This window comes from Streptomyces sp. NPDC055400 (assembly GCF_053644375.1).
Window position 1 is genome coordinate 565,780 of sequence record NZ_JBSHLM010000002.1, and the last position, 113,422, is coordinate 679,201.

The 113,422-nt window shown below is 70.6% G+C and carries 99 protein-coding genes, 4 pseudogenes and 1 riboswitch (2 of these 104 running past the window's edge); of the genes and pseudogenes, 52 read left to right on the forward strand and 51 right to left on the reverse strand.

The window, feature by feature from the left end; translation table 11 throughout:
* Positions 1 to 709, reverse strand: the start of a protein-coding gene (locus ACWIGU_RS06960) for an MFS transporter (RefSeq protein ID WP_454398211.1). It extends 776 nt beyond the left edge of the window; the window shows 709 of its 1,485 coding nt (coding positions 1-709); it begins with the start codon at positions 707 to 709; its stop codon lies off the left edge, out of view.
* Between the two features lie 232 nt (positions 710 to 941).
* Here ACWIGU_RS06960 and mptB point away from each other — a divergent pair, with 232 nt between their 5' ends.
* Positions 942 to 2,405 carry a polyprenol phosphomannose-dependent alpha 1,6 mannosyltransferase MptB gene (gene mptB / locus ACWIGU_RS06965; protein ID WP_454398213.1) on the forward strand — a complete coding sequence of 488 codons (1,464 nt, stop codon included), beginning with the start codon at positions 942 to 944 and terminating at the stop codon, positions 2,403 to 2,405.
* Positions 2,406 to 2,540: 135 nt separating this feature from the next.
* Positions 2,541 to 3,239, forward strand: a complete 699-nt coding sequence (locus ACWIGU_RS06970) for an SDR family oxidoreductase (RefSeq protein ID WP_454398215.1) — start codon at positions 2,541 to 2,543, stop codon at positions 3,237 to 3,239.
* A 34-nt stretch (positions 3,240 to 3,273) separates the two neighbouring features.
* Here the strand turns inward: ACWIGU_RS06970 and ACWIGU_RS06975 are convergent, their stop codons facing one another.
* Positions 3,274 to 4,464 (reverse strand): acyl-CoA dehydrogenase family protein, encoded by a 1,191-nt coding sequence (locus ACWIGU_RS06975; protein WP_454398217.1) that lies wholly within the window; start codon positions 4,462 to 4,464, stop codon positions 3,274 to 3,276.
* Positions 4,465 to 4,658: 194 nt separating this feature from the next.
* Here ACWIGU_RS06975 and ACWIGU_RS06980 point away from each other — a divergent pair, with 194 nt between their 5' ends.
* Both ACWIGU_RS06980 and ACWIGU_RS06985 read left to right on the forward strand, forming a co-directional pair.
* Entirely contained in the window at positions 4,659 to 5,546 is an 888-nt protein-coding gene (locus tag ACWIGU_RS06980) for a GNAT family N-acetyltransferase (RefSeq protein ID WP_454398219.1), read from the forward strand.
* Positions 5,547 to 5,736: 190 nt separating this feature from the next.
* Entirely contained in the window at positions 5,737 to 6,828 is a 1,092-nt protein-coding gene (locus ACWIGU_RS06985) for a hypothetical protein (RefSeq protein ID WP_454398624.1), read from the forward strand.
* Positions 6,829 to 6,911: 83 nt separating this feature from the next.
* Here the strand turns inward: ACWIGU_RS06985 and ACWIGU_RS06990 are convergent, their stop codons facing one another.
* Positions 6,912 to 7,544, reverse strand: coding sequence for an HdeD family acid-resistance protein (locus ACWIGU_RS06990; protein ID WP_454398221.1), 633 nt, complete (start codon positions 7,542 to 7,544; stop codon positions 6,912 to 6,914).
* A gap of 137 nt (positions 7,545 to 7,681) precedes the next feature.
* On the opposite strand from ACWIGU_RS06990, the gene ACWIGU_RS06995 reads away from it, so the two are divergent.
* The 4 genes from ACWIGU_RS06995 to ACWIGU_RS07010 all read left to right on the forward strand — a co-directional run bounded on the left by ACWIGU_RS06995 (position 7,682) and on the right by ACWIGU_RS07010 (position 11,643).
* The gene (locus ACWIGU_RS06995) at positions 7,682 to 8,065 is read left to right on the forward strand and encodes a DUF488 domain-containing protein (protein WP_454398223.1); all 384 of its coding nucleotides are present in this window, start codon (positions 7,682 to 7,684) and stop codon (positions 8,063 to 8,065) included.
* 201 nt (positions 8,066 to 8,266) lie between these two features.
* Complete coding sequence (locus ACWIGU_RS07000) at positions 8,267 to 8,413, forward strand: hypothetical protein (RefSeq protein ID WP_454398224.1); 147 nt, start codon at positions 8,267 to 8,269, stop codon at positions 8,411 to 8,413.
* Between the two features lie 21 nt (positions 8,414 to 8,434).
* Positions 8,435 to 10,258 carry an alkyl/aryl-sulfatase gene (locus ACWIGU_RS07005; RefSeq protein WP_454398226.1) on the forward strand — a complete coding sequence of 608 codons (1,824 nt, stop codon included), beginning with the start codon at positions 8,435 to 8,437 and terminating at the stop codon, positions 10,256 to 10,258.
* Between the two features lie 80 nt (positions 10,259 to 10,338).
* Positions 10,339 to 11,643 (forward strand): hypothetical protein, encoded by a 1,305-nt coding sequence (locus ACWIGU_RS07010; RefSeq protein ID WP_454398228.1) that lies wholly within the window; start codon positions 10,339 to 10,341, stop codon positions 11,641 to 11,643.
* A gap of 13 nt (positions 11,644 to 11,656) precedes the next feature.
* On the opposite strand, the gene ACWIGU_RS07015 is transcribed toward ACWIGU_RS07010, so the two are convergent.
* Positions 11,657 to 12,268 (reverse strand): TetR/AcrR family transcriptional regulator, encoded by a 612-nt coding sequence (locus ACWIGU_RS07015; protein ID WP_454398230.1) that lies wholly within the window; start codon positions 12,266 to 12,268, stop codon positions 11,657 to 11,659.
* Between the two features lie 115 nt (positions 12,269 to 12,383).
* Between ACWIGU_RS07015 and ACWIGU_RS07020 the strand changes: the two genes are divergently transcribed.
* The 4 genes from ACWIGU_RS07020 (at position 12,384) to ACWIGU_RS07035 (ending at position 16,336) form a co-directional block, all read left to right on the forward strand.
* On the forward strand, positions 12,384 to 14,066 hold the full coding sequence (locus tag ACWIGU_RS07020) for an AMP-binding protein (protein WP_454398232.1): 1,683 nt from the start codon (positions 12,384 to 12,386) through the stop codon (positions 14,064 to 14,066).
* Between the two features lie 290 nt (positions 14,067 to 14,356).
* Positions 14,357 to 15,022, forward strand: a complete 666-nt coding sequence (locus ACWIGU_RS07025; protein WP_454398234.1) for an SRPBCC family protein — start codon at positions 14,357 to 14,359, stop codon at positions 15,020 to 15,022.
* A 69-nt stretch (positions 15,023 to 15,091) separates the two neighbouring features.
* Positions 15,092 to 15,604 (forward strand): DinB family protein, encoded by a 513-nt coding sequence (locus ACWIGU_RS07030; protein WP_454398236.1) that lies wholly within the window; start codon positions 15,092 to 15,094, stop codon positions 15,602 to 15,604.
* Between the two features lie 99 nt (positions 15,605 to 15,703).
* Positions 15,704 to 16,336: a TetR family transcriptional regulator gene (locus ACWIGU_RS07035; RefSeq protein ID WP_454398238.1), complete on the forward strand. Its 633-nt coding sequence runs from the start codon at positions 15,704 to 15,706 to the stop codon at positions 16,334 to 16,336.
* Between the two features lie 20 nt (positions 16,337 to 16,356).
* Here ACWIGU_RS07035 and ACWIGU_RS07040 read toward each other — a convergent pair whose 3' ends face one another.
* Positions 16,357 to 18,054: an AMP-binding protein gene (locus ACWIGU_RS07040; protein ID WP_454398240.1), complete on the reverse strand. Its 1,698-nt coding sequence runs from the start codon at positions 18,052 to 18,054 to the stop codon at positions 16,357 to 16,359.
* Positions 18,055 to 18,111: 57 nt separating this feature from the next.
* On the reverse strand, positions 18,112 to 21,345 hold the full coding sequence (locus ACWIGU_RS07045) for a carboxyl transferase domain-containing protein (RefSeq protein ID WP_454398242.1): 3,234 nt from the start codon (positions 21,343 to 21,345) through the stop codon (positions 18,112 to 18,114).
* Positions 21,346 to 21,565: 220 nt separating this feature from the next.
* Between ACWIGU_RS07045 and ACWIGU_RS07050 the strand changes: the two genes are divergently transcribed.
* The 3 genes from ACWIGU_RS07050 to ACWIGU_RS07060 all read left to right on the forward strand — a co-directional run bounded on the left by ACWIGU_RS07050 (position 21,566) and on the right by ACWIGU_RS07060 (position 23,955).
* Positions 21,566 to 22,204, forward strand: a complete 639-nt coding sequence (locus ACWIGU_RS07050) for a TetR/AcrR family transcriptional regulator (RefSeq protein ID WP_454398244.1) — start codon at positions 21,566 to 21,568, stop codon at positions 22,202 to 22,204.
* Between the two features lie 55 nt (positions 22,205 to 22,259).
* Positions 22,260 to 22,844 (forward strand): nucleosidase, encoded by a 585-nt coding sequence (locus ACWIGU_RS07055; RefSeq protein ID WP_454398246.1) that lies wholly within the window; start codon positions 22,260 to 22,262, stop codon positions 22,842 to 22,844.
* Positions 22,845 to 23,082: 238 nt separating this feature from the next.
* A complete protein-coding gene (locus ACWIGU_RS07060) occupies positions 23,083 to 23,955 on the forward strand; it encodes a YihY/virulence factor BrkB family protein (RefSeq protein WP_454398626.1) in 873 nt (290 codons plus the stop codon).
* On the opposite strand, the gene ACWIGU_RS07065 is transcribed toward ACWIGU_RS07060, so the two are convergent.
* Positions 23,924 to 25,090 carry a lactate 2-monooxygenase gene (locus ACWIGU_RS07065; protein ID WP_454398248.1) on the reverse strand — a complete coding sequence of 389 codons (1,167 nt, stop codon included), beginning with the start codon at positions 25,088 to 25,090 and terminating at the stop codon, positions 23,924 to 23,926. The genes ACWIGU_RS07060 and ACWIGU_RS07065 overlap by 32 nt on opposite strands.
* 508 nt (positions 25,091 to 25,598) lie before the next feature.
* Positions 25,599 to 25,979, reverse strand: coding sequence for a winged helix-turn-helix transcriptional regulator (locus ACWIGU_RS07070; RefSeq protein ID WP_099498680.1), 381 nt, complete (start codon positions 25,977 to 25,979; stop codon positions 25,599 to 25,601).
* A gap of 142 nt (positions 25,980 to 26,121) precedes the next feature.
* On the opposite strand from ACWIGU_RS07070, the gene ACWIGU_RS07075 reads away from it, so the two are divergent.
* Entirely contained in the window at positions 26,122 to 26,529 is a 408-nt protein-coding gene (locus ACWIGU_RS07075) for a RidA family protein (RefSeq protein WP_266571041.1), read from the forward strand.
* 456 nt (positions 26,530 to 26,985) lie between these two features.
* Here the strand turns inward: ACWIGU_RS07075 and ACWIGU_RS07080 are convergent, their stop codons facing one another.
* Entirely contained in the window at positions 26,986 to 29,139 is a 2,154-nt protein-coding gene (locus ACWIGU_RS07080) for a SpoIIE family protein phosphatase (RefSeq protein WP_454398251.1), read from the reverse strand.
* Between the two features lie 140 nt (positions 29,140 to 29,279).
* A complete protein-coding gene (locus ACWIGU_RS07085; protein WP_454398253.1) occupies positions 29,280 to 30,617 on the reverse strand; it encodes a hypothetical protein in 1,338 nt (445 codons plus the stop codon).
* Between the two features lie 488 nt (positions 30,618 to 31,105).
* On the opposite strand from ACWIGU_RS07085, the gene ACWIGU_RS07090 reads away from it, so the two are divergent.
* Entirely contained in the window at positions 31,106 to 31,663 is a 558-nt protein-coding gene (locus tag ACWIGU_RS07090) for a hypothetical protein (RefSeq protein WP_454398255.1), read from the forward strand.
* A gap of 197 nt (positions 31,664 to 31,860) precedes the next feature.
* On the opposite strand, the gene ACWIGU_RS07095 is transcribed toward ACWIGU_RS07090, so the two are convergent.
* Together ACWIGU_RS07095 and ACWIGU_RS07100 are read right to left on the reverse strand one after the other, a co-directional pair.
* Positions 31,861 to 32,016, reverse strand: a complete 156-nt coding sequence (locus ACWIGU_RS07095; RefSeq protein WP_356286113.1) for a DUF6131 family protein — start codon at positions 32,014 to 32,016, stop codon at positions 31,861 to 31,863.
* Positions 32,017 to 32,290: 274 nt separating this feature from the next.
* Positions 32,291 to 33,811: a catalase gene (locus tag ACWIGU_RS07100; protein ID WP_454398258.1), complete on the reverse strand. Its 1,521-nt coding sequence runs from the start codon at positions 33,809 to 33,811 to the stop codon at positions 32,291 to 32,293.
* A 654-nt stretch (positions 33,812 to 34,465) separates the two neighbouring features.
* Here ACWIGU_RS07100 and ACWIGU_RS07105 point away from each other — a divergent pair.
* From ACWIGU_RS07105 to ACWIGU_RS07130, 6 genes are all read left to right on the forward strand, one after another.
* Positions 34,466 to 34,936 (forward strand): MrpF/PhaF family protein, encoded by a 471-nt coding sequence (locus tag ACWIGU_RS07105; RefSeq protein WP_356285967.1) that lies wholly within the window; start codon positions 34,466 to 34,468, stop codon positions 34,934 to 34,936.
* A complete protein-coding gene (locus ACWIGU_RS07110) occupies positions 34,929 to 35,198 on the forward strand; it encodes a hydrogenase subunit MbhD domain-containing protein (RefSeq protein ID WP_454398260.1) in 270 nt (89 codons plus the stop codon). Before ACWIGU_RS07105 ends, ACWIGU_RS07110 begins: the two co-directional genes overlap by 8 nt.
* Complete coding sequence (locus tag ACWIGU_RS07115; RefSeq protein WP_454398262.1) at positions 35,195 to 35,968, forward strand: MnhB domain-containing protein; 774 nt, start codon at positions 35,195 to 35,197, stop codon at positions 35,966 to 35,968. Before ACWIGU_RS07110 ends, ACWIGU_RS07115 begins: the two co-directional genes overlap by 4 nt.
* Positions 35,965 to 36,312: a sodium:proton antiporter gene (locus ACWIGU_RS07120; protein WP_356285958.1), complete on the forward strand. Its 348-nt coding sequence runs from the start codon at positions 35,965 to 35,967 to the stop codon at positions 36,310 to 36,312. The genes ACWIGU_RS07115 and ACWIGU_RS07120 overlap by 4 nt, the downstream gene beginning before the upstream one ends.
* Positions 36,309 to 38,120 carry a complex I subunit 5 family protein gene (locus ACWIGU_RS07125; protein ID WP_454398265.1) on the forward strand — a complete coding sequence of 604 codons (1,812 nt, stop codon included), beginning with the start codon at positions 36,309 to 36,311 and terminating at the stop codon, positions 38,118 to 38,120. Before ACWIGU_RS07120 ends, ACWIGU_RS07125 begins: the two co-directional genes overlap by 4 nt.
* An 89-nt stretch (positions 38,121 to 38,209) precedes the next feature.
* Positions 38,210 to 38,746 carry an isochorismatase family cysteine hydrolase gene (locus ACWIGU_RS07130; RefSeq protein WP_454398267.1) on the forward strand — a complete coding sequence of 179 codons (537 nt, stop codon included), beginning with the start codon at positions 38,210 to 38,212 and terminating at the stop codon, positions 38,744 to 38,746.
* 319 nt (positions 38,747 to 39,065) lie between these two features.
* Here ACWIGU_RS07130 and ACWIGU_RS07135 read toward each other — a convergent pair whose 3' ends face one another.
* The gene (locus ACWIGU_RS07135; protein ID WP_454398628.1) at positions 39,066 to 40,160 is read right to left on the reverse strand and encodes a glutamate--cysteine ligase; all 1,095 of its coding nucleotides are present in this window, start codon (positions 40,158 to 40,160) and stop codon (positions 39,066 to 39,068) included.
* Between the two features lie 278 nt (positions 40,161 to 40,438).
* The gene (locus ACWIGU_RS07140; RefSeq protein ID WP_454398269.1) at positions 40,439 to 40,612 is read right to left on the reverse strand and encodes a CsbD family protein; all 174 of its coding nucleotides are present in this window, start codon (positions 40,610 to 40,612) and stop codon (positions 40,439 to 40,441) included.
* An 834-nt stretch (positions 40,613 to 41,446) separates the two neighbouring features.
* On the opposite strand from ACWIGU_RS07140, the gene ACWIGU_RS07145 reads away from it, so the two are divergent.
* The 3 genes from ACWIGU_RS07145 (at position 41,447) to ACWIGU_RS07155 (ending at position 43,892) form a co-directional block, all read left to right on the forward strand.
* The gene (locus ACWIGU_RS07145; RefSeq protein WP_454398271.1) at positions 41,447 to 42,118 is read left to right on the forward strand and encodes an endonuclease; all 672 of its coding nucleotides are present in this window, start codon (positions 41,447 to 41,449) and stop codon (positions 42,116 to 42,118) included.
* Between the two features lie 115 nt (positions 42,119 to 42,233).
* Positions 42,234 to 43,472 carry a PP2C family protein-serine/threonine phosphatase gene (locus ACWIGU_RS07150; protein WP_454398273.1) on the forward strand — a complete coding sequence of 413 codons (1,239 nt, stop codon included), beginning with the start codon at positions 42,234 to 42,236 and terminating at the stop codon, positions 43,470 to 43,472.
* Between the two features lie 177 nt (positions 43,473 to 43,649).
* Entirely contained in the window at positions 43,650 to 43,892 is a 243-nt protein-coding gene (locus ACWIGU_RS07155; RefSeq protein ID WP_454398275.1) for a hypothetical protein, read from the forward strand.
* Positions 43,893 to 43,985: 93 nt separating this feature from the next.
* On the opposite strand, the gene ligD is transcribed toward ACWIGU_RS07155, so the two are convergent.
* The 7 genes and pseudogenes from ligD to ACWIGU_RS07190 all read right to left on the reverse strand — a co-directional run bounded on the left by ligD (position 43,986) and on the right by ACWIGU_RS07190 (position 52,931).
* The gene (gene ligD / locus ACWIGU_RS07160; RefSeq protein WP_454398277.1) at positions 43,986 to 44,918 is read right to left on the reverse strand and encodes a non-homologous end-joining DNA ligase; all 933 of its coding nucleotides are present in this window, start codon (positions 44,916 to 44,918) and stop codon (positions 43,986 to 43,988) included.
* Between the two features lie 15 nt (positions 44,919 to 44,933).
* Complete coding sequence (locus tag ACWIGU_RS07165) at positions 44,934 to 46,781, reverse strand: transketolase (RefSeq protein WP_454398278.1); 1,848 nt, start codon at positions 46,779 to 46,781, stop codon at positions 44,934 to 44,936.
* Between the two features lie 357 nt (positions 46,782 to 47,138).
* A complete protein-coding gene (locus ACWIGU_RS07170) occupies positions 47,139 to 49,334 on the reverse strand; it encodes an ATP-binding SpoIIE family protein phosphatase (RefSeq protein WP_454398280.1) in 2,196 nt (731 codons plus the stop codon).
* Positions 49,335 to 49,516: 182 nt separating this feature from the next.
* Positions 49,517 to 49,666, reverse strand: a pseudogene (locus tag ACWIGU_RS07175) (acetaldehyde dehydrogenase (acetylating)); the annotation flags it as partial.
* Positions 49,667 to 49,775: 109 nt separating this feature from the next.
* Positions 49,776 to 50,753 (reverse strand): phage baseplate protein, encoded by a 978-nt coding sequence (locus ACWIGU_RS07180; RefSeq protein ID WP_454398282.1) that lies wholly within the window; start codon positions 50,751 to 50,753, stop codon positions 49,776 to 49,778.
* Between the two features lie 338 nt (positions 50,754 to 51,091).
* Entirely contained in the window at positions 51,092 to 51,577 is a 486-nt protein-coding gene (locus ACWIGU_RS07185) for a CocE/NonD family hydrolase (RefSeq protein ID WP_454398284.1), read from the reverse strand.
* A 31-nt stretch (positions 51,578 to 51,608) separates the two neighbouring features.
* On the reverse strand, positions 51,609 to 52,931 hold the full coding sequence (locus tag ACWIGU_RS07190; protein ID WP_454398286.1) for a CitMHS family transporter: 1,323 nt from the start codon (positions 52,929 to 52,931) through the stop codon (positions 51,609 to 51,611).
* Between the two features lie 162 nt (positions 52,932 to 53,093).
* Between ACWIGU_RS07190 and ACWIGU_RS07195 the strand changes: the two genes are divergently transcribed.
* From ACWIGU_RS07195 to ACWIGU_RS07205, 3 genes are all read left to right on the forward strand, one after another.
* Positions 53,094 to 54,017 carry a LysR family transcriptional regulator gene (locus ACWIGU_RS07195; RefSeq protein WP_454398287.1) on the forward strand — a complete coding sequence of 308 codons (924 nt, stop codon included), beginning with the start codon at positions 53,094 to 53,096 and terminating at the stop codon, positions 54,015 to 54,017.
* 127 nt (positions 54,018 to 54,144) lie between these two features.
* Positions 54,145 to 55,362 carry a CaiB/BaiF CoA transferase family protein gene (locus tag ACWIGU_RS07200; protein WP_454398289.1) on the forward strand — a complete coding sequence of 406 codons (1,218 nt, stop codon included), beginning with the start codon at positions 54,145 to 54,147 and terminating at the stop codon, positions 55,360 to 55,362.
* Entirely contained in the window at positions 55,352 to 56,251 is a 900-nt protein-coding gene (locus ACWIGU_RS07205; protein WP_454398291.1) for an HpcH/HpaI aldolase/citrate lyase family protein, read from the forward strand. Before ACWIGU_RS07200 ends, ACWIGU_RS07205 begins: the two co-directional genes overlap by 11 nt.
* 142 nt (positions 56,252 to 56,393) lie before the next feature.
* Here ACWIGU_RS07205 and ACWIGU_RS07210 read toward each other — a convergent pair whose 3' ends face one another.
* The 8 genes from ACWIGU_RS07210 to ACWIGU_RS07245 form a co-directional block, all read right to left on the reverse strand.
* Positions 56,394 to 57,464, reverse strand: a complete 1,071-nt coding sequence (locus ACWIGU_RS07210) for an LLM class flavin-dependent oxidoreductase (protein WP_454398293.1) — start codon at positions 57,462 to 57,464, stop codon at positions 56,394 to 56,396.
* Positions 57,464 to 58,990, reverse strand: a complete 1,527-nt coding sequence (locus ACWIGU_RS07215) for an MFS transporter (protein WP_454398295.1) — start codon at positions 58,988 to 58,990, stop codon at positions 57,464 to 57,466. Before ACWIGU_RS07215 ends, ACWIGU_RS07210 begins: the two co-directional genes overlap by 1 nt.
* Positions 58,991 to 59,815 carry a TauD/TfdA dioxygenase family protein gene (locus tag ACWIGU_RS07220; RefSeq protein ID WP_454398297.1) on the reverse strand — a complete coding sequence of 275 codons (825 nt, stop codon included), beginning with the start codon at positions 59,813 to 59,815 and terminating at the stop codon, positions 58,991 to 58,993.
* A gap of 71 nt (positions 59,816 to 59,886) precedes the next feature.
* Complete coding sequence (locus ACWIGU_RS07225) at positions 59,887 to 60,630, reverse strand: ABC transporter ATP-binding protein (protein WP_454398298.1); 744 nt, start codon at positions 60,628 to 60,630, stop codon at positions 59,887 to 59,889.
* Positions 60,606 to 61,472 (reverse strand): ABC transporter permease, encoded by an 867-nt coding sequence (locus tag ACWIGU_RS07230; protein WP_454398300.1) that lies wholly within the window; start codon positions 61,470 to 61,472, stop codon positions 60,606 to 60,608. The genes ACWIGU_RS07225 and ACWIGU_RS07230 overlap by 25 nt, the downstream gene beginning before the upstream one ends.
* Positions 61,469 to 62,545: an ABC transporter substrate-binding protein gene (locus tag ACWIGU_RS07235; RefSeq protein WP_454398302.1), complete on the reverse strand. Its 1,077-nt coding sequence runs from the start codon at positions 62,543 to 62,545 to the stop codon at positions 61,469 to 61,471. The genes ACWIGU_RS07230 and ACWIGU_RS07235 overlap by 4 nt, the downstream gene beginning before the upstream one ends.
* Before the next feature lie 797 nt (positions 62,546 to 63,342).
* On the reverse strand, positions 63,343 to 63,561 hold the full coding sequence (locus tag ACWIGU_RS07240; protein ID WP_454398304.1) for a hypothetical protein: 219 nt from the start codon (positions 63,559 to 63,561) through the stop codon (positions 63,343 to 63,345).
* A 42-nt stretch (positions 63,562 to 63,603) separates the two neighbouring features.
* Positions 63,604 to 64,569 carry a LysR family transcriptional regulator gene (locus tag ACWIGU_RS07245; RefSeq protein ID WP_454398306.1) on the reverse strand — a complete coding sequence of 322 codons (966 nt, stop codon included), beginning with the start codon at positions 64,567 to 64,569 and terminating at the stop codon, positions 63,604 to 63,606.
* A 355-nt stretch (positions 64,570 to 64,924) separates the two neighbouring features.
* Here ACWIGU_RS07245 and ssuE point away from each other — a divergent pair, with 355 nt between their 5' ends.
* From ssuE to ACWIGU_RS07260, 3 genes are all read left to right on the forward strand, one after another.
* The gene (ssuE, locus tag ACWIGU_RS07250; RefSeq protein WP_454398308.1) at positions 64,925 to 65,479 is read left to right on the forward strand and encodes an NADPH-dependent FMN reductase; all 555 of its coding nucleotides are present in this window, start codon (positions 64,925 to 64,927) and stop codon (positions 65,477 to 65,479) included.
* Between the two features lie 62 nt (positions 65,480 to 65,541).
* Positions 65,542 to 66,756, forward strand: coding sequence for an SfnB family sulfur acquisition oxidoreductase (locus tag ACWIGU_RS07255; RefSeq protein WP_454398310.1), 1,215 nt, complete (start codon positions 65,542 to 65,544; stop codon positions 66,754 to 66,756).
* A 24-nt stretch (positions 66,757 to 66,780) separates the two neighbouring features.
* Positions 66,781 to 67,926 carry an LLM class flavin-dependent oxidoreductase gene (locus ACWIGU_RS07260; protein WP_454398312.1) on the forward strand — a complete coding sequence of 382 codons (1,146 nt, stop codon included), beginning with the start codon at positions 66,781 to 66,783 and terminating at the stop codon, positions 67,924 to 67,926.
* Between the two features lie 63 nt (positions 67,927 to 67,989).
* Here ACWIGU_RS07260 and ACWIGU_RS07265 read toward each other — a convergent pair whose 3' ends face one another.
* From ACWIGU_RS07265 to ACWIGU_RS07300, 8 genes are all read right to left on the reverse strand, one after another.
* Positions 67,990 to 69,357 (reverse strand): LLM class flavin-dependent oxidoreductase, encoded by a 1,368-nt coding sequence (locus ACWIGU_RS07265; RefSeq protein ID WP_454398314.1) that lies wholly within the window; start codon positions 69,355 to 69,357, stop codon positions 67,990 to 67,992.
* Complete coding sequence (locus ACWIGU_RS07270) at positions 69,354 to 71,000, reverse strand: dipeptide ABC transporter ATP-binding protein (RefSeq protein ID WP_454398316.1); 1,647 nt, start codon at positions 70,998 to 71,000, stop codon at positions 69,354 to 69,356. The genes ACWIGU_RS07265 and ACWIGU_RS07270 overlap by 4 nt, the downstream gene beginning before the upstream one ends.
* Positions 71,000 to 71,848, reverse strand: a complete 849-nt coding sequence (locus ACWIGU_RS07275; RefSeq protein ID WP_454398318.1) for an ABC transporter permease — start codon at positions 71,846 to 71,848, stop codon at positions 71,000 to 71,002. The genes ACWIGU_RS07270 and ACWIGU_RS07275 overlap by 1 nt, the downstream gene beginning before the upstream one ends.
* 2 nt (positions 71,849 to 71,850) lie before the next feature.
* Complete coding sequence (locus tag ACWIGU_RS07280) at positions 71,851 to 72,801, reverse strand: ABC transporter permease (RefSeq protein WP_454398320.1); 951 nt, start codon at positions 72,799 to 72,801, stop codon at positions 71,851 to 71,853.
* 17 nt (positions 72,802 to 72,818) lie between these two features.
* Entirely contained in the window at positions 72,819 to 74,450 is a 1,632-nt protein-coding gene (locus ACWIGU_RS07285) for an ABC transporter substrate-binding protein (RefSeq protein ID WP_454398322.1), read from the reverse strand.
* 31 nt (positions 74,451 to 74,481) lie between these two features.
* On the reverse strand, positions 74,482 to 75,678 hold the full coding sequence (locus ACWIGU_RS07290) for an acyl-CoA dehydrogenase family protein (protein WP_454398324.1): 1,197 nt from the start codon (positions 75,676 to 75,678) through the stop codon (positions 74,482 to 74,484).
* Positions 75,679 to 75,866: 188 nt separating this feature from the next.
* Positions 75,867 to 75,956: a putative leader peptide gene (locus ACWIGU_RS07295; RefSeq protein ID WP_351257587.1), complete on the reverse strand. Its 90-nt coding sequence runs from the start codon at positions 75,954 to 75,956 to the stop codon at positions 75,867 to 75,869.
* Between the two features lie 527 nt (positions 75,957 to 76,483).
* Positions 76,484 to 77,008: a MarR family winged helix-turn-helix transcriptional regulator gene (locus tag ACWIGU_RS07300; RefSeq protein ID WP_454398326.1), complete on the reverse strand. Its 525-nt coding sequence runs from the start codon at positions 77,006 to 77,008 to the stop codon at positions 76,484 to 76,486.
* A gap of 52 nt (positions 77,009 to 77,060) precedes the next feature.
* Here ACWIGU_RS07300 and ACWIGU_RS07305 point away from each other — a divergent pair, with 52 nt between their 5' ends.
* Entirely contained in the window at positions 77,061 to 77,981 is a 921-nt protein-coding gene (locus ACWIGU_RS07305) for an EamA family transporter (protein WP_454398630.1), read from the forward strand.
* A gap of 491 nt (positions 77,982 to 78,472) precedes the next feature.
* On the opposite strand, the gene ACWIGU_RS07310 is transcribed toward ACWIGU_RS07305, so the two are convergent.
* Positions 78,473 to 79,714 carry a vanadium-dependent haloperoxidase gene (locus ACWIGU_RS07310; protein ID WP_454398328.1) on the reverse strand — a complete coding sequence of 414 codons (1,242 nt, stop codon included), beginning with the start codon at positions 79,712 to 79,714 and terminating at the stop codon, positions 78,473 to 78,475.
* Positions 79,715 to 80,514: 800 nt separating this feature from the next.
* Between ACWIGU_RS07310 and ACWIGU_RS07315 the strand changes: the two are divergent.
* The 8 genes and pseudogenes from ACWIGU_RS07315 (at position 80,515) to ACWIGU_RS07350 (ending at position 88,355) form a co-directional block, all read left to right on the forward strand.
* Positions 80,515 to 81,434: pseudogene (locus ACWIGU_RS07315) on the forward strand (membrane dipeptidase).
* A gap of 235 nt (positions 81,435 to 81,669) precedes the next feature.
* Positions 81,670 to 82,770: an LLM class flavin-dependent oxidoreductase gene (locus ACWIGU_RS07320; protein ID WP_454398330.1), complete on the forward strand. Its 1,101-nt coding sequence runs from the start codon at positions 81,670 to 81,672 to the stop codon at positions 82,768 to 82,770.
* Positions 82,767 to 84,167, forward strand: coding sequence for an NtaA/DmoA family FMN-dependent monooxygenase (locus ACWIGU_RS07325; protein ID WP_454398332.1), 1,401 nt, complete (start codon positions 82,767 to 82,769; stop codon positions 84,165 to 84,167). The genes ACWIGU_RS07320 and ACWIGU_RS07325 overlap by 4 nt, the downstream gene beginning before the upstream one ends.
* Positions 84,168 to 84,276: 109 nt before the next feature.
* Positions 84,277 to 85,200 carry an LLM class F420-dependent oxidoreductase gene (locus ACWIGU_RS07330; protein WP_454398334.1) on the forward strand — a complete coding sequence of 308 codons (924 nt, stop codon included), beginning with the start codon at positions 84,277 to 84,279 and terminating at the stop codon, positions 85,198 to 85,200.
* 75 nt (positions 85,201 to 85,275) lie between these two features.
* A complete protein-coding gene (locus ACWIGU_RS07335) occupies positions 85,276 to 86,100 on the forward strand; it encodes a DUF1684 domain-containing protein (RefSeq protein ID WP_454398336.1) in 825 nt (274 codons plus the stop codon).
* A gap of 289 nt (positions 86,101 to 86,389) precedes the next feature.
* A complete protein-coding gene (locus ACWIGU_RS07340) occupies positions 86,390 to 86,581 on the forward strand; it encodes an SDR family oxidoreductase (RefSeq protein ID WP_454398338.1) in 192 nt (63 codons plus the stop codon).
* Between the two features lie 10 nt (positions 86,582 to 86,591).
* Positions 86,592 to 87,440 (forward strand): NAD-dependent epimerase/dehydratase family protein, encoded by an 849-nt coding sequence (locus ACWIGU_RS07345; RefSeq protein ID WP_454398340.1) that lies wholly within the window; start codon positions 86,592 to 86,594, stop codon positions 87,438 to 87,440.
* A 543-nt stretch (positions 87,441 to 87,983) separates the two neighbouring features.
* The gene (locus ACWIGU_RS07350; RefSeq protein ID WP_454398342.1) at positions 87,984 to 88,355 is read left to right on the forward strand and encodes a DoxX family protein; all 372 of its coding nucleotides are present in this window, start codon (positions 87,984 to 87,986) and stop codon (positions 88,353 to 88,355) included.
* A 79-nt stretch (positions 88,356 to 88,434) separates the two neighbouring features.
* On the opposite strand, the gene ACWIGU_RS07355 is transcribed toward ACWIGU_RS07350, so the two are convergent.
* The 12 genes and pseudogenes from ACWIGU_RS07355 to ACWIGU_RS07410 form a co-directional block, all read right to left on the reverse strand.
* Positions 88,435 to 88,677, reverse strand: coding sequence for a hypothetical protein (locus tag ACWIGU_RS07355; RefSeq protein WP_454398632.1), 243 nt, complete (start codon positions 88,675 to 88,677; stop codon positions 88,435 to 88,437).
* 230 nt (positions 88,678 to 88,907) lie between these two features.
* The gene (locus tag ACWIGU_RS07360) at positions 88,908 to 89,516 is read right to left on the reverse strand and encodes an AAA family ATPase (RefSeq protein ID WP_454398344.1); all 609 of its coding nucleotides are present in this window, start codon (positions 89,514 to 89,516) and stop codon (positions 88,908 to 88,910) included.
* A 529-nt stretch (positions 89,517 to 90,045) separates the two neighbouring features.
* Positions 90,046 to 91,320, reverse strand: coding sequence for a sulfite oxidase (locus ACWIGU_RS07365; protein WP_454398346.1), 1,275 nt, complete (start codon positions 91,318 to 91,320; stop codon positions 90,046 to 90,048).
* A 141-nt stretch (positions 91,321 to 91,461) separates the two neighbouring features.
* Positions 91,462 to 91,545, reverse strand: a complete 84-nt coding sequence (locus ACWIGU_RS07370) for a putative leader peptide (RefSeq protein WP_354775551.1) — start codon at positions 91,543 to 91,545, stop codon at positions 91,462 to 91,464.
* Positions 91,546 to 91,970: 425 nt separating this feature from the next.
* On the reverse strand, positions 91,971 to 93,098 hold the full coding sequence (locus ACWIGU_RS07375) for an LLM class flavin-dependent oxidoreductase (RefSeq protein WP_454398348.1): 1,128 nt from the start codon (positions 93,096 to 93,098) through the stop codon (positions 91,971 to 91,973).
* A 13-nt stretch (positions 93,099 to 93,111) separates the two neighbouring features.
* The gene (locus tag ACWIGU_RS07380; protein WP_454398350.1) at positions 93,112 to 94,203 is read right to left on the reverse strand and encodes an LLM class flavin-dependent oxidoreductase; all 1,092 of its coding nucleotides are present in this window, start codon (positions 94,201 to 94,203) and stop codon (positions 93,112 to 93,114) included.
* The gene (locus ACWIGU_RS07385; protein ID WP_454398352.1) at positions 94,200 to 95,573 is read right to left on the reverse strand and encodes an NtaA/DmoA family FMN-dependent monooxygenase; all 1,374 of its coding nucleotides are present in this window, start codon (positions 95,571 to 95,573) and stop codon (positions 94,200 to 94,202) included. The genes ACWIGU_RS07380 and ACWIGU_RS07385 overlap by 4 nt, the downstream gene beginning before the upstream one ends.
* A gap of 19 nt (positions 95,574 to 95,592) precedes the next feature.
* Complete coding sequence (locus ACWIGU_RS07390) at positions 95,593 to 96,810, reverse strand: LLM class flavin-dependent oxidoreductase (RefSeq protein WP_454398354.1); 1,218 nt, start codon at positions 96,808 to 96,810, stop codon at positions 95,593 to 95,595.
* Positions 96,811 to 96,906: 96 nt separating this feature from the next.
* The gene (locus tag ACWIGU_RS07395; protein ID WP_454398356.1) at positions 96,907 to 97,023 is read right to left on the reverse strand and encodes a putative leader peptide; all 117 of its coding nucleotides are present in this window, start codon (positions 97,021 to 97,023) and stop codon (positions 96,907 to 96,909) included.
* 110 nt (positions 97,024 to 97,133) lie between these two features.
* A complete protein-coding gene (locus ACWIGU_RS07400; protein ID WP_454398358.1) occupies positions 97,134 to 97,910 on the reverse strand; it encodes a GNAT family N-acetyltransferase in 777 nt (258 codons plus the stop codon).
* A gap of 78 nt (positions 97,911 to 97,988) precedes the next feature.
* Positions 97,989 to 98,231 (reverse strand): annotated as a pseudogene (locus tag ACWIGU_RS07405) (ABC transporter substrate-binding protein); the annotation flags it as partial.
* Positions 98,231 to 98,497, reverse strand: a pseudogene (locus ACWIGU_RS07410) (amino acid ABC transporter permease); the annotation flags it as partial. The pseudogenes ACWIGU_RS07410 and ACWIGU_RS07405, both read right to left, overlap by 1 nt.
* A gap of 455 nt (positions 98,498 to 98,952) precedes the next feature.
* A riboswitch (SAM riboswitch) is annotated at positions 98,953 to 99,093 on the forward strand.
* 666 nt (positions 99,094 to 99,759) lie between these two features.
* Between ACWIGU_RS07410 and ACWIGU_RS07415 the strand changes: the two are divergent.
* The 8 genes from ACWIGU_RS07415 to ACWIGU_RS07450 all read left to right on the forward strand — a co-directional run bounded on the left by ACWIGU_RS07415 (position 99,760) and on the right by ACWIGU_RS07450 (position 108,898).
* Entirely contained in the window at positions 99,760 to 101,130 is a 1,371-nt protein-coding gene (locus ACWIGU_RS07415; protein ID WP_454398360.1) for an MFS transporter, read from the forward strand.
* Between the two features lie 93 nt (positions 101,131 to 101,223).
* The gene (locus ACWIGU_RS07420; protein ID WP_454398362.1) at positions 101,224 to 102,036 is read left to right on the forward strand and encodes an IclR family transcriptional regulator; all 813 of its coding nucleotides are present in this window, start codon (positions 101,224 to 101,226) and stop codon (positions 102,034 to 102,036) included.
* Positions 102,037 to 102,114: 78 nt separating this feature from the next.
* The gene (locus ACWIGU_RS07425) at positions 102,115 to 104,412 is read left to right on the forward strand and encodes a CoA transferase (RefSeq protein ID WP_454398363.1); all 2,298 of its coding nucleotides are present in this window, start codon (positions 102,115 to 102,117) and stop codon (positions 104,410 to 104,412) included.
* 61 nt (positions 104,413 to 104,473) lie between these two features.
* Positions 104,474 to 105,250: an enoyl-CoA hydratase/isomerase family protein gene (locus ACWIGU_RS07430; RefSeq protein WP_454398365.1), complete on the forward strand. Its 777-nt coding sequence runs from the start codon at positions 104,474 to 104,476 to the stop codon at positions 105,248 to 105,250.
* Between the two features lie 70 nt (positions 105,251 to 105,320).
* A complete protein-coding gene (locus ACWIGU_RS07435) occupies positions 105,321 to 106,082 on the forward strand; it encodes an SDR family NAD(P)-dependent oxidoreductase (RefSeq protein ID WP_454398367.1) in 762 nt (253 codons plus the stop codon).
* A 116-nt stretch (positions 106,083 to 106,198) separates the two neighbouring features.
* Positions 106,199 to 107,047: an alpha/beta fold hydrolase gene (locus ACWIGU_RS07440; RefSeq protein ID WP_454398369.1), complete on the forward strand. Its 849-nt coding sequence runs from the start codon at positions 106,199 to 106,201 to the stop codon at positions 107,045 to 107,047.
* 40 nt (positions 107,048 to 107,087) lie between these two features.
* Positions 107,088 to 107,942 (forward strand): alpha/beta fold hydrolase, encoded by an 855-nt coding sequence (locus ACWIGU_RS07445; RefSeq protein WP_454398370.1) that lies wholly within the window; start codon positions 107,088 to 107,090, stop codon positions 107,940 to 107,942.
* A complete protein-coding gene (locus ACWIGU_RS07450; RefSeq protein ID WP_454398372.1) occupies positions 107,942 to 108,898 on the forward strand; it encodes a quinone oxidoreductase family protein in 957 nt (318 codons plus the stop codon). The genes ACWIGU_RS07445 and ACWIGU_RS07450 overlap by 1 nt, the downstream gene beginning before the upstream one ends.
* A gap of 125 nt (positions 108,899 to 109,023) precedes the next feature.
* Here the strand turns inward: ACWIGU_RS07450 and ACWIGU_RS07455 are convergent, their stop codons facing one another.
* Positions 109,024 to 110,517 (reverse strand): AMP-binding protein, encoded by a 1,494-nt coding sequence (locus tag ACWIGU_RS07455; protein WP_454398374.1) that lies wholly within the window; start codon positions 110,515 to 110,517, stop codon positions 109,024 to 109,026.
* Positions 110,518 to 110,771: 254 nt separating this feature from the next.
* Between ACWIGU_RS07455 and ACWIGU_RS07460 the strand changes: the two genes are divergently transcribed.
* From ACWIGU_RS07460 to ACWIGU_RS07470, 3 genes are all read left to right on the forward strand, one after another.
* Positions 110,772 to 111,950: an aromatic ring-hydroxylating oxygenase subunit alpha gene (locus ACWIGU_RS07460; RefSeq protein ID WP_454398634.1), complete on the forward strand. Its 1,179-nt coding sequence runs from the start codon at positions 110,772 to 110,774 to the stop codon at positions 111,948 to 111,950.
* 115 nt (positions 111,951 to 112,065) lie between these two features.
* Positions 112,066 to 113,412, forward strand: coding sequence for a M20 family metallopeptidase (locus tag ACWIGU_RS07465; protein WP_454398375.1), 1,347 nt, complete (start codon positions 112,066 to 112,068; stop codon positions 113,410 to 113,412).
* Positions 113,409 to 113,422, forward strand: the start of a protein-coding gene (locus ACWIGU_RS07470) for a DODA-type extradiol aromatic ring-opening family dioxygenase (protein WP_454398377.1). It continues 952 nt past the right edge of the window; the window shows 14 of its 966 coding nt (coding positions 1-14); it begins with the start codon at positions 113,409 to 113,411; its stop codon lies beyond the right edge, outside the window. The genes ACWIGU_RS07465 and ACWIGU_RS07470 overlap by 4 nt, the downstream gene beginning before the upstream one ends.

Genomic DNA, 113,422 nt, shown 5'->3' on the forward strand with positions numbered 1-113,422 from the left:
CGGCCCAGGTCGGGGACTCGTTCATGTACCGCCGGCGCAGCAGCAGTACCAGCAGCGCGGGGACCGCGCCGAAGCCGACGGTGAACCGCCACAGCCAGCCCAACCGGGCGTCCGGCAGGACGAAGTACAGCAGCATGATCACGAGGTAGCAGCCGCTGGTCGCGGTGTACCAGGCGGGTGACCAGGCGGCCGTGCGAGAGCCCTTGCTGCCCTTGCCGTGCAGCCGGGAGAACTCGGCGAGGAACGCGATCGCGACCGGGATGTCCATGCCGACGCCGATGCCCATCACGAAGCGCGCGGCGATCAGCGTCCACACGTCCTGCGCGAGAGCGCACACCAGCGCGGTGGCGACGAAGAAGAGCATGTTGGCCATGAAGACGCGGTAGCGGCCGATCCGGTCGACCAGCCAGCCGCCGACGAGGGCGCCGAGGAGCGAACCGACGCTGATCGAGGCGGTGACCGTGCCGGCCATGGTGGAGCTGAGGCCGAACTGCCGGGTGATGTCGGGCAGCCCGTAGGCCAGGGAACTCAGGTCGTACGCGTCGAGGAAGATGCCGCCGAGCGCGATGATCACGATCATCTTGGCGTGCCGGCCCCGCGCCGTGCCCGAGTTGACGAGATCGGAGACGTCGGCCGCGGAGCGGATCAGCACCGTGCCCGCCGGCGTCACCGGAGATGTGCTGGTGGACAGGGGGGATGTGGAGCTCACGAGCGCCTTCCGGTGTGGTGCGAGGACGTACCGTCGGATCGTATGCACCGTCCGGAATTCGCCCCTCCACATGTCCATATCGTGGGCACGCCCGGTGGACTCGGCAGCGGCACATGATCCAAGCTGTGACCATGCACCCATCCTGGCCACGGACACAGGCGACACCCGGCGTTTGCCGTTCATTGGGGCAGAGCTGGTGCGGCGATCCGGAAAGCGCTCTACCTTCGTGCGAATGAGAGCGGCGGATAGCGGTATTCGGGTCTGGGCACAGCGCGGCATGTGGGGTTCTGTGCTGCTCTCATCAGGTGCCTGGGGCGCCGGCGCGCTGCCGCGGGGTGTACCGGACGGGATCTGGGGAACCCCGGGACCCGCTCTCGCGCTGATCGGCGCGACGGCGGCGTACGCGGGACTCGGTCTGCTGCTCTGGTCCTGGTGGCAGTTGGGCACGCTGCTGCGGGCCGGTGCGGTGATGAGCAGACGGCGGCAGTGGCTCACGCTGGGCGGCTGGGCGCTGCCTCTGCTTCCGGCGCCGTCGCTGTTCAGCATGGACATCTACAGCTACGTGGCCCAGGGCGCACTGGCCGGGCGCTCCTGGAACGTCTACGAGATGGGCCCCTCCGCGCTCGGCGGGCCGCTCGCCGCGAACGTCCCGGAGGTGTGGCAGGACTCCCCGGCTCCGTACGGACCCCTGTCCGTTCTGGTGAGCCGGGCCGTGGTCTTCGTGACCGGCGAACACCATGTGGTCGCCGCCGTCGTGCTCCATCGGGTGGCCGCGCTCGCCGGGCTCGCCCTGCTGGCCTGGTCGGTTCAGTGGCTCGCGACGCGGTCGGGCGGCGACGGCTCAGGAGCCTGGTGGGCGGCACCGCTGAATCCGCTGGTGCTGGCCCACCTGGTGGGCGGGGCGCACAACGAGGCGCTGATGCTCGGCTTGATGATGGCCGGTCTTGTGGCGTGCCGGTCCGGACGATGGGTGCTGGGCGTTGTGGTGCTGACGTGCGCCGCGTTGGTGAAGGCCCCGGCCGCGGTGGCCCTGGGGTGCGCCGGCCTGGTGGCGGTCGCCGGACAGACGGGCTGGTGGCGACGTCTGGGCCGCGCGGCGGGGATCCTCCTCGCGGCCGTCGGGACGCTGGTACTGACGGTGTCGCTCTGCGGGCTGGGCTGGGGCTGGCTCGACACGATCCGCACACCGACCCACTCGTACACGCCGATGTCGGTGACCACGGACGTCGGCCGGCTGCTGCGCTGGATCGGGACCGAAGCCGGCTGGGTCACCACACCGGACCCGGTGACGGTGATGCGTACGCTCGGGACCTTGGCTGGGCTCTGCGGGGCCCTGTACTTCCTGGCGCGCGCTCCTCGCCTCGGCGCCGAACGCGCGGCGGCCCTGGGACTGTTGGCCCTGGTGGTGTGCGCTCCCGCCGTGCAGGGCTGGTACCTGCTGTGGGGGGCGGTGCCCCTGGCCACGGTCGCATGGGGCGCGCTGGCGGACACCCGGATCAAGACAGCGGTCGTCGTTCTGGTTCTCATGGTGATGCCGTCGGGCCGGGGACCCACCGTCACGGATGTGGTCGGCGTTGTCCTAGGGGGCTTGGCGATCCTGCTGTGGGTGGCGTGGACGTCTCAACGAGAGCGTGACGCAGGGCTCCAGCCTTCTCCCCGGCCCAGTTACGGCGAGGCACCGTTGCGGTTTCCCTGAAGTTGTAGTGCGGGCGTTCCGGGGGCCCGGAGCCGGTCGGCCTCACGCGCCACCTCGCGTTCAACGACGTCCAGGATCCTGTCGGATCCCCGATGACCACACCACTGATGACCACACCACTCAGGAGGCCGTCTCATGGAACCCGTCACGCTGATCACCGGTGGCTCGACCGGAATCGGCGCCGCCACCGCTCGCGCCCTGCTGAAGCAGGGCCACCGCGTGGCCGTCACCGGACGTGACGCGGACAAGCTCGCTGCCTTCGCCGCTTCGGCCGCGGCGGGCGAGCGGCTGCTGACGATCACGGGCGACACCAGCGACGAACACGACGTCGTCTCCGCCGTGCGCCACGTGGTGGACGCGTGGGGCCGGCTGGACAACGTCATCGCCAACGCGGGTTTCTCGCTGCCCGGCAACCTGGAGAGCCATGCCCCCGAGGACATGCGCGCCATGGTCCTCACCAATGTCCTGGGCCCGGCCCTGCTGGTGCGGGAGACCCTGCCGCACCTGAGGGAGTCCAAGGGCCGGATCGTGATCATCGGTTCGGTCGCCGGGGTGCGCAACACGCCCGGCAACCTGTACTCGGTCACCAAGTGGGCCGCGCACGCGCTGACCGAGAACACCCGGCTGCTGGTCGGCAAGGACGGGGTCGGCGTGACCGTCATCGCCCCCGGAGTGGTGGACACCCCGTTCTGGGACCAGCGCGGCGGCACTCCCGAGGCGGCGCCGGCGATGACCGCCGAGCACATCGCGGACACGATCGTCTTCACCGTCAACCAGCCCGCGGGCGTGGACATCAACCACATCACCATGCGGCCGTCCGGGCAGCTCGGCTGACCCCGCGCCCCCAACGACGGGACGAAATGGCGCCTCAGCGGCGGACGCGGGGCATGCCCAGGCCTATCCAGGAGATGATCTCGCGCTGGATCTCGTTGTTGCCGCCGCCGAACGTGAAGATCACGGCTGATCGGTAGCCGCGTTCGAGTTCGCCGTGCAGGACTGCGCCCGCCGAGCCCTCCTTGAGCGCTCCCGCCGCGGCGACGACCTCCATCAGCCAGGCATACGCCTCGCGGCGTGCCTCGGAGCCGTACACCTTTACGGCGGAGGCGTCCTGCGGGGTGAGGCTGCCTTCCTGGACGGCGTTCACCATCTGCCAGTTGAGGAGTTTCATCGCGTCGAGCCGGGTGTGCGTCTGGGCGAGGCGCTTGCGCACCCAGCCGAGGTCGATGACGCGGCGCCCGTCGGCGAGTTTGGTGTCCATGGCCCAGCGCTGGACGTCGCGCAGCGCGCGGATCGCCATGGTGCCGTGGGCGGCGAGCGTCACGCGCTCGTGGTTGAGCTGGTTCGTGATGAGCCGCCAGCCCTTGTTCTCCTCACCGACGCGGCGGCTGGCGGGAACGCGGATGTTCTCGTAGTAGCTGGCCGTGGTGTCGTGCGAGGCAAGGGTGTTGATGACGGTGCAGGAGTAGCCGGGGTCCGACGTCGGCACCAGGAGCATGGTGATGCCCTTGTGCGGCGGGGCGTCCGGGTCGGTGCGCACGGCGAGCCACACCCAGTCGGCCGTGTCGCCGTTGGTCGTCCAGATCTTCTGCCCGTTCACCGTGTAGTGGCCGGTGAGCTCGTCCCCGTCGCGCACCGCCCGCGTCTTGAGCGCGGCGAGGTCGGTGCCCGCGTCGGGCTCGCTGTAGCCGATGGCGAAGTCGAGTTCTCCGGAGAGGATCCTCGGCAGGAAGTACGCCTTCTGCTCGTCGCTGCCGTACTGCATGATCGTGGGGCCGACGGTGTTGAGCGCCATGAGCGGCAGGGGCACGCCCGCCTGGGCGGCCTCGTCGAAGAAGATGAACTGTTCCATGGGCGTCAGGCCGCGCCCGCCGTACTCCTTCGGCCACCCGACGCCAAGCCACCCGTCGGTGCCGAGCCGGCGCACCGTCTCGCGGTAGAACCGCTTCTGCGCGGCCGGGTCCTCGTAGCGGGCGTACGCGTTGTCGGGCACCAGCTCCGCGAAGTAGGCGCGCAGCTCCGCGCGCAACTGCTGTTGCTCGGGCGTGTATTCGAGGTGCACGGCCCCTCCTGACGGTCGCTGGTACACCGGGTCCCGGTCCTGACGGCGCACACAGTAGAACTCGTTTCAGAAATAAGGAATGGGCGCGGGCGGACGGTTCCGGCGCCGAGCCCGTGCTGGTCAATTCCTTTGCGGGGCTCGCGCCCACGCGATTAGGTTCGGCCGCGCCCCAACTCTCCGTACAAGGAGCCCTCTTGTCGCTGCACCTCACCCCGCTGACCGATCCGGCCGGCGGTCCGGACGCCCGCCGCCTCGCCTGGCTGGCTGCCGACGCCGACGGGAACCCCGTCGGGTCCGCGTTCCTGCGGCTCATCGACCGGGACGGGCAGCGGCATCTCGCCCAGCTGGACCTCCAGGTCCATCCCGCGGAACGGCGTCGCGGCGCCGGCACCCGCCTCCTCGACGCGGCGGTGGCGGCCGCCAAGGACGACGGGCGGCGTTCGCTCACCGCCGCGGCCGACGACGGCTCACCCGCGGACCTGTTCCTGGCCGCGCGAGGGTTCCGCCGGGTGCTGAACCTGACGTACGCGCGACTCCCGCTCGCGGACGCGGACGTCCCGGCCCTCACCCGGACGGCGCGCGCGGAGCACCCCGGATACCGGCTCGTCTCCTGGGAAGGGACGGTTCCCGACCACCTGGCCGCGACGTTCGCCGCGTCGCGTCGCGCCATGGACGACATGCCCATGGACGACACCGACTACGGGACGGTCGCGTGGGACGTGGACCGCGTCCGCGCGGTCGCCAAGGCGATCGAGCGGCGCGGCGAACACCTCGACACGGTCGCGGCGGTCGCCTCCGACGGCACCGTGGTGGGGTTCACCGAGCTCGTCGTCCCCGGCGACGGCACGGGCGACGGACAGCACTACGGCACGGGCGTGCTGCCCGAGCACCGCGGGCACGGCCTCGCGCGCTGGATGAAGGCCGAGGCCGTTCTCCGCGCCCGCGGCCGCCACCCGGAGCTCGGGGGCCTGCTCACGGACACCGCCGACAGCAACACGCACATGCGCGCCGTGAACGACGCACTCGGCTACGTGCCGACGCACCGGACGTACGAGTACCAGCTCGAGCTCCAGCAGGGCTGAAGCCACGCGCGGTGGCCGCCGCGGGGCCGCGGTGGCCACCGTCACACCCTCCCCCGTACCCCATACCGCCGAGATAGTTGTAGAGTACAACGTGAAAGGTTGTAATCACCAACCCACTCAGCTGGAGGTCCTGCCCATGCCCGCCGATCACAAGGCACACCGCTCCGAGTCCGCGGGCGCCGTGCACGGCGTGCGGAATCCGGCGCTGCGCCATGTCCTGACCCACCTCATCACCCCGCTCCTGATGTGCCTGGGCATGGGGCTCGCGTACATGGGGGCCTTCGTCGCGCCCGAGCCGCACCATCTGCCGGTGGCGGTCGTCGGGGCGGGGCCCGAGGCGAAGGTCTTCGCCCAGACGGTGAAGGACAAGGCCGGCGACGCGCTCGACGTCCGTACGCTAGACAGCCGCCCGGCGGCCGTGGAGCAGCTTCGGTCCCGTGACATCGACGGCGCGTACGTCCTGAGCGCGAAGTCCCCCGAGCTGCTCGTCGCCACCGCCGGGTCCGACATGAGCGCGATCACCGCCGAGAAGATCTTCACCCCCGTCGCCACGCAGCAGGGCGTGCCGCTCAAGGTGACGGACGTGACCCCGACGGTCTCGGACGACCCGACGGGCCAGGGCCTGTTCTTCCTCCTGGTGGCGCTGAGCATCGGCTCGTACGCGTCGGTGGCCGTGGTCGGCGCGGCGGGTTCCGCCCTGTCGATGCGGACGCGGGCCGCGCTCGTGGTCGGTGTGTCCGGCGTGGTCAGCCTCATCGGCGCGGCTCTCGCGGGACCCGTGTTCCACCTGGCCCACCACGACCTGTGGGGCATGTGGGCCATGTCCTGGCTCTACTCAGCGGGCATTCTCTTCATCGGCGTGGGTCTGCACACGTTCCTGAAGCGGTGGACGACGCTCGCGCTCATGGTGTTGTTCGTGATGCTGAACTTCACCAGCTCCGGCGGCCTCTACCGGCCCGAGCTGCAGAACGGCTTCTTCGGCACCCTGCACGCCTTCTGGAACGGCGCCGGCTTTGTCGAGGGCTCGCGCAGCCTGCTCTACTTCGGCAGCCACGACCTGGCCAGGCACGTGTGGTCGCTGGCCGTCTGGCTCGTCGTCGGCCTTGCCGTGACGGGGCTTGCCGCGCTCACGGAGCGGCGGCGCGGTGCCGTCGAGGCCGAGGCCGAGGCCGAGGCCCGGCAGCATGCCGCGCACAGCGTGACTTCGGCGCCTGCCCGCTCCACGGAGGCAGCACAGGAAGAGGCGGCAGAGGAAGAGATGGAGGAGACGGTCGCGGTCTGAGCGTCACCGACAGACCGGAGCCGTCGCGCCGGGCGTCCCGATGCGGGCGCCCGGCGCGCGCGTATCGGTCCTCAGGACCCCCGTCACACCCCCTGCGGAATCCGCTTCGCCTTGCTCCGCAGCTGGAAGGCCGTGATGATCTCCACGACGCCGACCGCCAGCAGCCAGCAGCCGCCGACCAGGGTGAGTACGGCGACGGACTGGAACGGCGAGACGATCAGGACCACACCGGCCAGCGCGCTCACGACGCCGAGGAAGATCTGCCAGCCGCGCGCCGGCATCGCCTCGTCGGAGATGGCCGCGACGGTCTGGGTGATGCCGCGGAACAGCCAGCCGATACCGATCCACAGCGCGAGCAGCAGGATCGACTGCGTCGCCCCGCGGAAGCAGAACAGGCCGAGCAGGATCGACAGCGCGCCGCTGATGAAGGCCATCACGCGCAGCCCGGTGGTGACATGCGTGCCGAACGCGGCCACCAGCTGGAAGACGCCGGTGACCAGGAGATACACGCCGAAGAGCACTCCGGCGGCGAACAGGGACGCCCCGGGCCAGACCAGGACCAGTACGCCCAGGATCAGGGCGGCTATGCCGGCCAGGAGCACTACTTGCCATGCGGATTGGGCCAGGCGCCCGAGGGGGCCCTCGGGTGGGGAAGTGCGCTCTTCGCGGATCTCTTCGGCCGCCGGGGTTCGGGGTTCGTGCGGTGCGTGGGTCATGTCCGACTGTTCACACGGCGTCGGCGCGCCCGCCACTCGGGTGAGGCGAACGACGTACGCCTGCGGCATCCGGGGGCCGTCACCGGAGCGGCGGACGAGCGCGGACACGAAGCCCGCAAACTCCGCACAATTGGGCCATGACAGAACGCTCCAAGAGCTCCGAACCGCACTTCCGCGTCCGCCGGGTCTACGATCCGCCGTCGGCGGACGACGGAACCCGGGTCCTGGTGGACCGCCTGTGGCCGCGCGGCGTCTCCAAGGAGCGGGCCGACGTCCAGGAGTGGATGAAGGACCTGACGCCGTCCTCCGCGCTGCGCTCCTGGTACCACGAGGACCGCGCGTCCCGCTTCCCTGAGTTCGAGCGCCGCTACCGCGACGAGCTCGCGGAGCCGGACCGCGTGGAGCTGACGGACAAGCTGCGCGCGCTGGCCCGTACGGGGACGGTCACGCTGGTCACCTCGGTCAAGGACATCGAGCACAGCCATGTGCCGGTGCTGGTGCGGCACCTGACCGAGAGCTGACCCTCCGGGGACGGCGCGGATCGGGTCCCGTCGCACCCCTCGTGCGTACGGGCCCGGCCCGACAGCAGGTGCGAACCGGCACAAGCTATGCCAATTTTGTGCAACGACGCGACCTGGGAGGGCCCGCATGACCACCATGGACGTCCCGTCCGACGAACCGGGACCGCGGACGAGGACGGCGGCACCGGTCACGGCGCCGCCGTGAAGTGCGCGACGCCGGGGCTGATGGCGACCGCGTCGGTGGCGAGTCCGCGGGCCGACGAGAGCGTGGACCCCTCCGAGACCGAGCACATGGCGCAGGTGGTGGCACGGTTCCTGCGCGCGTACGGCACTGAAGCGCGCCGCTGACACCATCCCTGGGAGACCGAAGTGACCACCTCCGACACCCCCGACTCCGCCCCCGACTTCGCCGACCGGTCCGACTTCGAGGAGGCGGACCGGGGCCTCGTCTCTCCGCCGCTCTCCTCGACGGTCACGGCCGAGGACGGGCGCGTCGTGTGGAACTTCGCCGACACGGCGTTCCTCGACGAGGACTGTCCCGACACCGCGCACCCGAACCTGTGGCGCCAGGCCCAACTGTGCGCCCGGGCGGGCCTGTTCGAGGTGACCGAGGGCGTCTTCCAGGTACGCGGGTTCGACCTCTCCAACATGACGCTGATCGAGGGCCGTCACGGCGTCGTGGTCGTCGACCCGCTCGCCTCCGCGGAGACGGCGGCAGCCGCGCTGGAGCTCTACCGGTCGCAGCGCGGCGAACGGCCCGTCGCCGCCGTCGTGTTCACCCACTCCCACCTCGACCACTTCGGCGGCGTGCTCGGCGTCATCGGAGCCGACGACGACGTACCCGTGATCGCCCCGCAGGGCTTCATGGAGCACGCCGTCGCCGAGAATGTGTACGCGGGCGCGGCGATGCTGCGCCGCGGCACCTACTACTCGGGCGCCAACCTGGAGCGCGGGCCCGAGGGTCTCGTGGGCATGGGGCTCGGCTTCACCGCCTCCACCGGCACCGCGGGGCTGGTGGCGCCCACGGTCGAGGTCCGGCACACGGGACAGGAACTGACCCTCGACGGCGTCGTGTTCCGCTTCCAGATGACGCCGGGCACCGAGGCGCCGTCGGAGATGAACTTCCTGCTGCCGCAGCGGCGCGCCCTGTGTATGGCCGAGAACGCCACGCACAACCTGCACAACATCCTGACCCTGCGCGGCGCGGTGGTCCGCGACGCCCGGATCTGGGCCCGCTACCTCAATGAGGCCATCGAGCTCTTCGGCCACGACGCGGACGTCCTGTTCGCCTCGCACCACTGGCCGACCTGGGGCTCGGACCGCATCAGGTCGTTCCTCGCCGAGCAGCGCGACCTGTACGCGTATCTGCACGACCAGACGCTGCGGCTGCTCAACAAGGGGTACACGGGGGCGGAGATCGCCGAGCTGATCGAGCTGCCGCCCGCGCTCTCCGCGGCCTGGCACGCGCGCGGCTACTACGGCTCCGTCAGCCACAACGTGAAGGCCGTCTACCAGCGTTACATGGGCTGGTACGACGGCAATCCCGCTTCCTTGTGGGAGCACCCGCCCACCGAGACCGCCGAGCGCTACGTCGACTGCATGGGCGGGCTCGAAGCGGTGCTCGGCAAGGCGCGTACGTACCTGGAGGAGGGCGATCTGCGGTTCGCCGCCCAGCTCCTGAGGCACGCCGTGTTCGCCGCGCCGGACAGCGCCGACGCCAAGGAGCTGCTCGCAAAGACCTTCGAGCGGCTCGCGCACGGCGCGGAGTGCGCGACCTGGCGCAACTGCTACCTCACCGGCGCCCAGGAACTGCGCGGCGAGATCAAGGCGACCAGCATCGGCGGCGGCAGCATGGACGACGCGCTGAACATCGAGCAGCTCTTCGACTCGCTCGCGGTCCGGGTCGACGGGCCCAGGGCATGGGACCACTCGCTCACCCTGCACTGGCATCTGTCGGACCTGGGCGAGATGTACCGCATGACGCTGCACAACGGCGTCCTGGTCCACACCCGTACGACCCGGCCCGCCGACAGCGCAGACCTCTCCCTCACGCTGACGAAGCCCCAACTCCTCACCCTGCTGGCAGGGAAGGGTCTCCACGGCGTCTATCACTCGGGCCACCTGGGCGCCCTCGACACCCTGCTCTCGGTCCTCGACGAGAACGATCCGGACTTCGCGATCGTCACTCCGTGACGACGGTGACGGGGTACGACGGCCGCCCGTACGCACTAACACAGCGCGCCCTCCACCACCGCGTGGCATCCCATGAGTACATGACACCGGACCGTGAGGACCGTCCCCCGTCGGGCGCGAGCGACGACATCGCCGAGCTGCGTGCCCGAGTCGCCCAGTTGGAGTCCGCGGGGCCGGCGCGGCCCCGGCCCCGGCACCATCTGCGCTCGTTCTTCGCCGGCCTCCTGATCGTCCTCGTGGCGATCCTGACGCCGCTCAGCGCGGTCGCGACATGGGCCAGCGACATCGTCGGCGACACCGATCGCTATGTGGCGACCGTGGAGCCGCTCGCTTCCGATCCCGATGTCCAGGCGGCCGTCACGAACCGTGTCACGAACGTCGTCATGGAGAACATCGATCTCAAGGCGCTCCTCAGCGACGTGGCGCCCGCCGACCGGCCGAGGCTCGAAAAGGCGCTGGGCACGCTGAGCGCCCCGCTCACCAGCGGACTGAGCGGCTTTGTGCACGACACCGTCCAGAAATTCGTGTCGAGCGACTCGTTCAAGAAGCTGTGGACCGGCCTCAACCGGCGCGCGCACACGGCGGTCGACAAGGCGCTGACCGGCAGCGGCGGCGGCGCCGTCAAGCTCACGAACGACGCGGTGACGATCGACCTGGCGCCCGTCATCGACGAGGCGAAGAAGCGGCTCGTCGACCGCGGCCTCGGGGTCGCCTCAAAGATCCCCGACGTGCACACCGACTTCACGGTCATGACGTCCGACTCCATCGGCAAGATCAAGAAGGGCTTCCGGCTGCTCCAGCTCATGGGGGTCTGGCTGCCCGTCATCACCCTGGTCCTCGCCGCCTGCGCCGTCCTCCTGGCCGTCCGCAGGCGGCGCGCGCTGGTGGCGGCCGGGATCGCGATCGCGGTGGGCGGCGCGATCCTCGGCATCGGTCTGTGGGTCTTCCGCGCGTTCTATCTCGACGGGCTGCCCTCCGAGGTGTCGCAGCCGGCCGCCGGCGCCGTTTACGACGCGCTCGTGCGGTTCCTGCGGACGACGGTGCGCATGCTGATCACCGTCGGCATCGTGGTGGCGCTCGCGGCCTGGCTGAGCGGTGACGGCCGTGCGGCGACCCGGGTCAAGGCCATGTGGCGCGGCGGCATCGGCGCGGTGCGCGACGCGGCGGGCCTCACCGGCGGGCCGGTGGGCGCGTGGGTGCACCGGGCGAAGACGTGGCTCAACTGGACGGTCGTCGCCGTGTCGGCCGTGATCATGCTGGTGTGGGACCGTCCGACGGGCGTCGTGATCGTGTGGATCGCTCTCTGCGCGCTCATCGCTCTCGCGGTGATCGAGTTCCTGGACGACGACGGATCGCCGCATGTGACGGCCGCCCCTGCGGCGTGACGCGGCTTCGATGTCAGGCGCGCGCGGGTCGGCGTACCGCGCGCGGGCGGTACTCGACCACGGTCAGCGCCAGGGCCACGTACCGCTCCACCAACTCGTCCACGGATACGGGTCCTTCGGACTGGTACCACTCCCCGATGGCGTTGCACATGGCGATCACCGCGCGCCGGGCGTCGTCCGGGTAGGGGGTGAGGAAGATGCCCTGCGCCACGCCCAGCTCGACGACGTCACGGAACTGCCCGCTGCCGCGCGCCTCGTTCTTCCGGTAGCGCGCCAGGTGCTCGGGCTCCAGGCTGCGCCCCTCGGTCAGCACGATGCTGCTCTTCACGGGGTGTTCCGTACGGAACCGTACGGTCGCCGCGACGAGCGCCTCCAGTTGTTCGGCCGGGTCGTCGCCCGCCGCCTCCAACGCCTCGTCGCACGTGCTGAAGTAGGCGTCGAGACCGTCGTCGAGGATGGCGACCAGCAAGTCCTGCTTGCCCTTGTAGTAGTAGTACAGGGCCGACAGGCTCACCCCGGCGCGCTGGGCGATGTCGCGGATCGAGGTGGCTCCGTAGCCGCGCTCGGAGAACTCCTGCCGGGCAGCATCGACGATGGCCTTGTGGCCTGTGGGTCGCGTGGACACAGCTCTCCGATCTCCTGCTCCTGTCCCGGCGTCTGGACACGTGCCGACGGGGACCGTAGCTTAACGAATGTTCTGACTGCACGCCCGTCGCGCTCGTCGACAAGGGAGTTGCCGCGTGATCCGTCGCCACCCGAAGGGCATGCCGGCCCGCCTCTCCTACCCCGAGGCGTCCGTCGGGGACATCCTCGCCGGCTCGGCCAGGAGATACCCCGACCGCGTCGCCCTGCGCGACGGCGACGACACGCTGACCTTCACGGAACTCCACGAACAGGCGCTCCGCTTCGCGAGGGGCCTGCGCGAACGCGGCATCGCCGAGGGCGATGTGGTCGCAGTGCACCAGCCCAACTCCCTCTGGTTCCCTGTCACTTACTACGGGATCCTGCTGGCCGGCGCGATCGTGGCACCCATCAACCCGACCCTGCCCCCGGCGGCCCTGCGCACGCAGCTCGACGAGGCGGGGGCCCGGGCGGCCGTGACGCATCCGGCGACGGCACCGGCGCTCCTCGCGGCCGGAACGGAGGGGCTCGAACTGCTGGCCCTCGTACCACCGTCGGCCGTCTCCCCCGGCGATCCGGCACACCTCGACGGCACGGTGCCGCTCGCCGACCTGCTCGCGGCGGCCCCCGAGCCCGGCCCACGCGTCACCCCCGACGCGGTCGCCCACCTGTCCTTCACGGGCGGCACGACGGGGCGTTCGAAGGCGGTCCAGGTGCTGCACCGCCAGGTCGTGGCGAACTGCCTCCAGTTCACCTGCTGGCGCGCGGCCGCCGTGCCCGCGGTGGACCCCGACGGGGGCGTCTTCCTCGACCCGGTTCCCGAGGCCGCCACCGAGTACACCAACCCTCCGGGGCAGGGCGTCTCGGTCGCCGTCGCGCCGTTCTTCCACGCCATGGGCCTGGTCGGCCAGTCGATCGGCGTGCTCGCCGGGCTGACGAGCGTCCTCGCCGGACGTTTCGACCCCGAGCGGTTCCTCGAACTGGCCGAGAAGTTCGGAGCCACCCAGATCGCCGGGTCCCCCGCGCTCTTCCACGCCCTGCTCGCCGCCCCCGCCGCACAGGGCCGTGCGCTCCCCGCGGTCCGCGTGGTCAACTCGGGGGCGGCGCCCATCGACACGACGACACTTCGCGCCCTGGGGACACTGTTCCCGCGGGCGTGCGTCGTGGAGGGGTACGGGCTGACCGAGGCCACCATGGGCGTCACGTCGGGAATCGTCGACCCCGACGACCCGGTGCCGATCGGATCGGTCGGCCTGCCTGTGTTCGACACCGAGGTCGAGATCCGCGACCTCGTGCAGACCGGGAGCTGTGTGCCCGACGGCGAGACGGGCGAGCTGTGGGCCCGCGGCCCGCAGATCACGGCGGGCTACCTCGGCCATCCCGAGCTGACGGCAGAGCAGTTCGTCGACGGCTGGCTGCGCACGGGCGACCTTGCGCGGTGCGACGAGCGCGGTCACGTCTACATCGTGGGCCGCGCCAAGGACATGCTCATCTACAAGGGTTACAACGTCTATCCCGGCCAGCTCGAGGAGATCCTCAGCGGGCATCCGGCGGTCGCGCAGGTCTCGGTGATCGGGGTGCCCGCGGCGGACGCGGGCGAGATACCGGCGGCGTACGTCGTGGCACGCCCGGATGCCTCGCCGGCACCCGGCCCGGCGCTCGCGGAGGAGCTGATGGCGCACGTGGCCGCCCGCGTCGCGCCGTACCAGCGGGTGCGTGAGGTGCGATTCCTGGAGGCACTGCCCACCTCGGCCGCGGGGAAGGTCCTCAAGGCGGAGCTGCGACGGGCACACCAGCCGTAGATTTAACGAACGTTCAACACGCTCGGCACCGGGCCCCCCGATCGGTGGCGACCCGGCCCCGCCCCCTCACACCTCCCCCGCACCCCCTTTACACCACCGTCCGCCCCGAGCCGCATGACAGGCCGCGTTCCGGGCAGGCGACCACCGAACGCGCATGCTCCATCACCCGTTCGGGCTAACCCGAGATGTCGTGGAGCCGATCCGCACGCACGTTTGGAAGGTAGAGCCCGTGGGGTGCGTACCCGTCGGCAACCGCGCCGACGACCGGACGGGCGCCGGGGAGGTGCGTGATGCCGGAGATTTCCGTGGACGTCCACATAGGCCGATCCGTCACTGAGGTGTACGACTTCCTCTCCGACGCACGGAATCTCGAACTCTGGTTCTCGGGGGTCGACACCGTCGCCGAGAGCGCAGAGCCCGCAGGTCCGGGCGTGGCTCATGTGTACCGCTTTCCGGGGCGCCACCGGGACCAGCTGCTCCAGTGCGTGGCGTACGTCCCGGGCGAACACCTCGTCTTCCGTGGCGACCGGATGTGGAACCTGCTCGGCGCCCAGACACCGGTGTACTCCTTCACCCTCTCCCCGCGCCGCCGCGGCACCCTCCTGCGCCTCACGGTGCAGTCCCGTCTCGCGGGCGGCCTCACACTGCTCGCGCCCGTGGTCGCCATGGCCTGGCGGCGCGACCTGCCGAGGGACGTGCGCCGGCTCGGCGAGCGCCTCGGCGCCCCGCACTGCCACGTCATAGCCGCCCCGCGACGGGTGCGCCTGCCCGGGCCGGCGTTCACCCCCGCCGCCGAGCCCACGGCCGCCCCTGCGGCCCTCCCGCAGCCGGGCCCGCAGGTCCGCCCCGAAGCGCGGCCCCAGGTCCCGTCCGGGCCCCACCCCGAGCAGCCTCCCGAGCCTCGCCCCGCCTCGGTCCCGGCCGCCAAGAAACGCACGACGCGCCCCGCGGCATGAGGCGGCCCCGATCCGCCCACGGGAAATTCCCGTGCACCAGGCGCAAGGCGGCCAGTAGCGTCCCCGCCCATGACTCTTCCTCGTACACGCCCTCCCTACGACGCCGACGAGCGAACGCAGTTGGTCGCCTGGCTGGACATGCAGCGCGCCATCGTCGAGTGGAAGTGCCAGGGCGTGTCCGAGAAGGACGCCCATCGCGCCGTCCTCCCCGCGTCCCCCGCCATGACCCTGGCGGGGGTCGTGTCGCATCTGCGGTGGGTCGAGCACTGCTGGTTCGAGGTCATGCTGATGGGCGGCGCGGCTGAGGGCCCCCAGTTCGACGACGGGCCCGAGGACGCCGACATGATGGTCGACGACGTCCCCCTCGCCCAGCTCCTCGGCGAGTACGCGCGCCAGTACGCCAAGTCGAACGAGATCACCGCAGCGCACTCCCTCGACCAGGCGGGCCGGCACCCCGACTTCCGCGCGGGGGCCGCGAATCTGCGGTGGATCCTCCTGCACATGATCGAGGAGACGGCCCGGCACGCCGGTCACCTCGACGCGATCCGTGAGCTTCTCGACGGCGAGAGGGGCTACTTCTGACCCGGTTCCCACCCGCTTGTGCCCCGGTTCCGACCCCGGGGCACTCACGGCCTGCCGGGCCCGGTACGAGCGCGTGGTACGACCTGCGAGACTGTCTCCATGCCCAGTCCGGCCCGTACGTCGTCCGCTGCAGGCGAGGGCCTTCGCGCGAGGCGCCGCCGCGAGACCGAGCACGCGATCCACGCGGCCGCGGTACGGCTCGTCGAGGGGCACGGCCTGGCCGGGGTGACGGTCGACATGATCAGTGCCGCCGCCGGGATCTCCCCGCGCACGTTCTTCAACTACTTCCCGAGCAAGGAATCCGCGCTCACCATCAGCCCGCCGCCTCTGCCGGACGCGCTCCGCCTGCGCCTCACGCACGGCGACCCGGCTCCGCGGGCCACGCTCACCGAACTGCTCGACGTCCTGTCCGCGCACATCACGGACGACGTCGTGCCCGACCGTGAACTCGTCCAGGCCACCTTCCGGATCGCCGACCGGCACCCGGAGCTGCGGGCGGCTCTGCACGCGCGGTTCGACGCCTTCGAGGAACAGGTGAGGGAGGCGGTGGCCGAGCGGATGGCCGCCCCTCGGGCCGACCCCCGGCCCCGCCTTCTCACGGGCATCGCGCTCGCCGTGACCCGCACCGCCCTGGAGCAGTGGTCACTGGGCGCGGCCGGCGACCACGCCTCGCCCGAGCCGGACCTCCAGCAGTGCGTCGACCTGCTGCACACGCTCATGCCGAAGAGCTGAGGCGCGCGCCAGCACGGCCTTCACCGGCCGTCGGCGAGCTGCTGCGCGCGGGCCGTCAGATCCACCTTCCGGATCTTCATGGTCGTCGTCATCGGCATCTCGTCGACTATCTCCACGAGGGGAACCTTGTAGGACGCCATGCTCTCGCGGGCCCAGTCCCGTAGCACCGAGGCTTCCACCGCGCCCTTTTGACGGAGCGTCACGAAGGCCACCGGGATCTGCCCCTTCGTCGGGTCGACGGCGGGGACCACGGCGGCGGTGTGTACGTCGGGGTGGCGGCAGAGCAGCATCTCGACCTCCGCGGGGAAGACGCTCATGCCCTTCACCTTGATGAGGTCCTTGTCGCGGCCGAGGTAGTGCAGGCAACCGTCCTCATTGATCCGCCCGTTGTCGCCCGTGTGCAGCCAGCCGTCGCGCAGTTGCCGCGCCGTGGCGTCCGGGTTGTTCCAGTAGCCGGTCGTCACCGAGGGGCTGCGGACGACGATCTCGCCCGCCTCGCCGAGCGGCAGCGGTTCACCGGTGACGGGAGACACCACGGCGATGTCCGTGCCGGGCATGGGCAGTCCGCAGAAGACGGGTTCGGCGTGCAGATCCTCGTCCCCGCCCTGGAACCCGTAGGGCGTCACGTCGATGGTGTGTGTCTCGGTCATCCCGTACGCGGCCTCGCGCAGGACCGAGTGCGCTCCCGCGGCCGTTTCCCAGCGCCGCCGGACGCCGACGTCGAGCTTGCGGATGAACGAGGTGCAGAGGGGGTCGACGAGGGAACTCAGGTCGTACGAGGCGAAGTCGGGCCGGTCGAGAAGTTCGAGGTAGTTCTCCACGGTGCCGACCATCGTGGTGACCTTGTGCGCGTCGATCGCCCGCAGGACGCGCGCCGGGTCCCAGCGGGGCATGAGGACCGAAGTGCCGCCCAGCATCAGGGGGTTGAGGATGCCCAGATCCTCGCCCGCGATCCAGAAGACGGGGATGTAGCACAGGACCACCACCTCGCCGTCGGCCGTCTGGCGGGTGGCCGCGGCGCTGGTGGCGATGGTGTAGATCATGTGCCGCTGGGTGTGCATGCAGCCCTTGGGAAGCCCGGACGTGCCGCCGGTGTAGTTCAGCGCTGCCAGGGCGTCGAGGTCGGCGGGGGCGCCGTCGACCGGCTCGTGCGCCACGGCCTGCGCCCACGTGTGGACCGCGAGCCCTTCGATCGCCACGGTGTCCGGGGCGGTCGCGGCGTCGGCCATCTCGGTGAGCGAGGTGACGAACACCCGTCGTACGGCTGTCTGCCGGCGTACGGAGGCGAGCAGCGGGAGCGAGGTGTCCAGGGTGACGACGGTCTCGGCGCCGCAGTCCTCGAGTTCGTAGGCGAGCTCGGCGCCCTGGAACATCGGGTTGACCGGCACGTGCACCGCGCCGAGGCGCAGCACGGCGAGGAAGGCGACCAGGAACTGGGGGCAGTTGGGCAGGTGGACGGCGACCCGGTCGCCCGCGCCGACGCCCTCGGAGGCGAGCCGTCCCGCCACCCGGCGGCTCAGCTCGTCGAGTTCGCGGTAGGTGACGGTGCGGCCCTCGAAGACGACCGCGGCACGGTCGGGGCGCAGCCGCGCCCAGTGCGCCACATGATCCGGCACGGAGATCTCGCCGAGCGGGTACACGACGTCGGACGGTGTGCCGTGCGGGCGGACGCGGGCCTGACGGGCACGCAGATCCTCCAGGTACTCCTCGATCTTCATGCGGCTCCTCGGTTTGTTGTCCCGACCTGACCTACCTGGGCCTTCACCGCACCGGCGTCACCACGTGTCGATGAATCGACCACTAGGGTGCCCCTGGGGCGTACGCGGGTGCGGATGCGTGGGGTGCTGGGCGAACGTCGTGGTGATCCAGCGGCGGGTGTCGGCCGGGTCGATCACGTCGTCGACCTCGAAGGTCGTCCCCGCGTTGAGCGCCTTGCCCTGCTCGTACTGCTCCGCGAGCAGGGCCTCGTACGTGGCCTGTCGCTCCCGCGGGTCGGCGATGGCTTCGAGTTCGCGGCGGTAGCCGAGCCGGACGGCGCCTTCCAGGCCCATCGGGCCGATCTCGCCGGTGGGCCAGGAGACCATCGCCGAGGGGGCGCGGAAGCCGCCGCCGGTCATCGCCATCGCCCCGAGACCGTAGCCCTTGCGCAGCACGGCGGAGAAGACGGGGACGCCGAGATGGGCTCCCGCGACGAAGAGCCGGCTGAAGTGCCGTACGGTCGCGGTCTTCTCGGCGTCCGGGCCGACCATGAACCCCGGGGTGTCGCACAGGGTGACCACGGGCAGGTCGTGGGCGTCGCAGAGTTGCAGGAAGCGTGCCATCTTGTCGGCGGCGTCGCTGTCGATGGCGCCGCCGAGGTACTGAGGGTTGTTGGCGACCAGGCCCATCGGCCGTCCCTCGACCCGTACGAGCGCGGTGATGACGCCGACGCCGAACTCGCGGCGCAGTTCCAGGACCGAGCCGGTGTCGGCGAGGAGGGTGACCGCCTCACGTACGTCGTACGCGCGCAGCCGGTTCTCGGGGACGACGTGGCGCAGGAGGCGCTGGTCCGCGCAGTCCCAGTCGCTCAAGTCGCCCTGGAAATAGGAGAGATACTGCTTGGCGACCGCCACGGCCCCGGCCTCGTCGTCGACCAGGATGTCGACGACGCCGTTCGGTACCTGGACCGGCATCGGTCCGACCTCCTCGGGCAGGAACTGCCCGAGGCCGCCCGCCTCGATCATCGCGGGGCCGCTCATGCCGACCGTGGCGTCGGGGGTCGCGATGACGACGTCGCAGCAGCCGAGGAGCGCGGCGTTGCCCGCGAAGCAGCGGCCGGCGACGATGCCGACCGTCGGTACCTGCCCGCTGAGCCTGGCCAGGGTGGCGAAGGTGGGGACGTCGAGTCCGGCGACGGCCATCATGTCGGTGTCGCCGGGGCGTCCGCCGCCGCCCTCGGCGAAGAGCACGACCGGGATCTGCTGCCGCTCGGCGAGTTCGAGCATGCGGTCGGTCTTCTTGTGGTTGAGCATCCCCTGCGTGCCGGCGAGGACGGTGTAGTCGTACGCGAGGACGGCGCACTGGCTCCGCCGGTCGCCGAACTGGACGCCGTTGACCCGGGCGACGCCGGTGACGATCCCGTCGGCGGGTGTGTTGGCGATCAGGTCGTCGAGGGTCCTGCGGCGGCGCTGCGCGGCGATGGCCAGGGCGCCGTACTCGGTGAAGCTGCCCGGGTCGCAGAGGTCGGCGAGGTTCTCGCGTGCGGTGCGGTGGCCGGTGCGCCTGCGGCGTTCGACGGCCTGGGGCCTGGCCTCGTCGAGGCCGGCGCGGTGGCGCTCGACGACCTCGGCGAGGTCCGGCCTGATCGCGTCGAGATCGACGTCGGTCGCCGCCTCGTCGGCGCTGTCCTCGCCCTGTGAAGGTGCGAAGACGACGAGTTCGGCACCGGCCGGGACGACGTCCCCGACGCTCGCGCGGACCTCGCGCACGATTCCGCCGCGGGGGGCGGTCAGGACGTGTTCCATCTTCATCGCCTCGAGGACGACGAGTGGCGCACCGGCCGCCACCTCGGCGCCGGACTCCACACAGACGTCGACGACACTGCCCGCGGAGAGGGCGGTGAGGACCGAGCCGTGGCTCTCCTGGGAGGGGGTGGCGCCTGGTACGAGCTTGTCGAGGTGTTCGTTGACGAAGGCGGTCGTCACCGTGCCGTCCCGGAAGGCCTCGTGGCGCAGGACGGCGCGCAGCAGCGGGATGTTCGAGGGCACCCCGCACAGCGTGAACTCGGCGAGTGCCCCGGCCGCCCGCCCCGCCGCGTCGGCGAAGTCGCCCCGGAGCGTCCGCGTGATCACCTTGGCGACGAGGGAGTCGTACGAGCCCTTGATCTCCAGGCCCGCGCGGCCGTGGGTGTCCACGCGCACGCCGGGGCCGCCGGGTGCCTCGAAGGCGGTCAGCGTGCCCTGCGAGGCGCGGGCCGTGCCGTCCGCGGACAGCTCTTCGAGGTTGACGCGCGTCTGGATCGCGAAGCCGCGCGGCTGCGGGATGTCCTTCTGGAGGAGGCCGAGTTCGGCCAGCGACCTGCCCTGGGCGAGGTGCAGTTGGGTGGCCACCAGGTCTACGCCGGTGAGTTCCTCGGTGATGGTGTGCTCGACCTGGAGGCGCGGATTGGTCTCGATGAAGTAGTAGGCGTCCGGGTCGTCCGCGTCGACGAGGAACTCGAAGGTCCCGAGGCCGAGATACCGGGTCGCCGAAGCCATCGTGACCGCGGCCTCGATCAGCAGGTCACGCGTGCGCGCGGGGAGCCACGGGCTGGGCGCGACCTCGATCAGCTTCTGGTTGCGGCGCTGGACCGAGCACTCCCGTTCCCACAGGTGGGTCACCTGTCCGGTGCCGTCCCCGACGACCTGGATCTCGACGTGCTTGGCGCGGGGCAGGAGCTGCTCGACGTACACGTCGCCGTTGCCGAAGGCGCGCTCGGCTTCGGAGCGGCAGCGCTCGTACGCCGGGGCGAGGTCCGACGCGTCGTGCACCGCGCGCATGCCGCGGCCGCCTCCCCCGGCGACCGCCTTCACCATGACGCCGCCGCGCACGCCGGCGTGGAAATCCGTGGCCTGCGCGAGTGAGGTCGGGGCGCCGGTGGCCGCGAGGACGGGGACGCCGTGCCGCACGGCGAGCTCTCGTGCGCTCGCCTTGTCGCCGAAGAGAGCGAGGAGTTCGGGGGTGGGTCCCACGAAGGTCAGCCCCTCCTCGGCACACGCCTTCGCGAAGCCGGCGTTCTCGCTGAGGAACCCGTAGCCGGGGTGGACCAGGTCGCATCCCGCGCGCCCGGCGATCTCGACGATCTGACGCGCGTCGAGATAGGCGGCCACGCCTTGGCCCTTGAGCAGGTGGGCCTCGTCGGCGAGGCGCACATGGGCCGCCGAGCGGTCGTCCGCGGAGTGCACCGCCACGGTCCGCAGGCCGAGCGCCGACGCCGCGCGGTGGATCCGGACGGCGATCTCGCCCCGGTTGGCGATCAGCACACCTGTCATCGGACGTCCCCTCCACGGGCCCGGCACGCGGGCCTTCTGTACATGACGGCTTCGGGCTGTAGCGAGTGCCTCGGGCTGTACGTGACTGCTTGAGCTGTACGTGACACGGCTTCGGGGCGTGCCGGGCGTACCGACGCGCCAGTGCGTTGACGCTGATGTCAACGTCAATGGCGCGCCCAGTCTGCGTTGACGCCGACGTCAACGTCAATAAGCTGGGGCCATGCCGATCGCGAGAAAATCCTGGACCGTCCGTGACAAGCTGGACCGCCAGGACAGCGCCACGCGGGGCCGACTGCTCACGGCGGCCCGCACGGTCTTCGAGCAGCGCGGCTATGCGCGCACGACGATCGCCGACATCACGGCACAGGCCGACGTCGGCCGCGCCACGTTCTACGTCTACTTCGCTTCCAAGCAGGAGGTCTTCGCCGTGCTCGCCGCCGACCTGCGCGACCGGTTCCTCGCGGCGCAGGAAGCGGCGGACCCGGAGGCCGAGGACCCGTACCTGCTCGCCGAGCGGACCAACGCCGGGTTCCTGGACGCCTACGTGGACAACCTCGCGTTCCTGACCGTGCTCGAACACCAGTCGCTCACGGACCCGGCGATGCGCGTGCTCCGCGACGAGATCCACGACCGCCCCCGCGGGCGCACCGCCCGCTACATCGCCCGTCTGGTGCGCCAGGGCCTCGCCGAGCCGGCCGGTTCGCCGGAGTCCGTGGCAACCGCCGCGGCCGGCATGGTCGCGGGCTTCGCACGGGCCGTGGCCGCCGACCCGGACCACCGGGACCGGGCGGTCGCCGATCTGACGGCGATGTACCTGCGGCTCCTCGGCCTCACACCCCGCGCAGGAGCAAAGCCCTGACCCCACGGGTGCCCCGGCTGCGAGTGGGCGACCGCCCCGCGGCTACCGTTGCCGCATGGAACTCATAGGTGAGATCACCGCCGGCCGCCCCCTGCTCGTGCTGGCCGTGAAGGAAGAGGCGCAGTTCCTCGACACGGGTCTCCCCGTCCTGCTCACCGGCATGGGCAAGGTCAACGCGGCGACCGCGCTGGCCACCGTCCTGACCCGCGGCCCGCACCCCTCGGGCATCGTGAATCTGGGCACGGCGGGTGCGCTGCGCCCCGGCTGGACGGGCACGCACGTCATCGGCTCCGTGATCCAGCACGACCTGGACAACGCCGTGCTCGCCTCGCTCACGGGCGAGATCTACGGTGCGCCGATCGACCTGCCCGACCACGGCGGTCCCGTCCTCGCGACCGGCGACTCCTTCATCTCCGACGAGGCGGCCCGCGCCAGCCTGGCCGCGCGCGCCCCGCTCGTCGACATGGAGGGCTACGCGCTCGCGTCCGCCGCCCAGCAGGCCGGTGTTCCGCTGCGCATCGTCAAGCATGTCAGCGACGAGGCGGGCGACGGGGCGGCAAGGACCTGGCGCGAGACGGTCGCCGACTGCGCACGCGTCCTCGCCGACTGGACCGCGCGGAACGTCCCCGTACGCCCCTGATCCACGACTCCCCCGGCAGGCTGCGGGGTCGGCGATGAGATGATCGCAGACCATGTCCCGCGCGCACCGGCGCTCTCGCCAAGGCCGTCGGGCGCCCTCCGACCGAGACGAGCACGCCTTGGGAACCCGGCCGACGGCCCAGGTCACCCGAACCGTCCCCTCCCCCGCCACGACCGCCTCTGCCGCGGACGAAGGCGACAACGACCACGGCCACAGCCACGTGCCGGGCGCCAAGTCGATGTCCTGGCACCGGCTGTGGGCGGCGCTGCGTCGCACGCCGGTGTCGATGTGGAACGACGACGTGTCGGACTGGGCCGCGGCGTTGACGTACTACGCGATCCTCGCCCTGCTGCCCGCCATGCTCGTGACCGTCTCGCTCATCGGTCTCGTCAGCCCGGCGACGACGGACGCCCTGATCGCGCATGTGACGGCCTGGGCGCCCGCCGAGTCGGGCGCCGCCCTGCACGGCGCCCTGCGCCACATGGCACACGAGCGGTCCGCGGCGCTCACCGTGACGATCGCGGGCGCCGTCAGCGCCCTGTGGTCGGCATCGAGCTACTCGGCCGTGTTCCGCCGGGCCCTCAACAAGCTGCACGGCGTCCGCGACACCAGGCCCGCGTGGCGCAAGGCCCACCGCATCCTGCTGACCGCCTGCACGCTGCTGGCGCTGCTCATGGCCAGCGCGCTCGCCGGCGTGCTCAGCGGATCCCTCGCCCAGTCGCTGGGGCACTGGCTCGGGCTCGGCGACTTGGGCGCCGCGGCCTGGAACCTCCTCAAGTGGCCTGCCCTGCTCTGCCTGGTGGCGCTGCTCGTCCTGGTGCTTTTCCGCTCCGGGCCGCCCGCCGCCCGAGGATGGCGGCACGGCCTGCCGGGCGGTCTGCTGGCCGCGCTGATCTGGCTCGTCGCGTCGGCCGGCTTCACGCTCTACGCCTCACAGCTCGGCACCTACAGCAAGCTCTACGGCTCCCTGGCGGGTGTCGTCGTCTTCCTCGTCTGGCTGTGGGTGTCGAACCTGGCGCTGCTCGCGGGGGCCCAGTTCGGGGTCGAACTGGACCGGTCCGCGCCCCACGCGCCGCTGGTCAGCGCCTGCGACGCAGCGCCTGCGGAGTGAGGTCGGCGAGCGTCGGATAGCCGTCGACGGCCATGATCAGGTCGGTCTCCGCGAGCAGGGACCGCAGCACGTGGACGATGCCGTCGACGCCGCCGAGGGCGAGGCCGTAGGCGTAGGGTCGGCCGATGCCGACCGCCGTCGCGCCGAGGGCGAGCGCCTTGACCACATCGGCTCCTGAGCGCACCCCCGAGTCGAACAGCACGGGCAGGCCGTCGGCGGCCTCCACCACCTCGGGCAGGGCGTCGATGGCGGCTAGGCCTCCGTTGGCCTGCCGCCCGCCGTGGTTGGAGCAGTAGATCCCGTCGACGCCGCCGTCCTTGGCCCGTCGTACGTCCTCGGGGTGGCACAGGCCTTTGACGATCAGCGGCAGGTTGGTGAGCGAGCGCAGCCAGGGGAGGTCGCCCCACGTCAGGGGGTTGCCGAAGACGCTCGCGAACTGCATGACGACGGCCTGCGTGTCATCGGCGCGGCCCTGCGGGAGCCGGGAGCGGAAGACCGGGTCGGAGGTGTAATTGCTGAGGCAGTGGCCGCGCAGCTGGGGGAAGTTGCCGGTGGTCAGGTCGCGGGGGCGCCAGCCGGTGACCCAGGTGTCCATGGTGACGACGATCCCCTTGAAGCCGGCCGCCTCGGCGCGGCTGACGAGGCTCTCGGCGAGGTCGCGGTCGGTCGGCGTGTAGAGCTGGAAGAAGCCGGGGGTCTCGCCGAACTCCTTGGCCACGTCCTCCATGGGGTCCGCGGACAGGGTGGAGGCCACCATCGGAACTCCCGTGCGCGCGGCGGCCTGTGCCGTCGCGAGGTCCCCGTGCCCGTCCTGCCCGCAGAGCCCGATCACGCCGATGGGACACATGAACAGCGGGCTGTCGAGCTTGAGTCCGAAGAGGTCGACGGTCAGGTCCCGCCGGCTCGCCCCGACGAACATGCGCGGAATGAGCCCCCACTGTTCGAAGGCGGTGACGTTCGCGCGCTGGGTGAACTCGTCGCCCGCGCCACCGGCGACGTACGACCACACGGACGGCGCGAGCGCCTCACTGGCCCGCTTCTCCAGTTCCGTGAAGGCCATGGGCAGCTCGGGGACGACGCCCCCGAGCGCGTTGAAGTAGATCTCGTGCTGGTAGTCACCGAACTGCTGCGTCATCGCGGCCACCCTCCTCGTCGATCGCCACCGTGTCCTGGCGGTGGCGATCAGACACTAGTGCGCAGGCCGATGGATGGGTGCCCGTGGGGTTCGGGGTCAGGTCAGCACCCCAACGGCGGCTCGAGACCCGCTGCGCACTATGGCCGCGATCGCGCCGAAACACCTGGCGGCCCGGCGCAGCAGTTCACGCCGGGCGAGGGGCGCGGCGAGGGCGAGCAGTACACACACCGCGACGGGGAAGCCTCCGACAGCATCAGGACGCTGTTCCAGGCCTGGTTCACTCGTTCACTTGCAACGTCGCCCACTGACAAGGGCTTCGACGGAGCGGCGTGATGCCCGGTCCATGATGATCTGCCAATCCGGCAGCGCCCCGGAACTCGACGGGCGCAGCTTCCAAGGTCACGGAGTCTCCTGCACCCCGTAATCCGAGCGGAATACCGAGCCTGCCGACGCATCCTCGCCGAGCCCGCCTGTTCTAAGTACTCCAGCTGTAGATCGTGATCAGCTGTCAGGCGTCAAAGCGGTGGCGGGCGGCCTCGATGTGCCCGAAGTAGCGGTGCGTCCAGTCGCACATTCCGTCGACGGTTGCGCGTAGGCCCTGGCCCGGCTCCGTGAGGGTGTATTCGACACGCGGCGGGACGGTGGGGTGCACGTTTCTCTCGACCAGGCCGTTGCGCTCCAGCATGCGCAGGTTCTGGGTGAGCATCTTGTGGCTGATGCCCTCGATCTCGTTCCGCAGTTCGCTGAAGCGCAGGGTGCGTTCACCGAGAGTCTCGATGATCAGGAATGCCCACTTGTTGGCAACGTCGGAGAAGATCTCTCGCGCCAATGAGTCCGCGCGCCTGAGGTCTGCTTCCTCGGATGGGCCCTTGATCTGTTTGGTCACCATCGGGTTCCCCAGTCACTGGAAAGTGCGTTCTTCCATGTCAGTGTCCACTCTCCTATGGTTCCTGAGTAACCACAAGAGACCGAAGGCGCACTCGTTGGGCGGACACGAGCCCACAGGCGCTCAGGACAAGGAGGCAGGCAGCATGGCCGTCAACCTGGTAAACCCGAGTGGATTGCCCAAGATCGATGTCTACCGGCAGGTGTCGATCGCGACGGGGTCGAAGCTGGTCTTCATCGCCGGGCAGGTCGCCTGGGATGCCGAGGGGATCACGGTCGGCGAAGGCGACCTCGCCGCGCAGGTCGAGCAGTGCTACCTCAACATCGGCACCGCTTTGGCCGAGGCCGGCGGCTCCTTCGACGACGTGGCGAAACTGACCTTCTACGTCGTCGACTGGACCCCCGACAAGATGCCGCCGCTGCTCGAGGGGATCTCCCGGGCGGCCGCAAAGCTGGGCACCACCCCGGTCCCGCCGGCCACGCTGCTGGGCGTTGCGGCACTGGACGTTCCCGACCATCTGGTCGAGATCGAAGCCACCGCGGTCCTCGACTGAACAGATGCCCTTCGCCCGCTGAGCACCGAAGTGGCCAACTGCGGCGCTCAGTTGCCAACCAGCGTGCTCGGCACACCATGTCTGGTTCGCGGCTTGCCGGTGGTAGTGGCCGGCTCGGGACCGGGCCTGATGACGTCGCCGCCAGTCGGACCAGCCGAGCCGGTGGGCGGCGTCGTGCACGGGGCGGCAACCCATGGGCCCGCCGCCACCAACGAGCGGTAACAGATCAGAGGCGCCGCGCCCGTGAGAACCCCTGTCTCGGCGGTGGGCATGATCGGTCCTCTCGTCGGCGGTCGCTGTCCCCTAGACCCGGTACGACCCCGGGACTCATCGCCGACGCCCGGCCCCTGCGGCTCCCGCGGCCCGTGAGTGTCCCCCTCACCGGATGCGATTCCTCCCCGGGATGAACCCCCGAGGTTCCTCGCAAGAGCACGCGGGAACGGCCCCTGGCGGCCGTCAGGGATTCTGCAGCTCGGCCCAGATCGTCTTGCCGCGGGCGGAGTGGCGCGTGCCCCAGCGCCTGGCCAGCGTCCCGACAAGGTAGAGGCCGCGGCCTCCCTCGTCGGACTCGTCGGCGAGACGCAGGTGGGGTGCCGCGCTGCTGGAGTCCGTGACCTCGCAGGTAAGCGCGTCGTCACGGATCAGACGCAGGCCGATGGTGCCCTCGGCGTAGCGAACGGCGTTGGTGACCAGTTCGCTGACGATCAGTTCGGCACCGGGGATCACGTCATCCAGCCCCCATTCGGCCAGTCGGCCGGCAACCAGCCGCCGGGCCCTGGAGGCGCTGCGCGGGTCGTGGGGCAACGTCCAGTACCCGAGGTCGTGGGGGCCCAGGGCCTGGGTGCGGGCGAGGAGCAGCAGCGCGTCGTCGTCGGGGCCGTCGGGCAGCACGGTGGTCACCAGCGTGTCGCACAGCTGCCGCAGCGGGCGCTCCCAGGCCCGGGCCAGGTGGTGCATGAGGAGGGGAAGCCGGTCGTCGTCCCGGGCTGTGCCGCGCACCAGGCCGTCGTTGAACAGCGCGAGCACACTGTCCGTCGGCAGTTCGACGGTCGTCGACCGGTACGAAGCGGCCCCGCGCCCCAGCGCGGGACCGGGAGCCAGGTCCAGCAGGTACGGCGCTGTCTGCGGGGGCGTCACCACGGGCGGCGGGTGCCCGGCGCTGACGGCCTCGCACTGCAGGGTCACCGGGTCGTACACGACGTACAGGCAGCTCGCCAGCGCGCCGTCGTTCATCTCGCGGTCGTGCGGCGCAGAGCCGTCGGCCTGTGCCGGGAATTGCGCCGGGCCCTTTTCCATGGCGACGCCGGCCGTCAGCTCGTGCAGCCTCGTCAGGAGTTCGACCGGCTCCAGGTCCATGGCGGCGAACGCGTGGACGGCAGTGCGGACTTGGCCCATCGCGGTGGCTGCGCGCAGCCCGCTGCCTCGTACGTCACCCGCCACCAGCGCCACACGGGCCCCGGACAGCGGGATCACGTCGAGCCAGGCTCCGCCCGCCGCCACGGGCAGATACGTGTAGGCGGTCTCCACCGCACGCGTGGCAGGCATGCGCCTCGGCAACAACTCCCGCTGGGCGATCCGGGCAAGGGTTCGCTCGCGCATGTAGAGACGCGCGTTGTCCAGGCAGAGCGCGGCCCGCGTCGCCAGTTCCCCGGCAACGTCGGCGTCCGCGTCGTCGAACGGCTCCGACTGCCCCGCACGATAGAACGCGGCGAGGCCCAGAACCACGCCGCGAGCGGCGAGGGGCACCACCAGCAGCGAGTGCACTCCAGCGCTCCGGAACAAGGTTGCCCGGTCTGGATCGTGCGACAGCCACGCAGCCGAGTCGTCGCCTCCGAGATCGTTCACCACGCGCGGGGTCAGATCGGCGAGCACGTAGGCGTACGGTCGGCCCTGCCGCATGACGCGCACGCAGCCCACCTCATGCACACCGTGCCCGCCCTCCCGCCCCGTCGTCGCGAATCCCGCCCGGCGTACGGTGACCGGGTCGAGGAGCGGCCCCGGCGCGGGCGCGTCGCCGTGCAGCACGGTGTCGAGCACGTCGACGGCGGCCGCGTCCGCGAGGCCGGGGACCGCGGCCTCGGCCAGTTCCTGCGCGGTGCTGAAGACGTCCAGTGAGCTGCCGATCACCGAGTCCGCCCGCTCCAGCAGCTCCAGTCGCTTCTCGGCGCGCTCGCGGTCCGTGATATCGGTGAGCGTCACGGCCAGGCCGAGAGGTTGCCGGTCCCGATCGCGCAGGGGATAGGCCGAGAGGGACAGCACCCGCCGCTTTCGCTGCTCTCCGTGCACGGCGTTCACCGGACAGTGCAGGTCGCGGACGGGCTCACCTGTTGCCAGGGATGTGCGCAGCGCCCGTTGCACGTGGGGAAGCGACAGGCCCGCCTCCAGGGAAACACTCTCGTCCGCGTCAGCCGGGGCCGGCGTCGGGGGATCGCTGCTGTCGAAGCGCAAGCTGTGCAGGTCGGCGTCCAGAACGTACAGGCCGCCGTCCGCTGCCTCGGCGCACAGGACATCGAGCAGCGCCGCCGCCCTTTCCGTGCCCAGTTGCCGCAACACACCCGCGGCTGCGGACGTCGGCGGACTGTGCCCCTGCGGGCCCTGTGTACCGTCCACGCCTGGCAGATCTCCCGTGATCTCCCCCGCCTCGGTCGCATCTCCCTTCTCACGATGCCAGGGAGGGAGCCCCTCCGCCTCACAGGGCGGCGGGGCCCGGACGGGTGCCCCGGCCGAAGCGCCGACGGCTCACGGGCTGATCAGGAGCTGGACGCCGATGGGGTGGGGCCGGCACTGCCCTTCGGTGCGGCTGCGCTCAGACCGAACTGGGCGGCCTCCAGGGTGCCGGTGCCGGTGCCGGAGGCTTGGGTGCCGGCGACGGCGAGGGTGAGGTCGTTCTTGGTGGCGTAGCGGGTGTACCAGATCTCGTCGATGCCGAGCTTGTCCAGGGCGGTTTTCTGGGCCTGTGTGGGCTTGGTGACGTATTGCCTGCTGGCGATCAGCTGGTTGGTGTCGGTGAAGGTGAAATCGGCCCTGTCGTTGCCGTCGTGGTAGCTCCAGTGGACCTTGCTGTAATAGTCCTTGGGGTAAGCGGGGTTGGGGTACGCCTTCGGGCCGGACTCCTCGGCTTTCACCGTCTGGGTGCCGAATGCGCCGACCATGCGCTTGCCGCTCTTCGTGTCGTCCACGAGGAAGACGGGGACGATGGCGGAGTCGTACTCCTTGCGCAGGTGGAGATCGGCGCCGATCACCGAGTACTGGCCGACGCTGCCGCGGCCCCAGCGCCAGTGCGCGACGCCGTAAGGGAAGGGCTGGTTGCCCCAGTTGTGGTCGTGATAACCGTGGCCGGTGAAAGAGCGCTTTTTGCCGTTCACGGTGACGATTCCGGTGGCGGTGCCGGACGGCACCACGGCCAACCAGCCGAAGGACTTGTCGGTGTCACCGAAGTAGAGGATGCCGGTGCCGGGCCGGAAGGGCTGCACCACGCTCGTCAGGGTCAGATCGACGCCCACGTCGCCCAACTGGCCCTTCATGTGGTACGTCTTCAGGTCGCCGCTGAAGGTGAACGGCCCCAGGCGCACGTCGCAGCGCTCCTTGGAACTGGAGAACTCGTCCCAGCCGAAGGCGTGCGTTCCGCCGTGGCTGGTGCCGTCGGGGTCGGTCACGATGACGCTGGACTTGGGTTTGCGTCCGGCCTCGCCGGGCTCGGGGACGAAACCGTCGTCGAGCCGGGTGCTCAGGGTGAAGGACACGACGGTGCCGTCGTCGCCGGTGAAGTCGGAGTACCACCACTCGAAGACGTTCGGTTCGTCGTTGTGCGAGGCTGTGCGGAAGCCGTCCTCCCAGAGCTCGATGGTGTCGCGCTTCAACCCCACGCGGGCGAAGTCGGCGTCAGTGTGGCCGTAGCCGTTGGCCGTGAGACCGTCTTCTGACGCGCTTGCGCCGGGCCCGGTCGGGCTGGGCGAGGCCGCGGCGGCGTCCGTCCGACGAGAAGGGGAGCACGCCGACACCGCCAGGCCGGATACGGCCGTGACCAGTCCGGCGGCTGCGGCGCTCCGCAGGAACGCGCGGCGGGACGGCGCGGAGTCTTCGTGCATGTGGGGACCTTTCACGACGAGCGGGAAGGGGCGGACGCGGGTGCCTCCCTGCCGGCCTGACCGGGTGCCCGGAACCTATAAGCCGACCTCGTACGGCTGTCACCGTCGACGCCATAGCTCCTGCGGTGCCTCCTGGCTGGTCCCAGTCAACGTCTGGGAGGGCGTGGGGGCATGCAGAGCGACTGCGAACGGGTGAGGAGCCGGCGCCCGGGTCCAGCAGGCCTGTTTGGGCGGAGCCACTCAGTCATGCCATGTCCGGCCTCGCGGAGCGGGTCGTCTGTCCGCGCCTGGCCATGCGACGGATCGGGGGCTGCATCCGGTGAGGCGAGGACCGACGGGAGGACGGCGCCGCGGTCCGCTCGCACCATGCCGCCGGCACGCGTGGGATGCCAATCGATCGTCCGCCGGTAACCGACAGTTACCCCGCTAGATGTAGACGACAAAGCATAAAATTGTAGGGCGATCCGCAACGAGGGAGGTCGCTCTCCATGTCAACAGGAACTCTTCTGGCGATCGTCATCCCGGTGGCCGTGGTGCTGATTCTGATCGGCGTGGCCGTGGCGCTCTTCATGCGCCGTCGCCACCTTCGTGAGCAATTCGGGCCCGAGTACGACCGGACGGTGGAAGACGCCGACAGCCGCACGGCCGGCGAGCGGGACCTCAAGGCCCGGGAGAAACGCCATGACGCACTCGACATCAAGCCCTTGGAAGAGGGACGCCGCGAACGCTACCGGCACGACTGGGACGGCGTACAACAAGAGTTCGTCGACCGTCCCGAAACGGCGGTGCACGACGCGGACCGTCTGGTGACCTCACTCATGCACGAAAGGGGCTACCCCACGGAGGACTTCGAACAACGCCTCAAAGACCTTTCCGTCGAGCACGGGAGCACCCTGAAGCATTACCGGGAAGCCCACGAAATCGACACCCTCAGCACGCAACACAAAGCAAGCACCGAGCAGCTGCGAGGCGCCATGACGCAATACCGCACGCTGTTCGACGAACTGCTCACCAACGGCGGCCAGTCGCGCCACGCACGTGCCTGACCCGGCCCAGGAGGAACTCTGCAAGGCGACTCCACGTCGGACCCTGTCCTCACGGGCAGCGTGGCGTGGCCTGCAGCCAGGAACGCACGGGCTCTCGACTTCACCGACCGAACTTGCGGCCGCGCTTCACGCGGCGATGTCCCGTCCCCGTCACGACCAGGATAGGGAACGCGGCGGCGCAGCCGGCAAAAAAGGCGTTACCAATAGTGCCGACGCCCACCCACAGCGTGACCGACCCCGCCGAGGATCCAAAGAATGCATCCGATAACCAGTAGGACGACTCCGATGGTCCAGAGGATGCCGATCCCCGTGACAAGTCCGACCACGAGCAGGATGATCCCCAAAACGATCATGTGGGCCTCCAGGTCAGTGACCTCATTGCCCCCTGAACAGCAGGTACCCCTCCCGGATGCCGCGACACATACAGGAGCGAGGCGGACCCGCATCAGGATCCAGTTGGGTCTGACAGCCGGCTCGGGCAGTCGGGCGGGCGTCAACCGGGCTGTGGGTGTCCAGCGATGACACGGCGGCGTCTGCTTCAAACAACTGCGCTTCGTTGACAGTTCACGCAGTTCACACTGCCCGTCCAGCACATGCGAGCCCGTCGCAGGATCGCCGGAAGCCCGCTCAGGCCTTCCCCTGCATGCCGCTCCGGGCAGGGTTCGCCTGCTCCGTCGCCTTGGGGTCCTTCTCGTCCGCCTTGGCGCGCACGCCCTTCTGGATGCGCTCGCCGATGGACTTGTCGATGTTGGACCAGTACTCGAAGGCCCTGGCGAGGACGGGTTCACTCACCCCGTTGAGCAGGTGCCCGACGACGTTGTCCACGAGACGGTCGCGAGCGGCGTCGTCAAGGACCTCGCGCACCAGCGTGCCCGGCTGGCCCCAGTCGTCGTCATCGGCATGGTCGACGTACGCGGCGCGCGTGATGTCGCCGTCCGCGTGCCAGCTGGGCGGCGCGTAGCGGCCCGTGTCGGCCGCCGGGCCGCCCTTGGAGTTGGGGGCGTAGACCGGGTCCTCGGTCTTGCGGTACGCCATGGCTCCGTCTTTGGAGTATGTGTTCAGCGGCGCGACGGGAGCGTTGACCGGAAGCTGCTGGTAGTTGCCGCCGATGCGGTGACGGTGCGCGTCGGCGTAGGAGAACAGCCGCGCCAGCAGCATACGGTCGGGGCTGGGGCCGATGCCGGGGACGAGGTTGTTGGGCTGGAACGCGGCCTGTTCGATCTCGGCGTGATTGTCCGTGGGATTGCGGTCGAGGGTCATCCTGCCGACCTCGATCAGCGGGTAGTCCCCGTGCGGCCACACCTTGGTCAGGTCGAACGGGTTGAAGCGGTAGGTGGCCGCATCGTCGTACGGCATGACCTGCACCTTGAGTGTCCAGCTCGGGTACTCGCCGTCCCGGATGTGCTCGAAGAGATCCCGTGTGTGGTAATCGGTGTCGGTCGCGCACATCTGGTCACCCTCGTCCTGGGTGAAGAACTCGATGCCCTGGTCGGTCTTGAAGTGGTACTTCACCCAGAACCGCTCGCCCTGCGCGTTGATCCACATGTACGTGTGCGAGGTGTAGCCGTTCATGTGGCGCCAGGAGCGCGGGATGCCCCGGTCGCCCATGAGCCACGTGACCTGGTGCGCGGACTCGGGTGAGAGGGTCCAGAAGTCCCACTGCATGTCGTGGTCGCGGAGGTTGTTGTCCGCACGGCGTTTCTGGGAGCGGATGAAGTGCTGGAACTTCATCGGGTCCTTCACGAAGAAGACCGGGGTGTTGTTCCCGACCATGTCGTAGTTGCCCTCGGTGGTGTAGAACTTCACCGCGAATCCGCGCGGGTCACGCCAGGTGTCCGGGCTCCCGCGCTCGCCGGCGACGGTCGAGAACCGGATCACCAGGTCGGTACGTGTGCCCGGCTGGAAGACCGCGGCCTTCGTGTAGGCGCTGACGTCTGCGGTGACTTCGAAGTGGCCGAAGGCGCCGCTGCCCTTGGCGTGCGGCTGCCGCTCAGGGATGCGCTCCCGGTTGAACTGCGCCATCTGCTCGATCAGATAGGAGTCCTGCAGGAGGACCGGGCCATCGGCGCCGACGGTGAGCGAGTGTTCGTCGCTCTCGACCGGGCCACCGGCATCCGTGGTGGTCGCCTTGCCTGTGACGTCATTCATGAGCAACGTGCGCCTTTCGATCGGTGTGTTTGTCGCGCCGCGAAACCGGGCCCGCGGCTACGGAGGGTCACGGCGGGGCAGTTTCGCGGCTGATCGGCATCCCGGCAGATACGTGGGCGTACTGGTTCACATACAGCCTGCGGCTTCTTCGCTGATTCGGCGCTTTTTCCTGCTCGGCCGTCCTGCTGGGTGGCCTCTCGGCGGTCCGGGTCCGGGTGACCTCGTTTCACGCCGACGAAACGTGTCGGGGCCCGGTTTCCCGGGTCTGAGGTCAGCGTCCGCCGGGACTGGCGAGGTTGTCGCGGATCTCGGCGATGGCGCCGCGCGCACCGTTGACGCCGTCACCGGCCAGGTTGACGCGACGTCGCACAGCTGCATGAGAGCCTGGCGGCCGGGCACCCGGTACGGCGGGAGGTGGACTCATGGTTCGTGCCGGCGCGGGCTCGGCGGCAGTACGCGGGTCAGCTGAAGTGGTCGGCTGGTGGCTGGTGTTGACGGGGCTCTGGCTCGTGCTGGTCTCCCGCGTCGACCTTCTGGAGTGGGTGGTCGGCTCGTCCGCCGCTCTCTGCGCAGCCTGCGCCGCGCGCGCGGCGCGCCTCGCCGCGGCCAGGCGGAGCGACTCGCCATGAAGCCCCGGTTGCCAGAGCGGACTCCGTGAACGGCTGGCTTGTCGCGGCCGCAGCCCTGCTCGCACTCGGTGTGGCCCCGGCACTCTGGGGCGCGAGCACCGGGCCCGTCCGGCGCCGCGTCGTCGCGCAGAACCTCGCGACACTCCTCGTGTGCCTGGTCATGCTGTTGCTCGCGCAGGGCTATGCCCGTACCTCGTACATCGATCTGGCACTCGTCCTGGCGGTCCTCGGGCCGGCCGGAACGCTCGTCTACGCGCGTCTGCTCGCCGACGAGCTGGCCGCCGAACCGCCCACGGCCCGTGTCACGCGCATCATGACGGGCCTCGCCGTGGCCGCCCCGGCGCTCGTCGTCCTGCCGCTCTGCGTGGCGACGGGGCCGGGCCGCGCGCTCGTGAAACTGCTTGTCATCGGGGCGCTGCTGATCGCAGGTAACGCCGTCGCGGGCCGGGCGGTGTCGGGGAAGGTGTCCATGTCACGGAAGGCACACGATGGCTGACCTTCTTGTCGCCCTGGCGCTCGCGCTCGTCGTCGCCGCCGCGACAGCCGCCGTCCTCACGCGCGACCCGGCCCGTCAGGCGCTCGTGCTGGCCCTGCTCGGGCTCGCGTTCGCAGTCCTGTTCACCGTTCTGCAGGCTCCGGACGTGGCACTCTCGCAGCTCGCGGTCGGCTCCGCGATGACGCCGCTGATGCTCCTGCTCGCCGTCCGCAAGGTGCGCGGCAGGAGCCGGCGTGGCGGCCGGGAAGGACGGTCCGAGTGAGCAGGAAGGCCCGGCTGTGGCTGCTGTGGGCGGGCGGGCTGGGTGTGGCCGTTCTCCTCGCATGCGCCGCGTTCGACATGCCCCACTTCGGAGGCCGCTCGCATCCGTACGGCGAGCGCGCCGTGCGAAGTGCCCTCGCGCGGCACACCGCCAACGTCATCTCCTCCGTCAACTTCGACCAACGCGCCTTCGACACCCTCGGCGAGGAATCCATCCTGTTCACCGCCGTCCTCGGCACCGTCGTCCTGCTCCGCGAGACGCGCGACGAGCACACCGAACCGCCCGAGACCGTCCACGTCGACCCGCCCGTGCGCCGCTACGCGCTGATCGCCCTCCCCGTCACCCTGCTCATCGGCCTCTACGTCATCGCGCACGGCCAGCTGAGCCCCGGCGGTGGCTTCCAGGGCGGCGTCATCGTGGCGACCGCCCTGCACCTCCTCTACATCGCCGTCGACTACAAGGCACTGGAACGCATCCGACCGGCGGCCGCGTACGCGGTCGCGGACGCCGCGGGCGAGGCCGCCTACGTCCTGCTCGGCGCGGCGGGGCTGTTGGCCGGGTCGGCGTTCCTGGACAACTTCCTGCCGTACGGCACGTTCAACACCCTGTCCTCCGGCGGAACCGTCCCACTCCTGAACGCCGCGATCGGTGTGGAGGTGGCCGCAGCGATCGTCGTGCTGCTCGCCCGGTTCCTCGACCAGGCCCTGGAGATCGAGGGCGGCGGTCGGGTCGGGACCGGGCGGAAGAACGGGGAGGGCGGCCGGTCGTGAGTGTGCTGCCGTATCTCGCCGCGGGCTGGATCTTCCTGGCCGGCTGCTACGGGCTGGCCACGAGCCGCAACCTGATCCACGCGGTCGGCTGCCTTTCCGTGTGCCAGAGCTCGACATACGTGCTGCTGCTCGCGGTGGGCTACCGCCGAGGCGGCACCGCTCCCGTCTTCTCCGACATCACGCCCGGGTCCCGTCCCGTCGTCGACCCGGTCGTCCAGGCGCTCGCCCTGACGGACGTCGTCGTGGGCGCCACCGTCACCGCACTGCTGCTCGCGCTCGTCATCCAGACCGCCAAACGGCACGGCACCGTCGACCCGGACGAACTGTCGGAGCTACGAGGATGACAGCCGCACAGCTGCTGCCGTTGATCGTGGCCACACCGCTCCTCGGTGCGGCGCTCCTGGTCGCGGCGGGCCGGCGGCTGCCCAGGTTCGCCGCCGAGGTGATGGGCTTCGTCTTCTCCGCGGGAGCGGCCGCGTGGGCCGTCGCAGTCCTCGTACGGGCGCCGTCGGCGGGCTCGCGTGCCGTCGAATGGATGGGCGGCTGGCGGCCCCGCAACGGGGTGAGCGTGGGCATCGTGCTCGTCGGCGACCGCGTCGGCGTCGGTCTCGCCGCGCTCGTCTGCGTCCTCGTGGTCGCGGCACTCGCCTATTCGTGGCGGTACTTCGACGAACCCCCGCACCAGCACGCCGGCTCGTTCCCCGCGCTCATCCTGCTGTTCCAGGCGGGCATGTGCGGCTTCGTCCTCACCGGCGACCTCTTCAACGCGTTCGTGTTCTTCGAACTCATGGGCGTGGTCGCCTACGCCCTGACCGGCTACCGGGTCGAGGAAGCCCGGGCGGTACAGGGCGCGTTGACGTTCGGCATCGTCAACTCCCTCGGCGGCTACACCACCCTGCTCGGCATCGGTCTGCTCTACGGACGCACGGGCGAGCTCGGTCTCGCGCAGATCGGCGGCCGCCTCGACGCGCAGCCGCACGGCGCCCGCCCCGACGCCCTGGTCCTGGCCGCCTTCGTCCTGGTCGTCACCGGGCTCCTCATCAAGGCGGCGGCGGTGCCGTTCCAGTTCTGGCTTCCCGATGCCCATGCCGTCGCGCCGACGCCCGTCTGTCTCCTGCTGTCAGGTGTCATGGTCGAGCTCGGCGTCTACGGCACGGGGCGTGTGTACTGGACCGTGTTCGCGGGCCCCGGTGGCATGCCGGGGCCCGACGTGCACCGCGCGCTGCTCACCCTGGGCGTGGTGACGGCTCTCGTGGGCGCCGTGATGTGCTGGCACCAACGCCACCTCAAGCGACTGCTCGCCTACTCCAGCGTCTCCCACACGGGGCTGTTCCTCATCGGGGTCTCGCTCCTCACTCCGCAGGGCCTCGGCGGGACCATCCTCTACGTACTCGCCCATGCGGGAGCGAAAGCCGGGCTCTTCGCCTGTACGGGCATCCTCCTCGATCGTTTCAGCAGCGTCGATGAACACGAGCTGCACGGCCAGGGCCGTCAACTCCCTCTCGTGGGCGCCCTCTTCACGGTAGGTGGTCTGGCGCTCGCCGGGCTGCCGCCCTTCGGTACGAGCCTGGGCAAGGCAGTTTCCGAGGAGGCTGCCGGGGCGTGGCCGACCGTCGTCTTCGTCATCACCTCCGCACTCACGGGAGGAGCGGTGCTGCGGGCCTCGGCGCGGGTCTTCCTGGGCTGGGGGCCTCGCCCGTCAGGTGACGTGGAGACGACGACCGGCAAGGACGAGGAACCGGAGACACGCGGACGGTTGCGGCGCATCCCGGACACCATGCTCGCCGTGCCCGCGCTCCTCCTGGCGGGTGCGCTGGCGGTGGGGGTGGTGCCGGCTCTGTGGCCGGCCGTCCGCACAGCGTCCGACGCGTTCACCGACCACGCCGGGTATGAGGCGGCCGCCCTGCTTACGGGTGAGGCAGCAGCCCCACCGGTCACACCTGCCCCGCACTGGACGGCCCTCGGCGTCGTCCTGGGCCTGCTCTCCTCGGTACTGGCACTCGCGCTCGCCTGGTCGGCGGTGCACCGGCCCGCGTCCGACGAACCGTCCAGGTGGGTCGCGCCCCTCCTCCGCCTCCAGTCGGGTCACCTGGGCGACTACGTCGCGTTCACGCTGGCGGGGATCACTCTGCTGACCGTCCTCCTTTGGTGACGGACGGGCGGCACGGTCGGCGCCTGTACGGGGGCATCGCGGGCGCGTGAACAGGCGCAGCCGGGGCAACTGTCGGCACAGTAGAAGTCATGGGAAAGACCGCGGTCATCGTCATCGACATGATCAACACGTATGACCACGCCGACGCCGACCTGCTGATCCCCGCTGCCGAGGAGGCTCTGCCCGCCATCGTGAGGCTGCTCGAGAACGCCCGCCGCCACGACGTTCCCGTCATCTACGCCAACGACAATTTCGGGCAGTGGCGGTCCCACCACGGGGAGATCCTGGAAACGGCTCTCGCAGGGCCGCACGCCGACCTCGTCCGCCCTCTCGGCCCTGACCAGGAGTCGCTGTTCGTCGTCAAGGCACGTCATTCCATCTTCTTCGAGACCCCACTCAGCTATCTCCTGAGGCAGCAGGGGATCGAGCATGTCGTGCTGTGCGGGCAGGTCACCGAGCAGTGCGTCCTGTATTCGGCACTCGACGCCCACATCCGGCACCTGGACGTCACGGTCCCCCGCGACGCGGTCGCCCACATCCACGAGGACCTGGCCGACGCGGCTCTGCGGATGATGGAACGGAACATGGGCGCCAACATCCGGGTCACCGACGATCTCGAGTTCTGACGCCGTCCGGGCGCCCGCATAAGGACGAGGTTCTCCGGATCAGTACCGTTCGATCCAGTGGCGTGACATCGTCCGACGACGATGGTCACGGCTACTCGGGGGAATCATGGAACGACCGGACGACCTCATCGCGTCGGACCTGCGCTTTCCCGCGGAACTGATCGCCTGGGTACCCCCCCCCGGGGCGGTGTGGAACGGTCCCGGCTGGTCGCTGTCCTGGCTGTGATCATTCTGATCGGCCATCCCACAGGACCTGCTCATCCGCTATGCGCGCCTCATCGGAGCGACGGTGGACGCGGTGGCGGCCCACGATCAGCGCTCAATCCGCCGTGGTCTCGGCGATGATCAAGTCGGTGACTGCGCGCATGTCTCCGTCCTCCAAGGCACGCCGCTGTCGATCCGAGGCCGTGCCCTCGCGGAGGAGGCGGTGTACCAGTGCGGCGACCTCACGACTGTCGCCCGCCTCCAGGAGTGCGGGCGTGATGCGATCCGTCAGCTGGGACAAGACGTCCCCGGCGCTGCGGAGTCTTCCTTCGGCGTCCACCAGCGATCCGCCGAGCCCGTGGAGCGCAGCGTGCCAGTTCATCGCCTGCAGCAGTTCCGGCGGGCAAGGTTGTACGGGGGCGCCCCCGTCCGTGATCGCGGTAGCGACCAGCGCGCGGACGATCCCGGTGATCATGACCGCCTCGTCCGCTCGGAGCTGAACGTCCGGGCAGCGCACCTCCACCGTCGCAGAGTGGCTTGAAAGACGGGCCTGCCAGTAGATCTGACCCAAGTCCGTGATCACTCCGCAGGAGAGGAGTCGCTGGAGACGCTGCTCGTGGTCGGCGAGGCCGTCGAAGTGCGGCGACGGACCGCTCACCGGCCACCGGCCGAACACGACCGTCCGCCAGCTGGCGAACCCGGTGTCCTGTCCGGCCCAGAAGGGCGAGTTGGCGGCCATGGCGACGACGACCGGAAGCCACAGCCGGATGCGGTTCAGCACGGTGACGCCGATCTCCGGATCGGGCACCGCGACGTTCACCTGCATGCCGCACACCAACTGCTCGGACGCCAGCTGCGCAGAGGTCGCACGCACGGCGTGGTAGCGCGGCAGGTTGGTCACCGGCGGCGGCTCCACCTCCTTGAGCGGTGGCGTGGCACAGGCGGCGAGACGGCAACCGCGGCTCTCCGCCGCGCGCCCCAAGGCGTGGCGCAGGCGCAGCAAGTGGCCCCCCACCTCGTCGAGGTCGACGCACTCCGGGGTGACCACCTCGATCTGAGCCTGAGTCAGCTCTGCCCGGATCTCACGTTCTTCTGCGATCGGTTCGAGCCCGGCGGCGCCGCGCACTTGATCCGCCTTCTGCGCCGGTAGGCCGGTGTCGGCGTCAAGGAGCAGATATTCCTCTTTCACACCGACTGGGAGCCGGCTCACCGTGCCGCCGCTGTTGTCGCCGGCACGGATGACCGTGTCCGGCTTGCGCTGCGGTGGCCGCACCGGGGCAGCCGGGTCGTGAGATGTGGCCATGAGCACGTCCTTCCGTATACCCACAGCGGGGCCGACTGCCAGGCGAGTACCCCCGCCGCCTTCCCTCAGGCATTCGGACATTCGAAACGGCAGCAACAGCGGCACACACTCCGGCCCGGAGTGACTGAGCATCCTGAGCCGGCCGCACGGAGCCGTGCGACCGGCTCAGAAGTAGTTGGTATCCCTCAGCGGTGGAAGGCGTCCTTCGCCTTCTCCCTGGCCTGGCGCGCGTACCCCTTGAGCTTCTCCCCACGACCTTCGGCCACCGTCTCGTGACTCCCTGCGACGCGCCCGACCGCTTCCTTCATCTTTCCCATCATCTGTTCCTTCTTGGCTTTGGCCTTCTCGCTCCCAGACACAGCGTTCTCCCATCCTGTCCCGTCAAGGCAGGTCTCCCTGCGTTGCCCTCGTCGCGAGTACCCCTCGTGGGCGTTGTCAAGCACAGGATCTGACCGCGGACGAATGGTCTCCGAGCAGGTTTCTCTACGTGCTTCGGGGATACCCGAGCCTCAGTGTTCGCACGACCCGCTGCACGCCGCGGGAGGCCGTGCGGTCCGGCTTGTGCGCTGGCTCGGACCTTCGGAGGCGCTCAGACCGTCGGCGCGCCGCCGCACCAGCGGACCTGTCGGCGCTGGAAAAGGCGTACTGCGGCGCCAAGCACGCGGTCAACGGCGGCCCGGCGTGTCATCGGCTCTCCCTCATCGGTGCGCCAGTTGGTTCACGGGCCCCGCATCTCATGATGTCGGCATTGCACACCGGGTGCACGCCCGTACCTCTGCAGGGCTCAGCCGCTCCGCACAGAGGTGTGGGCAGGCAATGAGTCCGGGCCCCCGCCAGCGCCCGGTGATCGATCGTGCCACCAGTCGAGTGCAGCGGCGCCGAGCCGTTGCCCCGTCTGCAGAGCGCCGCCCGCCGCGGCTGCCATCCCGGTCGGGGCGGTGGCACTCGTGCTGGGCAGCAGACTCATGCCCCACGTCTCACCCCGCCGCAAGGGCGACCTCGACCTGTCGGGCGTGGCGCTGCTGGGCGTCGGAGTGCCGGCCCTGGCTCTCACGGTCCTGCCGATCGTCATCCGATCGATCGGGACCGGCGGCTCGACGAGTGACATGAGTGGACCAGGAATACCCCCGTCGCCCGGGGATACCGTGGGAGGTGTCATTCCTGAGCAGTCACGCTGAGGAGTAGCGGTAGCCATGACCGACAACAAGGGGCCTGACGACAAGAGGAACAAGGAAGTGATGCGGCAACTGCTCCGCCGTCACGGACAGACCTATGCCGCCGAGGCCCACATCCCTTTGAAGGACACGCCGCAGCCGCTCTACCGGACACTCGTACTGGCGCACCTGCTCAGCGCGCGGATCCGTGCTTCCGTCGCGGTCTCGACATTGCGGTCCCTCTACGAGGCCGGGCTGAGGGACCCGAAACGCATGACCGAAGCCACCTGGCAGCAGCGCGTCGATGCCCTCGGGCACGGTGGATATCGCCGCTACGACGAACGCACGGCAACCCAGTTGGGCGACGGCGGCGACATCCTGATCGACCGCTGGGGCGGCGACCTGCGCCGGATGCGGCAGCAGGCGGACGGCGACGCGGACGAGTTGCGGCGCCTGTTGCAGGAACTGCCGGGAATCGGCCCGATGGGAGCGGACATCTTCCTGCGTGAGGTCCAGGATGTGTGGCCGGAGTTCGGCCCATTCCTGGACTCCAAGGCGCTCCAGGGCGCCGAGCGTCTGGGCTTGCCGCGACGAACCTCCGACCTCGTCCGACTCGCGGATGAGACGCCGAAGGCGGAGCTGGCCTCGGCGCTGGTGCGCGCTGCCTTGGACAAGGAAGTCGTGGCGGACTGCCTGAACCACGTCGCCTGACTGCCGCTCCCGGAGACATGTCGAAGCCCGAGGAACCATCACGACGGGGCATCGGGTCCCTCCCCACGCGCGAGCCGTACGCCCCGGTGTGAGACTGCACAGGTACGCACCCGCCGTGGAGCTGGATCCGGACGTGACGAGGGGTGATGAGGTGGCCGTCGCCGAGAGCCCTGACGCTGCCCTTGGCGAGTTCCTCGCGGACCCCGGCAACGCGGCACTCGACCTCACCACCGCTGTGGCGCGCTGCACCAAAGCCCTGGGCCTTCAGCACTCCGTGGTCTACCTCGCCGACCTGCAGCAACGACAGCTGACCCCGCTCCACGATCTCGTGCCGGCGCTCCCCATCGACGGCTCGCTCGCCGGATGGACGTACCGCACCCAGTCCCTGCGCGTCGAGGAGTCCGACCTCGGAGGGATGACAGCCTGGTTGCCGCTTGTGGACGGGGCGGAACGCCTCGGCGTCCTCGCTGTACTGTCGCCGGCCCTCGACCCGCTGTCGCTGCGGCGCGGCAGGACGCTCGCCGCCCTGCTCGCCATGATGATCACGTCGAAGCGGGCGTACAAGGACACCTATGTCTGCCAGACCCGTACCGAGCCGATGCAGCTGCCGGCCGAGATGCTGCGCGCCTACCTCCCGCCCCGCACCATCGGCACGCCACGCGTCGTGTCGACAGCCGTCCTGGAGCCGGCGTACGAGATCGGCGGGGACGCGTTCGACCACGCCCTGACCGACTCGGCCCTGCACACGGCGATCTTTGACGCCATGGGACACGATCTGGCCTCGGGACTGACCTCGGTCGTGTCGCTCACCGCCTGCCGCAACGCGCGTCGCACCGGAGCGGACCTTCCCGACCTCGTGGAGTCCGTCGACGCAGCCCTCACCACGTGGCTGCCGGACCAGTTCTGTACCGCCGTGCTCACTCAACTGGAGCTGGCCACGGGCAAGCTGCGCTGGATCAACTGCGGGCACCCCGCGCCGCTCCTCGTCCGCGACCAGCGTCTTGACGCCGGAGCCATGGAGCGCGACGCCGAGCCGCCCATGGGCATGACGGCCGCCTTCGCCTCGGCGACTCGGCAGGTCCACGAGATCGCCCTGGAGCCGGGTGACCGGGTGCTGATGTTCACCGATGGCGTCACGGAAGCCCGGACGGTGGACGGCGGCGAGCTCGGCCTCGAGAGGTTCGCCGACTACGTCGTCCGGGCCGCCGCGACGGGCGAACTGGCGCCGGAGACGCTGCGACGCCTCATCCACTCGATCCTGGACGCCCAGGAGAACCGTCTCCGCGACGACGCGACGATCCTCATGTTCGAGTGGTGGCCCACAGCCCGGGCAGCAGAGACAAGTGGTCGGTGATGTCGGCGCCTTCCTCGCCGCGCCGAATCTCGACCAGGGCAGACGCACTGCCTCGGACTGGCCCTCGCAAGAGGCGCAGAGCAGCAGCCACAGCCGCAGCCGCAGCCGCAAGGACATCGTTTCCATCGGCCGGGGTACGCGTGGGACGCACCAGCCCGCCGAAGAAGGGAGAGCGCTGTGAGCGACAGCCGACCCGAAGCACCCGTACCGGACCCCACGCCGAGGGACATGCCCGACCAGCAGGCAGGAACCGGCCCGGATCGCTGGGACGACGATGTGACTCGGCCGGCCGACGAGGAGCGCCCCGAGCCCGACACGGAGATCCCCGACACCGACGAGGCCGGTACGGGCCGGCGCGGTGCCCCGCACTCCGCAAGCCCGAACCCTGACCACCCTGTGCCCGACGAACCGTCCGGCTGACGCACCGCGCGCCGTGCGGTCCCGGCAGGGCAGCCCGGACATGAGCCCGCCACCGATGCGGGACCCCCGGCAGCGGTCGCGCGAAGGTGCGTGTCAGCCACGACGGGACCGGAGCAGGCGCCTGGCCGGTCCGAGGGACCTTCCGTGGTTCATCAGCCCGGCCCAGGGGTCGGCGCGGCCCTGCTCGGCGGCGTCGGCAATCGTCCAGCGCTGGGCGTCCAGCCGTGGATCGTCCAACTGCCTCCAGGAGATGGGGGCGGCGACGGGCGCACCGGGCTTGGCACGGACGGCGAAGGGAGCCACGGCGGTCTGGGCGTAGGCGTTGCGTTGCACGTCGACGTAGAGCCGGTCGCCCCGGTCCTTCTTGCGGACCTCGGTGGTGAGTTCGTCCGGGTGCGCGTGCGCGAGGGTGTCGGCAACGTCCGCGGCGAACTCACGCACCTCGTCGAAGTCGTGGCGCCTGGTGAGGGGGACGACGACGTGCAGGCCACGCGAGCCGGTGGTCATCAGCCCGGAAGACAGTTCCAGCTGGTCGAGCAACTCCCCCAGGAGTCTGGCGGCTTGACGGACGGAGGCGAAGTCACCCCCGTCTGCCGGGTCGAGGTCGAAGACCAGACGGTCGGGCCGGGCGATCAGGTCGGTTCGGTCGGCCCTGGACAGCCATCGGTGGAGCGTGAGGCAGGCCTGATCGGCGAGGTAGACGAGGGTCGCGGTGTTCGCGCACACCGGGTGCACGACGGTGCCACCCTCCTTCGGCACCTCGACGCGCTCGATCCAGTCCGGGTAGTGGTCCGGGGTGTTCTTCTGCATGAACTCGGGGCCGTCGATCCCGTCGGGGTGCCGTTCCAGCATCAGAGGGCGGCCCCGCAGGTGCGGCAGCATGAAGGGGGCGACCGCCCGGTAGTAGGCGACAAGGTCGCTCTTCGTGTACTCCTTGCCGCTTCCACTCGCAGGGAACAGCACTTTGTCCGGCCGGTGCACGTCGAGGGTCCGACGACCCACCCGGACCGTCTCGATGCTGGTCATCTCGGTGTCCTCCGGTCAGCGCACGACAGCCGACTCGACCAGCAGCCGTGCCGCCGTCGCGATCGACTCGGCGTCGATACCGGCCGCGTGCAGCTGCTCCGCGGGGGTCGCCGAGCCGGGCATCGTGCGGACCGCCAGGCGCACCAGTCGCGGTACGGGGCGGCCGTCGGCGAAGGCGTCGAGCACCGCGTCCCCGATACCGCCCTCCTCGCGGTGGTCCTCCACGCTCAGCAGGCAACCGGTGCTCTCGGCGGCCTCGTGCAGGGTGCGGCGGTCGACCGGTTTGACCGAGTACAGGTCGATCACCCGGACCGGGATGCCCTCACGGTCGAGCGACTCGGCAGCGGCCAGTGCCTCGTGGAGGGTGACGCCCGCCGCGACCACGGTCAGCCGGTCCGCCCCGGAGGCGCGCAGCACCTTGCTTCCGCCGATCGGGAAGTCCTCGGTGGGGCTGTAGATGACGGGGGTGCCGCCGCGGGATGTGCGCAGGTAGCGGATGCCTTCGAGGCCGGCCATCTCCGCGACGAGTTTCGCCGTCTGGTTGGCGTCGCACGGGTACAGCACGGTCGAGCCGTACACCGCCCGGAACATCGCCAGGTCCTCGAGGCCCATCTGCGAAGGCCCGTCCTGGCCGATGGCGACGCCCGCGTGCGACCCGACGAGGTTGATCCCGGCCCCGCTGATCGAGGCCATCCGCACGAAGTCGTACGCGCGGGTGAGGAACGCGGCGAACGTGGATGCGTACGGCACCCAGCCGCGCGTCGCCATCCCGACCGAGGTCGCGACCAGCTGCTGCTCGGCGATGTAGCACTCGAAGAAGCGGTCGGGGTGCTCCTTGGCGAAGAACTCGGAGCGCGTGGAGTCGCTCACCTCGCCGTCCAGGGCGACGACATCGCCACGCACCGTTCCGACGGCCGCGAGCGCCTTCCCGTAGGCGTCGCGGGTCGCGACCTCGTCGCCGATCTCGTAACGGGGCAGCTCCGCGCGGCCCGAACCCACGGGATGCAGCAACCGTGCGGCGGGCGGATGGTGCACCTCGACGCGCAGGTCGCGCACGCCCCCGAGCTCGGCGATCGCCTCCTCTGCGTCCGGCAGCGGCTTGCCGTGCATGCCCTCGCGGTCCTCGACGGAGGCCACGCCCTTGCCCTTCAGGGTGCGGGCGAGGACAGCGGTCGGCTGCCCGGCGGTGGACAAGGCCTCGTCGTACGCGCGGTCGACGGCGTCGACGTCGTGCCCGTCGATCTCGACGGTGTGCCAGCCGAAGGCCTGGAAACGGCGCGCGTAGGCCTTCAGGTCGTGTCCGTGCCGGGTCGGGCCGCGCTGGCCGAGGCGATTGACATCGACGATCACGGTGAGATTGTCCAGATGCTCGTATCCGGCGTGCTCCGCGGCCTCCCAGATCGAGCCCTCGGCGAGCTCGCTGTCACCGCACAGCACCCAGACGCGGTATCCCGTACGGTCGAGCCGCTTGCCGGCCAGGGCGATGCCCACGCCGACGGGCAGCCCCTGTCCGAGCGAGCCGGTGGCCGTCTCGACCCACGGCAGCCGCCGGGGCGTCGGATGCCCTTCCAGCCGGCTGCCGAGCCGGCGGAAGGTCAGCAGCTCGGTGTCGTTGATCGCGCCCGCCGCCTTGTACGCGGCGTACAGCAGCGGTGAGGCGTGCCCCTTCGAGAGCACGAAACGGTCGTTGCCCGGGTGTGCGGGGCGGTCGAAGTCATAGCGCATGTGGTTGGCCAGCAGGACGGCCATCAGGTCGGCCGCGGACATCGAGGAGGTGGGATGCCCGGAGCCCGCGGCGGCGGAGGCGCGGACACTGTCGACACGCAGCTGCTGGGCGAGTTCTGTCAGTGGGTGGGTGTTCATGTCACTCCTTCCGGGGGTACCACGCCGGTCGGGGCGCCCGCTGCGCGCGCCGGCGATTGCTTGCGCACCGGGTCGTCGGTGAGCAGTTGCCCGTGCGCGTGACCTCGACGCGATACACGATGGCGCTCACTACCCGCTTACCGCGTCCCCCGGGCAAGAGCAGCCAAACACGCGGTGGTGACCCCGCATCGGGGGCGTCATACGCGCTGTACGCAGCGTCACCCCCGAACCAGGCGCCGGCCCGGCGGACCGGTGTCAGGACGTCACCGGCCGGGCTGAGTGGTCCTGTGCGTGCCCGTGACCATCACGGGTACGCGGACAAACTGCGGGCGCCAAGTGCGGGCGCGTAGCGATGAGTTATCCGGCAACGGCGGATGGAATCAGCTGTTCCGCCCAGATCACCTTCCCCTCGCCGTTGTGCCGCGTGCCCCAGCGTTCGGTGAGTTGGGCGACCAGGAGCAGGCCGCGGCCGCCCTCGTCGAAGTCCCGGGCGCGGCGCAGGTGCGGGGCGGTGCCGCTGGCGTCGGAAACCTCGCACGTCAGGGTGGATTGGAGGATCATCCGCAGTTGGACGGGGGTCTTGCCGTAGCGGATCGCGTTCGTCACGAGTTCGCTGACCACGAGCTCCGTGGTGAAGGCCATCTCCTCCAGGCCCCAGGCCGCCAGCAGATCGGATGCAAAGGTCCGCGCCTCGGAGACGACGGCCGGATCGGAGGGGAGATCCAGGGTGGCGACGTGGTCGGCGTCCAGTGCTCGGGTTCGCGCCACAAGAAGAGCGACGTCATCGGCAGCTCGACTGGGCAACAGTGTGTCGAGCAGTGCGTCGCAGGTCTCCTCCAGCGACGCCGGCGCCTGTCCGAGGACGTCGGACAACGCCGCGAGGGCGGCGTCCGCGTCGCGCGCGCGACTTTCGATGAGGCCGTCGGTATAGAGCACCAGAAGACTGCCTTGTGGCAGTTCGAACTGCGCGGTTTCGAAGGGGAGCCCTCCCAGGCCCAGGGGCGGGCCGATCGATAGTTCCGGGAAGACGACCGCGCGCCCGGCCGGCGCGTCACCGGGAGTCACCACAGCGGGCAGAACGTGTCCCGCGCTGGCCAGGGAGCACTCGCGGGAGACGGGGTCGTAGACCGCGTACAGGCACGTGGCGCTGATCTCGTCCATGCCCCTTTGCTCCGCGCGCTGCAGCCGGATGACCACGTCGTCGAGGTGTGTCAGCAGTTCGTCGGGGGTCAGGTCGATGTCGGCCAGCGTGCGGACGGCTGTCCGCAGTCGGCCCATGGTGGCCGCGGCCTGGATGCCGCGGCCGACCACGTCGCCCACCACGAGGGCGACGCGGGCTCCGGAAAGCGGGATCACGTCGTACCAGTCACCGCCCACGCCCGCCCGGGATCCGCTGGGCAGGTAGCGGGCGGCTGTCTCGACGGCGGACTCTTCCGGCACGTTCTGCGGCAGCAGGCTGCGCTGGAGGGTGAGCGCGGCCGAACGCTCCTGGGTGTAGCGACGGGCGTTGTCGATGTTCACTGCCGCTCTGGACGCGATGTCCTGGGCCATGAGCAGGTCGTCGTCATGGAAGGGGTCAGAGGTCTGACTGCGGAAGAACTGCGCGATCCCCAGGACGTTTCCACGGGCCCACAGAGGAACCAGGAGCACGGAGTTGATGCCGTTGCCTGTGCCTTCGGCGCGCGCGGCACGGCTGTGGTCCGCGGACACCTTCAGCCACGCCGGCGCGTCACAAGGCGCGATGTCGAGCCGGAGTGGCTGTCCGGTGGCCAGTACGAGAGCCGGCTCAGACCCCTCCGGGTAGGTGTGGCTCTCCCCTGTGTCGGCTCCCGGGTCCAGTGTGTCGGCTCCCGGGTCCAGGCTGCCGCCCGAGACGGATTGCGCGATCCGGCGGAGTTGTGGCGGACCGTCTGCCAGGTGTGTCCCTTCTTCGTGGAGGGCAGCGTCGAGAAGGTCGACGGTGACGATGTCGGCGAAATGGTCGGCACCGACGTCTGCCAGTTCCTGGGCGGTGCGGGCGGTGTCCAGCGTGGTTCCGATCCGCATGCCGGCCTCGATGATCGTGAACAGCCGCCGCTGGAGCCAGCTGTCGCGTGCCTTCTGGTACGCCGCGACCGCCTGCTGTGCGGTGAGATCGGCGTACTCGAAAGCCATCGTGCTCAGTGCGATCGTCACCGCGTTGATCAGCTCAGGATCTTTGGTGAGGCGGCCCGTCTCCTCATAGAGCAGATGGAGCAGATGTGCGTGGACAAGCCGATGAAGGCGGAGGAGCTCACTGATCCGCACACCGTGCTCAGCGAGTCCGCAAGCGAGGTCGATGGCCGCGGGCGGGGTCGTGACCTCGGACGTTTCAGGCAGGCGCGCAAGAAAGTCCAGAACGAAGTCGACGTGCGCGGACAGGGCCACTGGAGCCAGGGCAGCCATGTCCTCGTACTTCCACACCTCGGGAAGCTCGCCGTGCAAGCGCTCCGTCACCACTTCGACCAGATGGCCGGATCGGGGCTCGAGCCCTCGGGCGAGATCGCGAAGGAAGGCATGGGCGTCGATTCCCATACTCCAAATGTACGGGCAACCGTATGCGCGGGCCCCTCCTCCACGTGGCGCCCGCGCCGGGGGGCCGACCGGCGACGGCCCTCACCGCCGCCGCCCGGCCCGGTCAACGGGGCCGGCCCGTTCCCCGGATCAGAGACCACAGGGGAGCCCGGTGCCCGCACCACCAGCACACGGGTGAGGTTCCGCAACTCCACCTCCGTGGCGCGGTGGGCGGTCATGCGCTCGGCGGTGCGCAGTGCGGCCGAGGTCATGAGGTCGAGGATTCCGGCGTAGGCCGGCAAGTAGTGCGCGGCGCCTTCGACTTCGAGGAAGACGGAGACCTTCAGCGCTTCACACGATCTGTTCCACCTAGCGGGGCTGCCGGTCGCAGGAAGGTCAGGAGGCTGGTGCCCGGTGGCCGACAGCCGGTCGCCGGGTCCGGGGCCGGGCCGCGGGCATGGCTCAGATCAGATCGTTCTTGTAGAAGATGCTGGAGCGGCGGTCGCCCTCCAGGCCGGTGGCGAAGCCGATGAAGAGGCGGGCCTCGCCGGCATCGGTGCGGTAGATCGCCAGGCCCTCGGGCTCGCGGTAGTGGAGGGTGGAGCCGGCCTTGGTGAGCACGGGGCCCTGCTCCACGGTGCCAGTGTTGATGTCGATGCTGGTGACATAGGTGTTGCCGTCACCGGTGGGGGTGCCGTCGCCGGGGTAGGGGTCACCCGTCAGGTAGTACATGTACGAGCCGTAGAGGGTGTAGCCCTGCGCGGTGCCGGAGATCGTCGGCTGCTTGAAGTCGACGAGCGGCGTGCCGAAGGTGCGGTTCTGGAAGGCGGAGAGGGGGTACACGGCGATGCGCTTGCCGGCGCTGGTGTGGTAGCGCACGATCACGCGCTGGTAGACCGGGTCGACGGAGCAGGTGTACTCGGTCGCCGCGGCGATCGGCTGGAAGGCGGCCGAGGCGGCAGGCGAGCCCAGGGTGGTGTTGGCGGTGTAGCGGATGGGGGCGAGCGCGGTACCGAACCCGCCGGTGTTCGTGGCGCACTCGATCCACAGCTCGGTGCCGGAACCGTCCGGCAGCGCGGCGAAGGCGACGCCGTGGCCGAAGCCGTTGAGGTGCATGTACGAGATGTAGTTCCCGTCGAAGTCCATCTTGTTGATGCACAGATCACCGGCGGATTCGGGGCTTCCGTCCCGCTTGGTCGCCACGAACAGGAACTTGTTCACCCAGTCGAACGCGAAGCTCTGCTGGACACGCGGACCGTGCGTGACCTTGTCCCGGAACAGGTCGTACGAAGGCTGCGTGAGATCGAACCGCTTGGTGGTGGCCACCGCGGCGGAAGCGGTCTGCGCGCCGGCGCCGAGACCGAGCGCGGCGAGCGAGGCGCCGGCGCCGGTGCGTATGAGACCGCGACGGGAGAGAGGGAAGCCAGGGGTGCGGCTCATGGGGGGCTCCAGAGGCAGAAGGGGAAGACAGGGGCACGTGATCTTATCCGCCGCAGGGGGTGACATGCCGGGCCCCGGTGGGCAGTTGCCAGCCGGAGCCCTCAGCTCTTCACGTGCTCGCCCGTGGAGTACTCCGTCATCCGGTGCTGCCCGGGCCGCCACAACTTCGCTTATTCCGTTACCCAGCTGGCCTGTTGCTGGCCCGAGCAGTCTCGGATGCCTCTGACCGGCGGCTACACCAAACCGCTAGATCTTGGACTTGAACACGGTACGAAGCATTTGGCACTTAAGAGGGTTGGCTCCCTGCCTGCTCTGGCAGGCCAAGGGCGTTTTGCACTCTACATAGACACGGTTTCCAACGGGGTGCCAACCAACTTGTCGCGCTGCTCTTGCGGGCTGAAGGGGTCGACCGTTCCCGGCGAGGTACCTGATCCGCGGGCCTGGAAGACCAGGGCGTTGTAGCCGCGGCGAACGAAGTAGGCGGCACCGGTGCCGAAGTACTCCAGGTTCGCGGCGTAGGCCGTGTACTCGTAGACGATGCCCGGGAAGGTGCCGGTGGCCGGCTTTCCGTCGGGTCTCGCGGGCCGGTACAGCTGGGCGGCCAGGTAACTGCCGTCCCGAAGCGGCACTTTGAGGTCCTGGCGCACGACACCGTACGTCTCCGGTCTGTCGTACGAGAAGAACGGGTCGGGCGGCACCGCAGTGGGTGCGGTGGTCGTTGCCGCGGCCCGGGTGGGGGCGAGGGCCGCGGTGACAGCGGTGGCAGCGCCGATTGCGCACACTGTGCGGCGGCGCAGCGGCACCGCGTCTTCAGGAAACTGCATGTCGACGTGTCCTTAGGTCGTCCAGAGTGGTTCAGAGGGATATGGCACCGGTGAGCAGGGCCGCGGCGGTCATCACGAGGGTGGTGCCGAACGCCCAGCGGAAGATGAAGCGCTGGTGTTCGCCGAGTTGGACGCCGCTCATGCTGACGAGGATGAACGTGGAGGCGGTGAGCGGGCTGAGGGGGAAACCGGTGGTCATCTGGCCGAGGATCGCGGCCCGCGCGATCTCCGCCTGGTCGCCGCCGAACCCGGACGCCGTGTGGGAGAGGACGGGCAGAACCCCGAAGTAGTAGGCATCCGGGGTGAAGGCGAGGCTCAGGGGCATGCCGGTGACCGCCACGAGCGGTGCGAGGTGTCCGCCGAGGGAGTCGGGCACGACGGAGACGAGGGTCTCGGCCATCTCGGGGATCATCTTGGTGCCGGTCAGGATGCCGGTGAAGACGCCCGCCGCGAAGATCATCGTCGTGACCAGGACGACGCTCTTCGCGTGCTTCTCGAGGAGCGTCTGCTGGGCTTCCCAGGTGGGGTGGTTGACGACGAGGGCGAGCGCGAAGGCGATCACGAACAGCACGGGCAGCGGCATGACTTCCGTGATCAGGGCCAGGACGAGGACGACGGTCAGCACTGTGTTGAACGCGGTGAGTAGGGCCGGCGGACGCGTCACCGACGGAACCAGCGGGGTGCCGGGACCGTCTCCTGCCGTGCGTGCGGCGGACTCCTGCTCCTCGCGCGGCCCCGGGACGGCAAGGCGGCGGCGCTCGCGCCGGCCGATCCAGTACGAGGCGAGCAGCACCCATACGACACCGCAGATCATGGCGGGGACGACCGGCGTGAAGACGTCCGAGCTCTCCAGCTTCAGCGCCGCCATGGCCCGTACGGTCGGCCCGCCCCACGGGATCAGGTTCATCACGCCCGCACCCAGGCAGACGACACCGGACAGGACGAGTGGGTTCATGCCGAGGCGCTTGTAGACGGGCAGCAGGGCGGAGACCGTGATGAGGAAGGTCGAGGCGCCGTCGCCGTCAAGGGCCACGCACATGGTGAGGACCGCGGTGCCGACGGCGATGCGCGCCGGGTCCTTTCGGGCGATCCGCAGGATGCCGTTGATGAGCGGGTCGAAGAGGCCGACGTCGACCATCAAGGTGAAGTAGAGGACCGCGAAGGCGATCATGATGCCGGTCGGGGCGACCGTGGTGAGCCCGTCGAGGACCATGTCGCCCATGTCCCCGGCGAAGCCGCCGACGAGCGCCGCCAGAACCGGCAGCAGCACGAGGGCCACCAGGACGGAGACTCGTTTGCTCATGGTGAGCACGAGGAACAGCCCGATCGTGCAGAAACCCAGCGCTGCCAGCATGGTTGTCGCTCGCCTTCTCCTACCGTCGCGCACCGTCGCGCGTGTCTGCCCGGCTGAGTGACGAGTCTCGGAGCAGCAACGGATCGGCGTCCAGCATCAAACCGAGATCTATCCATGCGGTCTGCGCATCAATGAGAGCCGCAGACCGTACGCTCGTTCGCCATGGACAGCTCTCTCCGGCATCTCACCGCGTACGCCGCCGTGGCCCGGGCGGCCAGTTTCACGGCGGCCGCCGCCCAGTTGCACGTCTCCCAGTCCTCACTCAGCCGCGCGGTGGCTGACCTGGAGCGGCAGCTGGGCACCCAGCTTCTCGAACGCGACACCCGCAATGTCGAGTTGACCGCGGCGGGCCGGGAGGCACTGCGGATAGCCGAGCAGATCGTCAACGCCCACCGGTCGGGGATGAAGGAGTTGCAGCGCTTCCTGCTCGGCGAGGCGGGAAACGTAGCGGTGGCCACACTGCCGTCGGTCGCGGCGGTGCTGCTGCCCCAGGTGATCCTGGAGTTCCGGCGGCAGCGGCCGCAGGTCACCGTGCAGATCATGGACGGTCTGGAACAGTCGGTGCTGAGCCGGGTTTTGTCGGGTGACGCGGACTTCGCGATCACCACCATCGGTGAGCCGTCAGGGCAGTTGGAGCACCGGCCGTTGGTGAGCGACCGGTTCGTCGCGGTGCTGCCGCGGGACCATCCGCTGTCCGGACTCCCCGAGGTCACCTGGGACCAGCTGGCCCGTGAGCCGTTCCTCGCCGTGGGCCGTGACTCCAGTGTGCGGCGCCTGACCGACGCCGCGTTCGCCCAGATCGACGCACGCTCGGCGCCGGCCGCCCAGGCGGGCAACGTCGCAACGGTCGGCGGCCTCGTGGCGGCCGGGCTCGGGGTGACGGCTATGCCCGCACTAGTGCTGCCGCTGCTCGGCGCGGGCTCGGTCGTGCACCGTCCCCTGGCCGAGCCGACCGTGCATCGGCGCCTGGACATCGCCCTGCGCGCGCAGCGCCCGCTCCCGCTGGCAGCCGACCGGTTCCTGGAGACGCTCCAGGAGTGCCGCACGCGCCGGCACCCGTTGCCGCCCGGGGTGTCCTGGGTCTGACCCAGGCCGCCAGCCCTCTGGACTTATGCAGTATCCGCAAAGATTCATCGCTGTTTCTTGCTGGACGCACATGTCGGCGGCTGGGCAAGCTGAGGAGCGCCGCAGTCGAGCGAGTCGGGGAGCAGCAGTGTCGATCAATCAGCAGGAGTCCGGCGGCCGGGGGCAGTTGCAGGGCCTGAAGGTGGTCGAGTTCGCGCACGTGGTCGCCGGTCCGCTCGCCGGGTCGATGCTCGCCGACCAGGGTGCGGACGTGGTTCATGTAGAGCCGCCGGGTGCCGGCGACGCGGCGCGCGCCATGGGCCCCAAGAAGGACGGCCATCCGCTGTGGTTCAAGGTAGCGGGCCGCAACAAGCGGTCCGTCACCCTCGACCTCCACCAGGAGTCGGGGCGGGACGTCGCCGAGCGGCTGGTCGCCTGGGCCGACGTGGTGATCGTGACCTTGCGCAACGGGCGCCTGCGCTCCTGGGGACTCGACTGGGAGGCAGTGCATCGCATCAACCCGAAGGCCGTCCTGCTGCAGATATCCGGCTTCGGCGCCACTTCGTCGCGGGCCGACGAGCCCGGGTTCGGCAAGGTCGGCGAGGCCCGTAGCGGTGTGGTGCACCTGACCGGCTTCTCCGACACCCCTCCGGTGCACACCGGCTTCTCGCACGGGGACGCCGTGACGGGACTCATGGGCGCATACGCAGTCCTCGCCGCGCTGCACCGCCGCGACCACGACCCCGACTTCGACGGCGAATGGATCGACCTCGCTCTCTTCGAGCCGCTGTTCCGGCTCGTGGAGTGGCAGGTCATCGTCCACGACCAGCTCGGCACGGTGCCCGAGCGCTCCGGCAACCAGCTCGCCGTCGCCCCGGCGGCCGTCATCAACACCTATCGGTCGCGAGACGACGAGTGGATCACGGTGACGTCGGCCACACTTCGTTCCGTACGCAATGTCGCCGTACTGCTCGGTTGCGACGAGGCCGAATTCTCCACCTCGGAACAGCAGTTCGCGGGACGTGGACGGCTCGACGACGCGCTGCGGGCCTGGGTGGCCGAGCGGACGGCGGCCGAATGCCTGGAGGCGTTCGCGCGGGCCGAGGTGGTGGCGTCGCGGGTGTTCAGCGCGGCGGACATCGCCGAGGACCCCGTCTACGCCGAGCGCGAGGACATCATCACCGTCGACGACGCCGACCTCGGCCCCGTACGGATGCAGTCGGTCATCCCGCACTTCCGGCAGCGCCCTGGCGCGGTGTGGCGGACCGGCCCCACGCTGGGGCAGGACAACCACCTCGTCTACCAGGAGTGGCTCGGCCTGGACGCGGAACACCTCACGGACCTGGAGAAGCACGGTGTCGTCTGAACCCACGGCCTCGCCCCGCCCGTTGTTGCGGTCCCTGCTGTTCGTGCCCGGCAACCGGGCCGCCGCCTGGTTGCGCAAGGCGCGGGCATCCGGGGCCGATGGGGTCATCCTCGACCTCGAGGACGCCGTGCCCGAGGGCGAGCGCACGGCCGCCCTCCAGCAGGTCACCGACGCCATCGCCCAACAAGACTCCCAGGGACCCGCGTTGTTCGTTCGCGTCCCCCCGCTCGACGGCTGGGCCGCCGCCGACGAACTGCGCGACCTGTGCCGGCCCGGCTTGACCGGAATCGTCCTGCCCAAGGTGACCGGCCCCGACGACATCCGCATCGCCGACCGACTGCTCGGCTGGAGCGAGGGCCAACACGGTCTGCCCAAGAACCACTTCGCCCTCCTGCCGATCCTGGAGAGCTCCGCCGCGCTGCGCGACGCCTACGGCTGCGCGTCGGCCGCCGCCCGTGTCGCCTACCTGGGCGCAGTCACCGGAGCGGGCGGCGACGTCGAGCGCGCTGTCGGCTACCGCTGGAGCCCCGGCGGCACCGAGACGCACGCCCTGCGCGCCCGCGTCCTGCTCGACGTACGGGCGTCGGGAACGCCGCATCCGATGGCCGGGCTGTGGACCCGCATCGGCGACCTCGACGGCCTGCGCGCCTTCGCCGAGCAGAACCGGGCACTGGGGTACACGGGCATGATGGCGATCCACCCGTCCCACGTGGCCGTCCTCAACGAGGTCTTCGAGCCGGGCCCGGACGAACTCGCCCGCGCGGCACGGCTGATCGCCGTCATGGAGGAAGCCCAGGCGCGCGGCACGGGCGCGGTGACGTTCGACGGGGAGATGGTCGACGAGGCAATGGCGGCGAACGCGCGGGCGCTGCTGGCGCGGCACACCTGAGTTGCTCCTCAGCCCCGGCGGCCGGCCCCCGAGGCGCCCGGCCTTGTGCCGAGCACCGCCCCGGTCGGCGCCTACGACGGGGACGGCGTGACTGTTTACCTGCGAACCCAGCTCTGGACGACGATGACGGGACTGCCTGCCCTCACGCTTGCCGCAGCCTGGGCAGCAGTTGGTCACCGATGCGGCGGGTCTCCTCCTTGTAGGGGGTATCGGACAGCACGAAGTGCGTGATGCCGAGTGCACGGTAGGCGTTGAGCGCCGCAGCCACGTCGTCGGGTGAGCCGACGAGCCACGTGGTCGCCGCTCCCCCACCGCCGAACCTGCCCGGCGCGGTGTAGAGGCAGGTGTCGAGGACCTCCCCGCGTTCGGTGAGGTCGAGCAGCCGCCGTTGGCCGACCGCTGTTTTGCGGTTCCCCATCCAGGTGTCGATCTCGCCCGCGTCGGCCGCCATCTTCGCGACCTTCTCCTCCGCCGCGCGCCACGCCTCCTCCGTGGTGTCGCGTACCACGGTGGTGATCCGCAGACCGTACTCGAGGGGCGTATGGCGGCGCCCCACCCGCTCGCTCAACTCCCGCAGCCGGGCGATGCGTTCGGTGATCCCGTCGAGGGGTTCGCCCCAGAACAGCTGCACATCGGCCTCGGCCGCCGAGACGCGTTCGGCGGCTTCGGACGCGCCGCCGAAGTAGAGGGTCGGATGGGCCCGCTCGGCGGTGGCGTAAGGGCGCGGGCTGACCGTGGAGTCGGTGACCTGGAAGTGCTCGCCGTGGAAGGTGACGTTCTCCTCGATCCACAGGCGGCGTACGAGGTGCAGGAACTCCTGGGTGCGGGCGTAGCGCGCGGCGGGGTCGACGGTGGTGTCACCGTAGGCGGCCGGGGTGTCCAGGCCGCTGACGATGTTGACCAGGACGCGGCCGAGGCTGAGCTGGTCGAGAGTGGCGGCCGCACTGGCGAAGTTCGCGGGCTGCCAGTAGCCGGGGCGGACGGCGATCAGAGGCTTGAACGTTGTGGTGCGCGCGGCCAGAGCGGTGGCGACGGTGAAGGTGTCCGGGCGTCCCCAACCGGTGCCGAGCAGGGCGCCGTCCCAGCCATGGGCTTCTGCCGCGTGGGCGAGTTCGGTCGAGTACTCGATGGAACCCCAGCCGGATGTGGTGTCGTCACCGCGGTGTCCCGGCTGGACGGTGTTGGGGATGTACCAGAGGAATTGCGGGGTCATCAGGCTTCCGATCGTTGTTCGGGCGGTGGCGGGGCGGCAGCGGGCCGGCCGTTAGGGGTGTGCGGGAGCAAGTGGCCCTGGTTTGTGGCGAGTTCACGTTCTGCTGGGACGATGTGGAGGGCTTCGTTCAGCGCGGCCCCACGCAGTCGTGACAGCACCAGAGCCACCGCGAGCAGCCCGGCGCAGACACACGAGGCGAGCGCGTACGCGGATCGGGGACCGCTGCCTGCCCGGGGCAGCGGCGCGGAGTGTAGATACACCGCCGAGACCGCGCTGACGCTGACCGCTGCCGCGATGCGCTGCGCCATCTGCAGGATGCCGCCGGCCACTCCGGCCGCTTCGGCGGGTGCGTGGTGCAGGACCTGGGTCTGGTTGGGCGAGACCGTGAGTCCCGAGGCGGCGCCGGTCAGCGCCTGCACGCCGGCGCACGCCAACGGGAGCCCCGCCGACGGCACGGCGAGCGCGACCGCCGCCCCGGCCAGGGCCGCGCCGATGCCGAGGGCGAGACCGAGGGTCACCGTGCGCGGGCCGATGCGGCGCACCACGCGCCACGCGAGCGCCGAGACGACGCCCATCGCGAGCGCCGAGGGAAGGGTGACGGCCGCCGTGAGAAGAGCGGAGAGGCCGAGTCCTTCCTGGAGGAAGACGGTGAGCACCAGCGCCGAGGCGAGTGAGGCGCCGAACTGGGCCATGGCGACAGCGGTGCCCAGCAGGTACGGCCTCGACATCCTGAGGGCGGGATGCAGCAGGGGTCGGCGTCCGCGTCGTGCGCGCAGCCGCTGGTGGGCGGTCAGTGCGACCGCCAGCGCGGTCGCCGCGGCCGCCCACAGGAGTGCCTTCCCCCCGCTGCCGGGGGTGCGGATGAACGGCACCATGAGCGTCAGCGCGCAGCCGCATGCCAGCGCGAGGCCGAGGACGTCGAGACGTGGGTCGCGGGCGGTGCGCCGAGGCGGCGGCAGCCACCACGCTGCCAGGGCCAGCGTGAGCATCGCGCACGGCCCGCTGAGCAAAAGACAGCAACGCCAGCCCAGTTGAGGGCCGAGGCTCGCGACGAGTGCGCCGCCCAGCGGTGGCCCCAGGGCGGTGGCCACGCCGGCCGTCACCGCGTACAGGCCCAGGGCCCGGCCACGGTCCTGGCCGTGGAAGACGTCCTGGAGGGTGCCGATGACCTGCGAGTTGACGAGTCCCGCAGCGGCGCCTTGCACCAGCCGTGCGGCGATCAGTGTGCCGGGCCCGCCGGCGGTCGCGGCCGTCACCCCCGCGAGGAGGAAGACGGCCACGCCGGCGAGGAAGAACCGCTTGCGCCCGTGCGCGTCGCCGAGGCTGCCACCCGGCACGAGCGCCAGACCGAAGGCCAACGAATATCCCGCCACGACCCATTGCACGTCGCCGGCACCCGCCCCGAGGGCCAGCCGCATGCTCGGCACCGCGATGTTCAGAACTGCCTGGTCCAGCAGGGTCGTCGCGCCCGCGGCCAGGCAGACCAGCAGCACGCGCCGGGCGGCGCGGTCTTCTCCCGGGAGCATTCAGGAACGCGCCCCGGGCACGCGGCCCGCCTCCGGCTCCACGCCGATCACCTTGCGGTAGACGCGCGCCCCGTCGCCGTAGTCGTCGACGGCGTAGTGCCAGGTGGCGCGGTTGTCCCAGAGGACGAAGTCGCCGGGCTGCCAGCCGAAGCGGATCGTGTAGTTCGGTGAGGAGGCGTGCCGCAGCAGGTGGTCGAGCAGCGCCTTGCTCTCCGCGGGGGTCACGCCGGTGAGGCCGATCGCCGAGGTGCTGAGGAACAGGCCCTTGCGGCCGGTGGCCGGATGGGCCAGGACGACCGGGTGCTCGACGGTCGGTCCGCTCGCGGTCTTCTTGCTGCCCTGCGCGTAGTTCTCCGCGTTGCCGTCGTACACCGCGCTCACGGACTCCAGGAGTTCCTTGAACGGCTCCGACAGATCGTCGTACGCCGCCTGCAGGTCCGCCCACAGCGTGTGGCCGCCCAGCTCGGGCACCACCTCGTACGTCAGCGACTCGATGGCGAAGACCGGGTCACGCCACAGGCCGCCGATGTGCCAGGTGCTGGCCTTGCCGGTCTGCCGCACGTTGTACGGGTAGACCAGTGGATTGGCATCGTCCTTCGCGGCGGTCGGATGGTCGAAGGGTTCGGCGAAGATCCGTACGGCGGCGACGTGCTGGTCGGGTGTCAGGTGCTGGCCGCGGAACACCAGCACCTTGTGGTCACGGAAGGCCTGCCGCAGTGCGTCGGCGGTGGTCTCGTCGACGGGGGCGGTCAGGTCGACGCCGGTGATCTCCGCGCCGAAGCGCGGTCCTGCCCTGAGGATGTCGAAAGTGGCGACGGTGGTCATGGCTTCTTCTCCTCTTTGTACGGTGCGGGTCGTGCCGGGGTGAGACGTGCTGGGCCCCCTAGTCGGGGCGGTCAGCCGGCTGCCTCTACGCCGAGGCGGGCGAGCAGGCGGTCCCGCAGTGCCGCGTACTCCGGGCCGCCGTGGCTGCGCGGCGCGGGGAGGTCGACCGGGATGTCGTCGGCGATCCGGCCCTCGTCGAGGACGGCCACCCGGTCGGCCAGGGCGATGGCCTCGTCGACGTCGTGGGTGACCAGCAGCACGGCGGGCCGGTGCCGCTCGCACAGCTGCCGCAGCAGGGTGTGCATCCGGATGCGGGTGAGGGCGTCGAGCGCCCCGAACGGCTCGTCCGCTAGCAGGAGTTGGGGCTCACGGACGAGGGAGCGGGCGAGCGACACCCGCTGCTGCTCGCCGCCGGACAGCTCGACGGGCCAGGCCCGCTCGCGGCCTTCGAGGCCGACTTCGGCGAGGGCGGTGCGGCCCCGCTGTTCGGCGTCCGGGCCGGGCAGGCCCAGAACCACGTTCTCGAGCAGCCGCTTCCACGGGAGCAGCCTCGCGTCCTGGAAGACCACCGACACGTCATCGGGGGCGGCCAGTTCACCGCTTCCCGCCACGTCGTGGTCGAGGCCGGCCAGCGCCCTCAGCAGGGTGCTCTTGCCGGAGCCACTGCGTCCGAGCAGGGCCACGAACTCGCCCGGGGCGATGCTCAGTTCGAGGTTGTCGAGCACGCGGCGCCCGCCGAGCGTGCGTACCAGATTCTTGATGCGGACCGTCGTGCGGTCCTCGGTCGCGGTCAGCCCGCCAGCGTCCGCCGCCATGACAGGGCCCTCCTCTCCACGAGCCGTACCAGGGCGTCGGAGACGAGCCCGAGGAGTCCGTACACGACGAGACCGACGATGATCACGTCCGTCTGTCCATAGGTCCGCGCGAGCTCCATCATGTAGCCGATGCCGCTGGTGGCGTTGACCTGCTCGACGACGACGAGCGCCAGCCAGGCGGCGGTCACCGCGAACCGCAGTCCCAGCAGGAACCCGGGCAGCGCACCCGGCAGGACGACGTGCCGGACGAACTGGATCCTGCTCAGCCGCACCGTCTCGGCGAGTTCGGAATAGCGGTTGTCGATGGTGCGCAGCCCGTTGTGGGTGTGGATGTAGACCGGGACGAAGACGCCGAGCGCGATCGTGATGACCTTCATCGTCTCGCCGATGCCGAACCAGAGGACGAGCAGAGGGATCAGTGCCAGCGAGGGGATCGCCCGCTTGATCTGCACCGGCCCGTCGACGATCCCCTCGCCGAGGCGGCTCAGTCCGGAGACGAGCGCGAGCAGCAGACCCGCGGCCGTGCCGAAGACCAGGCCGAGCAGGGCCCGCCCGGCGGAGGTCGCGAAGTTGGACTGCAGCCTGCCGTCGGCGATGAGGTCGCCCGCGGTGCCGGCGATGGTCCAGGGTGCGGGCAGACTGCGGGCGTCGATGAGTCCGGCGCCCGAGCCGGCTGCCCACACCACGAGGAGCAGCAGCGGACCGAGCGCCCAGCCGTACGGGATGGGGCGGCCCGGCCCCAACCTCTTGCGTGCCCGTGAGCGCAGGCGAGGAGAGGAGACCGCGGCGTCGTCCGTCGCCGTCACGGTCGCCGCCCTCTGGTCGAGAGCCGTGGTGCTCATGGCGTCTTCCTTTCACCGGCAACGGCGTCGGCGGCGACGCGCTCGTATCGGCGGTCGAAGAGGATCCCCGCGTCGAAGGCCTTGTGCTTCTGCTCCTTCGCCAGCAGGTCCACGGTCTGCTGCTGGCGCTCGATGGCGCCGGTCCAGTCCGCGGGAAAGTCCGGGTGACCGGACCTTTCGACGAGGTATTCACCGTCCTCGCGACTCAGCCCCTGGTCCTTGACGTAATAGCCTTCGATCCATTGCTTCGGATGTTCGTCGATCCAGATCCCCGCTCGCGCCCAGAACTTGATGAGTTCTCTGACAGCAGCGGACTTCTGCGCATTGCTCACGGAATCGGTGAGCGCCCACAAGTGCCCCGGGTCGTCGCGGAGACCGTGCTTGATGGTCGTGCCGCCGTCCCTGCCGTATTTCGTCAGATAGCGCTTGATATTGACATCGGCGATAGGCGCGGCATCCACCTGACGGTTTCCCAGAGCGGTGGGATAGACGTCACCGGTACTGGCCAGTTCGACGAGGTCGACGTCCTGCTGGGTGAGGCCGGCCTTCTTCAGGATCCGCAGTACGAGAGCCCCCTGCGCCTGCCCGGGGCTGTAGGCGATCTTCTTCCCGCGAAGGTCGGCGAGGGTCTTGATGTGAGCGCCCGGAGCGACCCCCAGCTCGTAGATCGGGTACGCGGTCGGATCCTTGCGGAACTTCGCCGCCACGAGCTTGGTGTCCAGGCCCGTCCAGTGGGCGTTGATCGACGGAATCTCCGCCGCCGAGCAGATGTCGAGCGCGTCGGCCCGGAACGCTTCGGAGCACTGCGGGCCGCCGCTGATATTGGCCCACTTCACCTTGAAGGGCAGCTTGTCGATCTGACCCGACAGTTCCAGGGCGACTTTGAGATCAGGCGCGCCGACGGTCAGAGATGTGTCGGCGGAGACCTTGGCCGGGATCTTCTTCGCCGCGACATTCTCGCTGGTCGCCGTGGATTGCGTGTTGCTCACGCACGCGGTCAGCAGAAGGGATACGGCGACAGCGGTCATCGCGCCGACGCGCAGGGATGCGGGGATGGCGGTACGTGGGGACATTCGTGCCTTCACGGGATGAGGGGCACGCCTCAGCGCAGGGCGAAAGGGAGGGGAGGCGTGAAAAGGGAATCGAGCCGAGCAGTGCGGCGGGGCGCCGAGCGGCCCGGATCAGCGCGGAGAGGGGGTCAGCTACACACCGCGGTGGCGACGCGCATCAGATCGATGGCCCGTCGCTTCCGGAGCCGCCTGCAGATCCACATGCCACCGAAGCTATCCACCGCCCAGACTCCCTTCAAGAGAGGGGAGCCGACTGTCACACCGCTGCAATGCCGCCTTCATGGCCCTGCCATGTGCGCGCCGGCGGGTTCCGGTCCTTGTCGCCGTCCGACAGGAATCGGGCCAGACATCGTCGACCGACTGCGGGTGCCGGATGTGGCCGATGCCCTCCGTGAAGTTCAGGCTGCCGTTGCCGCCCGAGAACACCGAGTCCTCAGGGTCGGCGCCGGCGACCGCCGCCCGGCCGCCGCTCGCTTCTTCGAGGTACTCGCCGATTCCGGTGTCGCTGACGCCGATTCCGAACCGGACACGCTCCGGCCGATCACCGCCGAGTACGGCCGCCCCAACTCCCAGGTCCCGACCGCCGGATCGTCTTGCGTTCCCGGCAGGGCGGGCAGGGCGGGATCGAGTGCACACGTGTGTCGGCCGACTCCGCACGCCTCGAGGTACGTGAGGACGCGCTGGAACCGGGAGGCGGCGCCCTGGGAGCAGCGCTTCAGCCACCCCTCGCAACGGACCTTCATGTGGACAGGGCGTTGACCCGCTGCCTGCCCATGTCTAGCAGGCAGACGACCGAGGATTCATTGCAGATGCATGAACTTGACAGCCCCACCGCAGAAGTCGTCTGCCGCTGTCCAGATACATTCTTCAGCAGCACCCGCTTCATGATTGCCGAGCACCAACAGTTCGTACTTCGACATCGGCAATACGGGAAGCGCCAAGAGCGTCAGCTGCGAAGGACGAACCGGGGCGGGACGCCGATCCGGAGCGGGACGGTTGATTTTCGCCGACGGCTCCACCAGTCCGGCTCCCTGAGCGCCGGATCGAGCTGGGCGGGAGGCCTACGGGTGGGTACCGCCGGACGCCCGCGGAGCCGACGCATCAGGGGCGGGGTATTCGCGAGCGATCGCGCTGCCGAGGGTGCCCGCCTGGGCCCGCAATGACGCGTGCAAGGCCCGCACGGCCCTCGGGACGTCGCCCGTGCGGCGTTGCAACACCACGAGCACGCGCGTCGTCTCGTCAAGAAGCGGGCGGTACGTGATCAGCCCCGCACGTTCCAGCGGGTCTCCGGCCACGCTGAAGTCCGGGAGCAACGTGGCGCCCAGGCCTTCGGCGACCAGGACCTTGCCGAGTTCGGCGCCGTCCGTGGAATAGGCGAACTGCGGGGCACTGCCGCTGAACAGCCGGTGGGCGTAGCGGTGCATGACATAACCCGTGCGCATCCCGATCAACGGGACCCCCGCCAGGTCGGCGGGGGCGAGGGCGCTCCGCTCGGCCAGTGGGTCGTCGGTGCGCAGGCATACCACCGGGCGGCCGCGCAGCAGCTCGGTCGTGTGCAGGTCGGGCGGGGTGTCGTCGCCGTCGAGGTAGTTGACCAGACCGAGGTCGAAGCGGCCCTCGCGCAGGCCCCGGTGGATGTCGTCCTGTTGCGAGCCGACCATTTCGACCTGCGTCGCCGGGTGTTCGGCGCGGAAGTCGCGGACCGCGGGCACGAGGAGCGGGACCGTCGCCGCGTTCACCGTGCCGATGCGTACCATCCGGCTGCTGTGGTGCTGGTCGTGCGCCGCGCGCCGCAGCCGGTCCACAGATTCCAGGACGCCGATGATGTGGGGCAGCAGCTCCCGCCCCTCGTCGCTGACCTTGGCACCCGAGCGGTGCCGGTCGAGCAGTGCGACGCCCAGTTCACGTTCCAGGTTGCGCACGGTCTCGCTCAACGCGGGCTGGGAGATGTGCAGTTCGGACGCCGCGCGGCGCAGCGAGCCCAGCCGGGTCACCGCCTCGATGTACTCCAGCTGTTCGGTCCGCACCCGGATCTCCTCGCTACCCCCAGCATGTAAGGGAAACCCTATCAGGGTCTCGTGATTACCGACTCGACGGACCGGCCGAACGGCTGCTTGAATCGGGGCATGGATGCAGGGCGACAGGAACTCACGCGGCGACGTCACGTCGACCTCGCGCGGGTCTGCAGTGCCGCCTGTCGCCGTTCCCGCTGAGCCCTTTCGAGGCTTCTCGCACCCGAACTCCTCCCGCCTGCCCGGCGGTCGAGGTCAGCCATGTGTGCGACGACCAGTTTCCCCTGCCGCGGCTACCGCGTCGCACTCACGGCCCGTCCCTGTCGCGCCCGTTCCGCACCCTCACTCACTCTTCCTGCAAGGACTTACTGTGGCCCTTCTCCTCACCCTCACCGGCAGCGCCTCCGCCCCCGGCTCCTCCCGTACCGCCCACCTCGTCACGCACCTGGGGCGGCGGTTCGCCGAGGACGGCCACGAGGTCCGCCACTTCGACGTGCGCACCCTGCCCGCCGAGGCGCTGCTGTCAGCCGATGCCAAGAACCCCGAGGTCGCGCAGGCCGTCGAGCTCGTGGCGCGCGCCGACGCGCTGATCGTCGCCAGCCCCGTGTACAAGGCCGCGTACTCGGGAGTCCTGAAGGCCTTCCTCGACCTGTTGCCGCAGTACGCGCTGCGTGACAAGGCCGTGCTGCCGCTGGCCACCGGCGGATCCCCCGCGCATGTACTCGCCGTCGACTACGCACTGCGCCCCGTGCTCACCTCGCTGGGCGCCGACGTCGCGCAGGGCTGGTTCGTCCTCGACCGACACATCACCGTCGACGCCGACCGCACCGTCACCCTCGCGCCCGAGGCACACGACGCACTCGCCCCGGTCGTCGAACGGTTCCGCGCCGCCCTGCCCGTCGGCTCCCGGCTCGCTGCCGCCTGACCCATGGCTATCGGCTTTCCCTTTCACTTCGCCGTCCCTCACTCCGCGGAAAGGCTCACGCCATGAACCGCGCCACGCACACCACCCGTGTCACACCGTTCGGCCCGGACAGCACGGAAGCCGAGGTACTGGCCGTTGTGCGGCAGTTGGCCGCCCGGTTCAGCACTGAGGACGCCCGGCGCGACGCCGAGCGCATCCTTCCGTACGAGGAGATCCGCACGCTGAGCGAGGCGGGCCTGTTCACCCTGAGCGTGCCGAAGGCGTACGGCGGGCCCGGCCTCTCCACGCGCACGCTCGGCGAGGTGTTCACCGAGCTGACCGCGGGCGACGCGAGCATCGGGCAGATCCCGCAGAACCACTACTTCTTCGTCAACGTCCTGGCCAGTGCCGGGACACCGGAGCAGCAGGCGTTCTTCTACGAGGAGATCCTCCGCGGCCGCCACTTCGCCAACGCCCTGTCCGAGCGCGGCTCGCGCACCGCACGGGACTTCGAGATCGGCTTCGCGCGGCAGCCCGACGGCAGCCGGATCCTGCACGGCGCCAAGTACTACGCCACCGGCACCCTGTTCGCGCACTGGATCCCCGTCTACGCCGGCGACGAGAAGGGCCGGGTGCACGCGGCCTGGGTGCCCGCCGACGATCCCGGCGTCACCGTCGAGGACGACTGGAACGGCATGGGGCAGCGCACCACCGGCAGCGGCACCGTCCGCTTCGAGCAGGTCCGGGTGCCCGCCGAGCGGATCGTGCCGGTGTACACGATCTTCGAGAAGGACGAGGTGTTCGGCGCGTTCGGGCAGTACCTGCACGCCGCCATCGACACCGGCATCGCGGTCGCCGCGCTGCGTGACGGGAAGCGGCTCATCCACGAACTGGCCCGGCCTCGCAAGGAGACCGGCCTGGACCGGGCCGCCGACGAGGAGGCGGTCATCGACCTCTTCGGGGAACTGGCGCTGCGCGTGCGCACCGCCCGCGCCCTGCTGCGCGAGGCGGGCGACGCCGTGGACGCGGCCCGCGCCGACCTCAACACCCGTACGGCGGCCGAGGCTTCCGCCGCCGTCGCCGCAGCCCGCGCCCACTCCGACGAGGTCTCCCTGAAGGTCTCCAGCGGCATCTTCGAACTGATCGGCACCCGCGCCGCCGACCGGGATCTCAACCTGCACCGGCACTGGCGCAACGCCCGCACCCACACCCTGCACGACCCCCGCCGCCTCAAGCTCCGCTATCTCGGCGGCTGGGAGCTCAACGACTCCCCGCCGCCCGCCAACGGCCTGGTCTGACCCCCGCACTGCCTAAGGACTCCCATGCCTCTGACCTTCCACTGGTTCCTGCCCACCAACGGCGACAGCCGCCACATCGTCGGCGGCGGCCACGGCGTCCCCACCGGCTCGGCCGGCGGCGACCGCCCCGCCTCGCTTGCCTACCTCGGCCAAGTCGCACGTACGGCTGAGCAGTTGGGCTTCGACGGGGCGCTCACCCCGACCGGCGCCTGGTGCGAGGACGCCTGGCTGACCACCGCCATGCTCGTCGAGCAGACGGAGCGCCTGAAGTTCCTCGTGGCGTTCCGGCCCGGCCTGGTCGCGCCCGCGCTCGCCGCGCAGATGGCCGCCACCTATCAGCGTCATTCGGGCGGGCGGCTGCTCCTGAACGTCGTCACGGGAGGCGAGGACCACGAGCAGCGCGCGTACGGCGACTTCCTCGACAAGGAGGCCCGCTACGCCCGTACCGACGAGTTCCTGCACATCACACGGTCCCTGTGGCGCGGCGAGACCGTCGACTTCGACGGGGAGCACGAGCGGGTCGCCGAAGCCCGTCTGACCCGCCTGCCCGACCCGGTGCCGCCCGTCTACTTCGGCGGCTCGTCGAAGGCGGCGGGCCCGGTCGCCGCCCGCCACAGCGACGTCTACCTCACCTGGGGCGAGCCGCCCGTACAGGTCGCGGAGAAGATCGGCTGGATCCGGACGCTGGCGAAGGCGGAGGGCCGGGACATCCGCTTCGGCATCCGGCTGCACGTCATCGCGCGCGACACGGCCGAGGAGGCGTGGGCTCAGGCGCACCGGCTGCTTTCCGGCATCGACCCGAAGGTCATCGCCAACGTCCAGGCGGGACTTTCCCGTTCGGGATCGGAGGGGCAGAAGCGGATGCTCGCGCTGCACGGCGGCAGCGCCGACGGCCTGGAGATCTACCCGAACCTGTGGGCCGGCGTGGGCCTCGTGCGCGGCGGCGCCGGCACCGCCCTCGTCGGCTCGCACTCCGAGATCGCCGACCGTATCGCCGAATATCACGCCCTGGGCATCGACGAGTTCGTGCTCTCCGGCTACCCGCACGTGGAGGAGGCGTACTGGTTCGGCGAGGGTGTGCTCCCGGTGCTCGCCGAGCGCGGGCTGTGGCGGCACCCGCACGCGGCGGGCCTCGACACGACTCCGGCGGCGGTGCCGTTCGCTTCGTAACTCACCTGTACAGAAAAATGGTTGAGGCCCCGGGAGTGCGACTCCCGGGGCCATCGCCGTTCTCTAACCCCGCCGGTGCCGCGCCGCCGGGTGCGACGCGGGCAGCCGGTCGCCGCGCCCGAACAGCTTCTGCCGCAGCGTGCCCTGCTCGTACGCCGTCTTCAGCAGGCCCCGCTTCTGCAGCACCGGCGCCAGGTGGTCGGCGAAGTCCGTGAAGGTGCCGGGGCTGGTGACGTACGCGAGGTTGATGCCGTCGACGCCCGCGTCCCGCCACCGCTCCAGCTCGTCGGCGATCCGCTCCGGCACCCCGGCGACCGGTCGCGTCCAGGCGCGCGCCCGCAGCACCTCGCCGAACGTCCACGTCTTGTCCGGCGCTCCCTCGACCAGGGAGCGTACGAAGCCCTGCACCCCGTTCGTGTCGATCTCTCCGACCGGGGCGTCGAAGTCGACCTGGGACAGGTCGAGTTGGAGCGAGCCCGACATGTGCGCGGCGAACCCGTCGAGGCTCGTGTGCTCCCGGTAGTCGGCGAGCTTGCGCTGCGCCTCCTCCTCGGTGCTGCCCACGATCAGCGTGAGGCCCTGGAAGAAGAGGATGTCGCCGCCGTCCCTGCCGTACGCCACCGCCCGCGCCCGGACGTCCTCCACCTGCGTCCGCGCGCCCTCCGGCGACACGGCCCCGAGGAAGACGGCCTCCGCGTTCCGGGCCGCGAACTCCCGTCCGCGCTCGGACGATCCGGCCTGGAAGAGGATCGGCGTGCGTTGCGGCGACGGCTCCGAGAGGTGGGGGCCGTTCACGCGGTAGAAGCGGCCCTCGTGGTGGACGTCGTGGATGCGGGCCGGGTCGGCGTACACGCGCCGCTCACGGTCGCGGACGACGGCGCCCTCCTCCCAACTCCCCTCCAGGAGCTGGTAGAGCACGTCCGCGTACTCCTCGGCGCGCTCGTAGCGCTCGTCGTGCAGCGGCAGCCCGTCCAGGCCGAGTCCCTTCGCCGCCGACTCCAGGTACGACGTGACGATGTTCCACGCGACGCGTCCCTTGGTGAGGTGGTCGAGGGTGGAGAGCCGGCGGGCGAAGTTGTACGGGGGTTCCTGGAGCACCGACTGGGTGAAGGCGAGGCCCAGGTGTTCGGTGGCGTGGGCGATCGCCGCGACGAGCAGCGACGGGTCGTTGACCGGGATCTGGAGCCCTTCGCGGACCGCCGTGTCGCGGGAGCCGCGATAGGTGTCGTACGTGCCGATGACATCGGCGAGGAAGAGCGCGTCGAAGTAGCCGCGCTCCAGGGTCCGCGCGAGCTCCGTCCAGGTCTCCAGGTCGGTGTAGGAGGTCTGGCTGGTGTCGTCGCGCACCCACTGGCCGTGGTTGATGTGCGAGACGCAGTTCATGGCGAAGGCGTTGAAACGCAAGGGTCGGGGTGCGGAGGCGTCGGTCATCGGGTGGCTCCGGTGATGGCGGTGGGGTGCGGGTGAACTGCGGCCAGCAGGGCGCGCGTGTAGGGGTGTCGAGGGGCGGCGAAGAGGTCCTCGGCGGGCCCCGACTCCACGATGCCACCGTCCTTCATCACCAGGACGTCGTCGCTGACGTGCCGGACGACGCCGAGGTCGTGGGAGATGAAGAGATAGGCCAGGCCGAGGGAGTCCTGGAGGTCGGCAAGCAGGTCGAGGACCTGAGCCTGCACGGAGACGTCGAGGGCGGACACCGGTTCGTCGAGGACCAGGACGTCGGGGCGCGGCGCCAATGCCCGTGCCAAGGCGGCCCGTTGGCGCTGGCCGCCGGAGAGGGACAGCGGATGCCGGTCGAGGGTGTCGTCAGGGAGGCCGACCTGCGCCGCGAGTTCGGTCACCCGGCGTGCGGCCTCGTCGGGCTTCGGGACCGGGTGCTCCGGCCGTCGCAGTCGTACGGCGTCGATCAGCGAGCGGCGCACGGTCCATCGCGGGTCGAACGCGGACAGCGGGTCCTGGTGCACGAGTTGGATGCCGTGTCGGCGCGGGCGCCGTTCCCGTTCGGGCAGCTCGCTCCAGGGTTCGCCGTGCAGGGTGACTGTGCCCATGTCGGGGCGGGTCAGGCCGAGCGCGATCCGGGCCGTCGTCGACTTGCCGGACCCCGACTCGCCCACGATGCCGAGGGTCCGGCCAGCCGCGAGCGCGAAGGACACGTCGCGCACCGCGTCCCGGCCGCCGTACGCCTTGTGGAGCCCGTCGGCGGTGAGGACGACCTCGTGCGGGCGCAGAGTGGGCGCGGGCGCGGCCGTCCGGGCTGCGGTGAGACGCGCCCCCTTCGGGTGGAGCGTCGGGTCGGCCGCCAACAGGCGCTGGGTATATGGGTGTTGAGGGTTCTCGAGGACGTCGCCGGCGCTCCCTACCTCCACGATCTCACCAGCGCGCATCACCGCCACCCGGTCCGCGAGCCGCCGTACGACTCCCAGATCGTGGGTGATGAACAGCAGACCCCGCTCCCGGCTGCGGGCCGCCGCCAGCAGGTCGAGGATCTGCGCCTGCACCGTCGCGTCCAGGGCCGTCGTCGGCTCGTCCGCGACGAGCAGCGGTGGGTCGAGCGCGAGCGCGGCGGCGATCAGCGCGCGCTGGCGCAGCCCGCCGGACAGTTCGTGCGGGCGCTGGGCGGCGCGCAGTGCGGGATCCGGGATGCCGACCTGCGCCATCACCTCGAGGACGCGGGCCCGGCGCGTGGCCCGGTCACCGTGGCCGTGCAGCCGCAGTCCGTCCTCGATCTCCTTGCCGACCGGGCGCAGCGGGTCGAGCGAGACGAGTGCGTCCTGGAGCACGAACCCGATGCCCCGGCCGCGGACGCGGCGCCAGCGCCGTTCGCCCCAGCCGCGGGCGTCCTCGCCCCGCCAGGTCAGTTCGTCGGCCGACACCCGTGCACCGTCACCGGTCAGGCCGACCAAGGTGCGGGCGGTGACGCTCTTGCCGGAACCGGACTCGCCGACGAGGGCGACGGTCTCGCCGCGGCGCACGGTGAGGGAGACACCGCGTACGACGTCCCGGTCGCCGAACCCGACGGTCAGGTTCCGCACGGAGAGCAGCACGTCGGAGTTCTCAGGGGGATCGGTGGTCATCAGCTGCTCCTCGTGTCGAGCCACGCCTGCAGACGGCGGCCGACAACGGTCGTGGACAAGGTGGTCAGGACGATGAACAGGCCCGGGAAGAACGACGTCCACCAGGCGTACTGGAGGAAGGTGCGCCCGTCCGCGAGCATCGCGCCCCACTCCGCGGCCGGCGGCTGCGCGCCCAGGCCCAGGAAGGACAGCGACGACGCCCACACCACGGACTGGCCGATGCCGAGCGTGGCGAGGGCGGCGAGCGGGCGCAGGACGTTGGGCAGCACCGTGCGCCGCACGACGCGCGCCGGGGAGTGCCCGAGGCCGCGCGCCGCCTCGACATAGCCGGAGCGGACGACGGTGGTGGCCTGGGAGCGGATGAGGCGCGCGTACCCGGCGGCCTCGCCGATGCCGACGGCGATCGCCGCGGTCACCGCGCCCGTGCCGAACACGGCGATGAAGAGGAGGGCCAGCAGCAGCCCCGGGAAGGCGAAGAGGACTTCGAGGACCCGGCCGACGGCGAAGTCCACGCGGCGCCCGCCGAGCGCCGCCCCGAGACCGAGGAAGATGCCCAGGCCGAGGGAGATCGCGGTGGCGCCGAGCCCGATGAGGAGGGACTGGCCCGCGCCGTACACGACGCGCGTGTACACGTCGCGGCCGTTCTGGTCCGTGCCGAACCAGTGCGCGGCGGAGGGGGACCGGAAGAAGTCGGCGGGCCTGATCGCGTCCGGGGCGTACGAGGTGAGCAGGCCGGGGACGAGTGCGGCGACGACGACCAGGGTCAGGAAGAGCCCGGCGGCGAACAGCCCCGGACGGAGCCTCGGCCGCCTGCGGGCCGGGGCCAGGGTGGCGGTCAGTGCGGTCACGGTCAGATCTCCCGAGGGGTGCGGACGCGCGGGTCGACCACGGCGTACAGCAGGTCGACGGCGAGGTTGACGAGGACGTACACCGTGGCGATGAGCAGCACGATCCCGGTGACCAGGGGCAGGTCGCGGGCGATCACGGCATTCAGGAGCGCCCGGCCGACGCCCTGGCGCGCGAAGACCGCCTCCACGACGACCTCGCTGGAGAAGAGCGCGCCGACCGCCCAGCCGGACAGGGTCAGCGGCGGCAGCAGCGCGTGCCGCAGCGCACGCTTGGCGCGGACCGCTCCCGGGCTCATGCCGCGCAGCCGCGCCGACGTGATGAACGGCTGGTCGAGGGCGGTGAGCAGCGCGCCGCGCGTCACCTGCCCGAGATACCCGGCGAGCGGCACGGCGAGGGTCAGCGCGGGCAGGATCAGGCCTGTGAGGCCGGTGCCGCCCGCGACCGGGAACCAGCCGAGGCGGAAGGCGAACACGTACAGGAGCACTACGCCGAGCCAGAAGTGCGGCAGCCCGGCGGCGATCGTCTCGAGCCCCGAGCCGAGCGCCCGCCCGATCGCCCCCCTGCCGGTCGACAGGAGGACCACGACTCCGGCGATCAGCCATGCGAACAGCAGGGCCAGAGCGGTGAGTTGGAGCGTCGAAGGCAGCTGCTCGGCGATGACGGTGCCGACGGACTCCTTCAGGGAGGTCGACACCCCCAGGTCACCGGTGAGCAGCCGGCCGATGTGCTGCGCGTACTGCATGTACAGCGGCTGATCGAGGCCGTACGTGTGGCGCGTCGCGGCGATCGTCTCCGGTGTCGGATTGGCTCCGGAACCGCCGCCGAGCAGGACGAGCACCGGGTCGCCCGGCACGAGATGCAGTGCGAGGAACGTGACCGTCGCCGCCGCCCACAGGACGAGTGCGGCGCCCGCCACCCGGACAAGAACCCGGCGGTAAAAGGGAGTTGCCACAGTTGTCGGGGTCTTTGTCATCGGGAGCTCACCCACGCGTCGTAGAGGTAGGGCAGGGACAGGGCCGGTTCGAGGGCGGCGCCGCGCACCGAGCCGTCGTGCGCGGCGAGGCGTGTCGTCTGCGGGTAGAGGGTCAGCTGGTAGGCGCCCGCGGAGATCAGCCGCTGCGCCGCACCGTAGAGCTTCTGCTGCGCGGCCGGGTCCGTGGTGGCCTGCGCGGAGCGGAACAGCTCGTCGAGGGCGGGATCCTTGGCGTACGTCGCGTTGGAGTGGATCCCGTTCTTCACGGCGTACTCACTGCCGAAGACGGTGTGCAGCACATCAGGCGTGTTGGTGTTCCAGTAGCCGTCGCGCAGGTCGTACTTCCCCGCCAGATAGCGGGTGTTGACCGTCGCCGCGTCCAGCCGCAGCAGCTTCAGCTGAAAACCGACGTCCTTGGCGGTGGCCTGGATCTGCTCCATCAGGGCCAGCTGGTTCGGGCTGATGTCGGACTTGAGGAGCACCTCGGCGGTCAGGCGCCTGCCGTCCTTGACGCGGTAGCCGTCACCGTCGCGCCGCCCCCAACCCGCTTGTTCCAGCAGAGAGTTGGCCTTCTCCGGGTCGTACGGCCAGGCGTTCTCATGCGCATCCGAGTAGTGCGGCGTCACATAGCTGAGCGGGCCGCCCGCCCGCCGGTACTGGCCGAAGAAGACGCTCTTGAGGCCGTCGGCGACATCGGCCGAGTACAGGAACGCCTTGCGGACGCGGATATCGCCGAAGGGGGCGCGGGAGGTGTTCAGGGCCAGGTTCGTCGGATTGCCCGGCCGGTCGCGCACGACCACCTTCAGGCGGTCGTCGTGTTCGGCGCTCCGCTGGTCCTCCGGCGGCAGCGCGTCGATCACGTCGACCTGCCCCGACTGGACGGCCGCGAACCGGGTCGCGGGTTCCGGTATGAACCGCCAGACGACCTTCTCCGCATACGCGGGGCCGGAGTGCTTCGCGTACGGCGGCGGGGAGTTGTAGTGCGGGTTGCGGACGAGGACGACGTCCGACTGCCGGTTCCACTTCTTCACGATGAACGGACCGGTGCCGACGGGGGCCGCGCAGTTCGCCTCCTTGCCGCGGGCGAGGGCCTTCGGCGACTCCATGCCGAGGAACGCCTGCGCGAGCATGTTCAGGAAGGGCGAGTACGGCCGGTCGAGATGCACCCGCGCTGTGAACTCATCCACCACGTCTGTTTTTTGATAGGGCGCCAGATAACCGCCCGCCGTCCCGGACTGGGTGTCGGGGTCGACCATGTGGTCGAAGTTGGCCTTGACGGCCGCCGCGTCGAAGCGGGTGCCGTCGGTGAACCGGACGTCGTCGCGCAGGTGGAAGGTGTAGGTCCGGCCGTCCTTCGAGATGTCCCAGGACGCGGCCAGCCACGGCTTGGCCTCGCCCTTGGCGTCGAGCGCGACAAGCGAGTCGAGGACCTGCTGGGCGACGTACGCCTGCGGCATGTCACCCGCCACATGCGGGTCGAGACAGGTGGGCTCGCGGTCGGTGGCGTAGGTGAGGGTGCCGCCCGCGGCGGGGCGGGCGGTGACGGACGTGGCGGCCTCGCCGGCGCCGCAGGCGGTGGCGAGGAGCAGGACGGGGAGGGCGAGGAGGAGACGGGAGGGCGGTTTCACGGGGACTCCGGGGTGGTCTGCCTGCGGTGGGTCAGAAGAAGCCGTTGAGCGGGGGCGGGGTGCCGTTCAGCAGCCAGTCGCCGGACACCCGCGCCTTGTGCGCGACCGGGTTGTGCGAGGCGACGGTGCGGGCGTTGCGCCAGTGCCGGTCCAAGTGGTACTCACGGAGCGTGGCCGACGCCCCGCCGACGTCGTAGAGCCGCTCACCGGCGCTCAACGCGGCCCGAGCGGCAGCCACTTGGGCCTGTGCGACCGTGGCGGCCGCCGCGTGCAGCGCGTCCGGATCTCCCGTGATGCCGTCATCGGCGGGGACCGCGAGCGCCGCGTCGATCACCGAGGCGGCGTGCAGCACGACCGCCTCGGCGGCCAGCGCTCCGGCCGCGATCTCACCGACAGTGTGCTGCACCAGTGGATCGTCGACCGCCCGCTCCACTCCGGCGTGCTGCACGGCGCGCGCCTTCTCCCTGGCGTACGAGACCGCGTCCGCAAGGGCGGCCTTCGCTATCCCCGCGTGCACGGCGGCCAGGAACAATTGGTAGTACGGGCCCAGATGGGTGCGGCGCTGCCGGCCCGTCGCGTCGACCGCGACCTCGTCGTCGTACGCGACCACCTGCCGCAGCCGCGTCGTGCCGGACGCGGTGGTGCGCTGGCCGAGCGCGTCCCAGTCGTCGACGAGCTCGACGCCCTCGCGCGAGCGCGGCAGCACGACCCGTACCCGGCGCTCATCGTCATCGAGAGCGATCACGACGACGTGGTCGGCGAAGAGCGCGCCGGTCGAGTAGAACTTCGTGCCGTCCACGCGGTATGCGTCGCCGTCCCGCGTGATGCGGGTGCGGATCTCACCGGGGTGCGCGGTGCCCCGCTCGGACGCTGCGTTGCCGAACAGCTCACCGGCGACGACCGTCGGGTACCAGCGGGCCCGCTCGGCCGCGGTGCCCTGGCTGATCAGCAGCTCCACGAAACCGAAGTGCGGGCGCAATGCCTGCGCCACGTTCGAGTCGGCCTCGGCCAGATCGATCACGAGGCGGAAGAGGTCGAGGAGAGAGCCGCCTGCGCCACCGCACTCAAGCGGAACGCGGAGTGCACCCAGACCGCTGTCGCGGACCAACTGGACACTTTTGTAGGGGAGTTCACGTGCCGCCTCCAAGGTGGCTGCGACGGCACGGATCTGTTGGAGCAGGTCGGCCGGGGCCGATACGGAGGTGTGCGAGGTGACGGATGAGGGCATGGGGAGGCCTCCGGAAAGCGGCGGACGGCGTGTCAGCGCGCGCAAAAAGAGGGGCGGATGGTCAACCCTGGCGGTCAGCCTTCAGCGGTGCGGGACCATGCGGCGACACCGACGGGCCGCCTCCGGGCAGCAACGGGCCGGGAGGCGGAGGAAGTGTCGGGAAGGTGCTGGGAAGGCGGCGCGGGGCGTTACGCGACGGCGCGGCGACAGACGGCACTCGAGACACGCGACAGGTCGACGTGACGTCGCCGTGTGAGTTCCTGCCGTTCGTCGGACATGCCGTGATTCAACCAGGCCACCTGCAGGTGGTCGAGTCGGCATTGGCGAAGCACCTATCGGGATTCCCTTTCACCGGGAGAGGGCTCCCGGGTAAATGTCCATGCCCACATGGACGTTGACAGGGAACTCCGATCGCGCGCAGCGAGCCGGGCGCCGTCCACAATGCGGGATGCCCGCTGTCGGGCCGCTCGGGGTGATGCCGTCGGGGGCAGGACAGCATCTCGAACAAGGCGACCGGACTGCGCAAGATCTCCCACGGCGGCAAAGCGGCGCGGGGGAGCATCTCCCTCATCGTGGACGTACTGCTCTCACACCTCGGCACGAAGGGCCTGGCCCGCCTGGACGGACTCGGCCGGCCCGTTCTCTGGTGATCCGCCCCTGGACGAAGCGGCGGCCCCGGCCTTCCACAGGATCGTTCAGGCCGGCCTCCAAGGGCTGCGGGCGAGGCGTGCGGCACCTGACACGCGATACCACGAGGACTTCCGTCCGAGGCGCCAAGGCGCTGGTCGCTGCCCCGAGGGGCGGGTCACTCGCCGCGGGAAGGACGCGGATGCTCCATGCGGGAGAGCCAGGTCGTGAGCAGCGTCTCGAGTGACTCCGCCTCGGTGGGCGTCAGGAGATCCAGCAGGTGGCGTTCGTTGCGCATGTGGTCGGTGAACGCTCGGTCGATCAGTTCACGTCCGGGTCTGGTGAGGGCGACGATCCGGCCGCGCTGGTCGTCGTCGGAACGGCGGCGGGTGACGAGTCCGGCTCGCTCCAGGCGGTCGATTCTCTTCGTCATCGCGCCGGTGGTGACCATGGTGTGCGCGGCGAGCTCACCGGGTGCCCGCTCATAGGGATCCCCGGCGCGACGCAGCGCGCACAGGACGTCGAACTCTCCCTCACTGAGGCCGTAGTGGCCGTAGACGAGGCAGAGTTCCTCGGTGAGCCGGTCGGCCAGGCGATGCAGCCGTCCGATCACTCCTTGCGGGGTGATGTCGACGTCGGGGCGCTCGCGGCGCCAGTCGGCCTGGATGCGGGCAACGTGGTCCATCGGTTCACCGTGCTCCATGCACCCCATGGTAGCTTCCCGGGAAGCTATATTGGCTTCCATGGAAGCTAGTATGCGCTGGGTGGCACTTACCGCGGTCGCACCGGTGGCCTGGGGAACCAACTACTTCGTGACACACGAGTTCCTACCGGCCGACCGCCCGCTCTACGGGGCCGCCCTGCGGGCACTGCCCGCCGGCCTGGTCCTGCTCGCCCTGAGAAGGCAGCGGCCGCACGGCGCGTGGTGGTGGCGGTCCGCGGCGCTCGGGCTACTCAACATGAGCGTGTTCTTCGTCCTCGTCTACACCGCCTCCCAACTGCTTCCGGCAAGCGTCGCCTCGACCGTCATGGCGGTGTCCCCGCTGACGATGATGCTCATAGCCTGGCCCCTGGTGTCCGAACGGCCCCGGACCTCCCACCTGGCCTGCGCCGCGATCGGACTCGCCGGCGTCTGCCTCATGCTGCTCACCGGGGCGGAAGGGGTGAGCGTGCCGGGAGTCCTCGCCTCGGCCGCCGCCATGCTGGTGTCGTCCTTCGGGCACATCCTGGCCAAACGGTGGAGCGCCGATACCGATGTACTCGCCTCGACCGCCTGGCAGCTCACCGCCGGAGGTCTGCTCCTGCTCCCGGTCGCCGCAGCCGTCGAAGGCCCTCCGCCCACGCTCTCCACGCCGACGCTCCTCGCGTTCGGCTACGTCGCGCTGATCGCCACCGCGCTGGCTTTCGCCGCCTGGTTCACCGGCCTGCGGCACTTGCAGGCAGGGACCGTCGGACTGATCGGACTACTCAACCCCGTCACAGGCGTTCTGCTCGGCACGGCTGCCGCCGGAGAGACGCTGACCGTTCAGCAACTGTGCGGAATGGTCCTGGTCCTGGCCGGAGTCATCCTGGGCCAACCCAAGCGCGCGGGCCGACGCGACAGCAGTCAGGCACTTCCCCATCCGGTAGCCGGCGAGCATCCCGCGCAAGCGCCCTCCACGCGCAATCCTCCGTGAGCATCCACAACGGCGCTGCGCCAACAGCGACTCGCCCTCCCCCGGCTCCGGCGCGGTCGCACGCCGTCTGGAGCGGCATCGGCAACGGGCGGCCATCGAGCCGCCCAACGGCTACCCCACGCCGCCGCTACCGGACAGAGGGGTGGTGGGCCGGGGCGACAGCTCAGGAAGCGACCAGGACGGCGGTGGGGTGAAGTCGCACCAGGTTCCGTCGAACGGGAAGACACCGGATTCCGCCAGCCGGGCAACCCGGCGCCCCTCCGCGCGGATGTCCTCGGCGTCGGCGGCCGGTGACGGCGAGCCACAACAGCAAACCGTCCGGGCCGGAATCGACGACCCGTACCGGAGCCCGGGTGCTCAAGTGGCCGCCGAGGCACAGGTGCAAGTGGAGTACGCGTCCGGCTTTCATGTGCATGCGAATCCTGGTGTCGGTGCAGGGTGCAGGAGGACCACGGCGGAAAGGGCTGCGCTGCCGGTCAGCGCGCGGAGAGTCAGCGCGGAGCGAAGAGCCGTCCCGCGTTCTGCAGGACGTACCGTGCCACGTTCGTGCCGAGGGTGATCCCTGCCTCGTCGGCCGACCTCGTGTGGATGCCGGAGAAGACCCGGGCATCGACGTTCTCGTTCGACAGTTGCTTCCAGGTGGTGTAGGTCCGGGTCACGCCGGGCGCGGTGGGGCTGGTCAGTGCGAACGGGGCGGTGCGCGGACCTGTGAGTGCCGACAGGACGGTCTGTGCGGCGCCCGCGTAGGTGTTGTGGCCGCTCGGGTAGTCCGGATGTGCCGGCGTAGTGTGCAGCGGCGTCCAGTTGGGGTCGGGGTCGATGGTGCCCGTGCGGATCGCAGTGACGGGACGCCAGCGTTCGTAGGCGTACTTGCTGTCGGAAGTGGCGATCTGTGTGTCCACCAGTGCGATGTGGAAGAGCGCTACAAGCCCCGCCTGATCGGCGATCCCCTCACTCGTCCGAGAGAGCGCCACGCGCAGCGGCTCGGTGTAGAGGGTGAGGGAGGAGCCGAGCCAGAAGGTGGCGGTCTCCCTCTGGTGGGCGTTGCGCGCTGTGCTGTTCGCGGCGCCGTACGCCCGCACCTCCGCGAGGTCGGCGGCGTAGCGCCGGGAGTCCAGGGCGGGCGGCGGGGCGAGCCGGAACTGGCTCTGCGTCCTGAGCAGGAACGGCTTGGCGAGACGGTTGCCGTACTGGGCTGCCGGCGCGTAGTCGGGTGGCGTCGGCTGCCACACGCCCGGAGCCGCGGGCTTCACGGGGTAGGGCGCGTTGACCGAAGCGGGATCGAGGCCGTCGCCCTCCCGCGACTTAAGGACGAGGTCGGCCTGCCGCTCCCCCGCCACGACGCCCTGATCCTCAGCCGGGCCGTCGGGGATCGCGTCGAGGGTCTCCTTGAAAGTCGCGTCGAGGTGCTCAGCGCGGCTCGGGGTCAGCGTCAGCAGCGCGCGGTGTACGGCCCCGGCGAGCGCCGCCTCCTGGTAGGCGCCGCGATCGACGCCCGGGGGCACGCTGCGGGTGGCACGGGCGGCCGCAAGCCAACCTACGGCCCATGTACGGCTGTTGGTGACCTGGGTGGATGCCCCGGCCGTCGCGATGGTCTCGGCTGTGGCGTCGTACCAGGCGAGCGCCGTGGACGTACGGCCGGCCGCCGAGGCCTGCGGAACGGCGACGGACGCGGTCAGCAGGGCCGCCGCGCCCAGGACGACGAGGGCAGGCCGGGTTCTGGTCGGACTCATGCGATCTCCGTAAGTTGTTAGGCGGCCCGGGAGGGCCGGTGTGGCGTGACTGCCGAGGCGGGGGCGGCATGGCGGCGCGGCGCAGTAGCGACAGGAGCAGGGCGACGGCGAGCAGGCCTGCGCAGACACAACAGGCCAGCGCGTACCCGGCCCGGGTGTGGCTGCCTCCCGGCGGGCCGGAAGCGGCGTGCAGGTACACCGCGGGGACGGCACTGAGGCAGACGGCCGCCGCGATGCGCTGGGCCATCTGCAGGTTGGCGCCGCCCACTCCCGCGGCCTCTGCCGGAGCGTGCTGGAGCACCTGGGTCTGATTGGGCGAGACGGTGAGCCCTCCGGCGACGCCGGCCGTCAGCTGTGTTGCGGCCAGTGCCATCGGCAGCCCCGCCGTCGGCACGCAGAGCGCGACCGCCGCCCCCGCCAGCGCGGCACCGGCTGGTGAAGGCGATGTCAGAGACGTCGACAGGTGGAGGCGTCGACGCGCGCCAGATCCACGTACAACCTGCGGTACAGCGCTGAAGGGGTCACCTCGTCATGTCTAGCAGGCAGTTGCCGAATGGATCGTTGCAGCTGCATGAAATCCCTGCGTTCCTGGGCAGTCTTGACGCCTGGAGAACAGACGATCCCGGACGATCTGGGGCGCGCGGACCGCGCTGTTGATCACCTCGCCGCGCTGCTGCTGTCGGTGGTGCCGGGTACCGTGCTCGGTCCGGTCTCCGGCTACCTCGGAGGCCCGCTGGACCGGCCGCTGGTGGGGCTCCCGCCGCTGCTGCTCGCCATCGTCATCTCGATCGTGATCAGCGGTGGCCGGTCGCGCCTCGCAGGCGGTCTCGGCTCGGCCGCCTGCTCGGCCGCCACATGCTTCGTGTCGAGGGCCTCGCCGACGGCCGCCCGGACCTGCACACCGATCTGCCCCGGCTGCGCGCCGGAGGGGTCGGCGCGCAGTTCTGGTCGGTGTACGTCTCCTCCAAGCTGCCCGAACCCGAGGCGTGGTGGCCACGCTGGAGCAGATCGACGCCGTCTACCGGCTCGCCGCCCGCTACCCCGGCACCCTGCGGACCGCGTACACGGCGACCGACGTCGAGCGGACGTTCGCCGAGGGACGTATCGCCTCCCTGCTCGGTATCGAGGGCGGGCACAGCCTCGCCGAGTCGCTGGGTTTGCTGCGCTCGTACGCCCGGCTCGGTGTGCGCTACGTGGCCCTGACCCACAACGACAACACCTCCTGGGCGGACTCGGCCACCGACGAGCCCGCGGTCGGCGGTCTGAACGACACCGGCCGTGCGATCGTCGCGGAACTCAACCGCACCGGCTCTTCGTGGACCTCTCTCACGTCGCCGAGTCCACGCAGCGCGCCGCCCTCGCCGTGTCCACCTCCCCGGTCCTGTTCAGCCACTCCTCGGCACGAGCCTTCAACGACCACCCGCGCAACGTGACGGACGAAGTGCTGGAGCTGCTCCCCTCACCGGCCGCAACGTCCTGCGCGTCCTGCGCGAGGCCGAGGAGCGGGCCGCCGAACCCACGTGGCCCACGGCCCCACTGCGGTGAGGGACCGATGTCATGCGGACGGCGTTGGGCCGACCTGCCGGCCACCCGGGAGGTTCGGCCGGCCACATCCCTCCCAGCAAGGTGGAACGGGAGCTGTGGGCCCGGCTGGGCCTGGGGCATGGCGTCTTCCCGTCAAGTGCCCTTGACACTCGCAGGGGTGGACCACATACGTTGAACTGGCACATTTCTGATGGGTGGAGGCTTTCGATGCACGTACCTTGCGCGGCACCGCAGGGTGCGCGCACGGGTGCGCGGCTGATCACCCGGCGGCATGTCGACTACTGCCGCACCTCCTCTGCTGTCTGTCCCTCCGTACACGTCTGACCCCTGCCGGCCCGTCCCGCCGGCTGTCTTGTCGTGGCCTACGCCTTACGGCCGCGAGTCCGCGTGTATCTCGGAAGGAACACCCCTTGTCCGGCCCTGCCCTGCACCTCGCCGTCGAGATCGACGGTGACGGCGCCCACCTCGCGGCCTGGCGCCGCGCCGCCCACTCGCCCGACCAGTTGCTCACCCCGCGCCGCGTGGCCCGGGTCGCCGCCGTGGCCGAGAGCGCCGGGTTCACCCTGATCACCCTGGACGACGGCGTGCTGCCGCCCGGAGCCGCACCGGACCCCGTGGGCCGTATCGGCGCGGTGGAGCGGGCGGCCTTCGTCGCTGCGTCCACGAGCACCATCGGGATCGCGCCCGTCGTTCCGGTCACCTATGCCGAACCCTTCCATGTATCCAGCCAGTTGGCGTCCCTGGACCACATCTCCGCCGGTCGCGCCGGGTGGGTGGTGACGGAGGAGGAGCGTCCCGAGGCAGCCCGTGCCTGGGGGCGTCCCCTGGTCTCCGACGCCGACGCACGGGCCCGGGAGTCCCGGGACGGTGTGGAGGTGGCCCGCGCCCTGTGGGACTCGTGGGAGGACGACGCGGTCATCCGGTCCCTGGCCACGAGCCGCTACCTGGACCGCGAGCGGCTCCACTACATCGACTTCACCGGAGAGACATACGCCGTCAAGGGCCCGGCGATCGTGCCGCGCCCGCCCCAGGGGCAGCTCGTCGTCCTGGGCCGTCCGGGCCGGATTCCCGCCGCACAGCTCGAGGTCGCTCTCGTCGAGGGCCGCGACCTCACGGCAGTCGCCTCGGCTGCCACTGCCGCGGGCACGCCGCGCGTCTTCGCCGAGGTCGAGGTGGCGCTGGACACGCCGGACGCCACGGCCGCCGAGCGCGTCGCCGACCTGGAACGGCACGCGCCGTGGTCCGACCGGGGCAGGCTGCGGCACATCGGCTCGGCGGACCAACTGATCGCCCTGCTGGATGCGTTGAGCCGCCACGTCGACGGCGTACGGCTGCATCCGCTGGTGCTCGACGAGGACCTGCTCGTCCTCTCCCGCCTCGTCCTGCCGGCCCTGTCCGAGCGACGCCTCGTCGCCCACCCCCTGCCCGGCACGTCCCTGCGCTCGACCCTGGGGCTGGAGCGCCCCGCCAACCGCTTCGCCGCCGCGGCCGTCCAGGAGGAAGCCCGATGACCCGCACCGATCCCCTCGACGTCCCCCGGCCGCACGCCCAGCTGCACTTGGGGGTGTTCTTCCAGGGCGTCAACCACTGGACCATCTGGTCCGCCCCCGACAGCGGCTCCCAGATCGACCCGGCCTCCTTCCGACGGGTCGCCCAGACCGCCGAGCGGGGCCTGTTCGACGCGTTCTTCCTCGGCGAGGGGCTGCGGCTGCGCGAGGTCGACGGCAGGATCCACGATCTCGATGTGGCCGGACGGCCGGACGCCATCACCCAGCTCGCGGCGCTGGCCGCGGTCACCCGCCGGATCGGCCTGGTCTCCACTTCCAACTCCACCTTCAACGAGCCCGCCGATCTCGCCCGCCGTCTCTCCGGCCTCGATCTGCTCTCCGAAGGCCGCGCCGGCTGGAACGTGGTGACCACGGACAACGCCTGGACGGGTGCGAACTTCCGCCGCGGCGGCTACCTCGACCACGCCGAGCGCTACCGTCGCGCCGAGGAGTTCCTCACCGTGGCCCGCGCGCTCTGGGACGGCTGGGAGGACGGAGCCGTCGCAGGCTCCGCGGGCGCACCCGCGTGGTCGACGCCCGGTGCCGTACACCAAGTACGCCACCACGGACCGCAGTTCGACGTCGATCTCGCCCCGACCCTCCCGCGCAGCCGCCAGGGACACCCCGTCATCTTCCAAGCCGGTGACTCCGGCGAGGGACGCGACTTCGCCGCCCGCAACGCCGATGTCATCTTCTCCGCACACGGCAACGACTTCGACGACGCACTGGCCTTCGCCGAGGACCTCCGCAACCGCCTGCGCGCCGTCGGCCGGCCCGACGACGACCTGCGGATCCTGCCCGGCACCGAGATCATCCTCGGCGCCACCGAGGAGGAGGCCCAGGAGAAGAAGCGCTGGATCCGGCTCCAACAGGTCACCCCTGCCACGGCCTTGGGGATCGCCGGGCTGCTGTGGGGCATCGACCTGTCCGGCCGTGACGCCGACGGGCCGCTGCCCAAGGAGGATCCGGTCGTCGCCGAGAACGACGGCTCCTTCGGCGCACGGCGCATCGCCGACCCGCGGGCAGTCGTGGCCGAATGGCGGGCGAAGGCGGAGGCACACGGCTGGTCGCTGCGCGAGACCGTCATCGCGCTCGGCCCGCAGCGCGGGCACGTCGGCACCCCGTCCGGCCTGGCCGACAAGTTCGCCCACTTCGTACGGCACGGCGCGGTCGACGGCTTCAACGTCACGCCGTACCTCATCCCGGACGGCCTCGACGACATCGTCGACCTGCTCGTCCCGGAACTGCAGGAACGCGGGGTCTACCGCACCGAGTACACCGGCACCACGCTCCGCGACCACCTCGGCCTGCGCGAACCCCTCACCCACCGGTCCGCACCCGACCGGCGCCAGGCGGGCTGACCGCCTCGGCCACGGGCCGGAGGAAACCGGCGCTCTGTTCACATGACTGACAAGAAGCTGTGACACGGGAACCGGAATGAGGGTTCGGCCGGCGCCGGTTCTTACTGACATGACTGTTGGAGTAGCGCTCAACACATCCGACGCAGAGAACCAGGTCGACGCCACCGTGGAGCTGGCCCAGGAGGCCGCGGCCGCCGGTCTGCGGTCGGCCTGGTTCGGCCAGACCTTCGGCGCGGACTCACCCCAGCTCGCGGCGATCGTCGGGCGCGAGGTGCCCGGACTGCAGGTAGGCACCTCCGCGATCCCCGTCTTCGGCCGCCACCCCCTGCTGGTCTCCAGCCAGGCCCAGACCGCCCAGGCCGCGACGCACGGCCGCTACCACCTCGGACTGGCCCTGGGCACAAAACTCCTCACGGAGACCGGCTTCGGCCTGCCCTTCGAACGCCCCATCGCCCGCCTGCGTGAATTCCTCACCGCACTACGGCAGTTGACCGAGACCGGCACCGCCGACTTCCACGGCGAACTGCTCACCGCCAGCACCCCGATCCGCGCGCGCGTACCCGGCGCCGAGAACGGCGTCCCCCTGCTGGTCGCCGCGATGGGGCCGCAGGCGCTGCGGGTCAGCGGCGAGCTGGCGGACGGGATCCTGCCCTACCTGGCGGGACCGCGCGCCCTGGCGGAACACATCGTCCCCGCCGTGACCGCCGCGGCCGAGGCCGCCGGCCGCCCCGCGCCGAGGATCGTGGCCCTGGTGCCCGGCGTGGTCACGGACGACGTGGACGAGGTGCGGGCGAAGGCCACCGAGAACCTCGCGTTCTACGAACAGTTCCCGTCCTACGCGCGGGTCATCGAACTCTCCGGCGGCCGTCGGGCCGCCGACCTGGCCGTGATCGGCGACGAGAAGGCGGTCGAAGCCGAGGTGCGCCGTTACCGCGACGCCGGCGCCACCGAGGTCGTGTTCTCGGGCACCGAGATCGCGGGAGAGGCGGACCGCCGACGCACCTGGACACTCCTCGGCGAACTGGCCGGCTGAGTACGCCGACCGGACGGTCGATGGATGAACTGCACCCCCGTGCGAGGCCGAGCCTCGCGTGACGAAGGAGAACCTATGACCACCGAGGCCACCGCACCGGACCTCCAGGCCTTCACCGAGAACTGGCTGGACTGGCACCGCGCCCAGGAGGCCCGGCTCGCCGACCCGCACGGGTTCCTGGCGATCACCGGCCTGCACTGGCTCGACGACCGGCCGCAGCGCTTCCCCGACGCGCCCGGAGCGTGGCACACCGGCCCCGACGGGGTCGTCGTAACCCTCGACGACGGTGAGGAACTCGTCGTCGACGGAACGCCGGTGCAGGGTGAACACCACTTCGGCGTACTTCCCGAACGCGGCGGCGTCGACGCGGTCTGGGGAGACGCCGTCATCGAGGTCGCCAAGCGCGGCGGCAACGACATCGTGCGCCCCCGGCACCCGGACGCACCGCTGCGCACGGCCTTCACCGGTACGCCCGCCTACGCCCCCGACCCACGCTGGGCCGTGACGGGCCGGTACCTCCCCTTCGACGAGCCGCGGCCGACCACCGTCGGCGCCGCGGTCGAGGGCCTTGAGCACGTGTACGACGCTCCAGGCAGGATCGAGTTCGAGCTGGACGGGCACCGGCTGTCCCTGACCGCGTTCCCCGGGCGTGGTGAGGGCCGGCTGATGGCGCTCTTCACCGACGCGACCTCCGGGATCACCACCTACGCCGCCAACCGGGTCCTGGCCCTCGACCCGTCCGCCGCCGACGGCACCGTCGTCCTGGACTTCAACCGCGCCGCGAACCTGCCGTGCGCCTACACGGACCTGGCCACCTGCCCACTGCCACCGGCCGAGAACCGACTGCTGGTGGCGATCGAGGCGGGTCAGAAGATCCCCCGCGAGCGCGGCGGGTCCTGAGCCGGGCTGCCGGCGGTGGGCGCTGGGGAGTCGCTACGCGCTGTCAGGCAGCCGGCCGCTCCACCCTGAGCCACGAAGGTTTCGTTCCTCCCGCCCCAAGGGCCGGCAGCGTGCTGACAGTTTACCGAGCGAGGGGAGCTGCGGGCTCCGCCAAGGCGCCTGGCGGCGGGGAGGTCCTGGTCATGGTGGGCATGGTCAGCCGAGCCGTCGCGACGGCGTCCTGGATCTGCGGCGCACTGGTGGCAGGGCCCGGTAAGAGGAGAACGCGCAGCGCAGGGCCTCGCTCCCGGTGAAAGCGTGGACGAAGGCGATGCTCGGCGAGCACACCGCCATGCTGGACACGACCAACGCCCGCGGCCGTGCCGGTGACCCCAGCGAGATCGCCGAGATCGTTTCTTTCCTGGTCAGCCCGGCCAGCTCCTACGTGAACGGCGCCGTCCCTTTCGCCGACGGCGGCGAGCTGAGCGCCCTGCCCTCCTGAGGAAGCCGCCGTGAACATCTTCGATATCGGTGCCACCGGCTTCGTCGGCGGCGCCCTCGCCCGGCACCTTTCCGCCGAAGGCCACACGGTCACCGGCCTGGCCCGCACCGAAACCGCAGCCGCCGGCCTCACCACGCGGGGCATCCTCCCTGCGCCGGGGGACCTGGACGAGCGCCGGCCCGCCGTCGTCGAGGCGGCGCTGGCCGCCGACGCGGTCGTTTATGCCGCCCAGGCCGGCCCGGAACAGGAAACCGCAACCGTCCAGGACCTCAGCCGGGCCCTGACCGGCACGGACAAGACGCTGATCTTCCTGTCCGGCAGCGGCGTGCTGCCGCAGCGCACCGCAGGCGCCTGGGGCCCAGATGTCTTCGCCGAGGACGACCCGTTCACGCCCGAACCCCTGGCCGACTTCCGCAAAGCCGCCGAGGACACCGTCCTGGCCGCCGCCAAGGACGGGCTGCGCGCGATGGTCATCCGGCCCGGTCTGATCTGGGGGCCCGCAGACCACGGTCACCTGTCGATGGTCTACCAGTCGGTGGCCGCGACAGGGGCAGCCTGCTATATCGGGGAAGGACTCAACACCTACAGTCACGTCCACGTCGACGACGTGACCCGCCTGTTCACCCTCGCCCTCGCAAAGGGCCATCCCGGCGGGCTGTGCCTTCCCCCAGCACACCTCTTGATCCTCAATGCCGCGTATGTCGTCGGCCTGGTTGGTCCAGCCGCCATCGGGTCGGTCGCTGTCGCCGGTACCGCGCAGGTCGGGTCACCGGCCCCGTGGCCGTCGCCGGCCACGACATCGGCTCCATGGTCGCCCTCACGTGGGCCGCCGCCCACCCCGAGGGCGTCTCCCACCTGATCCTGGTCGACTCCCTCCTGCCCGGCCTCGGCCTGGAGGAGGCGATGAACGTCGCCGAGGGCGGCATGTGGCACTTCGGGTTCTTCATGACCCCGCACATTCCTGAAATGCTCTTCGACAGCCACGAACTGGAGTTCTTCACCGCCACGTTCACCGCCATGTCCAACCCCGGCACCTTCAGCGACGACGACCTCGCCTCCTACGCCGGGGCCTACCCCGGCCGGGAACGGCTGCGCGGCGGCTTCGAGCACTACCGCACTCACCTGGACGACGGCCGCGAGAACCGCGCCCTGCTCGCCCAGCGGAAACTCTCCATGCCCCGTCCTGGCCATTGGCTCCACCCACTCCGGCACCGCCACAGCCCAGGCGCTGGCGCCCCACGCCGACCACGTCCAGGGCGCGGCGGCACCGACCGGACACTTCGTCGCCGAGGAAGACCCCGACTGGTTCACCAAGACGCTGACCACATTCCTCGCCTGACCGGTCCTACCCGCCTGCCGGCCTCAACACCTGTGTGTAGGTCCTCTATCCCGATGGGGAATCATGAACATCGTTCTATGGATCACCGCCGGACTGCTTGCCGCGTCCTTCCTTTTCTCTGGCGTGTTCAAGCTGGCCCTGTCGCGCGAGAAGTACATCGCCGCTCAGGACTGGACCGAGGATGCGCCGCGCTGGGCTCCCCACGCGATCGGCGCGCTGGAGGTGCTGGGCGCGATCGGCGTGGTCCTGCCCGCCATGGTCAACGTCGCGCCGATTCTGGTCCCGCTCGCCGCAACCGGACTGGCACTGGTGATGGCCGGCGCCGTGGTGATGCACCTGCGGCGCGGTGAGGTCCCGGCGCTGGCGCCGAGCGGGGTGCTGCTGATCCTGGCCGCGGTGGTGGCGTGGGGCCGGTTCGGGCCGTACCCGTTCTGATCCGGGCAAGGGCGGCGCGGCCCTGGCTGTCCCTCCCCTCGTAGCGTGAAGACCATGGCCGCAGGGGAAGTTGAGAGTGTCAACGGCCCCTGCACGGAGTGGAGGAAGCCGCAGGGGGTTCTGTCGGGCAACGGAGCGTACGTCTTCCTCCAGCAGCGGTGCCTCGGCGCCGAGGTGGGCGAGCAGGACGCGCAGCGTGCGCAGGGCGGACCGGAATGTGCTCGGCGCCCAACGCCGGATGCGGGCGTGGGCGGCCGGCTGCCAGCGGCTCGGCTTCCAGCAGGTCGGTTACGGTGCACTGCAGCGCCGCCGCACAGATCATGTCGAGGTCGTCGAGCCGCACGGTGAGCGGCTTGGCCGACCACAGAGCGCCTTGCCCACGGACGGAGTGAAGCCCACCTCCTGCAGATTCCACTTCACCTCAGGTCTCCTCTCCTCTGTCAGTCGGCGAACCCGCGCGCCGGGACGATTCCAAACTGGTCTGCTCCGGATCCGCCTTCATGGTGGCTAAGGGCGGAGTCGGGTATGGGCACTGTCCGAATGCCTGGCGGATCACGTGTCGGGGAGCTCGATTCGTGCCTGTGCCGGAGCTCTGGCAAGGATCTCGTCGACGGTCTGGGCGGGCGTCTGTTCGGAGGTGTCGATCCAGAGCCCGAGGCGAGGTGTCTCCTGTCGCAGAACGCGATCGAGGCGGCCGATGGTCCATGCGTCATAGGCGGTCTTGGACCTGGCGGTGTCGCGTGCGGCGATGGCGTCCGGGTGTGGGGTGAGGGCGATCACGTGGAGAGGGCGGCTGCGGATCTGCGCGACCATCCTGTCAAGGTGTTCCCCGAGGATGACGTCCTGGGCAACCACTGTGAAGCCGGTCTCGAAGTAACTGTCGATGACCTGCGCCGTCAGCTGATGACGCAGCCGGAGTTGTCGCACTGCTTCCTCGGACGGGTCGGCAGTCATCTCCGCCCGGCCGGTGACCATCATGCGCCGGAACAGATCCCCGCGCACGTGCACTGACCTCAGGAGCCGCTCGGCCAGCAGTTGGGCGACCGTCGACTTGCCCGCTGCGGGGATTCCGGTGATGAGGTAGATCTCCCGGCTCGTGCTCGGTCCGGTAGCCGTAGGCTGCTTGCGGTTCGCAGGTTGGTCGGTAGTGGGCGGGATCATGGTGCCGGACGCTCCTTGGTTCGTTGGCTCACATCAGCGGCGTAGGCAGCCCAGTCCCCGGCGGCAGGCGACCCGCTGCCATTTGACGGCGACGGTGATGTCGATGCCGAGGGGACGCACGAGGACCGCGGCGGGAAGCTGGACCGGGACGGCGCCGAGGCGGACACAGGCCGCTCCGTCCGTCTCCTCGATGTGGTCGACGATGAGCCGGGAGATCGCCGCGGGCCATTGGGCACAGAGTGCGGTAGGTGCGCGCCGTCGCCGTAGTCGTCCACCGCGTAGGGCCAGGTCGCCCGGTTGCTCCAGAGCACGAAGTCGCCCGGGTTCCGGCCGAAGCGGATCGTGTGGTCGGGTGACGACGCATGCCTGAGCAGATGGTCGAGCAGCACCTTCCCCTCCAGGGAATCAGCGTGAGCCTTGCCCCCAAGTCGCCCGTCGCTCGTCCCTTCCTGGCCGGCACCCTTCAGGAGCGCCAGTAAGTCACCGCCCCGCCTGCGACGGCACCAGCTCTGGCCGGGACGGCTGACCGTCACACCACGCTCACCGGATGCCGCACCACAGCGTCGAACAGGTACCCCTGCGTGTTCGGCACAGCGGTGTCCGGCTGAGTGCGGCCGGCCGTGTCCGTGGCGCGGGCCAACAGGTGGGTGGCGCCCGGTGCGTCGGGCTGCCAACCGAGGGACCAGCGGGTCCAGGTACCGGCGCGGGGCCGGTCGTGCAGGCGGGCGGGCCGCCAGTTCGCCCCGCCGTCGGTACTGACGTCGACCCGGGCGACGGCGCCCGCACCCGACCACGACCGTCCGTGCAGTACGTGGCTGCGGCCCGCCGTGAACGTGGCCCCGCTCGCCAGCTCGAAGGCGCTCTTCGTGGCCTGCCGGGTGAGCGGCGCACTGCCGTCCTGGGGGTAGGAGGGGCCGAACAGCCGGTAGAAGGTGGTGTTCCAGGGTGAGAAGAGCGGCTGCGCGGACACCTCGATGTCGCCGACCCACTTGATCGACGCGATCCCCACCCAGGAGGGCACCAACACCCGCACCGGATACCCGTGGTCGTACGGAAGCCTCTCACCGTTCATCTCGTACGCGAGCAGTACGTCGTCCAGCACCTTGGCCAGCGGCAGCGGACGGCGTACCCGGCCCAGGCTCTCGCCGCCGCTGACGTACTCGGCGTCCAGGCCGCGCGGCTGGACGTCCACGGCGTAGGGGGACAACCCGGCCCTGCCCAGCACGTCGGCCAGGCGCACCCCACGCCAGCGTGCGACACCGATGGCCCCCAGGGTCCACGGGGTGCCGGTGACCGTCTCGCCCTGTTGCGTCGCGTAGAGGGAGCGCCCGTTTCCGGCGCACTCGACGAAGGCGGTACGGGTGACGGCCGGCAGGGCTCGCAGATCGTCGTACCCGAACTCCACCGGCCGGTCCTCGCCGGGAGTGCCGCGCAGCCCACTCCCCCACAGCCGCAGCCGCCAGTCCTCGGCTTTCAGAACGGGGGTGGCGGTGTGGTTGCGCACGAAGAACAGCTCGTTGGGGGTGTGATGGCCGGTTCCGCGCAGCGCCTCCCAGCGAGTCTCGGCGTTGGTGCCGCGCTCGATGAACCACTCGGGCGGCAGGGGCTTGACGATCGGCCCGTCGGCGGCGTGGGCGGGCCGCGTGGGGCCCAGTGCGGTCCCAGCGGCGGTCGCGGCGAGAAGGGCGAGCAGCCGACGGCGGGTGACCCCGTCGGCCCTGGCCTCACCGGCCAGCCACTGGCGCAGCCTGCGGCGGTCGTAGTCGGTTTCGTAGCGGTGACCGGCGGGAGTGGGTGAAGGCATGGCGGGTCCTCGTCATGATGGGATGAAAAGAACGACAGGGGTCGGCGCGGGCCTGGGCACAGGCATCCGCGGGCAGGGCCGGTGCCTGCACAACCGGCTTGTTCAACAGGGCTGCTGACAGAGCTGCGAGGAGGCGCGGGATCAGCCGGTCGTCCGACACAGCGCGGCGGCCACCCGGACGAGGTCCACGGCGCGGCGGCGGGTCAGGGGCTCCGACAACGGCATGGCGGGATGCAAGCACGTGGGGCGGAAGGTGTCAACGGAGCGTTCGCGTCAGGAAGCCGACCGCCCTGAGACGTCGGTGCCTGTTACTGCGGGGACCCGCCTCGGGGCGATGGTGGTGCGCCGTACAGCAGGTGTCGTACCTCGCCAGTCCGCCTGTTTCCCGTGGCGCGCGGTGGGTGGCGGCCGCTCGCTGGCGTCGGCACGGTACGGCGCCCTGTTGGGCGAACGTGAGGCGCCTGTCGAGCAGCTGGCCGCGGCGGCGCCGGATGGCATCGACGTGCTGATGAACACCATGCATCGCCGCATGCCACGCCGGTCGCTGCCCTGCGGCGCCGCTGCGTCGACCTCGTACCTGCCGCAACCGCGCTCTGTCGCGCCGCCACCCGCTGATCACCCGTCAGTCCTGGCGCTGAATGTCTCGCACCTCACCTCTTGCGCCACTCCTCGGCCAGCAACTCGTAGGACCGCACCCGGTCCGCGTGGCCGTGGGTGATCGTGGTGATCAGCAGTTCGTCGGCGCCGGTGGCCTCCTGGAGCTGGGCCAGCTGGTCGGCGACCCGGCCCGGGGATCCGACGAACTGAGTGTCGAGGCGGTCCTGGACCAGCGCCCGGTCAGCGTCGGACCATGCGTGGGCGCGGGCCTCGTCCGGCGTGGGGAACTGGATCGCGCCCTCGGCCGTACGGATGCTGCGAACCCACAGGCCGTAGCCTGTGGCGAGTTCGCGGGCGGTCTCGTCGTCCTCGGCGACCACGACGTCCGCGGACACGCTGACGTACGGCTTGTCCAGGACGTCGGAAGGCTGGAACGCGGCCCGATAGCCCTCCGCCGCCTCCAGCACCGTAGCCGGACTGACGTGATAGTTCGCCGCGAACCGCAGACCGTTGCGGCCCGCGACCTCGGCGCTCTCGCCTCCACTGCTGCCCAGGATCCAGATCTCGACATCGGCGCCCTCCCCCGGCACGACGTGGGCCTCGACACCGTCAGCGGAGCGGTACGTGCCCGCCAGCAATGCCAGGATGTCGTCGATCTGCTCGCCGTAGGGCTGCGACTCGGCGTTCGGCAGGAGGAGCAGCTTCCGCTGGAGCGCGACACGCGGTGAGCCGAGCAGGTGCTCGAACGAGAACCGGGGCGGGATGCGCAGGCCGCCCGGGGCGCGGCCGTCGACCACCGAAGTCGCGGCCGGCTGCGGGGTGGCGGGCCCGCCGGGCGGGCGTCCGCCGGAGCGGCCGAGTCCCAGGTCGAGGCGCCCGGGGTGCAGTGCGTCGATCAGGCCGAACTCCTCGACCGTGGACAGGGCGGTGCGGTGACCCAGTTGTACGGCACCGGACCCGAGCCGGATGGTCGAGGTCGCGGAAGCGGTCAGAGCGAGCACGACCGCGGGCGAGGTCCCGGCCACGCCCGGGTTGAGGTGGTGCTCGGCGAACCAGTAGCGGGCGTACCCGAAGCTCTCGGCCTGCCGGGCCAGGTCGATGGAGTTGCGCAGCGCCTCGGTGGCGGTGGAACCGGACGAGATCGGGATCAGGTCCAGGACGCCGAGGGGGATGTCGGACATGTACGGAGGCTCCTCAGTGGTCGGCGGGCACGGACGCGGGCACGGGCTCCGCTAGGGCCGGGCCCCATGAAAACGGCGGATCGGGGATCTCGCGGCGCAGCACCGGCGCGATGTCCGACTGGAAGAGTTCGAGGGAGTCCCGGTGTTGACGGTCAGTCAGCCCTCCTGCGTCCGCGTGCAGATGCAGCACGGTGTGCCCGAATCGTTCGTGGTAGCGGTGCACCTTCTCGATGATCTGCTGGGGGCTGCCGATCAGCGCCGAGCTGCGCTCCACGAAGTCCTCCAGGGTCGAGAACACCGGCTCGAGACCCAGCCGCTCCTGGAACGCCAGGTTCCCCTCGAACACGGGCCGGTAGGCGGCGATCGCCTCCTGGGAGGTGCGGGCCGCGTAGAGGCCCGCCGTCCCGGCGCCGACCGCGATGGCGGCCGGATCGTGGCCGTAGTACTCCCAGCGCTCTCGGTAGTAGCGGATCAACTCGGCGTAGGGCTCTATGGGGTTGGTGACGTTGGCGGAGAAGAGCGGGTCGCCGTAGCGGGCGGCCAGGTCGACCGACTCCTTGCTGGTCGCGCTGCCATGCCAGACCCGGATCGGCTGCTGGAGGGGCCGGGGCCACACCTCCGCGTCCTCGAGTCCCGGGCGGAAGCGGGTCGCGGCGGTCACCTTGTCCTGGCGCCAGATCTTGCGGAACACCTCGTAGCTCTCGGCGTTGCGATCCCACTGGTCCTCGGGGGTGACCTGGAACAGGTCCCGCTGGGCGGCCCCGTTGCCCTTGCCGATGATCAGCTCAAGGCGTCCGCCGGAGAGATGGTCCAGGGTCGCGTAGTCCTCGTACGCCCGCACGGGGTCGAGGAGGCTGAGCGTGGTGACTGCCGTGAACAGGCGGATCCGAGAGGTGAGGGCGGCGATGTGACTGAGGACGACGGGTGGCGAGGAGGAGATGAAGGGCCGTTCGTGCCGCTCCCCCACGCCGAAGCCGTCGAAGCCCAGCTCCTCGGCGAGCAGCGCGTTGTCGAGCACCTCGCGGAAGCGGTCCTGAGTGGGCTTTCGGATGCCCGTCACCGGGTGCGGGGCGTGCACAATCAGGGTGATGGCGAGGAACTTCATGATGCCGCCCGCTCGTCGCGCACCACGTCGGGGTGGGCCAGGCCGAGGTGGTCGCGCAGGGTCGGTCCCTCGTACGCGGTGCGGAAGACGCCCTGTTCCTGGAGGAGCGGGACCACCTTGTCGGCGAAGGTGTCGAGGCCGCCCGGGGTGATGTGCGGGGCGAGGATGAAGCCGTCGCCGGCGTCGGCCTGGACGAAGTCGTTGATGGTCTTCGCGACGGTGGCCGGTGAGCCGATGAAGGACTGGCGGTTGCCGGTCTCGATGACCAGGTCGCGGATGGACCACTTGTTGGCCGCGGCGAGTTCGCGCCACTCGCGGGCCGTGGCCAGCGGGTCGCGGTACATGCGCACCTGGGCGCGCCCCTTGGAGATGTGGTTGTCGCTGACGTCCGGGTCGATGTCGGGCAGCGGGCCGTCCGGGTCGTACGAGGACAGGTCCCGGTTCCACACGAACTCGAGGTGCTTGATGGCGGTGGCGCCGCTGACCTGCTGGCGGCGCACCTCCTTGGCCAGGTCCTCGGCCTCGGCGTCGGTGTCGCCGAGCACGAAGGTCGCGGCCGGGAGGATCAGCAACTGGTCCGCCGTGCGGCCGTACTTGGCGAGGCGGGACTTGACGTCGGTGTAGAAGGCCTGGCCCGCGTCCAGGGTGCTGTACCGGCTGAAGATGGCGTCGGCGCCGCCGGCGGCGAACTCCCGGCCCTCTTCGGAGTCGCCGGCCTGGAAGATCACCGGGCGGCCCTGCGGCGAGCGCGGCACGTTGAACTGGCCGTGGATGTCGAAGTGTCGGCCCCGGTGCACGAAAGCGCCGGCCTTCGCGTCCCGCAGGAAGGTGCCGGTGGCCTGGTCGGCGACGATCTCGTCACCGTGCCAGGAATCGAACAGTTCGTTTGCTGTGGCCAGGAACTCCTTGGCCCTGGAGTAGCGCTCCTCCTGCGGGAGGAAGCCGCCGCGGCGGAAGTTCTCGCCGGTGAAGGCATCCCAGGAGGTGACGACGTTCCAGGCTGCGCGCCCGCCGGAGAGGTGATCGAGGCTGGCGAACTGGCGGGCCACTTCGTAGGGCTCGTTGAAGGTGGAGTTGATGGTGCCGGTCAGCCCGAGATGCTCGGTGACGGCGGCGAGCGCGGTGAGGATCGTGAACGTGTCGGGGCGGCCGACGACGTCCAAGTCGTAGATTTTTCCGCCCTGTTCACGCAGCCGCAGCCCCTCCGCGAGGAACAGGAAGTCGAACTTGGCGCGCTCGGCGGTCCGCGCGAAGTGCGCGAAGGAGCTGAACTCGATGTGGCTGCCGGCCTCGGGGTCGCTCCACACCGTGGTGTTGTTGACGCCGGGGAAGTGGGCGGCCAGGTGGATCTGCTTCAGGGGCTTGCTCATGTCGTACGGTCCCTCCGGCTCAGGTGGTGGCTGCGGCAGCGGCGTAGCGGTTGGCGGGACGGGCGAGCCCCAGAAGCCCGCGCAGGGTGTCGGCCTCGTAGCCGCGGCGGAAGGCGTCCCGGCGCTGGAGTTCGGGGACCAGGCCCCGGGTGATCGCCGGCAGGTCGTGCCCGGCGACGGCGGGACGCAGCCGGAAACCGCTCAGTCCGGCCGATTGCAGTTCCTGGAGCAGATCAGCGAGTTGGGCGGGGGCGCCGGTGAAGATCCGGGCGTCGCTGGTGTACGGGTATCCCGCGAGGGCGTCCAGGCGCTCCCGGCGGGCCACGGCCTCGGCGGGATCGTCGTCGAGGAAGACCACCAGGTCGCCGAAGATGTGAAGGGTCTCGTCGGCGCGGCCGGCCGCCGTCTGCTCGGCGCGGACCTCCTCGACGATGGCACGGGCCTGGCCGGCGTCGTGCGGGGTGACGTAGCCGATGTCGGCGGTCCGGGCCACCAGCCGGTAGGGGACGGTCGCGTGGGCCAGGGCGCTGACGATCGGCTGGCCCTGGGGCGGGCGGGGCGTGATCGAAGGGCCCTTGACGCTGAAGTGCTTGCCCTCGAAGTCGATGTAGTGCAGCTTGTCCCGGTCGACAAAGCGGCCGGTGGCAACGTCCCGGATCTCCGCGTCGTCCTCCCAGCTGTCCCAGAGCCGGCGCACGACCTCGACATAGTCGGCGGCCTCGTCGAAGGCATCGGCCACCACTTCCTGCACAGCAGCCGTGTCGTAGTCCTCCGTGCGGAACGGCGGGAACGTACGACGCCCGAAGTGCGCGGCCTCGTTCGGGCGTGCCGTGATCTGTACACGCAGGCCCGCGCGGCCGGTGCTCACATAGTCGAGGGTGGCGATCGCCTTGGAGATGTGGAACGGCTCCGTATGGGTGGCCACCACCGTCGGCACCACACCTATGTGGCTGGTCAGCGGGGCGACACGGGCGGCGATGAGGACGGCGTCCAGGCGGCTGCGGACCTGGTCGGTGCGGCCGTCGGACTCGGTGAACGACGTGGACTGGAGGCCGAGGGCGTCCTCGATGGTCACGAAGTCGAGCAGACCGCGCTCGGCCTCGGTGACGAGGTCGGTCCAGTAGGCGGCGGTGAGCAGTTCGCGGGGGCGGGCGACGGGCTCGCGCCAGGCGGCCGGGTGCCAGCCGGCGCCGTCGAGCGCGACGGCGAGGTGCAGAGGGGAGGGTGACGAGGACAAAGGAGTGACGCCTTCCTGATCAGCCGTACGAGGGAGCCGGCCCCGTACGAAGGGTGCGGCTGCGAGGTGGGTCCCCGGCCGAAGGCTGGGGGAGGATCAGGAGCAACAGAGCGCGGCGGCCACGCGCAACAGGTCGATGTGTGGCCGGGAGTACAGGTGCAGACGGCGGGGCGGGGCGGGATTCACGACGCGGTGACGGGACACGGGACGCATGTGCCTCACCTCCGCCCGCCCGGACCAGCGCCGCCGGGCTTCTTGTCGGCCTCGCACTCGCACCTCACCGAAGGGGCGCAACTCGCTGGTCGGAAAGCACAACAGCACGGCTAGGCCTTTTCTTCCGGCTGTCCGGCTTCTTGTCCGTCCCGGCCTTGCGTCGCCGGCTGTCCGCCCGGCGTGCGGACGAGCGCGAACCGCGTGCGGCGGCGCAGGGTGAACCCGATGGACTCGTAGAGCCGGATCGCGTGGGTGTTGCTCGCGGCGGCGTGGAGGAAAGGGATGTCGCCCCGTTCCCTGATCCCCGCCGCGACCGCGCGGACCAGCCGGGTGGCCAGGCCCCGGCCGCGGTGGTCCGGGTGGGTGCAGACGGCGCTGATCTCGGTCCAGCCCGGCGGACGGAGGCGTTCGCCAGCCAGGGCGATCAGCCGCCCGCGGTCCCGGATACCGAGATAGGTACCCAGCTCGATGGTACGGGGCCGGAAGGGGCCCGGCTGGGTGAGTGCGATCAGGCCGAGGATTTCGGGCACGTCGGCGGGCCCGAGCCGTACCGCTTCGTGTGCGGGTTCGGCGTACAGCGCGGTGTCGACCATCTGGACGCCGTCACCGCTCTGCTCGATCTCCCAGCCCTCGGGCACGGTCTGAACCCCGGTGACCGGGGTGACGGTGCCGGGTCCGACCAGTGCGGCCAGGTCGTCCCAGGCGCGGGGATCGGCGGGGTCTTCCAGGGCGGTGAACGGGGAGACGTCCGTGGGGTAGCGGGCGGCCCGGCCGACGCGTTCGGCGAGGTGGGCGTGCGGGCCGGTCAGCGCGGCCCAGGCGGCGTTGTCCAGGATGTGCGGTTCCGTCGGGCTCGGGGACGGGGTGTGGTGGAGGCTGGTGGACATGGCGGTGCGGAGTCTCCGTATCTGGAACGCGGCCCGGACTCCGCCGTGTCACGGCGGAGTCCGGTGGGCGGACGGCGGTCAGGAGTTGTCGAGCGGCAGGCCGGCCGGGTTGACCTCGGACGTGGCGACGGCCTCGTTGGAGAGGTTGTAGGCGGCGAGCCACTGGGCGTACCGACCGTTCTTGATCAGGTGGTTGACAGCGTCCGCGAGCAGCTTGGCCAGCCCGCTGGCCTTCTTCGCGGTGGCCGCGATGAGGCCCTGGAGCGTCGCTCCCGCACCGGAGAACTCGCCCGCGTTGCGCGTCGGGTTGGGTGTCTTGGCATGAGCAGGCCGTCGAGGATCGTCGGCCGCAGGAACCGGTATTGGAACCGGTCCCACTGGAAGAAGGGGTTGGTCGCCAGCCCGTGGACGATCTGGGCGACCAGCACCAGCACGACTGCCGTGATGGTCCAGCGGCGGGGATGCCGGAGCGGAAGAACTCGCTGCGCCGCCAGGGGCTTCGGCGCGGTGGTGGTGTCGGGGCGCGGGATCGCCTCGGCGGGCGGTGCTGATCCGGAGGACACAGTGATGCCCGGAGATTCACTCATGGTGGGCTCCAGCGGATTCGGACACCCCGGATCACGGAATGCGCCATTACCGCGCCGAGCGGGAGCAGCTCGGCACGAGGCGACGCACGCGTACACGCGGAACGGGGGCTGGGCGGGGAGAGGGCACACCGCGACAGCGGTGGTCGTCAGGGACTCAGAGAGCCGTCAGCCTTGGCAGAGGGTGCAACAAGCAGCCGTACACAGCGCGCTGTTGACGCGCATCAGGTCGACGGAGCGGTCCGCGCACAGCGGGACGCGGCCGAGGGGCCGCCATGCGGCCGTCCCGTCAGCTGCGTACATCGCTGTCACCATCAATTCTCCGGCCCTGGGGCAGTCTCGTCTGCGCCGCAAGTTAGGCATGCCCGGAAAAGAATGTCAACGCGAGTGACCACCAGGTGAGACCGCTTACTCGACCTCTCGACGGCGTCACGGAGCGCGCCGAAACTGACGTGGACGGTCACGATTGTCAGCGCCCACGGCGCGGGTTCGCCCCACTCATGTGATCACCGGCCCGGGCACGCTGACAGGCAACCCCCGCGACGGGGTGCCCAGCGTGACGACCGGGTCCCGCCGGTGCAGCGGGGCATGCGTGGTCTCGCGTCTCGCGAGCCCCGGAGGCGGGACCGGAGGGATGTCCTGGAACGGCTTGACGAGGCGCCTGTACATCAACCTGTTGCGTGTCTCCAGCGCTCACTGATCCTGCCCTCGCCGAAAACTCATCCGCCCTGGTGGGAGGAAGGGTGCACGAGTTGATCGCGGTCGGCCGGGATCACGTACTGGTGAAGTTGGTGATCAACACGGCATGATGATCCGCGGTGCTGCTGCGACTTGCCTATCTGGGTGTGACGAACGCGTTCGCGATGCTGCGCCCGCTGCGGCAGAGCGACGCCGCCGGAGCCGCCCGCGGAGTCGGTGGTGCCCGCCATGTCAGCAGGGCCGCGGCGAGGAGCGCGGAGCGGGCCGGGGGGAATCTCGGGCGGGACGCCGGAAGCATGAGGACCCCACAGTGGAGACGCGTTTCGGCAGGTCGTCGGGGTGCGGGTCCGCGAGTCGGCGTACATTACTGCGCCATCTCGCGCCGTCGCGCGCCCCACGGTCCGCTGAACGGGGCGCCCCGCGGTCCGTGGAGCGGACGTCCCGTGTCCACCCTCGTCGCCGTCGCCCGCGGGCGGGTGTCCCGCCTGACGGACCGGCCCGGTTGAGTCGGCGCCGGGTCGTCCATACGCTCCGTCGACCCCTGGCTCGATCGGCAAGGAGCGCACATGACCCGAAATTCCGCGACCGGCGACGCGGCCGCCGTGCGACGCGTCCTCACCGCGTCCGTCGCCGGCAACATGCTGGAGTGGTACGACTTCTTCCTCTATACGACGGCCGCCGCCATGGTCCTCGGCTCGGTCTTCTTCCCCTCCGGCGGGCATCCGCTGCTCGGCACGATCGCCGCCCTGGCCGGACACGCCGTCGGTTTCGCCGCACGTCCCCTCGGCGGTCTCTTCTTCGGCAACATCGGGGACCGGCGTGGGCGCAGGGCGGCGTTGCTCGCGACCATCTCGCTGATGGGCGGCGCCACTTTCTGCATGGGTCTGCTGCCCTCCTACGCGACGGCAGGCATCTTGTCGCCGCTGCTGCTCGTCGTGCTCCGCATCCTGCAGGGCGTCGCGGCGGGCGGCGAGTGGGGTGGCGGCGTGCTCATCATCACCGAAAATGTTCCGCCCGAACGCCGCGGATTTCTCGCCTCGTTCAGCTCGTGCGGCATGGGCATCGGCTTCGTACTCTCGTCCCTGGCGCTGTGGCTCGCCCAGCAGGCGACCGGTGACGCCTTCATTGCCTGGGGCTGGCGCCTGCCGTTCCTGGCGAGCGCGGTGATTTTCGCGGTCGGCCTGTACATCCGCCGCAACCTCGGTGAGACGGAGAGCTTCGAGGCGAAGGCCGGAGCGGAGAAGGCCGGAGCGAGCGAGACGCGTTCGCCGCTGCGCGAGGTGCTGCACCGCCACCCGCGCCAGGTCCTGTTCGCCATGGCTCTGCGGTTCGCGGACAGCGGCGCGAGCTACATCTTCATGTCCTTCTCGCTCGTGTACGGGGCGTACGTCGGCATCTCCCCCACGGTGCTGCTGTGGGCGGGGATCGCCGGGATGACGGTGGACTCGATGATGATGCTCGTCTTCGGGCGGCTCTCCGACCGGCTCGGGCGGCGGCCCGTCTACCTTGGCGGGGCGATCGGCATCGTCGTCTGGGCGGCACCGTTCTTCCTGCTCATGGACACCGGGAACACCGCGGCGGTGTGGCTGGCGTTCGTCGTCGGGCACATCGCCATCGCCGCGATGATCGGTGTCCAGCCCTCGTACTTCGCCGAGCTGTTCAGCACGAAGACCCGGTACTCCGGGATGGCGATCGGGCATGAGCTGTCCTCCGCCGTGGCCGGCGGACTGTCGCCGGTGGTCGCGACGGCGCTGCTCGCCTCGACCGGGCACTTTCTGCCGGTCGCCCTGCTCACCGTCGGTATGGCGTTGGTCGCGACCGTGGCACTGGTCTTCTTCGCGGACGGCACGACGACGGACACCGCGCAGGTGACCTCCGGGACGGACGCGCAGAAAGTCACTGGGGCGAAAGAGGACGCCGAGACGCCTGTTTCCTGATGTTTACACCCGGGTCCCTCTATGCAACGCGCCCTTGCTGCACTTCAAATGGCATTTCCTGCCGTGCGGAGCGAGAGGACGCTGATGGGATCGATGGCATCGACGGTACCGACGGGGCCGATAGGACCGGACGAGGATGTCGCCCTGCCCAATTCTGTCCTTGGCAAGGCGCAGCTGCTGCTCGGCGCGTTCGAGTCGGGTGCGGTGCGGCTGCGGCTGAGCGAGCTGAGCCGGCGTTCCGGGGTGCCGAAGGCGTCGGCCTACCGCCTCGCCCAGGAGCTGGTGCGGTGGGGGCTGCTCGACCGGCATGACGAGACGTACGAGCTCGGCATGCGGCTGTTCCAGCTCGGTGAGCGCGTGCCGGCCTCCGCGGTGCTGCGTTCCGTCGCCCGGCCGCTGCTCACCGATCTGTTCGCCCGGACCCACGCCACGATCCACCTCGCGGTGCTCGACGCGACTCATGTGCTGTTCGTCGAGAAGATCGCCGGGGAGGAGAGCGTGCTCACGCATTCGCAGCTCGCGGGGCGGCTGCCGGCGTCGTGCACAGCGACCGGGAAGGTGCTGCTCGCTCTCTCCCCGGACGGGCGCCGGCACATCGGGCAGCTGCCCCGGGGTGCGGGGCTCGCGACGCTGACCGAGCGGTCCGTGGTGTCCCCTGCGGTTCTCAAGCGGCAGCTGGCTGCCGTCGAGCGGCAACGCTTCGCCCATGAGGTCGGCGAGGTCAGGGCCGGCCACGCCAGTCTCGCCGTGCCGGTGGAAGGACCCGACGGAGTCGTGTGCGCGGCGCTTTCGGCGACCGGCCCCGTGTCCGAGGTCTCGGTGGAGCGGCTGCTGCCCACGCTGCGTGCCACGGCGGCCCGGATCACCCGGGGGCTCGCGGGGCCCGTGGCGCCGCGGGTTCGGTGAGCGGAACGGCTGTCTGGCCGCCCGGGCCCCGGGAGGTGATCGTGAGGCTCCGCTTGCAAGGGATGGGGAGGAGCCGTGGTGGGAGCAGACCCGTCGCCGCTGCGCGTACTCGATCTGACGGATGAACTGGCTTTCCAGGGTGCACGGTTGCTCGTGGGCCTGGGTGTCGACGTCGTACGGATCGAGCCGGGCGCGGACTTGGACCCGGCGGCCAGAACGCACTGGCACGCGGGCAAACGCTGGGTTCCGGTGCGCGGTGAGTCCGGACTCGACGCGTTGGCGCGTGGGGCCGACATCGTTCTGGAGAGTGGACCCGTCGCGCAGCTGCGCGGCGTACGGGACGACGGTACGTCCCGGTGGCCGCATGCCGTGCACGTGGTGGTGACACCGTTCGGTCTCACCGGGCCGCGACGCGACTGGGTCGGCGACGACCTCGTCCTGGCGTCGGCGGGCGGCATGACGTGGCTCGGCGGACGGCCGGACGGGCAGCCGAAGCCGCCGCCGCGCGAGCAGGCGGTGCAGACGGCCGGGGTGCACGCGGCGATCGGGGCGCTGCTCGGCGTCGTCTCGGGAACGCCTCAACTGGTCGACGTCTCCGTTCAGGAAGCAGTCGCCGCCACCCTGGAGACCGCCGCCCTCGCATGGATCCACGCCGGGCGCTTCCCCGTTCGCAACGGAGGCGTGTACGAGCACGTGGCGCACCGGATCTTCAAGGCGGCGGACGGATACGTGGCCGGGGGCTACTCGGGCAGCGACCGTATGTGGACCGATCTGCTCGCGTGGATGATGGAGCGGGGCGAGGCCGGGGACCTGGTCGACGCGTGCTGGAGCGACGCCGCCTTCCGGTGGACGGGGCGGCCCCATGTCGATGAACTCGTGCAGCGGTTCGCCGCGCGGTGGCGGGCCGCGGAACTCGCCGACACGGCGCGGGAGCGTGCCCTGCCGTGGGCGGAGGTGGTGCCGCCGGAACGCCTGACAACCAACGCCCAGTTGCGCGACCGCGGCTTCCTCGTCACGGTGACCGGGGACGGGCTGCCGGAGGGCGGTGTTGAGGACGTCGGGTTCCCGTGGGCGGCGCTCCCCCGGCCGGTCGCGCTCGACGCGCTCAAGGAGGTGCCGGAAGCCGCTTCTCCATGGCGGGCGGCGAAGCCACGCGGGCTCCCCGGGAACCCCAAGTCCCGTCCGCTGCAAGGGGTCCGCGTGCTCGACCTGACCTGGGTGCTCGCCGGGCCGTATGTCACCAAGCAGCTGGGCGAGTACGGCGCGGACATCGTCAAGGTCGAATCGGAGCACCGCCAGGACCCCACCCGCTTCGCGCCCTCGATGCATCTGCGGCCGGGCACCGACCCGGACGACAGCGGCTACTTCCTCAACTTCAACCGGAACAAGCGCAGCGTCGCGCTGAACCTGCGAACCGCTGAAGGGCAGCGTCTGCTGCGGGAGTTGGTTCCGCACTGCGACGTGGTCGTGGAGAACTTCAGCCCCGGGGTGCTCGCCCGCTGGGGCATGGACTACGCGTCGCTGCGCGAACTCAACCCCGACGTCGTCCTCGTGTCGATGGCCGGCGTCGGGCAGACCGGCCCCTGGCGCAAGGCCGTCACCTTCGCCGACACGCTCGCCGCGATGTCTGGCCTGTCGAGCGAGACCGGCGACCCCGGCGGCCCACCGCAGGGCCTCACCTTCGGGCTCGGCGACATGGTCGCGGCCAACGCCGCCGTGCTGGCCACGCTCGACCTGCTCGTGCAGCACCGCGGCGGGCACGTGGACCTGTCCCAGCTGGAGGCGATGGCCGCGACGATGGGCCCGGCCGCCCTGGAGCCGGTCCTTGGCGAGGACCTGCCGGATCCGCGGACCGCCACCCACCCGAACCGCTCTCCGCGCGCCGTGCCGCACGGCGTGTATCCGGCGGCAGGGGACGACCGGTGGGTGGCCGTCTCCGTGACGGACGACGCGCAGTGGCGCGCACTGGCCGAGCTGGCCGAACTTCCGGGCCGGGAGGACGACTTGGCGGAGCGCCGGACCCGCGAGGACGGAATCGACTCGGCTCTGGCGGAGTGGACACGGGGCCATGACCCCCATGCGCTCGCCGCGCTGTTGCAGTCCGCAGGCATCGGGGCCGCGGTCGTGGCGACCGGCCAGGACCTGGTCGACGCCGACGAGCACCTCGCGGCCCGCGGCTTCTATCCCGTGCTGGACCATCCGCTGGCCGGACCGATCCGGCACGAGGGCATCGTCGCCCGCCTCGCCGCGACCCCGGGCGCACTCACCGCGCCGGCCCCGCTGCTCGGGCAGCACACCCGAGAAGTGCTGCACGAACTCCTGGGCCTGGGCGAGGACCGGCTCGACGCCCTGGCCGCGGAGGGAGTCACCCGATGAGACCCATGAACGCGAAGAACCCGAAGAACCCGATGAGCGCGATACCCGAGGAGAACACCCCATGACGGCCCCCTCCGTACTCACCGTGACCCGCGACGGCGCCGTGGCCACGATCCGGGTCGACCGGCCCAAAGCGAACGCCGTCAATCCGGCGATGATCGAGGAGTTCCGCGCGGTCCTGCAGCCGCTTGCGGCTGATCCCGAGGTGCGCTGCATCGTCGTCACCGGCACCGGACGGTTCTTCATCGCCGGAGCCGACATCTCCGTGATGCGGGACCTGTCGGCGGCGAACCAGGCCCGGATGCGCCGCTGGATCGACGTCCAGCGGATGGTCGAGCAGGCGCCGAAGCCGGTCGTCGCGGCGATGAACGGGCACGCCCTGGGCGGCGGCGCCGAGCTGTCGCTCGCGTGCGATCTGCGGATCGTCTCCTCCGATGCCGTCTTCGGGTTCCCGGAGATCCGGCTCGGCCTGTTCCCCGGGGCCGGCGGCAGCCAGCGCCTGCCTCGGCTCGTCGGACCGCACCTCGCGAAGCGGCTGATGATCGAGGGAGAGCACCTCACGGCTCAGCGGGCCCGCGAGCTCGGGCTCGTCGATCTCGTGGTGGACCCGGCCGAGTTCGATGCGGTGGTCGCCGAGGAGGCCCGCCGGCTCGCGGCCAAGCCGACGGCGGCCGTGGCGCTGCTCAAGCGGGTCGTGGACGAGGGGTACGGACTGCCCGTCGACGAGGCTCTGGAACGCGAGGAGAAGGGCGTGGCCGAGTTGACCCGCACGACCGACGCGGCAGAGGGCCTGCAGGCGTTCCTGGACAAGCGGGACGCGGTGTTCTCCGGCCGGTGACCAATATTGGCGATCCGTTCAACGGACCACCAGCATTGGCCAGTTGGCCGTGAGTACGCACCCTCACGGCATGACACTCATGACGCACACCTCCGGACCCGTTCTCGTCACCGGCGGCACCAGCGGCATCGGCCTCGCCGTCGCGGAGGCCGTCGCCCGCGGCGGGCGGCCCGTCGTGGTGACCGGACGCTCGGCGGAGCGCTGCCGCACCGCCGAGGTCCGGCTGAAGGAGACCGGCGGCGAGCATCTCGCCGCCGTCGCAGACACCACCGACCCGGACGGCCTGGCGGACGCGGTGGCCCTGACCGCCGGCCGCTGGGGACCGGTCACCGGACTCGTCGCCTCGGCGGGGCGCCTCGCACGCGGCTCGGTCCTCGACCTGCCGCTCGGCGATCTCCGGGCGGCGCTCGAGACCAACGTCGTGGGCACCTGGCTGGCGCTGCGCGCCGTCCTGCCGGGCATGCTCGACGCCGGTTTCGGACGCATCGTGACGATCGGCTCCGTCCTGGGCTCGACCGGTGCCCCCGAGCGCGCCGGATACGCCGCCACCAAAGGCGCGGTCGCCGCACTCACCCGGTCCGCCGCGCTCGAACTCGCCGGCACCGGCGTGACCGTCAACTGCGTCGCCCCCGGCCCGGTCCACTCCCCCATGAACGAGGACGACGCCACGAGTGACGGCGCCGCGCAGGCAGCCTTCACCTCCAAGATCCCGCTCGGACGCTGGGGCCGACCCGAGGACGTCGCCCATGCCGTACTGCCGCTGCTCGCACCCGGGTCCGCCTTCACCACGGGTGCCGTGCTGCACGTGGACGGCGGCTACACGGCGCAGTGAGAGGACCGCCGGTACGGGTTCGCTGAGCGGACCGCCGTTCTGGGCTTACAGCCGCCGCGGTGATGGGCTCGGCACCACACCGCCCTGCACTCGCACGAAAGGACCCGACAACTCGCATGTCACCGGCACCGGAGAGTCACTACGCGGACGGCGCGGGCGTCCGTTACCACTACCACGACCTGGGTTCGGGGCCCGACACCGTCTTCCTGCACGGCGGGGGCCCCGGCTGTACCGCGTGGAGCGACTTCGGGCCCGTCGCGCCGCTGTTCGCGGCCGATCGGCGCTGTCTGCTCGTCGACATCCACCAGTACGGCAAGTCGGAGAAGTCCCGTATTGAAGGGCCGATGTGGGACCACCACGCGGCGAAGACGCTCGGCCTGCTCAACTCGCTCGGCGTGGACCGCGCCGACTTCGTCTGCAACTCGTGGGGTGGCACGATCGCCCTCAATCTGGCCGCGACCCACCCCGAGCGGGTCCGTTCCCTCGTCGTCACCGGGAGCATGCCGGTCTTCTACGGTCCGCTGGCCCCGCTTCCCGAGAACGGTCACCGCGGCCGCACGGCCCGCGACGCCTACTACGGCGGCGAGGGTCCGACCCGCGAGAAGATGCGCCAGTTGATCACCAAGCTGGAGTGGTACGACGGCGCGAAGCTCCCCGAGGAGACCCTGACCCTGCGCTACGAGCAGAGTCTCGACGAGGAGGAGCGCGCGCTCGCCGCGATGTCCGACTCCCCGCGCGGCGACTGGCAGGACCTGACGGCGGAACTGGGGCGCATTCAGGCGCCGACGCTGTTCATGTGGGGCATGCAGGACGCGTTCCTCACCCCGGACTATCCGCTGATGCTCGCACGCATGGTGCCCGGCGGAAGCCTGCACGTGATGGACCGCTCCTCGCACCACCTGCAGGAGGAGCGTCCCGAGGCGTACCACTCGGTCGTCAGCGGCTTCCTCGACTCCCTCGCCTGACTCTCTCTCCCAGCCCTAACTGCCTTACGGAGTACAGCACATGTCCATCTGGACCGAGATCGCCCCCACCCCCTTCCGCGTCGAGTACGTCGACGCCGCCGGTGTCCCCACGCGTGCGCTGCGCGCCGGCGACCCGACCGCGCAGGCCGTCGTCTTCCTGCACGGCACCAGTGGCCACCTGGAGGCCTTCGCCCGCAATATCACCGCGCACGCCGCCTACGACCTGCACGCCATCGACATGCTCGGCCACGGCTACACCGGCAAGCCGGACCAGCCGTACGAGATCGCGGACTACGTCGCCCACCTCATCGCCTACCTGGATGCCGTCGGCATCGACAGCGTCCACATCGTCGGCGAGTCGCTCGGCGGCTGGGTCGGTGCCCGCGCGGCGATCGACCACCCCGAGCGGGTACGCAGCCTCCAACTGCTGTGCTCCGGCGGCACCGTGGCGAACCCCGAGGTCATGAACCGCATCCGTACGAGTACGAGGAAGGCGGTCGTCGAGGACGACATCGACCTCACCCGCAAGCGGATGCGGCTGCTCATGGCCGACGACGCGGACGCGACCGAGGAGCTGGTCGAGGTCCGGCACGCGATCTACCACACGCCGGAGTTCGTCGCGGGCGTCGACAACCTCCTCTCCCTGCAGGACATGGAGCGCCGCCAGCGCAATCTGCTGCGCCCCGAGCACCTGGCTCGAATCACCCAGCCGACGCTCGTCGTGTGGGGACGCCAGAATCCGTTCGGCGAGACGCCCGAGGCGACGGCGATCCACCAGGCGGTCGCCGGATCGCAGCTGGAGCTGCTCGACGACTGCGGCCACTGGCCCCAGCACGAGCAGGCCGAGCGCTACAACGCCCTCAGCCTCGACTTCCTGCGTAAGGCGGCCGCCTGATGCGGGCCGCACGGTTCCACGCGTGGGGCGCCGCACCCGTCCTCGACGAGGTGCCCGAACCCATACGCAGGGAGGGTGAGGTCCTCGTCCAGGTGGAGGCGGGAACGGTCGCGCACCTCGATGTGACCGTGGCATCCGGTGAGTTCGGCCTCAAGCCGAACCTGCCGTACATCGGGGGTGTCGAGGGCGCGGGCACCGTCCTGGAAGCCGACGCGGACTCCGGACTCGCGCCCGGCACACAGGTCGTGCTGCGCGGCGGCGGCCTCGGCGTCGTCCGCGACGGTACGTGGACGGAGCGGGTCAGCGTGAAGCGCAAGGCGGTCACGCCGCTCGAGACCCCGCTCGAACCGGCGGTGGCGGCAAGCTTCTTCGTGCCGGCGACCACGGCGTACGTGGCCCTGCACGACGTCGCCCGGATCGAGAAGGGCGAGGAGGTCATAGTCGTCGGAGCGGCGGGCGCGGTCGGCGCGATGGTCGCCCAGCAGGCGCTCGCGGCGGGCGCACGGGTGACGGGCGTGGTCGGCCTGGCCGACCAACTGTCCAGCGTACCCGACGGCGTGGAGGGTGTGGCCCTGACCGACGGCGAGGGCATCGCACGCCTGGGCAGGGACCGCGCGGCCGCGCTCCTCGTCGACACGCTCGGGGGCGATGGTCTCATCGGCCGCAGCCGCTGGGTCCGGCAGGGCGGGCGCGCGGTCGTCATCGGTTACGTGGCGGGCCCGCGCGTCGAACTCGACCTGCCCAGCTGGCTGTTGGACGAGGTAGCACTCCTCCCGGTCAACATGATCCGCCAGGAGCGCCGGGCCCGCGAGGTCGTGGGTGACCTCGTGCGGCGCCTTTCCAGCGGTGAACTCAAGGTGCCGGTGGAGAAGTTCGGCCTGGGCGACGTCCCGCAGGCACTGGACGCGCTCAGGAACGGCCGCGTGCGCGGGCGGGCGGTCGTGCTCCCCGATTAGCGCGCGGTGGGCATCCGCGGGATCCCCGCGCCTCCAGGGGCGCGGGGCTGCGCCGATCAGCGGCTCCGCCATGGCGCGCGAGCAACCACGAACGCGCCCCGCACCCGGCACGCCCCGCTGAGCCCTCACCCGCACCGATCCCACGTGCCGCCGCTCACCCCCCGCTCCCGCAACACCGCCTTGCGCACCTTGCCCGTCTCCGTGAGCGGCAGCTCCGTGACGACGTCGATGTACCGCGGCACGGCGAATCCGGGCAGCTCCCCGGCACAGTGCCGGGCCAGGTCCACCGGGTCGACGGCGGCTCCGGCCCGCGCCACGACGGCCACCATCACCTCGTCCTCGGCCAGTTCGGAGGCGACGGGGAACGCCGCGGCCTCGGCGACCCCCGGATGGGCGCGGAGCGCGGTCTCCACCTCGTACGAGGAGATGTTCTCGCCGCGGCGCCGGATGCAGTCCTTGACGCGGTCGACGAATCGGAACCAGCCGTCGGGCTCACGGACCACGCGGTCCCCAGTGCGACGCCAGGAGCCGGGAGACTCCAAGGGGTGCCCCAAGTAGCCGGTGGCGAAGGCGAATTGCCTCTCGGTGCGGACGACGAGTTCGCCGGGGGTGCCGTCGGGGACGGGAGCGAGGTCGTCGCCGACGACCCGGGCGTGGAATCCGTCCCGGACCTTCCCCATGTATCCCGGCCGCCCTTCCGCTGGGGTGTGCCCGATGACGAGGTTGGTCTCCGTGGAGCCGAAGCCGTCGACGACGGTGACACCGAAGCGCTCCCGGAAGGTGTGCCACAGCGGTCCGGGTGTGGCGGGCGCGAGGCCACGCCACGCCTGGTGCGCCCGGTCGCCCGCGGCCGGCGGCTGCGCCAGCAGCATGGGGACCATCGCGCCGAGCAGGTGGACGCAGGTGGCACCGCTCTCCGCCACACGGGACCAGTAGCGGGAGGCGGAGAAACGTCCGTCGACGGCTACTTGCGCCCCCACCGTCATGGCCTGCGCGAGCGTGTTGAGGGCGTTGGTGTGGAAGAGCGGCAGGCAGGTGTAGACGGTGTCGTCGGCGGTGAGGCGCAGCGCGTCGGCCACGTTCCGCCCCCACCAGATGAACTGGGCCTGCGGGCAGCGCACGCCGCGCGAGGGCCCGGTGGTGCCGGAGGTGAAGAGGATCGCGGCGGTGTCCCCCGGTTGCGAGGAGAACACGTCGAGAGAGCGCGCTGTATAGGGCTCCGGCGCGTCGTCCGCGCCCACCGCCCACACCCGCCCCGCGTATCCGACGTCCACCGCCTTCTGCACCAACTCGCCCTCGCCGTACAGGACTTGTGGGTCGGCCTCGCGCAACGCATGCCTCAGCAGCCGCCCGTGCAGGGCAGTGTTCAGAGGGACCACGACCGCGCCGAGCCAGGCGCAGCCGAGAAACAGGTCGATCAGTTCCACGCGGTTGGACATCAGCGCGGCGACCCGGTCCCCCGGCCGGCAGCCCCGGGCGGCCAGCGCGCCGGCCATCGTGGCCGCGGCCTCACGCGTCTCGTCATACGTGCGCCGGACATCGCCGATGCGGAGAAAGGGCCGGTCGCCGAAGCGTTCGGCCGCCGCGTCGACGAGGCCGGGGATCGTCATGCGGTTCATGGCCGGATGGTGTCCCGCCCGCGCTGGGCGCTCAAGGCTGCCGGTTCGCTCAGCGGTCCACAGGGAGGCCGGTCCGCCCAGCGGAACGGTCCCGTAGGCGTCGGGCGCGGCACGCCGGATGCTCGTGCCGCACACCGTCAGGAGCAGCAAGAGCTGGAGGCCACCGCAGGATGACGACGAGCGATGAAGGACAGGGCCGCAAGGAAACCGCCGTCAGGACGCCGGCCCGCCCGCGGCGCGCGGCCCCCGACAAGATGGGCCGGCAGGACTGGTCGTCCTGGCCCCACTACGACGCGGCGGCGTCCGGCTTCCGCGGCTACTGGTACCCCGTCACCTGGTCGACGCACATCACGGGCAAGCCGCTCCCGTTCACGATCTGCGGCGAGAAGATCACGCTGATCCGCGACAACGGCACCGCGTACGCGCTGCACAACCGCTGCCCCCACCGCGGCGTCCCGCTGTCCGAGGGCGATCAGCAGTTCCCGGGCACGGTCAGCTGCCCGTATCACGGCTGGACCTTCGACCTGCCCACGGGCAAGCTCGCCGCGGTCATCACGGACGGCCCCGGCTGCCGTCTCACCGGCAAGCTGGGCGTGCGCACGTACCCGGTTGAGGAGCGCCTGGGCATGGTGTGGGTGTACATCCCCGTCACCGACGAGGAGCCGCACCCGATCGATGAGCAGCTCCCCGAGGAGCTCGTCTCGAACGCCTTCGTGATGGGCGGCCGCATCGAGCCGCGCGGCGGCAACTGGCGCTTCGCCTGCGAGAACGGTTTCGACGAGGGGCACGCCAAGTACCTGCACCGCACCGCCCTGTGGCGCCTCTTCAAGCCGATGCCGACCTGGAACATCACCCGCATCGTGCCCAAGGGCCGCTGGATCTACCGCGTACAGGACGAGGTCCACTGGGAGGCCGACTTCCCCGGCGTCGGCCACTGGTCGAACAAGCGCTGGTGGAAGAAGCAGCCTCCGAAGGAGACCTTCAACCTCGGCAACACCGGCAGGGCGGACAAGGTCGACCCGACCATCGAGGCCCAGGAGTTCCCCGGATTCGCGTCCCTGTCGATGCCGGGCGTACTGCGCATCGCGTACCCGAACTTCATCCACTACGAGTTCTACGTCCCGGTCGACGACGACAACCACCACTACGTCGGCGTGATGGTCAACTTCACCGAGGGCTGGGACACACTCCGCTTCTACGCCAAGTACCTGGGCACCATCCGCTGGTTGTTCCACGGCCAGTTCTCCGGCCAGGACGCGTGGATGGTCGACGTGACCGACGCGCCGCCGGAGAAGCTCTACCGGCCCGACATCTCGCTGACCGCATGGCGGAACCTCAGCGAGGAGGAGTACGGCAAGAAGCTCGCCGCCGCCGGCGTCACCCCCGCCACTGAGAAGACCATCGCGAAGACCGATGAGAAGAAGGAGGCCTGATCATGGCCCGCACCCTGTTCAAGCTGCTGGTCGGCGCCGCCATCGCCGTGGCACTCCCGCATGCCAGGAAGCGCATCGCGCAGACCAGCATGACCCAGGTCCACCGGGTGAACCAGTGAGCGCGCGGGAACTGGACGGCCTGGACGAGCAGCGCCGCGCCTGGATCACCGAGGCCTGGCGGCACGTCACCGCCGAGCGGCTGCGTGAGCTGATCGTGGGCCTGGTGGGCGTGCCGAGCCCGACCGGCGACGAGGGCCCGCTCGCCGCGTACATCGCCGAGGCGCTCGCATCCGTCGGCCTGCGTGCCACTACCCAGCCGATCGACGGGCGCCAGGCCAACGCCTGGGCCCGGCTCGAAGGCGACGGCAGCGGCCCCGACCTGATGCTCTACGCCCCCATCGACACCCTCACCGTGGGCGAGGAAAGCGAGGACGTGCCGTGGATCGGGCCCGAACTCCGGGAGGACATGCGCCCGCAGGCCACCGTCTACGACGACCTGGTGACGGGACTCGGCGCCTCCAACCCGAAAGGCCACGCGGCCTGCGTGATGATGGCGGCCGAGGCGATCTCTCTGGCCGGCATCCCACTCACCGGCGACCTGGTGGCGGCGTTCGGCGCGGGAGGCATGCCCACCAACGCGCGGCCGGGCAGCGGGCGCGCCAACACCGGTCAGGGCGTGGGCTGTTCGTTCCTTCTGGAGCAGGGCGTGTGGACCGACTACGCGCTGATCGCCAAGCCCGGCTGGACCGTGTCCTGGGACGAGGTCGGCCTGGTGTGGTTCGAGGTCACCGTCCACGGCACCCACACCTACGCGGGCTCGCGCCACCGCCTCCCGTACGACAACGCGATCGCCCGCGCCGGCGATGTCGTACGGCACCTGGAGGAGTGGTTCGTCGGGTACGCGGAGCGGCACACGGACGGCACGGTCGCGCCGCAGGGCATCGTGTCGTCGGTGCGCGGCGGCTGGCCGCGAATGGCGGCGGTCACGCCGGCGGCCTGCACCCTGCGCGTCGATCTGCGGATCGGCCCGGACACGACACCGATGCAGGCAAAGCGTGAATTTACGGCTGCTGTAGAGGAGTTGAAGGAGAAGCTGCCGGGCCTGGACGTCACTGTGGAGATGATCCTGGCAATCCCCGGCACCCGGACCAGTCGCGACAGCTGGATCTTCCGCAGCGCGGCGGCCGGCTGGGAGGCCTTCGAGGGACGGCCGCACGAGGCCATCGCCGGCAACAGCGGCGCCACCGACGCGAACATCCTGCGCGGGCGCGGCATCCCGACGGTACGGGTCGGTATGCCGAAGGTGGCCGAGGCGCCCTTCGACATCGACTTCGCGCGCGGCATGAACACCGTGTCCGTGGCTGAGATGGAGAAGCTGACCCGCCATCTGATCCGCACGGCCGTCGACACCGTCACCCGCTCCCGACAGGAGCTGGAAGGACCGGAAGGAGCAGCGGCATGAGCGAGATCGT

Excerpts from the sequence above, each read along its gene's own strand:
- ACWIGU_RS07220 (WP_454398297.1), bottom strand. The coding sequence starts at position 59,815 with ATGACCACCGTCGCCACTTTCGACATCCTCAGGGCAGGACCGCGCTTC.
- ACWIGU_RS07075 (WP_266571041.1), top strand. The coding sequence starts at position 26,122 with ATGGCCGTCAACCTGGTAAACCCGAGTGGATTGCCCAAGATCGATGTC.
- ACWIGU_RS07125 (WP_454398265.1), top strand. The coding sequence starts at position 36,309 with ATGACAGCCGCACAGCTGCTGCCGTTGATCGTGGCCACACCGCTCCTC.
- ACWIGU_RS07375 (WP_454398348.1), bottom strand. The coding sequence starts at position 93,098 with ATGTCCGACATCCCCCTCGGCGTCCTGGACCTGATCCCGATCTCGTCC.
- ACWIGU_RS07270 (WP_454398316.1), bottom strand. The coding sequence starts at position 71,000 with ATGACCACCGATCCCCCTGAGAACTCCGACGTGCTGCTCTCCGTGCGG.
- ACWIGU_RS07365 (WP_454398346.1), bottom strand. The coding sequence starts at position 91,320 with ATGCCTTCACCCACTCCCGCCGGTCACCGCTACGAAACCGACTACGAC.
- ACWIGU_RS07440 (WP_454398369.1), top strand. The coding sequence starts at position 106,199 with ATGTCACCGGCACCGGAGAGTCACTACGCGGACGGCGCGGGCGTCCGT.
- ACWIGU_RS07265 (WP_454398314.1), bottom strand. The coding sequence starts at position 69,357 with ATGACCGACGCCTCCGCACCCCGACCCTTGCGTTTCAACGCCTTCGCC.
- ACWIGU_RS07400 (WP_454398358.1), bottom strand. The coding sequence starts at position 97,910 with ATGTCCACCAGCCTCCACCACACCCCGTCCCCGAGCCCGACGGAACCG.
- ACWIGU_RS07030 (WP_454398236.1), top strand. The coding sequence starts at position 15,092 with ATGACTCTTCCTCGTACACGCCCTCCCTACGACGCCGACGAGCGAACG.
- ACWIGU_RS07215 (WP_454398295.1), bottom strand. The coding sequence starts at position 58,990 with ATGCTCCCGGGAGAAGACCGCGCCGCCCGGCGCGTGCTGCTGGTCTGC.
- ACWIGU_RS07070 (WP_099498680.1), bottom strand. The coding sequence starts at position 25,979 with ATGGTGACCAAACAGATCAAGGGCCCATCCGAGGAAGCAGACCTCAGG.
- ACWIGU_RS07180 (WP_454398282.1), bottom strand. The coding sequence starts at position 50,753 with ATGAGCCGCACCCCTGGCTTCCCTCTCTCCCGTCGCGGTCTCATACGC.
- ACWIGU_RS07325 (WP_454398332.1), top strand. The coding sequence starts at position 82,767 with ATGACCCGCACCGATCCCCTCGACGTCCCCCGGCCGCACGCCCAGCTG.
- ACWIGU_RS06970 (WP_454398215.1), top strand. The coding sequence starts at position 2,541 with ATGGAACCCGTCACGCTGATCACCGGTGGCTCGACCGGAATCGGCGCC.
- ACWIGU_RS07130 (WP_454398267.1), top strand. The coding sequence starts at position 38,210 with ATGGGAAAGACCGCGGTCATCGTCATCGACATGATCAACACGTATGAC.
- ACWIGU_RS07310 (WP_454398328.1), bottom strand. The coding sequence starts at position 79,714 with ATGAGTCCGACCAGAACCCGGCCTGCCCTCGTCGTCCTGGGCGCGGCG.
- ACWIGU_RS07025 (WP_454398234.1), top strand. The coding sequence starts at position 14,357 with ATGCCGGAGATTTCCGTGGACGTCCACATAGGCCGATCCGTCACTGAG.
- ACWIGU_RS07295 (WP_351257587.1), bottom strand. The coding sequence starts at position 75,956 with ATGTCCGACGAACGGCAGGAACTCACACGGCGACGTCACGTCGACCTG.
- ACWIGU_RS07355 (WP_454398632.1), bottom strand. The coding sequence starts at position 88,677 with ATGATCTGTGCGGCGGCGCTGCAGTGCACCGTAACCGACCTGCTGGAA.
- ACWIGU_RS07435 (WP_454398367.1), top strand. The coding sequence starts at position 105,321 with ATGACACTCATGACGCACACCTCCGGACCCGTTCTCGTCACCGGCGGC.
- ACWIGU_RS07055 (WP_454398246.1), top strand. The coding sequence starts at position 22,260 with ATGGAACTCATAGGTGAGATCACCGCCGGCCGCCCCCTGCTCGTGCTG.
- ACWIGU_RS07095 (WP_356286113.1), bottom strand. The coding sequence starts at position 32,016 with ATGATCGTTTTGGGGATCATCCTGCTCGTGGTCGGACTTGTCACGGGG.
- ACWIGU_RS07170 (WP_454398280.1), bottom strand. The coding sequence starts at position 49,334 with ATGGGAATCGACGCCCATGCCTTCCTTCGCGATCTCGCCCGAGGGCTC.
- ACWIGU_RS06995 (WP_454398223.1), top strand. The coding sequence starts at position 7,682 with ATGACAGAACGCTCCAAGAGCTCCGAACCGCACTTCCGCGTCCGCCGG.
- ACWIGU_RS07260 (WP_454398312.1), top strand. The coding sequence starts at position 66,781 with ATGCCTCTGACCTTCCACTGGTTCCTGCCCACCAACGGCGACAGCCGC.
- ACWIGU_RS07050 (WP_454398244.1), top strand. The coding sequence starts at position 21,566 with ATGCCGATCGCGAGAAAATCCTGGACCGTCCGTGACAAGCTGGACCGC.
- ACWIGU_RS07305 (WP_454398630.1), top strand. The coding sequence starts at position 77,061 with ATGCGCTGGGTGGCACTTACCGCGGTCGCACCGGTGGCCTGGGGAACC.
- ACWIGU_RS07415 (WP_454398360.1), top strand. The coding sequence starts at position 99,760 with ATGACCCGAAATTCCGCGACCGGCGACGCGGCCGCCGTGCGACGCGTC.
- ACWIGU_RS07420 (WP_454398362.1), top strand. The coding sequence starts at position 101,224 with ATGGCATCGACGGTACCGACGGGGCCGATAGGACCGGACGAGGATGTC.
- ACWIGU_RS07300 (WP_454398326.1), bottom strand. The coding sequence starts at position 77,008 with ATGGAGCACGGTGAACCGATGGACCACGTTGCCCGCATCCAGGCCGAC.
- ACWIGU_RS07460 (WP_454398634.1), top strand. The coding sequence starts at position 110,772 with ATGGGCCGGCAGGACTGGTCGTCCTGGCCCCACTACGACGCGGCGGCG.
- ACWIGU_RS07350 (WP_454398342.1), top strand. The coding sequence starts at position 87,984 with ATGAACATCGTTCTATGGATCACCGCCGGACTGCTTGCCGCGTCCTTC.
- ACWIGU_RS07330 (WP_454398334.1), top strand. The coding sequence starts at position 84,277 with ATGACTGTTGGAGTAGCGCTCAACACATCCGACGCAGAGAACCAGGTC.
- ACWIGU_RS07430 (WP_454398365.1), top strand. The coding sequence starts at position 104,474 with ATGACGGCCCCCTCCGTACTCACCGTGACCCGCGACGGCGCCGTGGCC.
- ACWIGU_RS07065 (WP_454398248.1), bottom strand. The coding sequence starts at position 25,090 with ATGACGCAGCAGTTCGGTGACTACCAGCACGAGATCTACTTCAACGCG.
- ACWIGU_RS07085 (WP_454398253.1), bottom strand. The coding sequence starts at position 30,617 with ATGCACGAAGACTCCGCGCCGTCCCGCCGCGCGTTCCTGCGGAGCGCC.
- ACWIGU_RS06990 (WP_454398221.1), bottom strand. The coding sequence starts at position 7,544 with ATGACCCACGCACCGCACGAACCCCGAACCCCGGCGGCCGAAGAGATC.
- ligD (WP_454398277.1), bottom strand. The coding sequence starts at position 44,918 with ATGACCAGCATCGAGACGGTCCGGGTGGGTCGTCGGACCCTCGACGTG.
- ACWIGU_RS07225 (WP_454398298.1), bottom strand. The coding sequence starts at position 60,630 with ATGGCGGCGGACGCTGGCGGGCTGACCGCGACCGAGGACCGCACGACG.
- ACWIGU_RS07255 (WP_454398310.1), top strand. The coding sequence starts at position 65,542 with ATGAACCGCGCCACGCACACCACCCGTGTCACACCGTTCGGCCCGGAC.
- ACWIGU_RS07290 (WP_454398324.1), bottom strand. The coding sequence starts at position 75,678 with ATGCCCTCATCCGTCACCTCGCACACCTCCGTATCGGCCCCGGCCGAC.
- ACWIGU_RS07035 (WP_454398238.1), top strand. The coding sequence starts at position 15,704 with ATGCCCAGTCCGGCCCGTACGTCGTCCGCTGCAGGCGAGGGCCTTCGC.
- mptB (WP_454398213.1), top strand. The coding sequence starts at position 942 with ATGAGAGCGGCGGATAGCGGTATTCGGGTCTGGGCACAGCGCGGCATG.
- ACWIGU_RS07455 (WP_454398374.1), bottom strand. The coding sequence starts at position 110,517 with ATGAACCGCATGACGATCCCCGGCCTCGTCGACGCGGCGGCCGAACGC.
- ACWIGU_RS07185 (WP_454398284.1), bottom strand. The coding sequence starts at position 51,577 with ATGCAGTTTCCTGAAGACGCGGTGCCGCTGCGCCGCCGCACAGTGTGC.
- ACWIGU_RS07380 (WP_454398350.1), bottom strand. The coding sequence starts at position 94,203 with ATGAAGTTCCTCGCCATCACCCTGATTGTGCACGCCCCGCACCCGGTG.
- ACWIGU_RS07335 (WP_454398336.1), top strand. The coding sequence starts at position 85,276 with ATGACCACCGAGGCCACCGCACCGGACCTCCAGGCCTTCACCGAGAAC.
- ACWIGU_RS07235 (WP_454398302.1), bottom strand. The coding sequence starts at position 62,545 with ATGTCCCCACGTACCGCCATCCCCGCATCCCTGCGCGTCGGCGCGATG.
- ACWIGU_RS07395 (WP_454398356.1), bottom strand. The coding sequence starts at position 97,023 with ATGCGTCCCGTGTCCCGTCACCGCGTCGTGAATCCCGCCCCGCCCCGC.
- ACWIGU_RS07195 (WP_454398287.1), top strand. The coding sequence starts at position 53,094 with ATGGACAGCTCTCTCCGGCATCTCACCGCGTACGCCGCCGTGGCCCGG.
- ACWIGU_RS07370 (WP_354775551.1), bottom strand. The coding sequence starts at position 91,545 with ATGCCGTTGTCGGAGCCCCTGACCCGCCGCCGCGCCGTGGACCTCGTC.
- ACWIGU_RS07110 (WP_454398260.1), top strand. The coding sequence starts at position 34,929 with ATGGCTGACCTTCTTGTCGCCCTGGCGCTCGCGCTCGTCGTCGCCGCC.
- ACWIGU_RS07165 (WP_454398278.1), bottom strand. The coding sequence starts at position 46,781 with ATGAACACCCACCCACTGACAGAACTCGCCCAGCAGCTGCGTGTCGAC.
- ACWIGU_RS07145 (WP_454398271.1), top strand. The coding sequence starts at position 41,447 with ATGACCGACAACAAGGGGCCTGACGACAAGAGGAACAAGGAAGTGATG.
- ACWIGU_RS07190 (WP_454398286.1), bottom strand. The coding sequence starts at position 52,931 with ATGCTGGCAGCGCTGGGTTTCTGCACGATCGGGCTGTTCCTCGTGCTC.
- ACWIGU_RS07445 (WP_454398370.1), top strand. The coding sequence starts at position 107,088 with ATGTCCATCTGGACCGAGATCGCCCCCACCCCCTTCCGCGTCGAGTAC.
- ACWIGU_RS07040 (WP_454398240.1), bottom strand. The coding sequence starts at position 18,054 with ATGAAGATCGAGGAGTACCTGGAGGATCTGCGTGCCCGTCAGGCCCGC.
- ACWIGU_RS07230 (WP_454398300.1), bottom strand. The coding sequence starts at position 61,472 with ATGAGCACCACGGCTCTCGACCAGAGGGCGGCGACCGTGACGGCGACG.
- ACWIGU_RS07045 (WP_454398242.1), bottom strand. The coding sequence starts at position 21,345 with ATGACAGGTGTGCTGATCGCCAACCGGGGCGAGATCGCCGTCCGGATC.
- ACWIGU_RS07450 (WP_454398372.1), top strand. The coding sequence starts at position 107,942 with ATGCGGGCCGCACGGTTCCACGCGTGGGGCGCCGCACCCGTCCTCGAC.
- ACWIGU_RS07010 (WP_454398228.1), top strand. The coding sequence starts at position 10,339 with ATGACACCGGACCGTGAGGACCGTCCCCCGTCGGGCGCGAGCGACGAC.
- ACWIGU_RS07060 (WP_454398626.1), top strand. The coding sequence starts at position 23,083 with ATGTCCTGGCACCGGCTGTGGGCGGCGCTGCGTCGCACGCCGGTGTCG.
- ACWIGU_RS07210 (WP_454398293.1), bottom strand. The coding sequence starts at position 57,464 with ATGACCCCGCAATTCCTCTGGTACATCCCCAACACCGTCCAGCCGGGA.
- ACWIGU_RS07385 (WP_454398352.1), bottom strand. The coding sequence starts at position 95,573 with ATGAGCAAGCCCCTGAAGCAGATCCACCTGGCCGCCCACTTCCCCGGC.
- ACWIGU_RS07360 (WP_454398344.1), bottom strand. The coding sequence starts at position 89,516 with ATGATCCCGCCCACTACCGACCAACCTGCGAACCGCAAGCAGCCTACG.
- ACWIGU_RS07090 (WP_454398255.1), top strand. The coding sequence starts at position 31,106 with ATGTCAACAGGAACTCTTCTGGCGATCGTCATCCCGGTGGCCGTGGTG.
- ACWIGU_RS07100 (WP_454398258.1), bottom strand. The coding sequence starts at position 33,811 with ATGAATGACGTCACAGGCAAGGCGACCACCACGGATGCCGGTGGCCCG.